Genomic DNA, 80,821 nt, shown 5'->3' with positions numbered 1-80,821 from the left:
TCGCCGCCGATGCGGTTGATGAGCTTGGTAAATGCCGGGATCTTTTCACTGATCACAGCAAAGGCGCGGCTATAGGTGACGCCGGCGCCGATGGTCAGCCCATCGTCCTCGACGACAATCTTCTGCAGATCGGTCAGGTGGTTGATGAAGACCACCGGATTGAGCCGGCGCATCTGCTTGGTGACCCAGAGGCCGACATCGGTTGCGCCGGCGACGACGGTTGCCGTCGGTTCATCAGCAAGCACCTGTGCCAGTGCGGCAACGGAACCGGGCACGACAAGGCGATCCTCGCCCTCGGCAATCTCGATGGTATCGCCGCCCTGCATCGCCCAGAGGCGAGCGATGATATCGGCCCTCGTTTTTTCGAGGGGATCGAAGAGCGCGCTCGGCCGCTTCTGGCTGACCTGCTCGGCCGCCTTGACGATCGGCTCGTAGCCCGTGCATCGACAGAGATTGCCCTGCAGCGACTTTTCGATCTGCGCCCGGCTCGGCTTTTCCGTCGTCAGCCAGAGGCCATAGAGCGACATGACAAAGCCCGGCGTGCAGAAACCGCATTGCGAGCCGTGGCAATCGACCATGGCCTGTTGCACCGGATGAAGGGTGCCGTTCTGGGCGGCGAGATGCTCGACGGTGACGACATGGGTCGCATGCAGCGAGCCGACGAAGCGGATGCAGGCATTGACGGATTCATAGTGCAGCCCGCCATCGATCAGGCGTCCCACAAGCACCGTGCAGGCGCCGCAGTCGCCTTCCGCACATCCTTCCTTCGTTCCCGTCAGGCGCCGCTTGAGGCGCAAGAAGTCGAGCAGCGTCTCGGTGGGGCGCAGGCTGGATAGGGTGATATCCTCGCCGTTGAGGATAAAGCGAATGCTGTCGCTCATGTCGTTCCCGTTTATTGTTTCTTGACCGGGCCGGATACGCGGACGAATCCGGCCCTAACCGTCTATGGTTATTCCGCGGTCCAGCCACCGTCAATCGAGACGTGGGTGCCGGTTACCTGGCGTGCCTCGTCGCTTGCTAGGTAGAGCGAGAGGGCGCCGATCTCCTCGGCCTTGACGAACTCATGCGTCGGCTGGGCCTTGAGGATGACTTCGTTCTTGACCTGCTCTTCCGTCATCCCGCGTGCCTTGGCCGTATCCGGAATCTGCTTTTCGACAAGCGGGGTCAGGACGTATCCGGGGCAAATGGCGTTCACCGTCACGCCGAATTCGGCAAGCTCGAGCGCTGCCGTCTTGGTTAGGCCTAATATACCATGTTTTGCCGCGACATAGGCGGATTTGAAGGGCGAGGCGACCAGGCCGTGCGCCGAGGCGATGTTGATGATGCGGCCGTATTTGCGGGCCTTCATCAGCGGAATGGCGGCGCGGATCGTGTGGAAGGAGCTGGAGAGATTGATCGCGATGATCTGGTCCCACTTCTCGATCGGGAAATCCTCGATCTTCTCGACATGCTGGATGCCGGCATTGTTGACGAGGACATCGACGCTGCCGAAGGTGGAGTTGGCGGTGGCGATCAGATCGGCGATCTCGGCGGGCTTCGTCATGTCGGCGGGATGATAGATCGCTTTGCCGCCGCCGGAGGCCTCCAGCTTGGTCTTGATCGCGTCGATTTCCTCGGGCTTTCCGAAGCCATTGATGACGACGTTATCGCCTTTGGCGGCGAAGGCGGTTGCGATGGCGAGGCCGATACCGCTCGTGGAACCGGTGACGACAACTGTTCTAGCCATGGTCTTCTCCTTGGACAGCGCAGCTTCCTGCTGCAGTGCAAAACGATCTCAGCCTAGTCCTAAACCTGCGAATATGGCAATCGCATTGCTGCCAGTCTTCTTTACGGCACCTTGACCCACGATTCCGTGAGCAGGAAAGCGCGTCCTTCAGCGAAAAATTTCGTTTTGCTTTCTTTTCACATTCGTTTTGCTCGCGTATCTGTTGTTTCGGGATGCAATAGGCGGGAGGAACGCATGAGCGGTTATGTCTTGGCGATCGATCAGGGAACGACGTCGACGCGGGCTATCGTTTTCGACGGCAAGATGAAGGTTGCCGGTGTCGGACAGAAGGAATTCACCCAGCATTATCCGAAGCCCGGCTGGGTCGAGCACGATCCGGAAGAAATCTGGTCCTCCGTTCTCGTCACCGTCCGTAAGGCGATCGAGGCTGCCGGCATCACCGCCAAGGATATTGCCGCACTCGGCATCACCAACCAGCGCGAGACCGTCGTCGTCTGGGACCGCGAGACCGGCAAGCCGATCCACAATGCCATCGTCTGGCAGGATCGCCGCACGGCGGGCTATTGCGAGAAGCTGAAGCGTCAGGATCTGGAAAAGCTCTTCACCCGCCGCACCGGCCTGCTGCTCGATCCCTATTTCTCCGGCACCAAGCTCTCCTGGCTGCTGACCAATGTGAAGGGCGCCCGTGCCCGCGCCGCCAAGGGCGGGCTCTGCTTCGGCACGGTCGATACGTTCCTGATCTGGCGGCTGACGGGCGGCCGGAACTTCGTCACCGATGCGACCAACGCCTCGCGGACGCTGATGTACAATATCGGCGCGAGCGAATGGGACGAGGAGCTGCTGGATATCCTGCGCGTTCCCGCGGCGATGCTGCCTGAAGTGAAGGATTGCGCCGCCGATTTCGGCGTAACCGACGCGGCGCATTTCGGTGCCGAAATCCCGATCCTCGGTGTTGCCGGCGATCAGCAGGCGGCAACAATCGGCCAGGCCTGCTTCGAGCGCGGCATGATGAAATCCACCTATGGCACGGGCTGCTTCGCGCTGCTCAATACCGGCGCCGACATGGTGCGCTCAAAGAACCGCCTGCTGACCACCATCGCCTACCGGCTGAACGGCGAGACGACCTATGCGCTCGAAGGCTCTATCTTCATCGCGGGCGCTGCCGTGCAATGGCTGCGCGATGGGCTGAAGGCGATCAAGCGCGCTTCCGATTCCGGCGAACTGGCCGCCAAGGCCGATCCGCAGCAGGAGGTTTATCTCGTGCCGGCCTTCACCGGTCTTGGCGCGCCTTACTGGGATCCGGATGCGCGCGGCGCGATCTTCGGCCTTACGCGCAATACCGGTCCGGAAGAAATCGTCCGGGCGGCACTCGAGGCCGTCTGCTATCAGTCGCGCGATCTGCTGGATGCCATGCACAAGGATTGGCGCAATGGCAACGGGCAGCACACGGTGCTGCGCGTCGATGGCGGTATGGTCGCCTCCGACTGGACGATGCAGCGGCTTGCCGATCTGCTGGATGCCCCGGTCGATCGTCCGACCATTCTGGAAACGACGGCCCTCGGCGCTGCCTGGCTTGCCGGCAGCCGCGCCGGCGTCTGGCCGGATCGCGCCGGCTTCGCCAAGGCCTGGGCGCGAGACAAGCGGTTCGAACCTGACATGGACGCCAAAGCCCGGAATGCGAAGCTTAAAGGCTGGAAGAACGCGGTCTCTCGTACCTTGAGCACACGGCAGGGATGATCGGCATCCATCGGCCGCTCACCGCAGGTTATGTTGTGTAAGATTTCTTTATTTTGCTTATATAAGACCGCACAGCGATACTCGCCTTATTCGCGGCTCGGGGAGGGATTCCGGGCCGCATTTCGCCGGATGGAGCCCTTTGGGGACGGACGCCTTCTTGGGAGACGATAAAGCGAATAATGGCTGCTCAATTTTCTGAACTGAAGAAACACTATTACCGGCAGATCAAGTATCATCTGACCCGACCGAAGCCGCCTATCCTGGCGAAGCGGTTCGCTGGGCCTGTTCTCGTCGTCGGCTCTGCGCCGGTCTCGCACAAGCCGGCGGATTTCGACGAGAGTTTCAAGGTCATCACCATCAACGGATCGCAGACGGTGACGAAGGGCTGGGGGATCGAGGCGCCCGACGTGACGCTCGTCCAGTTCAACCAGATCGAAGGCACCAACACCAATGCCGTCGAGGTGCGTCGCGTCCTGAATGGCGAGCGGACGAAGATGCTCTATGTGCTGCTGTGGCGGAAGGAGCTTCAACGGCTGGAAGACGGGCTGAAGTCGTTCAATTACAGCTATGAACAGCTTGAAATCGTCGATCGCTACAAGCGCATGGCGCTGCTGGACCGGGTCGGTGGGGTCAAATGCAGCGAGCTTGGCGCGGACGACAAATGCTCCAACGGCATCAACGCCGTGCTTTTCGCCCTCTATAACGGCGCAACCGAAGTCATCATCACGGGCATCAATCCCGATTCCGGCGGGCATGTCTACAACACGGAAAACCTCGCGCGGCTGCATGTCCGCAAGGATCGCGAGGTTCTCGAACGGCTTCTCGAACGGGGCTATCCGGTGTTCACCACCGATCCCGGCGTCTCGCAATCCGTCGGTCTGCCGCTATGGGCGGGCAAGGCAAACGCCGGACGAGCCGTGGAGCCCGATGCCAGGGCCAAACGGCCTGCGCCGATAAGCACTGCTGTCGTCAATCCATCGTTGAGCTAAAGGCTGAGCAACGGTCAATCCGCGGCTGACGCGTGTCGTGATTCCATGCCAAGATCGCGGCATGGAATCACTCGATCGCACAGAGACCAGTCGGATATCGATGCCGCTGCCATTGCGGCCGGGCGACAAGGTGCGCTTTGTATCGCCCGCAAGCTCACCCGACAGGGATAGGGTTCTAAGGCATGCCGAAATCCTGAAAGGCTGGGGGCTTGTCGTCGACTTTGGCGAGCATGCCTTTCTTAAGCGGGACTACCTCGCGGGTACTGACGAGGAGCGACTTGCGGATCTTAACGCAGCGCTTCGCGATCCCGATGTTCGGGCGATCTTCACAACAGGCGGCGGTAAAGGCTCGTATCGGATCGCCGACCAAATGGATGTTGCTGCAGCCAGATGTGATCCCAAGTTCGTTATCGGTTTCAGCGACATCACCGCCTTGCATCTGAGTTTCCTGAAGAATTGCCGTCAGATCGGTATTCATGGCGCTTTCTTTGCTGGACCGAATGACGAGGGCGTCAGTCTTTATACGCGCGATTCGATGCGGCGGGCATTGATGACAACCGAGGACATCGTCATTGCCTCGCGCCCGGAAGAGCCGACCTCACGGCTGACGACAAACGGAACGGCCAAGGGCCGGCTGATCGGCGGCAATCTCGATATGGTGGCGACATCCGCCGGTTGGGCGCTGCCGGATCTGCATGGTGCGGTTCTTTTGCTCGAAGCCGTTAATATGTATCGCGGCCAGGTAGACCGGCAGATGACGATGTTGCGCAAGGCCGGTCATCTAAATGGTTTGGCAGCTGTCGCTATCGGCCAATTTACCGATTTCGAGTTCGATCGGCGCTACTCAGTGATCGATATCCTGCGCGAACACCTGGCCGAGCTGAATGTGCCGATCCTCGGTGGCCTGCCGCTTGGGCATGGCGATCGTCCGGCAAGCGTTTTGATCGGCGCCGTCGCGGAGCTTGACGCGAAGGCCGGAATGTTGGTGATCCGGCGCGGTAAAGCTTGACCGTCAGCCACGATATTTTTTTGACGTAGCCTGTCGGTCCGGATGATATTCCTTCGTCTTTAAAGGGAGAAGGGAATACTCATGCTTTACGCGATCCTATGCTACAACGACGAAGATACCGTATTCGCCTGGTCCAAGGAGCAGGAGGAGGCCACCATGGCGCGGCTGATTGCCGTGCAGGAGCCCCTTAGAGAAGCCGGCAAGCTCGGCCCGGTGGCGCGACTGATGCCGACGACGGCGGCAACGACCCTGCGCAAGGGCAGGAACGAGCCGATCGTCATTGACGGTCCCTTTGCGGAAACCAAGGAACAGTTGCTCGGTTTCTACGTCGTCGATTTCGAAACCCTCGACGAAGCCATCGGCTTTTCGAAGGAGCTTGCCGCGGCCAATCCCGGCGTCGGCTCCTATGAAATCCGCCCGCTTTACGTCTTCCGGCCGGGAGCAGTCGCGACATGACGGATATTGCCTGGATCGACATCGCGCTGACCAATGCCCGGCCGCAGGTGCTGGGTGCGCTGCTGCGCTATTTCCGCAATCTCGATGTTGCCGAGGAAGCCTTTCAGGAGGCCTGCCTCAGGGCCTTGAAGACCTGGCCGGACAAAGGGCCGCCGCGCGATCCCATTGCCTGGCTGATCTTCGTCGGCCGCAACAGCGGCATCGATACCGTGCGCAAGCAGGCGAAATTGCAGAGCCTGCCGGACGAGGAGGCGATCTCCGATACGAGCGATGCGGAGAGCGATCTGGCCGAACGGCTCGACGGCTCCGGATATCGCGATGATATTTTGAGGCTGCTGTTCATCTGCTGCCATCCGGACTTGCCGGCGACGCAGCAGATCGCACTCGCGCTGCGCATCGTCTCGGGACTTTCGGTGCAGCAGATCGCTCGCGCATTTCTGGTCAGCGATAGCGCGATGGAGCAGCGCATTACCCGTGCGAAAGCGCGAGTCGCTGCCGCCGGCGTTGCTTTCGAGACGCCGGGTGCGATCGAGCGCAGCGAACGGCTGGCGCTCGTCAGCGCCATGGTCTACCTCATCTATAACGAAGGCTATTCGGCCGGCGGGACGCATCGCGAGGCAGCCGCCTTCGCCGACGAGGCGATCCGGCTTGGCCGGCTACTCTTGCGGCTCTTTCCGTCCGAGCCCGAGACCATGGCGCTGCTGGCGCTGATGCTCTTGCAGCAATCGCGCAAGGATGCGCGGTTCGATGCGGACGGGCAGATCATCCTGCTGGAAGATCAGGACCGCTCGCTTTGGGATCGGACGCTGATCGACGAGGCGCTGGCGCTGCTCGACAAGGCGATCCGTCATCGCCGGCCCGGTCCCTATCAGGTGCAGGCCGCGATCGCGGCGCTGCATTCCCGGGCAAAACGTGCCGTCGATACGGATTGGGAAGAGATCGACCTTCTCTATCAGATGCTGGAGAGGCTGACGCCGTCGCCCGTCGTCACGCTCAATCGCTCGGTCGCGCTCTCCAAACTGAAAGGACCGGAGGACGCTCTGGCGCTGATTGCGACGCTGGAAGCGCAGCTCGACAGCTATTTCTACTTTCACGGCGTGAGGGGCGGTCTGCTTGCGCAGCTTGGCCGCTCGCAGGAAGCGCGCGTCGCTTTCGACAGGGCCATCGCGCTTGCACGCTCGCCCGCAGAGGCAGCCCATATCCGCCACCAGCTCGATCGTCTGAGCGCGGATGCTCTTGCGGCTGCAAAATAATCGGAAAATTTGTGTCTGCGTTGTCGGGAAACGGCGGTTGCGAACGTCGTTAGAGTATAGGCCGTGCAGGCCGCGTCAAACTGGAAAGAGGAAGAGGACCATGACCGAGCAAACCCAGCGCCACGAACTCTCGTTGACCCGCGTCATCGATGCCCCACGCGAGAAGATCTTCCGCTGCTGGACGGAGGAGCAGCTTTTGAAGCAATGGTTCGCTCCGCAGCCATGGACGGTGTCCGCCGCCAAGATCGACGTTCGCGCGGGCGGCTCGAGTTCCGTCACCATGCGCAGCCCTGAAGGTGAGGATTATCCCGGGAATGGCGTCTATCTCGAAGTCGTTCCCAATGAGCGGATCGTTTTCACGGATGCCTTCACCAGCGCCTGGGTGCCGTCGGCAAAGCCCTTCATGGTGGTCACGATCCAACTCGACGACCTCGGTGGCGGCAAAACGCGCTATACCGCGACTGTCCTGCACTGGTCGGCCGAAGATCGCGAAGCGCACGAAAAAATGGGGTTCCATCAGGGATGGGGCCAGTGCGCCGATCAGCTTGCCGCGCTCGCGGCCAAGATCTGAATTTCCTAGCCAATTCCGGGGGATACGAACATGTCTTACGTAGTCGATTCATCCATGCCTTCGGTCACGCGGGCTCAGCGTGTGGCGGGCATGATCCTTAGTGGACTGGTCATTGCCTTCCTGCTGTTCGATGGCGTGATCAAGCTCGTTCCGCTTCCTGTCGTCACGGAAACCATGGCGGCTCTTGGCTATTCCGCCGATCCGGCGCTGGCTCGGCTTCTCGGCGTCATCACGCTCGGCTGCGCCATTCTCTATGCGATCCCGAAAACGTCCGTCCTCGGCGCAATCCTTTTGACTGGCCTGCTCGGCGGCGCAATCGCGACGCATCTGAGGGTCGGCAGCCCTATCTTCTCGCATTTGCTGTTCGGCGTCTATCTTGGCGTCATCGCCTGGGGTGGACTTTATCTTCGCTATGAAGCGCTTCGCAAAATGATTCCGTTCTTTGATCGAAGCTTTTGATTTCGGATTCGATTTGCTAAGGCTCACTCCTCCAAAACGGGGATGGAGCCATGCCGCAAGTGATCATCGCGCCGGTCAGGCAATCGGATGCCGACGAGCTGATCGCCGCCAATATCGCCAGCCGTGCCCACCATGTGCCCTGGGCCTATCCGTTCCTCGATCGCGACGGCTTCGACGCATGGTTCGGCCAGACGGTGACGGGGCCGAACCTGGGTCTGGTGGCGCGAGATCCCGGCTCAGGCGCTATCGTCGGTGTCGTCAATATCAGCCAGATGGTTTGGGGCGGCTTCCGCAGCGCCTTTCTCGGCTATCACGGCATGGTCGGCTTTGCCGGCCAGGGTTTCATGACCGAGGCGGTTCGCCTGGCCGTGGCGCTTGGCTTCGATACCATCGGCCTGCATCGGCTGGAGGCCAATATCCAGCCGGGTAACCACCCCTCGATCGCGCTGGTCAAACGTCTCGGCTTCCGCAAGGAAGGGTTCTCGCCCAAATATCTGAAGATCGGCGGCGTCTGGTGCGATCATGAGCGCTGGGCATTGCTGTCGGACGATCCGCACCCCTGAGCTCTTTCGGAATCCGAAAGTCGCGCTATCTGGCAGAAAGCCGGAAAGACCAAAAAAACGTTGACTGCGCGAAGGGAAGGGGCGAAAGCGACCTTGAGCCTCTCGCCAAACCGTTGCGCAGAGCGCGAGAGCGCCGGAAGCCGTAAATGATCGTTTCGACCGAAGAAGAACTGACCAAACTGAAAGATATCGGCCGCATCTGCGCCAACGCATTGCAGGCCATGGCGGCCGCGCTTGAGCCGGGCATTACCACGCTGGAGTTGGATGCAATTGGCCGAAAGGTGTTGGAGGATGCCGGCGCGCAATCGGCGCCGGAGCTGGTCTACAAGTTTCCTGGCGCGACCTGCATCAGCGTCAATGAGGAAGTCGCCCACGGCATTCCCGGTCCGCGCGTGATCCGGGCGGGAGATCTGGTCAATCTCGATGTTTCGGCCGAGAAGGACGGCTTCTTTTCCGATACCGGCGCATCCTTTGCCGTGCCGCCGGTCAAGCCCAAGATCGAGCGCCTCTGCCGCGACGGCAAACGAGCGCTCTGGGTCGGCCTCAATCAGGTGCGCAGCGGCGCGCCGCTGTCAAAGATTGGCCAAGCGGTCGGCGCCTTTGCGCAGAAGAACCGCTACACGCTGATCGCCAATCTCGCCAGCCACGGCATCGGACGCTCCCTGCATGAAGAGCCCGCCGAGGTTTCCACCTGGGCGGACCCCGACGAGACCCGGATCATGGAGGATGGCCTGGTGTTCACCGTCGAGCCGTTTCTCTCGCTTGGCGCGAGCTGGGCGGAGGGGGGCGACGATGCGTGGACGCTTTACGCCGAACCGCAGGCGCCCACGGTCCAGTACGAACATACGATCATCACCACGCGCAACGGCCCCATCATCCTGACATTGCCGGACAAGTGACACTCAGGCTCAATCGTCGGCCTTCGGCTCTTCCGCGGCCTTCGTTTCGCCGCGAATGATATCGGCGGCGGCGCGCTCGAGGATGGCCGCAATGCGCGCGCCTTCGGCCTTGCTCCACGGGAATTTCGAGCGAAGCGCGGAGCGCAGCAGGTGGCGAGCGCGATGCACGTCGCCGCTGCCGTGGCGATCGAACGGGTTGTCACGCTCGTCCTCGTCTTCGCCGCCGAAAACCTGCCGGACGCGGGCCATCTTCTCGCCGATGGAGGTGAGCTTCGCGAGGGTGACCTCGACCAGATCACGATTGTCGTCGACACGCTTCTGGCCGATTTCGGTGATGCGGTAGAGTTTCTTCGTACCGCTCACCTCGACTTCTGCCTGTCCCGTCTCTTCGAGATAGGTGAGGGCAGGGTAAATAACGCCCGGGCTCGGCACGTAGAAACCGCCGGAGCGTTCCTCGAAGGTCTTGATCAGTTCATAGCCGTGGCGCGGCTGCTCGGAGAGCAGGGCGAGGATGATGAGCTGCAGGTCGGCCGCATCGAACTTGCGTCCGGTGCGGAACCCGCCGCCGAACATGCCGCCCTTGAAGCCTCTCATGAAGTCTCTCCTGTGCTCGCCGTGCGATTCACGGCCTCGGCCATGTCGTAGGATATATGCCTCGACGATGTCAAAGCCATCTCCGAACATGCGATCTCTGAAACCTCTCATATCGTTTCTCCTTGTTGGGGTATGAGGTCTATATCGTTCGTCATGTCGTAAGACATATATCGTAAGATAGCATTCTGCAAGAGGGACGGAATCCCGATGGATAGTTCGAAGGGGAATACGCCCATATGAGGAAGGAATTCATCCAATGGGTGAAAATTCGCAGCTGAACAACTGCATCACGATCGTGGGATAAGCGATTACATCTACGTAAGAATAGGCTTTCCGCGGTTGCCGCTCCCGGAGAACTGTCCTAGGCTCGCCTCAAATTGACGTCATTTGTGGTCGTCCGAACCAACAGGAAGCCTTATCGTCGTGTTTCATTCTTTCTTCCCGAATCCGAGATTGTTTTTTTCCTCATCGATTGTCTGGGCGCTCGTCTGCGTGTTCGTTTGGTACCTTCTCGGTGCGCATGTCGTGGCGTCCATAGGCTATCCGCCGCTGTCGGAAGAACAGCAGCCGGTTGGAGCGGCCTTCTTTGTTGCTCCCACTAATTTCTTGTTTTACGTTTACTTTATTCTCTGCGCCGCGGTCTTTTGCGGTTTTTGGCATGTGGTTTCGAAGAGCAACCCCTGGATCGCCTGGTCCGTGTGGGGCTCTGCTTTCATCGTCTTCATCACTTATTTCGGTGTTCAGATCGACGTAGCGGTAAACGTATGGCGCCGGCCATTCTTTGACCTCCTGCAAAATGCGCTCGGCGGAAAGCCCGGCGTTACGGATGGGGATTTCTATGGATTGCTGTGGGCGTTCACGCAGCTTGGTCTGGTGGGCGTAGCTGTCAGCGTCGTTTCATCGTTCTTCCTGAGCCACTATCTCTTCCGCTGGCGTTGGGCGATGAACAATTTCTACATGTCGAAATGGGAGAAGCTTCGGCACATCGAAGGTGCGTCGCAGCGTGTCCAGGAAGACACGATGCGCTTTGCAACGAACCTCGAAGGGCTCGGCGTCAGCCTGATTGGCTCTGTCATGACACTCATCGTCTTCTTGCCGATCCTTCTGGAACTGTCGAAATATGTGACCGATCTGCCTATTATCGGCGCAATTCCGTACTCGCTCGTCTGGCTGGCGCTGATTTGGTCGGTGTTTGGAACCTTCCTGCTTGCGCTCTTCGGGATCAAGCTTCCGGGGCTGAATTTCCGCAATCAGCGTGTTGAGGCGGCCTATCGAAAGGAACTTGTCTACGGCGAGGATCGCGACGATCGCGCGCTGCCGCCCACCGTGAAGGAACTCTTCTCCAACGTCCGCCGCAACTATTTCCGCATGTACTTCCACTACGCCTATTTCAACGTGGCGCGCTTTTCCTACGGACAGCTCGACGCGATCTTCCTTTATTTCGTGCTGGTGCCGACTTTCGTGGCGCACAAGATCACGCTCGGCATCTGGCAGCAGATCGCCACGGCTTTCGGTCAGGTCAGCAATTCCTTTCAGTATCTCGTTAGCTCCTGGACGACGATCATCGAGCTGCTGTCGATCCATAAGCGTCTGAAAGCCTTTGAGGCCGCGATCGACGACGAGCCGTTGCCGACGATCGACCAGACCTATCTGGAGCGCGAAGCGGGCGTCATCCACGCCGACGGCTGACGAAAAGGTTCCGTAAGCTTTTTATCGGTCAGAAGATGCGGGCCATCCTCGCCCTTCGACAAGCTCAGGGTGAGGATGGAGCGCGCTGTTGCGTGAAGCCAGTTCAATATGCAGCCTTGTGCAGGGGGGAGCTCTCATGATGAGGGGGTCCCAAAGGGCCGTCTCGAAGCGCGGGGGCGGGTGGTGTATGGCGATTCCTCGTTCCAATCTCGGAAATCGGGCACGCTTTGCCCGACCGCTTCTCACCCCTGCTGCGGCTTGTCTCTGGCGGCGATCAGCGGGATGGCTTCGGAATAGCTGACGCAGGCGACGTCCTGCTTGTGGCAGACATCGCTGACGAAACGGTCGAGCGCGCGCCAGTAGGCGCCGTCGTTCATCTCGACGAAATGGAAGCCGAGCTGCAGCGGGATGCGTTCGCCGTCATATTGCTTGTTGAAGGCGGCTTCGAAGGCGTCGAAAGTGCGGTCCTCGTAGGTCTTGGCATTCGCCTTGTCCTCGGCGCCCTTCGAGTGGCGGACGTAAAGATTGTAGTCCATGCCGATGACCAGACGGTGTTCCGGACCCTCGGGGATCAAGGGCAGGCCGAAGCGATAGATGCCGTCGACCACCTGCGGCATGGCTGGCCCCTTGGTGACGAGGCTTGCATCATATCGGAAGCCCATCTCCTTTTCCGCCGGCACAAGGCCGTCGCTGGTGGAAAGGTAAGGCGCGCGGAATCCTCTGACCTCGTTCGTGGCGAAATCTTCCCAGCCCTGCGGTTCCTTGTCGGCAAGGCCGACATTCTTCCATGCGTCGCGAAGCGCGATGCGGGCATCCATGAATTCCTGTTTCCAGTCGGCTGCACTCCAGCCCTTGCCGTCGAAATGGCCGCAGGCATGGCTGGAAATATCATGACCTTCCTGATGGGCGCCCCAGATATTGGCGATGCGGGTGCGCACATCGTCTTCGCTCTTGGCGAAACCAACGTTGGATTTGCCTGGATGCTGTCTCGGCCCCTGATAGGCTTTGGCCTGCGCCTTGTTCATCAGGAAGGTGCAGGAAAGAAAGTAGGTGAAGTGCGCGCCGTTGCGCGAAGCGATCTCACGGCTCCTGGTCCAGAGCGCATTGTCGTGCGCGCCGTCGAAGGAAATCATGATGAGTTGCTTAGGCTTGCCGTCCGCAAGGGCTGCGGTCGGAAGAACAAGAGAAAACGCGACGGAAAAACAGGTAGCTAAGCGAAACATGGGCACCGAATATTGATTTGATCGAGCACGGTTTTGCGAAGGTCGACCTGCGATATCGATGGCGTGCCCTAGATGGCCTTCTTCCTTTCGCGTAAATGCGGCGAAGCTGCGGTGATGCTGGCATTTTTTTGCCACAGCCGATAAGGATGTCATTACAAGACTGTAGGGGGCTTCATTTATGGCACTGCTTATTCTCGGCATTGTTCTCTTTCTTGGCATCCATCTGATCCGCGTCGTCGCTCCTGGCTTGCGAACTTCCCTGATCGCAAGCCTCGGCGAATCCGGCTGGAAGATCGCCTATTCGATCGTAAGCATCGTATCCCTGATCATCCTCATTTACGGCTTCGGTCAGGCGCGCGACATGACGCCGATCTGGTCGCCGCCTTTCTGGATGAGCCATATCAGCATCCTGCTGATGCTGTTCGCGATGATCTGTCTTGTCGCCTCGCTGCTGCCGGCGGGGCATATCGCCGTCAGGACGAAGCATCCGATGGTGCTGTCCGTGAAGATCTGGGCCTTGGCGCACCTGCTCTCCAATGGCGACGGCGCAGCGATGCTGCTCTTTGCCGCTTTCCTCGCCTGGGGCGTGATCCTGCGCATTTCGCTGAAGCGGCGCGAGCGCGCCGGCGAAATCACCCTGCGTCCGTTCGTCTCGGCGAAATACGATCTCTATGCCGTTGTCATCGGCGCCATCGTCTGGGCTTTGATCATTTGGAAGCTTCATGAGTGGATTATCGGGGTTTCGCCGCTCGTTATGTGACGATTTCTGCCGTTCCCCCTTACATCAGCCGCAAAATGGAGTAGAAGGCCCCACTAATGGTAGAGCCGGATGATTTCAGGTCAGATCCACCCGAAATCAGAATCCGCTCTCGGAATTTAATAGATAGAGCATGATGTCGCGCGAAAACCGCTGACACTTTTTGGCATCATGCTCTAAGCTTGCTGGAATTATTTGGCCCGGGCCGGAGACGAGAATGGCATTCAATGACGATAGCTTCATCCGCGAGGTGAACGAGGAACTGCGTTCGGACCAGTTGCGGTTCGTATGGCGCCGTTTTGGCAGGCTGATCATCGGCGGAGCCGTCCTCATCGTTCTCGGCACCGCGGCCTATAGCGGCTATCGCTATTGGGCAGGCAACCAGGCCGGCAGCGGTGGCGACCAGTTTATCGCGGCCCTGACGCTGGCCGACCAGAACAAGACGGACGAAGCGCTCGCTGCGTTGACCGAGATCGAAAAGAACGGCCCCGGCTCCTATCCGGTCCTGGCTCGCTTGCGCGCCGCGACGCTGCAGGTGCAGAAGGGCGATAAGGCGGCCGCCATCGCCGCTTTCTCCGCGATCGGCAAGCAGACGGATATCCCCGTCGTCGTCCGCGATGCTGCTCGCCTGCGTGCCGCCTATCTTCTTGTCGATACCGGCACTTACGATCAGGTTGCCGCCGAGGCAGAGGAACTGGCGGTGCCGGCCGACGCCTTCCGCCATTCGGCGCGCGACGTTCTTGGCCTTGCCGCCTACAAGACCGGCGATTTTGCCAAGGCTAAACAATGGTTCCAGGCGATCGTCGACGATCCGCAGAGCCCGCGCAACGTCGCCAACCGTGCCCAGATGCTGCTCGACCTCATCACGGCATCCGGTAAAGCTCCGGTCGCAAAAGGCTGAAGGATCGCTAAATGAGCTTCACCGTCGCGATCGTCGGTCGCCCGAATGTCGGCAAGTCCACGCTGTTCAACCGTCTGGTTGGCAAGAAGCTGGCGCTCGTCGACGATACGCCTGGTGTCACGCGTGACCGTCGCCCCGGTGACGCCAAACTGATCGATCTGCGCTTCCACATCGTGGATACGGCTGGTCTTGAAGAGGCCCAGGATGAATCACTTCAGGGACGTATGCGCGCGCAGACGGAAGCTGCGATCGACGAGGCTGATCTGACGCTGTTCGTCGTCGACGCCAAGATGGGCCTGACCCATGTCGACAAGGCGCTCGCCGAAATGCTGCGCAAGCGCGGCCGGCCCGTCGTGCTCGTCGCCAACAAATCCGAAGCGCGCGGTTCCGATAGCGGCTTCTATGACGCCTATACGCTCGGCCTTGGCGAGCCTTGCCCGATCTCGGCCGAGCATGGCCAGGGCATGATGGATCTACGCGACGCGATCGTGGAGGCCATCGGCCCCGAACGCGCCTTCCCGGAAGAGGAAGACGAAGCGGAAACGAATGTCAGCATTCCGCGCGCGGAAGTCGGCGAAGATGGCGAGGAGATCGACGAGGAGCCGGCCTATGACGAGACGCGCCCGCTGCGCGTGGCGATCGTTGGCCGCCCGAATGCCGGCAAGTCGACGCTCATCAACCGCTTCCTTGGCGAAGACAGGCTGCTGACCGGTCCCGAGGCCGGGATTACCCGCGATTCCATCTCCGTCGACTGGAGCTGGCGCGGCCGTACCATAAAGATGTTCGACACGGCCGGCATGCGCCGCAAGGCGAAGGTGATCGAGAAGCTGGAGAAGCTCTCGGTTGCCGATGCGCTGCGTGCCATCCGCTTTGCCGAAACCGTTGTCATCGTCTTCGATGCAACCATTCCCTTCGAGAAGCAGGATCTGCAGATCGTCGATCTCGTCATCCGCGAAGGCCGCGCCGCGGTGCTTGCCTTCAACAAGTGGGACATGATCGAGGATCGCCAGGCCGTGCTTGCCGATCTGCGCGAAAAGACCGACCGGCTGTTGCCGCAGGCGCGCGGCATTCGCGCCATAACTATTGCCGGCCAGACCGGCGAAGGGTTGGACCGCCTGATGCAGGCGATCGTCGACACCGACAAGGTCTGGAACAAGCGCGTATCGACCGCCCGCCTCAATCGCTGGCTGGAGACGCAGCAGGTGCAGCATCCGCCACCGGCGGTTTCCGGCCGCCGCATCAAGCTGAAATACATGACGCAGGTAAAGGCGCGGCCGCCGGCTTTCATGATCTCCTGTACGCGCTCGGATGCATTGCCGGAATCCTATGTGCGCTATCTGATCAATGGTCTGCGTGCGGATTTCGCCATGCCCGGCGTGCCGATCCGCATCCATTTTCGTTCGTCGGAAAATCCTTTCGAAAACAAGAAGAAGCGGTAATTTTCTCAAGCGTCCCGTCGGCGGGTGGCCTTCTCAGGCTGCATTCTTGCTGAGCGCTTCGCGCAGCGTCGTGATTTCCGCCTTCAGACGCGCCAGTTCGTCAGGCGTTTGCTCTGTAGCATCCAGAATGCACGGGGGAACGGTCGCCGCCTTCCTTTTCAGCCCTTTGCCTTCGCTGGTGAGGTGGATCAGCACTTGGCGCTCATCTTCCTTGCTGCGGATGCGATGAATGAAGCCGGCGGCTTCAAGGCGCTTCAAAAGCGGCGTCAGTGTGCTCGATTCCAGGAACAGCTTTTCACCGATGCCACCGACGGTCTGGCCATCTTCTTCCCATAAGGTCACCATGACGAGATACTGCGGATAGGTGAGGTTGAGCGCATCAAGCATGGGCTTGTATAGCCGATTCATGGCGTGGTTCGCCGAATAAAGGGCGAAGCAGATGAAGTTATCCAGCTTTAACAGGTCGTCGGTCATCTCAAGTACTCCCTGAGAGGTCTTATGTAGATCGTGCGATAAATAATTGTACACCCAAAAAAGCGTCGGGGCTACGGATTTCTTCTGTTATTGAAAAAGTCGCCTTCAGATGAAGGCATTGCTTCGCAGACCGGCTGCCATCCTCTTTTATGGCAGATGTAATGGGGACACACCGGACAGATGGTGTCGGGCTACGGCCATGTGTGAACGCCATCAATTAACTGGCGCAAGATGACGGGGATTCAATATCGAATCCAAGCGCGACAAGGACTCAAGGCTTGTGGCCCCGGCCCCGATGGTTGGCGATCCGGACGTTGCCGATGAACTGCGTGGTCGCGGCTTCCCAGGAGTAGCTGAGCGCCAGGGAACGGGCGGCCTCGCGCGAGCAGGAGAGGGCGGCAAGGCAGGCAGTTGCCAGATCGGCATCCACAACGCCGGCTGCCCTGTCGCCGGCAAGAATATCCGCAGGGCCGGTAACCGGGTAGGCGGCGACTGGAACGCCGCTGGCAAGCGCTTCCAGAATGGCATTGCCGAACGTGTCGGTCTTCGATGGAAAGACAAAGACGTCGGCCTGGGAATAGGCATGCGCCAGTTCCTCGCCGAACTTCGATCCCAGAAAATGGACATCGGGATAGAGCTTCTGCAATTCAGCGCGCGCGGGTCCGTCGCCAACGACCACTTTGGATCCCGGCAGGTCGAGATCGAGAAAGGCGGGCAGGTTCTTTTCGAGCGCCACGCGGCCGACGGTCATGAAGATCGGGCGCGGCAGGCCGAAGGGATTGTCTTCCTGGGGCTGCGGCCGAAATAGAGAGGAGTCGATGCCGCGGCTCCACGGCAGCAGATTGTGGATGCCGCGCTGCCTGAGCTCGTTTGCGAGACTTGGCGTCGCCACCATGCAGCCATAGCCGGCGTTGTGAAACCATTTGACGAAGGCATAGAGCCAGCTTTGCGGTATCGGCAGGCGGGCGGATACATATTCGGGAAAGCGGGTGTGATAGCTCGTGGAAAACGGCATGCCGTTTCGCAGGCACCAGCGCCGCGCGGTCAGCCCGAGCGGACCTTCCGTGGCGATGTGCACATAGGTCGGCCGCATCGCCTCTATTCTCGAGGCGACCTTGCGATAGCTGGCAATCGAGAGCCGGATTTCGGGGTAGGTCGGGCAAGGAATATTGCGAAAGCCGTCCGGCGTGATCATGGAGACTTCGATCCCCATGCGGGTCAGTTCGCGATTGGTGTTCTCGATCGAACGGACGACGCCGTTGACCTGCGGATGCCAGGCATCGCTGACGATAAGCAGCCGTTCAGGTACCGCGACAGGCGTCGCCGCCTGCGCCCAGGTGGTTTGATCGATGTCCGACAAGCGTTGCAACATGCCCAAAACAGTCCATCCGCACCACATCCTCATGATGACGGTGCCAGCGATTGCGGTGTTTCAAACATGATTCCCGCGCCCACCTTATTGTGGAGGGTGTCCATGATGGAAATATTACAGTGTCTATTTGGCGACTTTCAGCTTCTGGGGAGAAACGAGCGCGCCGTATTCCCGAATGACCTTCGCCGCGATTTCGGCGGCGAAGCCGGCGGCGGCAACCGCGTTCTGATGCTGCAGATAATGCGCCAGAAATGCGCCGTTGAAACTGTCGCCGGCGCTGGTGGTATCGACGACCTTGGCGACCTTGACCGCGGGAACGAGCGTTTCGTCGGTACCGTCGCCGATGGTCGCACCTTCTGCGCCGTTCTTGACGACGATCAGGTTGGCGCCGTGCTGCCGATAACGGCGAATGGTCGTGGCAATGGAATCGTCGCCGAAATGCACCGCCTCGTCGTCAAAGCTCGGCATAACGAGCGATGCTGCGCGCGCGCCTTCCGCGATCATGGTATGCATGGCGTCGAGGCTCGACCACAGGCGCGGACGCAGGTTCGGATCGAAGGCGACGGGCTTGCCGGCCGCCTTGGCGCGGCGCAGTTCCGCCAGCAGGGTAAAGGCGTCTTCGCGCGGCAGGATCGCCAGCGTGATGCCGGAGAAATAGAGGACGTCGGATGCCTCGATTGCAGCGCGCAAGGCGTCGCCATCGGCGGCGAGCTGGCGGGCGGCGGAGCTGTCACGCCAATAGCTGAAGGAGCGTTCGCCGTCCTTCAGATTGATCATATAGAGACCGGGCGTCTTGCCGCGAAGGCGGCGGATACTTGCCGTGCCGATACCGGCGCCGGCCATGAAGGCGATCATTTCGTCGGACATGGCGTCGTCCCCGAGCGCGGTGAAATAGTCGATCGACCAGTCTTTCGGCAGGCAGGCGCGGGCATACCACGCGGTGTTGAACGTGTCGCCGGCAAAGCCCTTGCGCAGGTGCCCGTCATCGGCCTGCGACAGTTCCACCATGCATTCGCCGATCGATAGAAAACGCCCGCCCAAGACTTCCTCCTGCATTTTGTCCTGCTGCTGCATACGCGCAAGCAACGGTCGGGGCAAGGTGGACGGCGGCGGCCGCCGTCCACACTTCTACGGTTCTATGGCCTGTCCATATGATAGCAGGCCGCCGTCTGGCCCGGGCGCACATGTTCGGTCGGCGGCATCTTCGTGCGGCAGACATCGGTCGCCTTCCAGCAGCGGGGCGAGAAGACGCAGCCCGGCGGCGGGTTGAGCGGCGAGGGCGGGTCTCCCTGCAGGCGGATGCGCTCGCGGCCGCGCGCCAGCTTCGGGTCTGGGATGGGGGCGGCGGAGAACAATGCCTGCGTATAGGGATGGGCCGGATGGTCGAAGACCGTCGCGGCTTCGCCCGCTTCCACCACCTTGCCGAGATAGAGCACCAGCACATCGTCCGAGATCAGGCGCACGACCGAGAGATCGTGGCTGATGAAGATCAAGGTGAGGCCGAACTCCTTGCGCAGGCGGCGCAGGAGCGTGATGACCTGACCCTGGATCGAGACGTCGAGTGCCGAGACCGGCTCGTCGCAGATGATGAGTTTCGGCCGGGTGATGACCGCACGCGCAATGCCGATGCGCTGCGCCTGTCCGCCCGAGAACTCATGCGGATAGCGGTTGATCATCTCGGGAACGAGACCGACGGCCGCCATGATCTCGCGCACGCGATCCTGCCGCTGCGCGCGGGTCAGTTTCGGTTCGAAGACGGTCAGCGGCTCGGCAATGATATCGCCGACGGTCATGCGCGGATCGAGCGAAGCGATCGGGTCCTGGAAGATGATCTGCATGTCGCGGCGGGCGGCGCGCATCTCTTCGCCGGAGAGATCGAGGAGATTGCCGCCCTGCCAGAGGATGCGGCCTTTCTGCGCCCTGATCAGCCGCAGAATGGAGCGGCCGAGCGTGGACTTGCCGCAGCCGGACTCGCCGACGATGCCGAGCGTGCGGCCGGTCTTCAGCTCAAAGCTGACGTCGTTGACCGCCGTCAGCACCAATGGCGGCTTGAAGAGGGATTTCGACGGCAGTTCGAATTCGGTGGTCAGATGCTCGACCTTCAGAAGAGTTTGTTCAGCCATGGACGCGGCTCCGTTCCTGATCAGTCGAGAGGGGATGGAAGCAGGCCGCGCAGCGTCGCGGCGCAAGCGGATCGAGTGGTGGTGCCGCGTCCAGACAGTCGTCCTGCACATGCGCGCAGCGCGGCGAGAAGGAGCAGCCGCGCGGCAGATGCATCAGGTTCGGCGGGCGGCCGGGGATGACGGTGAGATCGTCGACATCCTGGTCGGGCCTTGGGATCGCGGCGTGAAGCGCTGCCGTATAGGGATGCGCCGGGCTTTCGAACAGCTCCTCGACCGGCGCCTCCTCGACGATGCGGCCGGCATACATGACGGCGACGCGATCGGCGAGGCCGGCAACGACGCCGAGGTCATGGGTGATCATGACGAGCGCCGTGTGCATTTCCGCCGTCAACTCGTTGAAGAGATCGAGGATTTGCGCCTGGATCGTTACGTCGAGCGCCGTCGTCGGCTCGTCGGCGATGAGGAGCTTCGGCTTGGTGAGCAGCGCCATGGCGATGACGATGCGCTGGCGCATGCCGCCCGAAAGCTCGTGCGGATAGAGATTGAAGCGGCGCGTCGGGTCGGGAATGCCGACGCGTTTCAGCATATCGAGCGCCGCCGCCGAAGCCGCGCGCGCCGTCAGCCCGCCGTGAACCTCGAGCTGCTCGGTCAGCTGTCGTGATATGCGCAGCGACGGATTGAGCGCCGTCATCGGGTCCTGGAAGACCATGGCCATGTCCTTGCCGCGCACATGGTCGAGTTCGCGCGGTTTCAGCGTCAGCAGGTCCTTGCCATCCAGCAGCGCCTGGCCGCTGGTGCGGCCGTTCTTGGCGAGCAGGCCCATCAGGCCGAGGAAGGTCTGGCTCTTGCCGGAGCCGGATTCGCCGACGATAGCAATGCGCTCGCCGCGTCCGACCTTGAGGTTCATTTTCGAGACCGCCGCCACTTCGCCTTCCGGCGTGCGGAAGGTGATGGAGTAGTCTTTGAGTTCGAGAAGTGTTTCTGTCATGTCAGCGATCCTTCGGATCGAAAGCGTCGCGCAGACCATCGCCGATGAAGAGCAGGCTCATCAGTAGCGCGACCAGGAAGCCGGCGGGGAAGAACAGGATCCAGGGCGTGGTTTCCATGCCCGCGGAACCCTCGGCGATCAGGGTGCCGAGCGATGTCAGCGGCTCCTGCACGCCGAAGCCCAGATAGGACAGGAAGCTTTCCGTGGCGATGATCTCCGGGATGGTGAGCGTCGCATAGATGACGACGGGGCCGACGAGGTTCGGCACGATGTGCTTGAGGATGATCTTGAACGACCGCTGGCCGGAGGCCCGTGCGGCTTCGATGAACTCCCGCTGCTTGATCGACAAGGTCTGGCCGCGCACGATGCGGGCCATGGTGAGCCATTCCAGCGCGCCGATCGCCGCAAACAGCAGATAGACGTTACGGCCGAAGATCACCATCAGCAGGATGACGAAGAGGACATAGGGTAGGGCGTACATGATATCGACGAAGCGCATCATGATCGCATCGACGCGACCGCCGAAATAGCCGGCGACAGCGCCATAAAGCACGCCGATGACAACCGAGACGAGGGTCGCCACCAGCGCGACGGTCAGCGAAACGCGGGTGCCGTAAAGCGTGCGGGCCAGCAGGTCGCGGCCGTTGCCATCGGTGCCGAAATAGTGGCCGGCGGCGAAGTCCGGAGCGCCGCGGAAGGAGTTCCAGTCCGGATCCTCGTAGTTGAAGGGCAGGAAATACGGGCCGAAGATGGCGACCAGAACCAGCACTGCGAGCACGATCAGCGAAAGTGCCGCGGCCTTGTTGCGCAGCAGGCGACGCATCGCGTCACCTGTGAGCGAACGCCCCTTGGGCGCAAGCCCTTCTGCCGAAAGCAACTCCGCTTCCAGCAATTCTCTCTTGGCGGAATTGAGGATCATCGCATTCTCACTTTCGGATCGAGCCAGGCATAGGCGATGTCGACCAGCAGGTTGAGGACCACGATCAGGACCATGTAGAAAATGACCGTGCCGAGGACCATGCCGTAGTCGCGGTTCAGCGCCGCGCCGACGAAGTAGCGGCCGACGCCGGGGAGGCCGAAAATGCTTTCGACGACCAGCGAACCCGTGAGGAGATAACTTGCCGCGGGTCCGAGATAGGAAACGACCGGCATCATGGCCGGCTTCAGCGCGTGACGCATGACCGTCAGCCGCGGACCGATACCCTTGGCCTTGGCGGTACGGATGAAGTTCTGGCTCATCACCTCGATCATCGAACCGCGCATCAGGCGCGAAATACGGGCCGCATGCGGTAGGGTCAGGACGATGATGGGCAAGATCAGGAACTTGACCGAGCCATCGCCCCAGCCGCCGACCGGCAGCCAGCCGAGCGCGTTGCCGAAGACAAGCTGAAGGATCGGGGCGATCAGGAAGCTCGGCATGACCAGGCCGATCAGGAGACCGCCGCCCAGCCAGTAATCGGCCGCGCGGTTCTGATAGAGTGCCCCAAGACAGCCTATCAACACGCCGACGATAGTCGCGAGCACGAAGGCGGTGCCGCCGATGGTCAGCGTATAGGGAAAGCCGGACATGATCTGCTGGGTGACGGTGAAGTCCTGGTTGGCGAAGGAGGGGCCAAGGTCGCCCTTCATGACGTCGCCGACATAGATCAGGTATTGCTCAACCAGAGGCTTATCGAGGTTGTAATGAGCCGCGAGGTTGGCTTTGACTTCCGGCGGCAATGGCCTTTCGCCATCGAAGGGGCCGCCGGGAGCAAGGCGCAGAATGAAAAAACACACTGTCACGGCAATCCACAAGACGGGGATTGTCGACAGCAAACGACGGAGAGCATAGCCAAACATGATCTTAGACGGCTCCCTCCCGGTGGTGTCCAGGAGGGAGCCTGTTCCCAATTATTCTTTGATCGACAGCCAGCGCGTGCGGTGGATGTCTTGGATATTGTCGACGAAGCCCTGGACCTTCGGGGCGACGATGTTCTGGGAAACGTAGTAGTAGATCGGGATCGCGGCGCTGTCGTCGAGGGCCAGCTGTTCGGCCTTCTTGTAGATTTCGGCGCGCTTCTTCAGATCGATTTCTTCATTGCCCTGCTTGATCAGAGCATCGTAGTCCTTGTTGCTCCAGCGGCCGTAGTTCATCTCGACGCCTGTGGAGAGCAGGTTCAGGAAGTTGATCGGGTCGTTGTAGTCGGCGAGCCAGCCGGCACGGCCGATCTGCACCTCGCCGCGCTGCATTTCATCGTAATGCACCTTGGTTTCGGTGTTATAGAGCTCGATATCGACGCCGAGCGGCTTCCACATGGCGGCGATCGCAACGGCGATGCGCTTGTGGTTGTCGTTCGTGTTGTAGCGAAGCTGCGCCTTCAGTGGATGGTCGGGGCCGAAGCCCGCTTCCTTCAGCAGCTTCTTGGCCTCTTCGACCTTCTGCTTGTAGGGTTCATCCTTCCAGCTCACTTGAGCCGGTTCGCCGTAATTGGCCGTACCCGGCGGCACCCAGGAATACATCGGCAATTCGCCGGTGCCGAGGATCTTCGGGCCGATGACTTCACGGTTGACGGCCATGGAGAGCGCCTGACGGACGCGCTTGTCGTTGAAGGGCGGCTTGGTGGCGTTCATGACGTAATAGTAAGTGCCGAGGAACGGCACGACATGCGCCTGGCCTGGAAGGTTCTTCTGGATCCAATCGAACTGGTCGGCGGGGAAGGAGGTCAGGATATCGAATTCGCCGGCGCGGTAGCGTTTCAGAGCGGCAGCCTGGTCTTCCAGCGTATAGTAGTTGACGTTGTCGATCTTGATGTCCTTGGCGCCGTAATACTGGTCACTCTTGACCATGCTGACATGCGAACCAGGCACCCATTCGGTTGGCTTGTAGACGCCGTTGGTGACGATGTTGCCGATCTTGACCCACTGGTCGCCCTTGGCTTCGACGACATGTTTTGGCAGCGGATAGGCCGTGTAGTGCATCAAGGCGTTGAGGAAGTAAGGCGTCGGGTTCTCGAGCGTGATTTCCAGTGTCTTGTCGTCGATCGCCTTGACGCCGAGCTGGGTGAGATCCTTGATTTCGCCCTTGTTGATCTTTTCCGCGTTCCTGATCGTGTATTGCAGATAGGCATACTGGGCGGCGGTCTTCGGATCCATCAGGCGCTGGAAAGCAAAGACGAAGTCCTGAGCCGTCACCGGCTGGCCATCGGACCACTTGATGCCATCGCGAAGCTTGAAGGTATAGACCTTCTGGTCGGGCGAAATGGTCCAGCTTGCAGCCTGGCCGGGAATTGGGTTGTCCTTGGGATCTTCGGTCACCAGCCCTTCGAAGATGTCGCCGTCGATGCGGTTCTCCCAATCGCCGGAAATTTTTTGCGGATCGAGCGAAGTCGGGTCGCCGCCGTTGTGGATATTGAGGGTCGCGGCATGCGCGGAAACGCTCAATATTGTGCTGACGAAAGCCGCAGCGATAAATTTTCTGGTGATATGCGCCATATGTTTTCCCACTTTCCTGGAGTTATTGTCCTTGTTTTACAAGGGTGTTTTTGATCCGCAGGTGACCTGTACGTGCAGGTCAATGCGCGAAGTTATCGAAAGCGACGTCGCTTTCAAGCCCCTAAACGACGCAGGAGCTTCATGTGTGAACTTTCATATTGATAATTCTCTAAAATTGATACCGTGAATTTACCCGCCCAGGTAGCCGAGTTTGCCGCATGGCTGAATGCAGCTTGCCGCTTGCGGCGGAGTGTGCAAACTGAAGGAGCTGGTGCGATATTGAGGCGGTTTGATGAAATCGACGAATAAAGCGGCGGGAGCCGACTGGTGGCGCGGGGCCGTGATTTATCAGGTCTACCCGCGGTCGTTTCAAGATACGGATGCCAACGGGCTCGGCGACATCAAGGGGATTACCCGACGCCTGCCTCATATTGCCGCACTGGGTGTCGACGCGATCTGGCTGGCGCCGTTCTTCACCTCGCCGATGGCGGATATGGGCTATGACGTCGCCGATTATTGCGACGTCGATCCGATCTTCGGCACCCTTGTCGATTTCGACGAGATGATGGCTGTGGCGCATGAATTGGGGCTGAAGGTCATCATCGACCAAGTCATCTCGCATACGTCGGACCGGCATTCGTGGTTCGTGGAGAGCAGGGCAAGCCGCGACAATTCCAAGGCGGACTGGTATGTCTGGGCCGATCCGAAGCCGGATGGCACGGCGCCGAACAACTGGTTGTCGATTTTCGGTGGCCCCGGCTGGGAATGGGACGGCGTGCGCCGGCAATATTACCAGCACAATTTCCTCACCTCGCAGCCGGACCTGAATTTCCACAATCCGGAGGTTCAGGATGCCGTGCTGGCGGCGGTGAAATTCTGGCTCGACCGCGGCGTCGACGGCTTCCGCCTGGATACGGTCAACTACTATTTCTGCGACAAGAAACTGCGGGACAATCCGCCGGCGCTTGTCGCAACGGGCGGCCTCGATGCCCCCGAGAGCAATCCTTACGGGATGCAGAACCATCTCTACGACAAGACGCAGCCGGAGAATATCGATTTCCTGAAGCGGTTCCGGGCATTGCTCGACCAATATGAGGATCGCGCGACCGTCGGCGAAGTGGGGGATGGCGCACGCTCGCTGCAGACCGTTGCCGCCTATACCAGCGGCGGCGACAAGCTGCATATGTGCTACACCTTCGACCTGCTGGGCCCGGAATTCACCCCGGCGCATTTCCGCCGTTGTGTCGGCGATTTTCAGGATAATGTCGTCGATGGCTGGGTCTGCTGGGCTTTCTCCAATCACGACGTCAAACGCCATGTCAGCCGCTTTGCCGAGACGGAGGAAGAGCAGCCGCGCGTCGCGAGGCTTGCGATCTCACTGCTATCAACCCTGCGCGGCTCGATCTGCCTCTATCAGGGCGAAGAGCTCGGTCTTCCCGAGGCGGAGCTTGCCTTCGAGGATCTGCGCGACCCTTATGGCATTCGTTTCTGGCCGGCCTTCAAGGGACGCGATGGCTGCCGTACGCCTATGCCCTGGGAAGCGAGCCGCGCCCATGCCGGCTTCACCACCGCCGACAAATCATGGCTGCCGGTTCCCTATCAGCATGCGACACTCGCGGTCGACAAGCAGGAGGTGGACGAAGGCTCCGTGCTGCATCACTACCGTCAGACGCTGGCCTTCCGCGCAGAGCATGCCGCCCTGCGCGACGGCGACATGACCTTCCTCGACACGGAGGAAGACGTTCTCGCCTTCACGCGCTCCAAGGGAGGGGAGACGCTGCTGTTCGTCTTCAATCTCTCCCGCAAGCCGGTGAAGGTCGCACTTTCCAAGGATATCAAGCTCGGCAAGACGATCGCCATGCCGGGGTTTGGCACGGCGGATGCCGGAGCGACGGTGGCGCTTGCCGCACTGGACGTCTATTGCGGCCGGGTCGAATAATCGAAGTTGGCCGAAGGCCTATTGTTTGACAGGGACCAAGGCGCCGGCGGGTTCGCCGTTTACCGATAGAATCTGCGCGGCACCTTTAAGGGCCGTGCGGAACGCATCGTCGAAACTGACGCCTCGCACCTGCCATGTCACGTCATGCGGTCCAATGCCGCTTTGCTGATCGCTTAGCGTCCACGTTGCGACCCAGCCTAGGGCGCTCTCATCCCACTCCAAATCGCCTGATAAGGGAATGGTGCCCGCTGTCGAACCGGCTTGGAACTTCCCCTCGGAAGGGAAAACGACGTCGATGCCGGTTAGATCGGACGCTGCCGTGAATGCTTCGCGCATGGCCAAATCGCGACCGCTCTCGGCCGTTACCTGATGGCTCAACTCACCACGACGGACAGTCAACAGGATTTCGAGCACCGGCCGCTTGGCGAGCCAAGGGTGGGTGCCGAGCCTCTCGACCAGATCGTCGATGCGTTCCTTGCGAAAGCGGCATGTGAGGTCGAAGGGTCTGTCGTGGGTGCCTTGCTCATCGTGGATGGGACGGCCCGCGAGCCTGTCGCGATAAGTGAATTCCTCAATGTAGTCGGCCGCATGCTCGCGAGCGGTCCGCATGAGAGGGCCGTCAGCCAATCGCGAATTGCCGGAAACGCGGGGCAGAACCTTATCCAGGCAATCGGCAAAGCCCTTGGCCCGATTTTCCGGTCCCTGGCCGGTAACGACACAGACGCTCGTGTAGACATCGTCAGGCATGAAGGCTTGGGCCTGAGATGCAGGAAGAGACGCGGTCAACAGCAGCGCAAGTAGCTGCCAACTCGTCGCATAAGCGAGATTTCGCACCATCCCCTCCCTGCGGCTTCCGAGCAGGAAAGCACACAGGATAATCCAGGTGGGGGGATCGAAACAAGGACGGACGATTGCCGCCGTCAGCCGATCAGCATGAACTTGTCGACATCGACCAGGCCTCTGTCCGATATCTTCAGATGTGGAATGACGGGTAGCGGCAGGAAGGCAAGCTGCAGGAAGGGCTCTTCCAGCGTCGCGCCGAGGGCATAGGCCGCCTGGCGCAGATGATGCAGCGTATCGCGCACGCTCTCATAGGGCTCCAGGCTCATCAAGCCGGCGATGGGGAGGGCGATCTCGCCGGTGATGGCGCCATCCTCGACGACGACGAAGCCGCCGTTGATTTCGCTCAGGCGATTGGCGGCAAGAGCCATATCATCCTCGTTGACGCCGACGACGCAGATATTGTGGCTGTCATGGCCGACGGTCGAGGCGATCGCGCCCTTCTTCAGGCCGAAACCCTGGACGAAGCCGTTGGCGTGGTTTCCGTTCTTGCCATGCCGTTCGATGACGGCGACCTTGATGACATCGTTGCCGAGGTCGATATCGGTCTCGTTGCCTTTGGTCGGCAGGCGGTAGCGGCGGTGTTCGGTGATGATCTTGCCTGGTGTCACGCCGATGACGGAGCTTTCGCCTTCGCTGACCGGCACGCCGAAGTCCGCGGCATTGATCGGGCGGGCCTTGACGCTGTCGAGGCCGACCGGATCGACGGAATTACGGGTGGCGAAGAGCTCGGCCGTCACCTGCCTACCTGCGGAGAAAACGATCTCGGCCTTGCAGTTGTCGAGGCTATCGATGACGACGAGATCGGCGCGCCAGCCGGGTGCCACCAGCCCGCGATCACGCAGACCGAAGGCGCGGGCGGCGGAGATGGAAGCGGCGCGGTAGATCGCCAGCGGCTCGACGCCATATGCGATCGCCGTGCGGATCATATAGTCGAGATGCCCCTGTTCCGCGATATCGAGCGGGTTGCGGTCGTCTGTGCAGAGCGCGAGATGAGGCGATAGGCGCTCGGTGATAATGGGCATCAGGGCGTGCAGGTCCTTGGAGACGGAGCCTTCTCGTACCAGGATATGCATGCCCTTGCGGATCTTTTCCAGGGCCTCTTCGGCGGTGGTCGATTCATGCTCCGTGCGGATGCCGGCTGAGAGATAGCCGTTGAGGTCGTTGCCGCGCAGCAGGGGGGCATGGCCATCGATATGGCCGCCCTGGAAGGCTTCGAGCTTTGCCATGCAGACGGGATCCTTGTGGATCACGCCGGGAAAATTCATGAATTCGGCAAGCCCGATCACCTTCGGATAATTGCGGAAGGGCAGGAGCGTCTCGATCGGCAGATCGGCACCGGAAGTTTCCAGATGCGTTGCCGGCACGCAGGAGGAAAGCTGGACGCGAATGTCCATGATGGTTTCCAGCGAGCAATCTAGGAAATAGCGAATGCCTTCCGTGCCAAGCACATTGGCGATCTCATGCGGGTCGCAGATGACTGTCGTGACGCCATAGGGAAGGACGCAACGGTCGAATTCGAGCGGCGTCACCAGCGAGGATTCGATATGGAGGTGCGTGTCGATGAAGCCCGGCACGACGATGCGGCCGGAGATGTCGATCTCCTCGCGACCCTGATAATCGCCGCCGGTGCCGACGATACGGTCGCCGCAAATGGCGATATCCGAAGCGACCAGCTCCCCCGTCACCAGATCGAAGAAGCGTCCGTTTTTGAGAACGATATCCGCAGGCTCCCGGCCAACGCCCTGGTCGATATAGCGTTCGAGTTTGGTGGTCATGGTGTTTTCCTGCATCCGCTGTGATTCCGTATTGCCCCTCACCCTAACCCTCTCCCCGTTTTACGGGGAGAGGGGATCTGTCCGAATTTGTTGATAGGGCTGTGTTTTCTGACGAATACAGAGCTAACGGACCCCCTCTCCCCCGCAAGCGGGGAGAGGGCTGGGGTGAGGGGCTATTCTTGGCGAGTAGCCGGGAAAAATTTCAAGTCGAGCGCTATGACGGGACCTGTCAGTCGGCCGTCGCAAATAGCCACGATAGTTTCGAGAACGGAAGGCATGGCTGTCAGTACATCAATGTTCCAGAAGCGAACTACTGACCAGCCTTCAGCAGTCATGAATGCATCGCGAATGGTATCTTGTTCACTGTCCGCGTGCTGGCTACCGTCGATTTCAACAACAAGGGATAACTCTCGACAGGCGAAATCAGCGAAATATGGACCGATCGGAAATTGACGTACGAACTTAACGCCATTCAAGCGGCGGTCTCGAAGTTCCGACCAGAGTTTTGCCTCGGCATCATTGTCTGATTGCCGGAGACTGCGTGCGCGTTGTGTCGTCTTTAGCTCCGGTCCGCGCATCTTATTGTCCCCGTGGAAAGCCCCTCACCCTAGCCCTCTCCCCGCATGCGGGGAGAGGGGACTTTTTCGATTTCGCGGATCGTAATGCGACTCATGAAAGGCGAGCTAGATATTATTCTGCAAGATCTCCCTCAACTTGCCGAACAGCTCGTCGATGTGATGCTTCTCGATGATCAGCGGCGGTGAGAGGGCGATGATGTCGCCTGTGGTGCGGATCAGCAGGCCCTTCTCATAGGCCTTCAGGAAGGCGGTGAAGGCGCGCTTAGTGGGTTCGCCGGCAATGGGGTCGAGCTCGATGGCGCCGATCAGGCCGGTGTTTCTGATGTCGATGACGTTCGGGCAGTCCTTGAGGGAATGCAGCGCGTCGGCCCAGTAGTCGGAAAGTTCTGCGGCGCGGGTGAGCAGGCCCTCTTCCTTGTAGGTGTCGAGCGTCGCAAGCGCTGCGGCTGACGCGATAGGGTTGCCGGAGTAGGTGTAGCCGTGGAAGAACTCGATCATGTGCTCGGGTCCCTGCATGAAGGCATCATGGATCTCCGAGGCGACGAAGACCGCGCCCATCGGGATGACGCCGTTGGTCAGGCCCTTGGCGGTCGTGATCATATCCGGCTTCACGTCGTAATATTGCGCGGCGAAGGGGGTGCCAAGGCGGCCGAAACCGGTGATGACCTCGTCGAAGATCAACAGGATGCCATGCTTGGTGCAGATTTCGCGCAGCTTCTGCAGATAGCCCTTCGGCGGAATGAGGACGCCGGTGGAGCCGGCAACCGGCTCGACGATGACGGCCGCGATGGTCGATGCATCGTGCAGCGTGACGATGCGCTCCAGTTCGCTGGCGATATCGCCGCCATGCTCGGGCTCGCCGCGGGTGAAGTTGTTTTTACCGGGAAGATGCGTGTGCGGCATGTGATCGACGCCGGTCAAGAGCGTGCCGAACATCTTGCGGTTCGAGACGATGCCGCCGACGGAGATGCCGCCGAAATTGACGCCGTGATAGCCGCGCTCGCGGCCGATGAGGCGGAAGCGCGAGCCGTTGCCCTTCACCCGGTGATAGGCAAGCGCCACCTTCAGCGCCGTCTCAACCGACTCCGAGCCGGAATTCGTATAGAGCACGTGATCCAGGCCTTCAGGCGCGATGTCGACCAGGCGGTTCGCCAGCTCGAAAGCCTTGGGATGGCCGAGCTGAAAGGCGGGGGCATAATCGAGTTCGCCCGCCTGCTGGCTGATCGCTTCGGTGATCTTCGGCCGGCAGTGTCCCGCGTTTACACACCACAATCCGGCTGTTCCATCCAGAACCTGGCGGCCGTCATGGGTGGTGTAATACATATCCTTGGCGCTGACGAACAGGCGCGGTTCCTTCTTGAACTGGCGGTTGGCCGTAAACGGCATCCAGAAGGCGCGCAAATCATTAGGGGCGGCATTCAAACGGTCCGACATGCTGTTCTCCAACGGCCATTCGGGGGCCATTTTCCCGATCGCGGCGCGGCGCCACGTGATTATATTTACTGCCTGGTCAAATTATCAGCCGGCCTTTTTGCGTCAAGGCAAAGATGGCGCCGAAGGAGGGGAGAGGCTGCGGATCGAGGACTGGATCTATGGACGCCAAGGCACAGCCTGTCGAAGCGCGCCGCCGGGGCAATCTTGGTGCAAACACGAAAAAACTGGCAAATCCGAAGACTTGCCAGCTAAAAATGGTAAAACACCTGGTAATGAAAGCTAGTCGATCCATAGGGGTCTTTAAGTGTTCCCACGGATCGTTCGTCAGCAGACGTAGAGCTCTTGAAAGCTCTTAAGCAGCTGATCTACTTTTTTCCGGCTCGCAATAAATGTCTTCCAGCGTTTCAAGAACCCGAATGACGGATTCCGATGTGCTGGAGTAGTAAATCGTTTGAGCATCACGGCGCGTCTTCACCAGCTTTTGAGCGCGCAGCTTCGAAAGATGCTGGGAGAGCGCTGACTGGCTTAATCCGACCTGATTGGCTAAAACACCAACGGGAACTTCGCCTTTAACAAGACTGCAAAGGATCAAAAGACGCTTTGGGTTCGCCATTGCTGATAGTAATGCTGCCGCAACATTGGAGTGTTCGGCCAAATTTCTTGTCTTCATGTGTTAATCTTCCCAATGCGGAGCGTACATCAGAAATTGTGCTGTTTCTAAACCGGCACCTAACCGATATCTAACAATACCAAGACGGGTCGAAGATTGTATATACCTAAATTTAAGGTATCGAGTATGCTATTTTAGGTATGTATGTATAACGTCACGGCAATAGCGCAAAGGGCGCTTTAGGTGCCCTACACGGCCTGAATTAGCCCAAAATAGGTTGATTGTTGGCATTCCCGACCGCAAATACGTCAATTTTGGTCACAACGTGGCTGCATCCTACCAATAATGGTCGATGGCCGCCGGGCCGCCCGCCTACTAATTCTCGCACTATTGTATGATTTTATTGCCGGCCGATTTTGTCTTCGGCTCAAGGCGTCATCAGGTCCCTCGAGGACAAAATATAGGCCTTCCCGAAGCCACCGTTGAGGCTGGCGTCAAGCGGAACGAGGCGAAAGAAGCAGAAATCCGGAAAGTCGATATAGAGCTTGGATTTCGGGTGACGGTCGAGGAAGCGGCCGCGAATGCGTTCATGCGCCTCGCTTTGCCGGTCGAGGCGCTGCGCGTCGCATCGCACGGTCAAGCGAGGATGGGCGAGGGGATCGCCCTTGCCGGGTTCACCGAAAAGCACCGAAGCACGCGGGTCTTTCACCAGAGCCTTGGTATGCGCGGAAAGGCCGGAGACGAGAATGACCGGAACGCCGCCGGTATCCATCGCAATCAGAACGCGGCTCACCGAAGGAAAGCCGTTTTCGGGGTCGATGACGGCCAGTGCCGCATGCGCTGCCGTATGCATGAGGTCGCGCGCCTGTTTGCGCGCTTCCTCGTCCGTTTCCCTGATCACCGATGGCTTGTCGCTCATGACCTGCTCCGTGGATCGGGGAGCAGCCGTGAACGGCTACTCCTTACGCCGGTGGCTGGTGAGACCGGCCACCACATCCTGCGCCGAGATCGTTCCGATAATCGTGCCGTTGTCAACGACGCCGATATTGCCCGGCTGGCGCGTCAGAGCGTCGAGGATATCGATGAGCGGCGTGGCGGCGGTTGCCGTGGCGGTGACGGAGCCGGCATTGGCCGAATGGCCGACGCCCTGCTGCATGACGTCGCGTGCCGTCAGCATGCTGATCGGGTTCATATGCTGCACGAAATCTGCAACATACTGATCGGCCGGATTCTTGACGATCTCCTGCGGCGTTCCGCACTGGATGATGTGGCCGCTTTCCATGATGGCGATGCGGTTGCCGATGCGGAATGCCTCGTCCAGATCGTGGCTGACGAAGAGGATGGTGCGTTTCAGGCGGCGCTGGAACTCCAGAAGCTCGTCCTGCAGGCGGGTTCGGATCAAGGGGTCGAGCGCGGAGAACGGCTCGTCCATGAGAAGGATCGGTGCGCCGGTCGCAAAGGCGCGGGCGAGGCCGACGCGCTGCTGCATGCCGCCCGAGAGCTCGTTGACCTTGCGATTGGCCCATTGGGCGAGATTGACGAGCTGAAGCTGCTCGTCGACGCGCTTCTTGCGCTCAGCGTCCGGCACCCCGGCAAGCTCGAGCCCGAAGCCGACATTGTCGGCGACCGTGCGCCAGGGCAGAAGGGCGAACTGCTGGAACACCATGGAGACGGTATGCATGCGTAGATCGCGCAGCGCCTTGGGGCTGCAGGTGTAAGGGTTGATCGGGCCGTTCTTGGTGTTGACGACGACATCGCCGCGCACGACCGGCGCAAGGCCGTTGACGGCGCGCAGCAGCGTCGATTTTCCTGAGCCCGAGAGGCCCATGAGCACGAGGATTTCGCCTTCCTCGATCTCCAGCGAAGCGTTGGCGACGCCGAGCACCATGCCCGTTGTCTTGCCGATCTCGTCGCGGGATTTGCCCGCGTCGACGAGTTTCAACGCGGCATCGGGGCGATCGCCGAAGATGATGCTGACATTCTTGAAGCCGACAGCGACGGTCATGAGCGATCTCCTTCGCCTGGGGCACGGAACATGCGGTCGAGAATAATCGCCAAAATGACGATACAGGCGCCGGAATCGAAGCTCTTGGCGACGTTGACGCTGTTCAGCGCGCGCAGAACCGGCACACCAAGGCCGGGAGCGCCGACGAGAGCCGCGATGGAGACCATCGAGAGCGACAGCATGATGGTCTGTGTCAGGCCGGCCATGATCTGCGGCGTGGCGAAGGGCAGCTCGACCTTGCGAAGCACCTGCCGGGGCGTCGCGCCGAAGGATTCGGCCGCTTCCACCAGCGAAGGCGGTGTGGAAATGATGCCGAGGCGCGTCATGCGGATCGGAGCGGGAATGGCAAAGACGACGGTGGCGACCAGACCCGGCACCATGCCTAGGCCGAGCAGGATCATTGCCGGCACTAGATAGACGAAGGTCGGAATGGTCTGCATCAGGTCAAGGATCGGCCGCATGAAGGCATAGAGCCAGGGGCGCCGGGCTGCCGCGATGCCGAGAGGCACGCCGACGAGCATGCTGACGAAGGTGGAGGCCAGCACCAGCGCGAGCGTTTCGGTCGTTTCCTTCCAATAGCCCTGGTTGATGGTAATGAGCAGGCCGATGAATGTCAGGGCCGTGACCGCAACGCTGCGGCGCATCCAATAGGCAATGGCGGCGAAGACGACGACGACGATCAGCGGGTGCGGTTTCTGCAGGAGGAACAGCAGCGCATTGATCACGTGCGCGACGACGAAGGAAAGACCGTCGAAGAACCATGTGACGTTGGTCGTCAGCCAATCAACGACAGCTTTGGCCCAAGGCCCGATGGGAATGCGGTAATCGGTTAACCAGTTCACGTCTTTGCCCACGATTGGGGGCGGCGTTTCCGATTGTTACTTACGATGCCGGAGGTGCCGCCGAAGAATAACGGTCTGTCACGCCACGCGGACCATTGTCCGGGCGGTGGCGGGACGCGAAAGCAAGCAGTCCATCCAAGGAAGAGAAAGGGGCGGTTTGGCCGCCCCTCCATCCACCCATTACAGGCCGAACTTGGCCTTTACCGCCGCCAGGCCGTCACCGCCGTCCTTGGTGGTGACGCCGGCAAGCCAGGGCGTGACCGCGGCCGGATTGGCCTTCAGCCATTCCGTGGCAGCCACTTCCGGATCCTTGCCGTCATTCAGGATCTTGCCCATGATTTCGTTTTCCATCGGCAGCGAGAAGACGAGATTCTTGACGAAGGCGCCGACGTTCGGGCATTCCTGCAGGTAGCCGGCCCGGACATTGGTGTAGACGGTTGCGCCGCCGAAGTTTGGTCCGAAGACGTCGTCACCGCCGGTGAGATAGGTCATCTTGTAGGTGGTGTTCATCGGATGCGGCGCCCAGCCGAGGAAGATGATCGGCTTGCCTTCCTTGTCGGCACGCGAGACCTGGGCAAGCATGCCCTGCTCGGAGGATTCAACCACTTCGAAGCCCTTGAGGCCGAAGGTGTTCTTGTCGAGCATGTCGATCACCAGGCGGTTGCCGTCATTGCCCGGCTCGATGCCGTAGATCTTGCCGTCGAGATCATCCTTATGGGCGGCAATGTCCTTGAAGTCCTTGATGCCCAGCGCGGCACCTTTTTCGTTGGTCGCCAGCGTGTACTTGGCGCCTTCCAGGTTGGCGCGGACGGTTTCGACCGACTTGTCTGCGGCGAACGGCTTGATGTTCTCGGCCATGGAGGGCATCCAGTTGCCGAGGAAGACATCGATGTCCTTGTTCTTGAGGGACTGATAGGTCACCGGCACGGCGAGCACCTTGACGTCGGTGTCGTAACCAAGAGCCTTCAGGAGGACGGAGGCAGTGGCCGTGGTGGAGGTGATGTCGGTCCAGCCCACATCGGCGAAGTGTACGGTGCTACAGCTTGCCGGCTCGGCGGCGGAGGCGGCCGTGGCGCCCAATGTCAGTGTGGAAAGAGCTGATGCGAAAGCGAATGCAGTAAGGGTCTTTTTTATCATTGCGTGACTCCCAGTCTAACGTTCCCAAGCAACCATCAATAACCGACATTTTCAAGCGACCACAGTGTATTTGCGGCGGTTTAAGGGGGCTGATTGCGACGCCTGTGTTTTTCTGCCCGATCGTTTTCGGAGCATTCGCCGCAAACCTATCGCTCCTGAATCCTGTGGTTTTTGCCGTGGATACCTTTTCTTATCATCTCGCAGCACCCATGAAGCATTCAAGGAGAATGTCATGGCCAAGCTCTATTTCCATTATTCGACGATGAATGCCGGCAAATCGACCATGCTGCTGCAGGCGGCCTATAACTATCAGGAGCGCGGCATGCGCACCGCCGCCTTCATCGCAGCTCTCGACGATCGCGCCGGCCGTGGCACGATCGCCTCCCGCATCGGCCTCACGATGGACGCCATACCTTTCGAGACCAGCGATGATCTCTACGCCCTAGTCGAAGACATGCATGCGAGCGAGCCCCTGAACTGCGTCTTCGTCGATGAAGCCCAGTTCCTGACGCGCGAGCAGGTGTGGCAGCTTGCCCATATCGTCGATCGTCTCGGTCTGCCGGTCATGGCTTATGGGTTGCGCACGGACTTCCACGGACGCTTGTTTCCGGGATCGCAGGAGCTGCTGACCATCGCGGACGAATTGCGCGAGGTACGGACGATTTGCCATTGCGGCCGCAAGGCGACGATGGTCGTGCGGCTGGATGCCGCCGGCGAGGTCGTGCGCGAAGGCGCGCAGATCGAGATCGGCGGCAGCGACAAATATGTTTCGCTCTGCCGCCGTCATTGGGAAGAGGCGATCATCTGCGAGTGACGGCACCTGGCCGGCATGACGCGGGGAAATTCAATCGGGAGAGACGATGAAACTGCTTTGTTTGGCGCCGGCCGTCTTCATGCTTGCCGCGGCGTTTCCGGCGCTTGCTGATGGAGATTCGGTAGCGGGTGCTATTGTTTTCAAGAAATGCGCCGCCTGTCATACGGCAACTGCGCTTGAAAACCGCGTCGGTCCCTCTTTGATGGGCGTTGTCGGCCGGCCGGTCGCAAGCGTGCCAGACTATGCCTATTCGCCGGCGATGAAGGCCTTCAGCGCGGATGGCAAGGTTTGGGACGAGGCCCTGTTGCGGAAATACCTGCCGGGGCCGCAATTCCTGGTCAAGGGCACCAGGATGACGTTTCCAGGCCTCAAGAGCGAGAGGGATCTCGACAATCTGATCGCCTATCTTAAGAATCCCTTGGCGCAATAGTTCCTTCGAACATTTTCTTCGCCGGCGGAAGCGCTTAAAGCGCGGCGCGATCTTTAAGCTCTCGATTTTTTGCATGTCGTTATTGCAAAACCGCTACACACTTTTGCGCGACATGCTTTAGTCTTGCCCCCACGGCAGGGGAGAGATGCTTTCATGCTCATGCCTCATTCCTTCGACGGCATGCTCGACAAGGCAAGCGCGACGCTCGATGACGCCATCAATGGCGCGAACGCGGCCGTCGCGACACTGGCCGGCCATGCCAGGGGCGAGGAGCGTCGCGGCGCCATCAACTTTCCCATGGAGGAAGTGTTGGTGCGCGAGGCTGTCGAGCTGCTCGACCGCTGGAAATCGCTCGCTTCGTCGCTGGTGAAGGAGCTCGATCGCGCAACGCAAGAGGCCGATCTGCAGCATCAACGGTTGTTCGACGAGAAGATCGGTCTTGAAGATGCGAGCCTGCTCGGCAGGAAGCTGGCGCGCGGGCCTGCGAAACCTCAGGCTATCATCACCGAGCTCGAAGCGGTTCTGGATGTCTCGGCCGAACTGGATCTCCTCTTCAAACAGGCTAGGCCTGCCCTGTCGCGATGCTTTCATGATTGCGAGTTCCATCTCGAAGGCGTGATCGAGTACCGGCGGAAACTCGATTTCGATATTGAGGAGGTGCAGCGCCGAGCCGATGCCCTGACGGCGAAACTCATGTACCAGCGGCGCAATCGTCCTTCCTCGCGCCATGCCGATTTGCAATCCGATCTGGATGCGGATTATCGCGATCTGCTCGCCGAGCAGGATGGTATTCGGCGGCAGGAGGCCGGGCTTCAGTCGGGTCGGACGGCAGGGCAGCGCCTGATCGATATCTATGAGAGCCTGGCCGCCTCCCTGAATGTTCAAGTTGCCGCCGTCAGCGCCATGGCAGCCAAATCGGCCGTCGATATCGAGCAACGGATCGCCTTGCTGAAGGCATTGGCGTCAAACGCGGATGGCCCTGCAATCGTGGCTGCGCGGACGACCGCGGTCGAGAATTTGATCCAGGTTTTCGAGGCAAACGTGCTGGCCGGGCATGATCTGGCTGCGCGCAAGGCGCATGTCGATGCCGTGTTCACGAGGCGGCTGAAGCCTCACCTGCCGCCCGTGCCCGAGGATGCGGGGGAAACTGCCGGCGACGCGCAACCGGAGGGATAAATTCTATCCAGCATCGAAAATTCGGTGCAAACGGTTGTTGTTTTTCTCAAGAACACATATTTGCTGGAACGCGAATGGCGATAAGGCCTATCCTATGAAAATCGAAAGGGATTTTCGGAAGGGCCGGTGCGCAGGTTCAGTGTGGTGCGTCCTTCGCGTGTGGGCAGGATGCGCGGTTGCGGTTTAGGAGGCGTGTCCATGCTTAGCTCGATCACAGCATTCTTGAAGCGGATCTGGGCCGCCATTACACGTTGGCTGGGCTTGGTTTTCGTCGGACTGGCATGGCCGTTTCTTGCCGCGCGCGGCTGGTACCGCCACAGCAACTGGCTGATCAAGCTGCCGGTCGCCGCCTTCGTGACGCTGCTGGCGGTGCTTTACATCTATTTCATCTGGCAGACGCAGATCTGGTCCGGGTTCAATCCGGCCTATCCCGACGTCTACAAGTTCTCCGAGCGCAAATTCTCCGCGGGAGAGGAGTTTCCGGCGGCGCAAGGGCAGCAGGCAGCCGCCGTAGCGCCAAAGGCGTGCCAAACCTCGGCGGTCGTGGATGTCGCCGCCGATCTTACCGATTTCAACGTCAACCAGAATGCCTGGATCTCCTCAATGCTGCTTTACAAGCTCGGGTTCTTCAGCATTTCATGGGACGACACGCCTTTCCTCGACAACAAGGCGTCCTTCCAAAGAGGCGTAAATTCGGTGGTTCGCCGCACCTCGGCGGAACTGGTCGACACGATCGGCCGCGTGCGCGGAACTTCGGGCATCAACGGCGATCTGCAGAAGGCGCGTGGCAATCTGCAGTTCGACGAATCGAGCTGGTATTTCGGTCTGCATCCGTTCGGACCGAAGACACCAACGCCGAGCTATTATCGCGCCGCGATCACCAATTTGCGCAACTTCAATACCGATCTCGGTAACTGCAAGGCGGTTTTCGATGGACGCGCGGACAATCTCCTGCAGTTTCTCGACCACGTCGCCGGCGACCTTGGCAGCACGGCAAATATATTGGCGGACCGATCGCAAAACTATAGCTACGGATGGTTCGACACGCGCGCGGACGATCGCTTCTGGTTTGCCTATGGCCAGCTTTATGCCAATTACGGCATTCTAAGCGCGGCCGGCGCGGATTTTCAGCAGGTGATCGCCGAACGCAATGTCGGCAGGCTCTGGAACGACACGCTCGGGATGTTGCAGACGGCGCTCCGCATTCAGCCGATGATCATCTCCAATGGCCGCGAAGACAGCTCGTTCATGCCAAGCCACCTTGCGACGATGGGCTTCCACATCCTGCGGGTGCGTTCGAACCTCGTGGAAATCCGCACGGTGCTGGGCGGCCGCTGAGTGCGAAGCGGGCATTCGCCGCTTTCATGGCGGATGCCAGCCGTAAGCGGCCGGACATCGACAATGCCGGGTCCTGTTGCCGGTGCTGGAATTGCTCTAGCTGATCAACTTGAGGCGGATGGCCTTGGCGACGAGCTGCGTGCGATTGACGCAATCGAGCTTCTTGATGGCGTTCATCATATAGGCGTTGACCGTATGGTCGGAGAGGGAAAGGATCTGGCCGATTTCGACCGAGGTCTTGCCCTGGGCCGTCCAGCGAACCACTTCGAGTTCGCGGGCCGAGAGCGAATGCGGCACGGCGCTATCGCTGCGCTTCAGGCAATTATAGGAATCCAGCGCCTGAAGCATGATCAGGGTGAGCTCGTTGATTTCGCTCTGACCGAGACTATTGCGATTGCCCATGAACCAGAAGAGAAGACGCTGACCATCCGGTGAATTGACCGGGATGATCACGCTCATCGGGCAATTGTAATTGATCAAAAGCGTATGGAGTTCGCGCGGAAGATCGCTGTCGCGCTCTATGTCTTTTTCCAATAGATGCCAGGAGCGTGGCAGCACCGAGTCCCGCGTGCGCAGCAGCATTGGGCAGCGCCGTACAAGCTGCTGACGATCGAAATCACGCACGAATTGCGCCGGCACGGTGCCTTCGATCAGCAGCGGCGTCATCATCGCATCGTCGGGAACCGGGGCATTCATGAAAGCCATATAGCTGAAGCCAAAAGCCAACCCCGCCTGCTCCAGCGCCAGCGCAAACGCTGTTTGCGTCCGAGCAGTAGCGAGCTCGGCAGAAAGCAGCAATTGTCTCTCGGCGGTGATGATATAGGACATAAAGGTTGAAGCGCCCACAGCGTGTTATCGTTATCAAATACCGGATTTATGAGTGAATGCTAGACGCAAAAATACCACAGGACCAGAAATAATTTCATTTTCATATATTTTAATATTCATACGTGTAAGTTTGCATAAATCTTCGCCCAAAATGGGCATTAATCGCAAAAAATGCCATTCTACTGGTCTTATCGCGACGGCGCTGTACATATGCCGGTGTCCCGGTGTCAAGGGCGGAGCGCCGAGGACGGCGTCGGGATAACAAAAATCTCACTGAATCGACGCTTCAAGTGCCACGACAGCGGTCGCCTGATGGTCGCGGTTTGATACAGAAGGCGCCGTCCTATAGCACGATATTTGCCACCGAAATGTTGCGGCTGATGGAAGAGCAAATTGAGATGGTGCCTGCACAGCAAGCATGCTTGGCGATCTGCTTGTATCTTGCAGCCGCTCTGCAGCAGGTGGGTTTTGTCGCAAGGGACTGGCCGTTTTCGCAAATGATGCGGCATTGCGCCGGCACGCCTTGCGAAGGCCCAAAGCGGTTGCTATCGGTCTTGCCAAAGTAATCGCTTCCAGGCGCATACCTCATGAACTTTCGTTTTTTCCCGCAGCTTGCTGTGCGGTGCTGCCGAACGGCGTTGTGGTTTGTCACGGCCGTTTCGCCTCTGCTTGTTGCGCCAGCCTTTGCCGAAGCGACAGGCGTCGCCGGCGGCACGCCGATGCGCTTCCTGCTTGTCCATGGTGAGATGGGTCAATGCCGCGCCGGCAACACGTGCCCGGACTGGATCTCCGCCGAGGGGCAGATCATGTCCGACACGCCGAGGAAGCTGCAGAAGTTCCTGAAGCAGCTTGGCAATCGGCAATTGCCGATCGTCGTCAGTTCGCCGGGCGGCGATGTCAAGGCGGCGATGGAGATGGCGCGCACCATCCGCAAACAGAAGCTTTCGATCGCCGTCGGCCGCACCCGCTCGCGGGCATGCCCCTATGCCGAACCCATCTGCCCAGCGGCCCTTGCCGAGGACGGCTCGATCAAGGGACAGGCCTTTTCCGCGGACGCGATCTGCTTTTCGGCATGCCCGCTGTTTTTCGCGGGCGGTGTTCAGCGTGTTTCCAGTCCTTTCGCATCGCTGGGCGTTCACCAGATCACCACGACCTACAGCGAAGTGCGCGTCCAATATCGCACCGAATATGAAATGGTGGATGGCAAGCGCAAGGTGCTTTCCAAGAAGGAGATCGGGCGAAAATTCGTCGGCAAATACGACACGACGAAGCTCGACAAAGCGCAGCGGACGCGGCTCGTCCGCTTCCTCGACAAGATGGGCGTCGACGAGGGACTTGTCGATGTGATGCTTGGAACCGAACCGAGCGGAATTCATCTGATGTCGCAGATGGAGGCGCTGAGGCTGAAACTGACGACGGAGCTTGCCGATGCGGATGCGCTGGTTTCCGCGCGCAACTGCAAGGACGGGCAATCGATCTCCGATTGTGCCGCACCGCCGCCGCCGATGACCAGCGCCTCGGCTATGGCCGGCAAATAGCCGCGTTTCTTGGCGTCAGGCGTCCTTGGCTTTGCTTTTCGCCATGATCCTTTCCAAGAGGCCCAGCAGTACCGCCGAGACGACAAAGGCGAGATGGATGATCGTGAACCACATCAGCTTGGCGTTGTCGTATTGAGTAGCGTTCAGGAAGATCTGCAGGAGATGGATCGAGGAAATGGCGACGATCGAGGAGGCGACCTTGATCTTGAGGCTGCCTGAATCGAGCTTGCCAAGGAAGGAAACCTCGTCTTCGGCTTCATCGAAGCGGCTGACGAAATTCTCATAGCCGGAAATCATCACCATGACGATCAGGCTCGCCACCAGGGCGGCGTCGATGAGGCCGAGGATGGCCAGGATCATGTCGGCTTCGTCATAGACCAGCACGTTGATCGCCACCTTGTAGAACTTATAGGCGAATGACACGGCGTAGACGGCGAGCGAGGCGGCAAGGCCGAGATAGAAGACCACCAGAAGCCAGCGACTGGAGAGAATGATGCGCTCGACCAGCAATTCCAGGGACTTCATATCTTTTCCTTCTTTCTCGATTCGCATTTGGAAGCCGAAAATAGGCATGTCCATGTCGCGGGACAAGGCGGCGTGTTTCGCAGAGGACAGTATGGCCGTTGCTATTCACACTTGATCCGTATTGGTTTATCCCGACAGGGAAATGACCGTGTATTTGGGGCGAATCTAATGACGGCGGTGGCATCGGATATCGAAATCGCTCGTGCGGCAAAGAAACTGCCGATCATCGAGATTGGCGCCAAGCTTGGCATTCCCGCGGAAGATCTCGCGCCCTACGGCTACGACAAGGCAAAAATCGGCGCCGCGTTCATCGCATCGCAAGCCGACAAGAAAGACGGCAAGCTGATCCTTGTCACGGCGATCAATCCAACGCCCGCGGGCGAGGGAAAGACCACCACCACGGTCGGCCTCGGCGACGGCCTGAACCGTATCGGCAGGAAGGCTGTCGTCTGCGTGCGCGAGGCATCGCTCGGCCCCTGCTTCGGCGTGAAGGGCGGGGCGGCAGGCGGCGGTTATGCGCAGGTCATTCCGATGGAGGACATCAACCTTCATTTTACCGGCGATTTTCACGCGATCACCTCAGCCCACAATCTGCTTGCGGCGCTGGTCGACAACCACATCTATTGGGGCAACGAGCAGAATATCGACCTCAGGCGCATCACCTGGCGCCGCGCGATGGATATGAACGACCGCGCATTGCGCGATATCGTGTCCTCGCTGGGTGGTGTCGCCAACGGCTTTCCGCGCGAAGGCGGCTTCGACATCACGGTTGCTTCGGAAGTCATGGCGATCCTCTGTCTTTCCTCGGATCTCAAGGATCTGGAAAAGCGGCTCGGCAATATCATCATCGGTTATCGCCGCGACCGCACGCCCGTCTATGCCCGCGATCTGAAGGCCGACGGCGCGATGGCGGTGCTTCTGAAGGATGCGATGCAGCCGAACCTTGTGCAGACGCTGGAGAACAATCCGGCGCTCGTGCATGGCGGCCCCTTCGCCAACATCGCCCATGGCTGCAATTCGGTGATCGCCACGCGCACGGCACTCAAGCTTGCCGATTATGTGGTGACGGAGGCGGGCTTCGGCGCCGATCTCGGCGCCGAGAAATTCTTCGACATCAAATGCCGGAAGGCCGGCCTTTCACCGGATGCGGCCGTTATCGTCGCGACGGTTCGGGCGCTGAAGATGAACGGCGGCATCAAGAAGGACGATCTCGGCAAGGAGAATGTCGGCGCCCTCGTCAAGGGCTGCGCCAATCTCGGACGGCACGTCGCCAATGTCCGCAAATTCGGCGTACCCGTCGTCGTGGCCATCAATCATTTCGTCTCCGATACCGAAGCCGAAATCGAGGCGTTGAAGGATTATGTCGCGCGGCTCGGCGCCGAGGCGATCCTCTGCCGGCATTGGGCCGAGGGTTCGGTGGGGATTGTCGATCTCGCGCACAAGGTGGTGGAACTCGCCGAATCCGGCCAGGCAAAATTCCAGCCGCTTTATCCCGACAATCTTTCCCTGTTGGAGAAGATCGAGATCGTCGCCTCGAAGATCTATCATGCCGGCGAAGTCACGGCCGACAAATCCGTGCGCGATCAACTCCGGTCCTGGGAGGACCAGGGCTACGGACACCTGCCGGTCTGCATGGCGAAGACGCAATATTCCTTCACGACCGATCCGAACATTCGCGGCGCGCCGGAAGGGCACATCGTGCCTGTTCGCGAAGTGCGGCTCTCAGCCGGTGCGGGTTTCGTCGTCGTCATTACCGGCGAGATCATGACCATGCCCGGCCTGCCGAAATCGCCGTCGGCCGAAAGGATTTTCCTCAATGATCACGGTTATATAGAGGGACTGTTTTAAGTTCAGAATCTGATTCAACCGAGGTCGTTTGAACTCAGGATCTCTGCCGGTCCGACACCACCTGCGGCAGATTGCGATGCGGTTCAATAGAGAAAAATCCTGTGTTCGCTTGACGCCACCGGCAACAGGATCGACAACGGACATCGACATCATCGCATAGAAGAGCGGAGGCAGATCGTGACCGCAGACAGCCGCGGCAGCTTGGACGATATACGCGCTTTCCATGCGAAAATGATGGCCGCCGCCAGCAACTCGGCGGATGAAAGGCTGGAGCAGTCCTTCCGCCAGGTGCCGCGCGAAGCCTTCATGGGGCCGGGGCCTTGGCAGATCGTGGTCAAGGGACGTTATCTCGAAACGCCGAGCGACGACCCGGCCTTTCTCTATCAGAATGTTTTGGTCTCCCTGGACAGAGCGAAGGGCATCAACAATGGCGAGCCGTTCCTCCATGCCGCCTTCTTGGGTGCCGTCGCGCCCAAGCCCGGCGAAACCGTCGTTCAGATCGGTACGGGAACCGGGTACTACACCGCCATCCTCTCGACGCTGGTGACACCGGGCGGGCATGTCCATGCCGTCGAGATCGATGACGCATTGGCCGGCCGCACGCGAGACAATCTCGCCTCCTATGAAGACGTTTCCGTCATCTGCGCCGATGCGACTTCGTTCGAGCTTCCGGATACGGATCTGATCTATGTCAGTGCAGGCGTGGTGGCGCCGCCGAAATCATGGCTGCAGGCGTTGCGGCCCGGAGGCCGGCTCATCGTGCCCTGGCAGGCAAACGAGAAGGTCGGGCTTGCCGTCCTGATTACGCGCGGGGATGTCGGGTTCAGCGCTCGCGCTTTGATGCCTGCTTATTTCATTCCATGCATCGGGGCATCGGATCCGGCGCAATCCATGAGAGTCCCAAATCGAAGCGAGGCTCGGTCCATCCAGTCTATCTGGCTGACCGAAGAGCGCGCGCCCGATGAGACGGCGGTTGCGATCTATCGGGAAGTCTGGTTCTCGAATGCCGGCATCGGAGCATGATCGGGCCGGGATCTTGACGATGGTCGAGCCATTGATTGATCGAGGTGCCTTTAGTGGCAGTAGCGAAAGCCGCCATTCCTTTCGATGACATCGAGATGGAAATGCGTTTCGTGCGCCTCATCGCTCTCTGGGTCTAGGACAGTGGTGAAATAGAGGCAGGCGGAGGCGCTGGCTGCGCGCTGGAACGCGCCCGTCAGCGTCGGATCTTCGCCCCGAGGCTCGATTGCGATGATCTTGCCGTTTTCGAAGGTGAAGCTTGCGACATCGATGGCATTGCCACGGGCATGTTCCGAAATCTTGCCGGTGAAAGCATTGTTGCGCAGGCGGCAGATATAGGTCGAAGCCTGATTGATGGTGACGATCTTGCCGTTGTCCAATGCGGCGGCTGATGGGATCACGCTCCCCTTCATCCATTGGGCGAGGGCGAGCGCCGCTTCGCAGCGCATCGTCCCTTGAGGCTTAAGCTCGATCCCCGGCAACGGCGAAGCAAGCGAGATCGGCTTGTCGATGCCACAGCCGTTGCCGTCGTCGATGCGGGGAACGTCCTTAAAGAGCGCTCCCATCGCGGTCAGCTCCTTCAGGCATGCCTGATGGTCCTCGTCCGGCTCGGGAGCGACGGTCAGAGGCGGGCGAGGGGGGCCTTGCATCTCGCCCGTCGTCTGCTCCTCTGGCTGGGGCGCCGGTTTTTCCTCTGGTTGAGCACTCGGCTTTTCCGCCGGAACGACAGGTTTGTCCGGAGATGTTGCCGGCTTTTCTGCCGGGATCGGCGGCTCGCCACTCGGCTGAGCTTGTTGCTGATCCGGCTTTTGTTCTGGTATCGGGCCGGTCTGGGGAAGAGAAGCTGCCATAAGCACGATGGCGGCAGAAGTTAGTGAAATGGTTCTAAACAACATCAAGTAAATCAGCCAATTCTAATGATGATGTCACTAGAACGCTTGAGGTCGCCATTTCGTTGCAATTCAGCAACGTTCATTCTCCGTCTTTAAACATGATAATTTTATTCATGATTATGGAGGCGAGATATATTGACAATAATACTCATGTTTTTTATGCGGCAGAAAGAAGGCGGAATATTTCCGTCTCATTAACAAAACTAACCTAGCCAGCCCCTTGCCTGCATTCGACGCAGCAACCAGCCAGCCCGGTGAAGCCTTCGAAAGGAATGGTTATGGTTGTCCGGCGCTCACGCTCGGCTCTTTTGGCATGCACCGCGTTTCTCGCTCTCGGGCTGGCAACGACATCCTTTGCACAAACAGCCGCTCAAAATGAAGATGCGGTGGGGGAAGCCGCCAAGGGCGATCGCGTTACCAACCTGGAACCAATCGTGGTGACAGGGAAGGGCAAGGCGAACAAGGATGTGCTCGCCGACTCCCCGACCGCCAGCGAGACGACGGCCAAAGACATCGACGACAACCAGATCACGCGTATCGAGGATCTCGGCCGCAGCACGGAAGTCGGCGTCGGCTTCAATCGCACGACCGGCGGCGTTAATATTCGCGGCCTCGGTGATGACCGCGTGCTGACGACGGTCGACGGCATCCAGATTCCTTTCCTTCTCGATGCGTCTCGCGATTCCGACGGTGGCATTAACAGCTTCGATTTCAACGCGCTTTCCAGTGTCGACGTCGTGCGTGGCGCCGATTCCAGCCGTGCCGGTTCAGGGGCTCTCGGCGGCGCCTTCGTGCTGCGCACGCTGGAGCCGGAAGATCTGATCACGCCAGGCTCGACCTGGGGCGGCGTCTTCAAGTTCGGTTATAATGGCGATGACCGCAGCGTCGGCGGCGCGGCTGCCGTCGCCAAGCGTATCGACAATACGGCCGTTCTCTTCCAGGGCGGCTACACGCATGGTCACGAGCTTGAGAACAATGGCGATGTTGGTGGTTATTCGACCAAGCGTACAGAAGCCAATCCGGCCGATTACAATCAGAGAAGCGGCCTGTTCAAGATCCGCCAATATACCGATGTCGGCACCTTCGGCATCACGGCCGAGCACTACAACAAGGACAAAGACACTGATTTGATGACCCTGCAGAGCCCGACCGGAAACTTCCGGCCCGGCAACTATAATGGCACAGACGATATCGAGCGCAATCGCGTGTCGCTCGATTACAAGTATGAAGCCGATAGCGCCGATGCGCTGCTTGATACTGCCAACGCCGTTTTCTACTGGCAGAATCTCGTGCGCGAGACCGGTACCGCAGGTTACCGCTACACGTCCGTTATCGGCGACTATTCCCGCCTCAATGAAATGGAAGACCGCAGTATCGGCTTTAGCGGCAATGCGTCGAAGTCTTTCGACACCGGCAGCCTGCATCACCAGGTCACTTTCGGTCTCGATGTCGCGTTCGACAAGGTTCATCAGTATTCGGCGGGGAAGGATAGCTGCAGCAACCCGCGTTGGCGCGCTACTTGTGCATTCCTGCATACCAACCAGTCCGATATGCCCGATATTGACGGCAAGCGCGTGGGCGCCTTCATCGACGATAAGATCGAGCTGGGTTCCAGCAACTTCTATCTGACGCCGGGCTTGCGGTTCGACTGGTATGATTATTCGCCGAAGAACACGGCTGCCTACCGTGATAGCGCCAACTACAGGGGCCTGCCCCCGGGGCAATCCGACAGCCGTTTCTCGCCGAAGCTGCGCGCGTCCTATCAGCCGCAGGATAATGTAGAACTCTATGCGCAGTGGGCGATGGCCTTCCGTGCGCCTAATGTCAGCGAACTCTATGTGAACTACGGCGTGCCCGGCGGCTACGTCAACATCGGCAATCCCAACCTGAAGCCCGAGACCAGCAACGGCATCGAGATCGGCACCAACCTTGGCGATGACGATTTCGGCGGCCATATCGGTGCCTTCTACAATAAGTATAAGAATTTCATCGACACGCTGAATTATCGCGATCCCACAGGCACCTATCCGCTCGGGATTACCGAATACTTCAACCGCGCCAACGTCCGCATGTTCGGTGTCGAGGTCAACGCGCACAAGAAGTTCGACAATGGCATCCATATCAAGGGCGCCGTCGCCTATGTGAACGGCAAGGACTCCGATACCGGTCAATGGATCAATTCCGTCGCCCCGGCCAAGGCTGCCTTCACCGTCGGCTATGCGACCGAAGTCTGGGGAACGGACCTGACCTTCGTCACCGCGGCTCGCGAGGCGAAGAAGACAGGCGACACGCTGGAGACCCCCGCTTATGGCATCTTCGATCTGACCGCCTGGTGGGAGCCGGAGCAGGTGAAGGGGCTCAGCATTAGCGGCGGCGTCTACAACATCTTCAACAAGACCTATTACGACGCCCTCAACGCGCCGTCCTACAGCGGCACGCTGACCCAGCCTGCTTCCTACTATTCCGAGCCCGGCCGGACCTTCAAGCTGACGCTGACGCAGCGGTTCTAAGCTGTTACATCGATGCAGCGAACTTGGGCGATGCTTCGGCATCGCCTCTTTTTTGCCCTCCTGCATGGCATCCGGCGATCCGTGCAATTGTAAATCGCAGCGTTCGATGTTATTCGAGTAACGCAGTCTTTAACCCGTCGAGAGAAGAGAGAGGAGGACCGCATGACCAAGATAGTCTGGCATATTCGCCAGTTCGGTCCGACTCGTGCCCTGCAGATGCGTTTGCAGGGCTGATCAGGGGCTGTTACTCACTCATCCCTTCTGGTCTGCCCTTTGGGCGACGTGAGCCTGTGCATCTGCGCGGCCGCGTCAGGACATGTTTTCGAGCATTGGCCGATATGGCCTTCGACATCGGCGCAGCGCGGCAAAAGGAGCCGCCGACGATGTCTCGGGATGCTCGATCGAGACCGGAAAAGACCATGACTCTGATCAACCTCCGCAATCTGGGCGTCACCATGAGTGCGCCGCTGTTTTCCAATCTCAACTTCACCGTGGATGCCGGCGATCGCGTCGGTGTCGTCGCCGCGAACGGGCGCGGAAAGACCACGCTGCTCAACTGCATCGCCGGCCGGCAGGAGCCGACCACGGGCGATATTACCCGCGCCCGCGGCCTCCGTGTCGGCTATGTCGAGCAGAATGTGCCGGCAGGTCTGCTGGATGTTTCCTTCTACCATGCCGTTCTGCGTGCTTTGCCGAAGGAGCAGATCGCGAGCGAGAGCTGGCGTGTCGATATCACCCTCGATTCGCTTGATGTACCGGCGGCGATGCGGGAGAGGACGCTGGCTCAGCTCAGCGGCGGCTGGCAGCGGCTTGCGATGCTTGCCCGTGTCTGGGTGACCGAGCCCGACATGCTGCTGCTCGACGAGCCGACCAACCATCTCGATCTCGCCAAGATCGCGCTGCTGGAAGACTGGCTGAACGCATTGCCGCGAGACGTGCCCGTCATCATCGCCAGCCACGACCGCGCTTTCCTCGATGCCGTCTGCGATCGGACTTTGTTCCTGCGTCAGGACCAGCCGCAGACCTACGTCTTGCCGTATAGCCGGGCGCGGGCGGCGCTGGATGAGGTCGATGCCTCGGATGAGCGCCGTTATCAAAAGGAGATGAAGACGGCGCAGCAACTGCGCAAGCAGGCGGCCAAGCTCTACAATCTCGGCGTCAACTCGGGTAGTGACCTGCTGACGGTCAAGACGAAGCAGTTGAAGGCGCGAGCCGAGAAGCTGGAGGACAATGCAAAGCCGGGCTATCGCGAACGCTCCTCCGGCTCGATCCGGCTTGCCAATCGCGGCATCCACGCCAAGGTGCTGCTGACGCTTGAGGATGCCTCGGTGACGACGCCTGACGGTACGTTGCTGTTCAAGACGGGCCAACAGTGGATTTGCCAGGGCGATCGGATCGTCCTGCTCGGCCAGAACGGCGCGGGCAAGACGCGGTTCGTCGAGATGATCCGCAGGGCGATTGCCGATCCGTCTGTCGGCGGTGCGATCAAGCGGACACCGTCTCTCGTACTCGGTTACAGCGATCAGGCGCTTTCCAATCTCGGTCAGAAGGATGCGCCGCTCGGGATGATCACGCGCCTGTTCGAGCTCGGCGAGCAGCGCGCCCGCACGCTGCTGGTCGGTGTCGGTATCGGCATCGATATGCAGGGGAAGGAGATCGGCCGCCTGTCCGGCGGGCAGAGGGCGCGGCTCGCCATGCTGGCGCTGCGGCTCACCAATCCCAACTTCTACCTCCTGGACGAGCCGACCAATCATCTGGATATCGATGGCCAGGAGGCACTGGAGGGCGAGCTGACGGCAAACGAGGCAAGCTGCCTTCTCGTTTCGCATGATCGCAGCTTCGTGCGATCGGTCGGCAATCGCTTCTGGCTGATTGACCGGAAACGGCTGGTCGAAGTCGATGGCCCAGAGGAGTTCTTCGAAGCCGCCAGAGCGCAGGAGTAGGCGAGGGTGGAATCCTCAGGCGGCCAACTGACCCGAAAACAGATTGGCCGCCATGAAATCCACGAAGACCCGTATCTTCGGAGACAGATAGCGGCTCGTGGGCCACAATATGCGGAAGATGCCTGTCTTCGCGATATGGTCTTCGAGCAATGGCAGAAGCCGGCCGTTGGCGATTTGTGCGCTGACGGCAAAGGGCGGCAGGCATGTTATGCCAAAGCCGTTCTCGGCGAGATGGATGAGCGGCTCGATGGTGCTGGCGATCGTCGTCGTCGGCAAGGCGAGCCGCAACTCCTCGCCATTGTGCACCAAAGGCCACGGCTCCAGCTTGCCCGTGCTGGGATAGCGGTGATGCAGGCATTTGTGCTGAAGCAGGTCTTCAGGCGCAAGCGGCGTGCCTTCCGCCTTCAAATAGTCGGGCGCGGCGACGATCTGGAAGCGGAATGTGCCGAGCTTGCGGCTCATCAGCCTCGTATCCCTGACGTCGCCCGTGCGTATGACCGCATCGAATCCCTCCTCGATCACATCGACCAGCCGGTCGGTAAAGTCCAGATCCAGCGTGATATCGGGATAGGTGCGCATGAAGGCCGATATCGCCGGCATCAACAGCATTCCGGCCAAGGGAAGGCTGACGCGAAGATGGCCGCGGGGTGCCGCATGCGATTTCGATAGCTCCGCCTGAGCCGTATCCAGTTCGGAGATAATGCGGCGGCAGGTGTTGAGAAAGAAGCTGCCTTCCTCGGTCAGGGTCATGCTGCGGGTTGAACGGTGAAAGAGGCGGACGCCCATCTCCTGTTCGAGGCGCGCGATCGCCTTGCCGACGGCGGAGCTGGAGAGGCCAAGCCGTCGCGCGCCTGCGACGAAGCTGCCGCCTTCCGCGGTCTGTACAAAGATGCCGAGCGTTCCAAGTCTGTCCATCGCCACTCCGATTACGGAATATAATTCCGATCTTATGAGAATACCGGATCATTTATCCGCTATCTCAACCCCGATATCCTGTGCCGGCGCGGCAATGACGCCGCTTTTCGAGAGGAACCGCAATGGATACAAACTCCGCACATTTCATCGCCCAGCCGCTGCCGACCACCTTCATCGTCAATGTCATCCACGTTCATCCCGACAAACAGGAGGAGGCCTTTCGGGTGATCCAGGATGTCGTTCACTATGTTGCCGAACGAAAGGAAGGATTCCTCTGGAGCAATCTTGCCAAGAGCACGGACGGTCTGACGGTGGTGAATATCGAAGCCATCCAAGGCGCCGGCAATGTCGACGAATTCTTTTCCGATCCGGTTTTTGTCGAGAAATTCCGTAGCCTCGATGACGTTTCAACAAGCGAATTCCACACCTACACCGTCGGCGATCTGGTTCTGCCGAAGCTCGGCCATTCCGAAAGTGGTCGCGTCTAGCGAGCCTTAACCGATCGCAGGCGGAGACTGCTTTCTCACACCGGAAAACTTTCCTTCCATCTTCCGCTTGCGCATCGCGGTATCTCACGCTAACAATTCCCGCCATGAACATGTCCTTGAACAACATTGCAGTTTGGTGGTGGGCACGCTGAGGCGGCCTCGACCAATCGTGTTCAAAGACGACGAGTGAGCCGCCCGAGATTTCGAGGCGGCTTTTTTGTTATATTGGCCGCCTGTCATCCGGGCCCGACAACGGAGTGAGGAACAATGGTAACGATCCTTCGGGATGATGGTGCGGAAATCTACGAGACGAAGGGCGGCATCACCGTCACCCGGCAGCGTCGGCCGACGCCCTATGCGGATGCGGTTTCGTCCTATATCGACAAGCTCGACGAGCGCCGTGGCGCCGTCTTCTCGTCGAACTACGAATATCCCGGCCGCTATACGCGTTGGGATACTGCCATCGTCGACCCGCCGCTCGGCCTGTCCTGCAATGGGCGCGATGTCTGGATCGAAGCCTATAACGAACGCGGCGAGGTCATTCTCGACTTTATTGCGGAGAAGCTGAAGACAGTTCCCGAACTGGTGCTTGGCGCTTTCACGGCCCGCCGGCTTGACCTCACCGTAAAGACGCCGGATCGCGTCTTTACCGAGGAAGAGCGCTCGAAGATGCCGACGGTCTTCACGGTGCTGCGCGCCGTGACCGATCTCTTCTACTCGCAGGCGGATGCCAGCATCGGCTTCTATGGCGCCTTCGGCTACGATCTGGCGTTCCAGTTCGACGCGATCGATCTGAAGCTCAAGCGTCCGGACGATCAGCGCGACATGGTGCTTTACCTGCCGGACGAAATTCTGGTGGTGGATAATTATTCCGCCAAGGCCTGGATCGACCGTTACGATTTCGCCAAGGGCGAGGTATCGACGGAAGGCAAGTCGGGCGAGATCGCGCCCGAGCCGTTCCGCCACACGGATGCTATTCCGCCGAAGAGCGATCATCGCCCTGGCGAATATGCCGAACTGGTGGTCAAGGCGAAGGAGAGCTTCCGCAAGGGCGACCTTTTCGAAGTCGTGCCCGGCCAGAAATTCATGGAGCGCTGCGAGAGCAAGCCGTCCGATATTTCCAAGCGGCTGAAGGCGATCAATCCGTCGCCCTATTCCTTCTTCATCAATCTCGGCAATCAGGAATATCTCGTCGGTGCTTCGCCTGAAATGTTCGTGCGCGTGTCCGGCCGCCGCATCGAGACCTGCCCGATCTCCGGCACGATCAAGCGCGGCGACGATCCCATCGCCGACAGCGAACAGATCCTGAAGCTACTCAACTCCAAGAAGGACGAGTCCGAGCTGACCATGTGCTCCGACGTCGACCGCAACGACAAGAGCCGCGTCTGCGAACCGGGTTCGGTCAAGGTCATCGGCCGCCGCCAGATCGAGATGTATTCGCGCCTCATTCACACGGTCGACCATATCGAGGGGCGCCTGCGCGACGATATGGACGCCTTTGACGGTTTCCTGAGCCATGCCTGGGCCGTCACCGTCACCGGCGCACCGAAGCTTTGGGCCATGCGCTTTATCGAGAGCCACGAGAAGAGCCCCCGCGCCTGGTATGGCGGCGCGATCGGCATGGTCGGCTTCAATGGCGACATGAACACCGGCCTGACACTGCGCACCGTTCGCATCAAGGACGGCATTGCCGAGGTGCGCGCCGGCGCAACCCTGCTCAACGACTCGATCCCCGAGGAAGAAGAAGCCGAAACCGAACTGAAGGCCTCCGCCATGCTTTCCGCCATCCGTGATGCCAAGACCGGCAATTCCGGCAAACAGCAACGTGACGTCGCCTCCGTCGGCAAGGGCGTGAAGATCCTGCTCGTCGACCACGAGGACAGCTTCGTCCACACACTTGCCAATTATTTCCGCCAGACGGGCGCAACGGTTTCGACTGTGCGTACGCCGGTGCCGGAAGAGGTTTTCGACCGCCTCGATCCGGATCTCGTCGTGCTGTCGCCGGGCCCCGGCAACCCGAAGGATTTCGATTGCAAGGCGACGATCAAGAAGGCGAGGGCGCGCAACCTGCCGATCTTCGGCGTCTGCCTGGGTCTGCAGGCGCTTGCCGAAGCCTATGGCGGCGAATTGCGCCATCTGGCGATCCCGATGCATGGCAAGCCCTCGCGTATCCGCGTGCTGGAGCCGGGCCTGGTCTTCTCCGGTCTCGGCCGCGAGGTGACGGTCGGCCGCTATCATTCGATCTTTGCCGATCCATCCAGCCTGCCGCGTGACTTCATGATCACGGCCGAAAGCGAAGATGGCACGATCATGGGCATCGAGCATGTGAAGGAGCCGATCGCGGCCGTGCAGTTCCACCCGGAATCGATCATGACGCTCGGCGGCGATGCCGGCATGCGCATGATCGAGAATGTGGTGGCGCATCTGGCGCGGCGGGTGAAGACGAAGGCGGCTTGATGCTCTAACTACAAGATTTGGAAACGCCCCCATCCGCCTGCAAAGGTACATGGGGCGTTTCCGTTTCGAGAAGGCGAGTAAGCTGCCGCGCCCTCATGATTGATGCACTGTTGCCGGTCCTGTTCCTGCAGGCATGCCATGAGTCGGTTTGACTCGCCACCGGTTGTAAATTAATCTTTCTCCCGTTCCTGTGGGGCACATCGGCATTGGGGCCGAAAGGGCTAAGCCCGCCCGCTGATATCACTCAGCAGGAGTCTGCCCATGCCAACCCTCGATACCTATCGTAAACAAGCCAAGCTCTTGATGCGCTGGCACCGTGAACGCGACTACTCCATTGGCGGGAGAGTGCGAACGCTCGACCGTTTCAAGGCGTTGACGGATCGCGAGATCCTGGCGATGAAGTTGCCTTTGACGCTGGCGCAGGAGATCGTCGCGGTCGAAGCGGGCCACGGGAGTTGGGCCGAGTTGAAGGCCGTGGCAGTGGATGCGCCGAAGACGCCTGCCGCACCGGCGGAACCGCCGGTTTTCAAGAGTGTGGTGCCGATCCTTTTCGTGCGGGACGTAGTCGCCGGCGCGGCATTCTTCAGGGAGAAGCTCGGTTTCGTGGAGGAGTTCTTGCATGGGGCGCCGCCATTCTATGGCGCGGTGTCGCGTGACGGCATCTGGATCCACTTGCGGCTTGTCTATGAGCCTTATTTCGCCGCCGCTGCGGCGAAGGAGGGAGCGCTCATCCTCGCTTCGATCGAGGTTTCGAACGTCCAGGGACTGTTCGAGGAGTTCAAGGAGAGGGGCGTCGAGTTCGCGCAGCCGCTCACCAAGCAGGCATGGGGCGGTACCGATTTCCATGTGCGCGATCCGGATGGCAACGTGATTTCGTTCGTCGCGTTCAGATCCTGAGGCTTGGATCTGACAAGGGCTGCCGGAAAGCGGCAGCTCTTACATGTCCTCACAATCCTGCCAGCCTTCCTCGAAGACGAGCTTGTCGAGCGGCAGGCGCTCGCGCCATCCCTTCACGGCGAGCTCCGGCATATCGTAGAGCTCGTCGACATAGCCGACGCAGAGCCATGCGACGATCTTCACATGCTCGGGAATGCCGAGGATCGCCTTGATCGCCTCCTCGTGGAAGATGCTGACCCAGCCGACGCCGATGCCCTCGGCTCGCGCGGCAAGCCAGAGATTTTGCACGGCGCAGACGGTCGAATAGACATCGGTGTCCGGGTTATGCGTGCGGCCGAGCACGACCGGGCCGCCGCGTTTGGTGTCGCAGGTGATGCAGATGCTGAGCGGCGCCTTGCGGATGCCCTCCAGCTTCAGCCGTTGATACTGCGCGCGACGATCGCCCTCGAACATCGCGCAGGCTTCCTCATTGGCCTGATGAAACGCCTGCCATACGCGCTCGCGCGTCTCCCGCTGACGGATCAGGATGAAGTTCCATGGCTGCATGAATCCGACCGATGGCGCGCTATGGGCGGCTTCGAGCAAGCGCCTGACGAGATCGTCGGGCAGGGGATCCGAGCGGAACTGGTCGCGCACGTCGCGGCGGGTTTCGATGGCACGATAGACGGCGCTGCGCTCTTCTTCGGAGAATGCGCCGGCGGCGACCAGATGCTCCGAAGCGCCGGCAGGGATGTCAGCAGTGAGGCGTGCCGCATCGGCGTCGTTTTTAAAGGGGGGCATATTCAACCATGGTTTCATAAAGAGCGGCGGTTCATCGGCCGGTACCGGAGCCTTGCACATCAGGCTGAGGCCCAGCTTAGTGCGCAATCACGGACGAAATTACCAGCACGATTTTCCACAGGCGAGCGCGTAACCGGCTTCCTATTGTCGCGGAACGGCGGCTTGCGCCAAGTCTTGCTCATGCTCCGGCCTACATTCCAAGACAGAGCTTCATCCAAGCCATATATTGAGGACGAATTGTCGTGCAGAAAAAGAGCGCGTCCTTTGACAAACTCGGCATTGTGTCCCATATGGACCGTCAATAAGCCGCCTGCGCGAAATTCGCGCGGGCGGTTTTGCATTTCAACGGCGCCTTTCTTGCAATTCATTCGCATGAGCAGGCGTGGAAGACATCGGAGACGGGCATGAACAGTCAGGGAAACGATACGATCAGGCGGCTCGCGCTCTGGGGTATTCCGCTGTCGCTCGGCGTCATGGGACTGAAGATGCTGGCCTGGTGGCTGACGGGCTCGGTGGCACTGCTGTCCGACGGGCTTGAATCGCTCGTCAATGTCGTCGCCGCCTTCATTGCCTTCTTCGTCATCCGTTACGCGCAGAAGCCGGCCGATCACGACCATCCCTTCGGGCATCACAAGGCGGAATATCTCTCCGCCGTCACCGAAGGCGTGATGATCGTCGTTGCGGCTTTAATGATCGTGCAGGAGGCGGTCGGGCATTTGGGCAATCCGCAGCCGATGCAGGCGCCGGTGCTCGGTCTCGCCATCAACTTCGTCGCCGGGGTCATCAACGGCATCTGGGCCCTGACGCTGATCCGCGCGGGCAAGGCGCACCGCTCGCCGGCACTGACGGCGGACGGGCAACACATCATGTCCGACGTCTATACCTCGATCGGCGTGCTCATCGGCCTGCTGCTGGCGCTCGGCACCGGCCAGCCGATCTTCGACCCCGTGCTTGCCATTCTCGTTGCCATCAACATTCTCTACCAGGGCTGGAGGGTCATCTCCAGCTCCATCGACGGGTTGATGGACAAGGCCGTGCTGCCGGAGGAGGAAGAGACCATCAAGGATGCGATCGCTAGGAATGCCGAGGGGTCGCTTGGCGTTCACGACCTGAAGACGCGCAGGGCGGGGGCTGTGACATTCGTCGATTTTCACATGGTCGTGCCGGCCGCCATGCCGGTGCGCGATGCGCATCGCATCTGCGACCGCCTTGAAGATGCCATACGGGCGATCCATGCGGGGGCTGAAATAACCATTCACGTGGAGCCGGAGGGCGAAAAGGCCCATGGCATCCGCGTCAAAGTGATCAAGGAGACCTGAGATGCCTCAAACCGATGTTTCCGGCTTGTCGATGCTCGGCAGCCAGACAGAAACAGCTGCAAATCCCGAAGCAGCCGTTCTCGAAAAAGTGCCGTCCGGCCATGCCGGCACGGATTACGTCGTGCGCTTCACCGCGCCCGAATTCACCTCGCTCTGCCCGATGACCGGACAGCCCGATTTTGCCCATATCGTCATCGACTACATTCCGAACGAGTGGCTGGTGGAATCGAAGTCGCTGAAACTCTTCCTGCATTCTTTCCGCAATCACGGCGCATTCCATGAGGATTGCTCGATCTATATCGCCAAGCGGCTGGTGGACCTGCTGCAGCCGAAGTGGCTGCGCATCGGCGCCTATTGGTATCCGCGCGGCGGCATTCCGATCGATGTCTTCTGGCAGACCGGTAAGCCCCCGGAGGGCGTCTGGTTGCCGGATCAGGGCGTCCAACCCTATCGTGGTCGCGGGTGAAATTGAAAAAGCCGCCATCCAGGGATGGCGGCTTTTTTGTTAGGCTGGTACCGGCTCAGGCAAACGAGCTGTCGTCGTCGCTGTTATCGAACGAATCGTCATTGGCGTCGTCCTGGGCGTCCTGGGCAGCGTCCTGGGCGTAATCGGCCGCGCTCTGATCATTCTGATCGCTATTGTCGTCATTGCCGAAATAGTTGTTGTTGATGATCGTTTCCTGCACCGGCTGTTCGGCTGCATTGGCTGCCGTGCCGCCGAAGAGCCCGCTGCCGGCACTGCCGCCGAAGAGACCGCCGCCTGTGCCGCCGAGATGCGGGCTGAAGAGGCTGGACAGCGATTCCGCCAGCATCACGCCGCCGGCCACACCGGCTGCGGTGCCAAGCGCGCCGCGCAGGAAGCTGCCTCCGGCCGAAGGCGCCGTTGCCTGCTGGCTCCACGGGCCTGACGGTTGTGGTTGCGGCTGGCCGGCCCAGGGACCAGGCTGAGGCGCATTGCGGGCATAGTCATCATAAAGGCGACCTTGCTGCTGCGGACTGCCGCCCTGCGGTGCCGCGGCGCGTTGCTGTTGCTGGCCGCCACCGAAAAGCGAGCCGAGTCCGCCGAGGAAGCCGCCGCTCTGGCCTTGCGGATGATTGTCGGCGCCCTGCTGCTCGAGCTCGTGCACGCGCGCTTCGAGCTGCTGGATGCGATCGGCAGCTGCTTTCATGCCCTGTTCCTGCATGATGACGGCCTGTGCCAGGAAATAGGGTGCATAGGGCTGGTCGCGGACTGACTGGTTGATAAAAGCCTCCGCATCGGCATCGCGCTGGGTATTGGATGCGGTGCGCACGCGATCGAAGAGAGCGGTGAGCAATTGACGTTCTTCAGGCGACATGATGGCCTCCTTGGCTATCTGTTGCTGTAAATTCGGAGCGCGATCCTCGACCGCGCTGATCTGACGTAAGATCCAATCTCGGCTTTTCAAAGCCATTCAAGTTACATTTCGGTAATCCGCAACCATAACGCCAGGTTCCGTTGTGCTATTCCCGCCTTGTCTTTTTCCGGCATTGTTTTACGCATTGAGTCGCACTATGTGCGGTGAACGACTGATCATGCTGGAGAGTTGAATGAACGACGAAGACGAACAGGAAGACAAGAAGACCGAGCTGCCTTTGGGCAAGGACGCGGAGGCGAATCTTTTCAAGTCGCGTTCGATCTTCATCTATGGCGGCATCACGCAGGAACTGGCGCAGAAGGTCTGCTCGCAGCTCGTTGCCCTTGCCGCCGCCAGCGACGAAGACATCCGCATCTATGTGAACTCGCCCGGCGGTCACGTCGAGTCAGGCGATTCCATTCATGACATGATTAAGTTCATCAAGCCGAAGGTGTGGATGATCGGCACGGGCTGGGTCGCTTCCGCCGGTGCGCTGATCTATGTCTCCGCTCCGAAGGAGCGCCGCATTTGCCTGCCGAACACGCGCTTCCTGCTGCACCAACCGTCCGGCGGCACGCGCGGCATGGCCTCCGACATCGAAATCCAGGCACGCGAAATCATCAAAATGAACGAGCGCCTGAACAAGATCTTTTCGGAAGCCACCGGCCAGCCGATCGAAAAGATCGCCAAGGACACGGACCGCGACTACTGGCTCTCCGCGGAGGAAGCCAAGGCCTATGGCCTGGTCTCGCGCATCGTGGCCTCGCAGGCCGACATCTGATCTAACGGGTTTGCCTGAATTGAATTGAGCGCCCTCGCTTGCCGAAAGGTAGGCGAGGGTTTTGTTTTGAGATGACGGGATTCCGTTCACTTGACGAAAGAGAAAGAGCTGGCGGCGAGAGAGCCGCCGCCAGCCTTCGCCACCAGGAGATTGCAACGTTTCCGGGGGCAGCGAATTGGAAGGCTTTAAACTGAGCACCTTGCGGAGTTTGCCGAGCGCCACCTACGAAGTGATCTCGACTAGCGTTCCGTCCGGCATCGTGATGACGGCTTCGTAGAAGCCGTCGCCTGTCATGCGGGGTGCGGATTTCAGGCAGCCATCCGCCCGGCATCGCTCGGCCAAAGCATCGACGGCAGCTTTGCTGCCGAGCGATATGGCAATGTGGTCCCAACCCATGCGCTCATCCTGCCTGTCGGCAGCAAGCCAGGGACCCGTCATCAGCTCGACCTGATCGCCACCTTCGGCCAGATGGACGAAACGGGAGATGAAGCCCGGGCGGCGTAGGCTTTGGTATGGTTCGCCGACGGCCGCACCGAAATAGGTCTTCCAGAAATCGGCCGCCGCATCGAGGTCACGCGTCCATAGAGCGGTATGAGCGATGCGCATCTGCCTCTCCCTGATCTTGATGGCGGGTCACGATGCCGGCGCAGAGAGGTGCGACGCAGAGGAGTGCGGCGAGCATCCAGAAGGCGCCGGGCAGGCCAAGGTGATCCGCCGCGAAACCGACACCGGCGGGCCCGACGAGCACGCCGGCATATCCCGTCATGGTGATCGCCGCGACGGCAAGGCCCGGGGGCATGATCTCTTGCGCGCCGCCCTTGCGGAAGAGCACCGGCACGATGTTGGCGGCGCCGAGGCCGATCAGCAGGAAACCGCTTATGGCGAGGATCGCGATCGGGCTAAGGAGGAGGATGACAAAGCCCGCCACCGCGACGATGCCGCCCCATAGCATGATCGCCCTGTCTCCGATCCTCGCGGTGATGGCATCGCCACTCAGGCGGCCCACCGTCATCGCAATCGCAAACAGCATGTAGCCAAGGCCGCCATGGCTCGTATCGACCTGGCCCTGTGTGGTGAGAAGCAGAGCGCTCCAATCGAGGATCGCGCCTTCGACGAGGAAGGTAATCGCTGCCAGCGCGGCGAGCAGCAGCACGAAGCCGCGGGGCATGACGAAGAGAGGTCCGTCCTCCGCCGGGACGGTCCGCAGCAGCCGTGGCCATGCGACGATCATGGCGACGACCATCACGGCGGAGCCTAGAAGCGTGGCGGCGAGGGGGCCGGCCTTGATCGACAGCAACAGCGTGACAAGCAGGGAGCCGATGAAGCCGCCGATGCTGAAGAGCGCGTGGAAGCCGGACATCAGCGGCCGGTCCGCGCCTTTCTCGACCTCGACGGCGTGGATGTTCATGGCAACGTCGAGCGATCCTAAGCAGGCGCCGAAGGCCGCGAGCGCAATGCCGAGGGTAAACGGTGTGCCGGCCACGGCCAGTGTCGGCAAAGTGAGCGCGAGGCCGAGGCCGCTGGCGATGATGATCGGCTTGCTGCCATATCGCGCGCTCAGCATGCCGGTCGCCAGCATCGCCGCCACCGAACCCAGGCCGAGGCAAAGCAGCAGCATGCCCAGCACGCCGTCGTCGACCCCGAGGCGATCCTTGGCGAATGGGACGAGGGGAGCCCAGCAGGCGAGGGCAAAACCCCCAACCAGAAAGGCAAGTCGTGTTGCCAGCCGGGTTTCCGGCCGATCGGTGGATTGCATGGTCATTCCTTGTCTTTCGAGATCAGGAGGAGGAGGTGACGTTGCTCGCCTTCACGAGGGAGAAGCCGGCCTCGATGGCCATTTTTTCGTCGTCGGCAGGCAGATCATCCTCGACAACAAGCCAATCGATATCGCCCGCGCTGCCGACGCGATGCGGCGCGCGTTCGTGAAACTTCTCCGAGGTAATCAATGCGATGCGTGCCACGCTTCTTTTGAGCAGCGTCCGTTTGAAGATCGCGTCTGCATGTTCGTACACGCTGATGCCGTTTCTCGACGAAACGGCACAGACACCCAGGAAGCAGCGATCGATGTTCATGGCTTCGATCGCCGCGACCGCGGAGGCATCGACGCTGCCGCCGACGACGGGATCGACCGCGCCGCCGATCAGGACGAGCGGTATATCGCCGCGTTTCATGACTGCACTGGCTATGTCGATAGAATTCGTCGCGATCGTCGCTTCCAGGTTCCTTGGCAGCAGATCCACCATTGCGAGATTAGTGCTGCCGCTGTCGAAAAACAGGAATTCGCCCGGTTCGATCATCGCGACGGCTGCCCTTGCCAAGGCTCTCTTGCGACCAGTTTCCTGTCCGACGCGTACCGCCATGGGCTGCGACGGTGTCAGGAGAGGGAGCGCGCCGCCATAGACGCGGCGGCATTTGCCCTCTGCGGCCAGCGCCCGCAGATCGCGGCGCACGGCATCTTCGGACACGTTGAATTCGGCAGCCAGAGATGCGGCAACGATCTGCCGGCCCTCTGCAAGCCGCGCTTCGATGACGTCCCGGCGGGACAAGGGGAGTGAATTGCTCATAATTATGCATTAATGTGCATAAACGAGAGAGTCAATTTGCATGTTTGTACACGATTTGAATCATGCTTGATACAGACGGCGACCGATTCGACCTTGCCGCCGTTACTTCGTCCGGAACTGCACTTGCACGCCCGATGCTTGTGATGCTCCATGCGGTTTCAATCGATCATCGCCCCTGAGTCTCCGCCGCCATGCTCAAAGATTTTTCCATCCAAAGCCTGTTCATGGGATGCCTTACGGCTTTCGTCGGCTTTGCCAGTTCCTTCGCCGTCGTCTTTCATGGCCTGCAGATGGTCGGGGCCTCGGATGCGCAGGCGGCGTCCGGTCTGACGGCGCTTTCGATTGCGATGGGCCTCTGTGCGATCGTGCTCAGCATGGTGACCAGGCTTCCGATCAGCATTGCCTGGTCGACGCCGGGAGCTGCGCTGCTCGCAAGTGCCGGAGCGATCGAGGGCGGCTTTCCGGCGGCTGTCGGGGCGTTCTTCATCTGCGGCCTGTTGATCGTCATCGCCGGGCTGTTCCGGCCTTTCGGTCGCGCGGTGGCCTCGATCCCGGCGCCGCTCGCCAATGCCATGCTGGCGGGTGTCCTGCTCGGTCTCTGTTTTGCGCCCGTAAAGGCGATTGCCTTCAATCCCGCCTTCGGTCTGCCGATCATCCTTGCCTGGATCGTCGTCGGTGCGTTCAAGCGGCTCTGGGCCGTGCCGGCCGCGCTTGCGGCTTTTGTGCTGGTGCTGGCCTTTGGGGTTAAAATACCAGACGGCGCGTTCGCCTCGCTCGAACATTCGCTACTGCCGACGGTCGAATTCGTGAAGCCGGTCTTCACGCTTGCCGGCATCGTTTCCATTGCGCTGCCGCTGTTCATCGTGACGATGGCATCGCAGAACATTCCCGGCATCGCGGTGCTGAAGGTGCATGACTACGATCCCAAGCCCGGTCCGCTGTTTGCCGTGACCGGTGTGTTTTCGCTCCTTGCAGTTCCTTTCGGCGGCCATGCCGTCAATCTCGCGGCCATCACCGCCGCCATGTGCGCCGGGCAGGATGCGCATGCCGATCCCAAGCGGCGCTATTGGGCGGCGATCGTAGCCGGACTTGGCTATATCGTCTTCGGATTGCTGGCGAGCGCGGTTACGGCTTTCGTGGCGCTGGCGCCGCCGATCCTCATCGAGGCGGTGGCTGGCCTAGCGCTTGTCGGCGCGCTCTCCAACTCGGCCCTGAACGCCTTCCAGCAACCGGAATCGCGCGAGGCGGCCGCGATTACATTTCTCGTGACGGCATCGGGCGTTTCCTTCGGTGGCATCTCCGGTGCCTTCTGGGGGTTGATCGCCGGCGGATCGATGCTCGCACTGTCGCGCGGCGTGCAAATGCTGAAGAAGTGAGCAAGGGGTTGCTTCTTTTCGAGCCGGCGGCTATAAGCGCGGCCATGAAGCTGAATGGCGCAAAGATTTCTGAGCAGATTGCACGTGGGCGCGTTGCCCTGCGTGACAATACGCGCGCCCTTACCTCGCTTCTCCTCCTCGGCCTTACGCGCGGTTGCCGGGTCCTTTGAGGAGCGCCCGGCGGCCGAAAAGCCCGCTGGCCATCGCTCCTCGCGACTTATCCTAAAATCGACAGCTTACCCGCAAAGGGTCCGCATTTATCATCGCCAAGCCGCATCCGATCGGCTAAGACGCGGGATAAATGACGGGAAAGGAAGAGACGAGACCATGGACGCGAACAGCCATTCCCCCAAAGGCATGCCCGAAGCAGCGGCGAAGTACCGCGCCTACCCGCAAATCAATATTCCCGACCGGACTTGGCCATCCAAGGTCATTACCAAGGCGCCGATCTGGTGCTCGGTCGACCTGCGTGACGGCAATCAGGCACTCGTCGATCCGATGGGTCACGACCGCAAGGCGCGCATGTTCCAGCTGCTGCTGGATATGGGCTTCAAGGAAATCGAGATCGGCTTCCCCTCGGCTTCGCAGACCGACTTCGATTTTGCTCGCTGGTGCATCGAGCAGGGCAATGTGCCTGCCGACGTATCGCTGCAGGTTCTCGTCCAGTGCCGTCCGGAATTGATCACCCGCACCTTTGAGGCGCTCGAAGGCGCCAACAAGCCGATCGTGCATTTCTACAATTCCACCAGCGAATTGCAGCGCCGCGTGGTGTTTGCCAAGGACGTACATGGCATCAAGCAGATCGCCGTCGATGCGGCCAAGATGATCACCGACATGGCGGCCAAGGCCGGCGGCGGCTATCGCTTCGAATATTCTCCGGAGAGCTTCACCGGCACCGAACTCGATGTGGCTTTGGAGATCTGTAACGCCGTCATCGATGTCGTCAAGCCGACGCCCGATAACAAGCTGATCATCAACCTGCCGTCCACCGTGGAGATGGCGACGCCGAACATCTATGCCGACCAGATCGAATGGATGTGCCGCAATCTCGATAACCGCGAAAACCTGATCATTTCGCTGCATCCGCACAATGACCGCGGCACGGGCATCGCCGCCGCCGAGCTGGCACTGATGGCGGGCGCCGACCGCGTCGAGGGCACGCTCTTCGGCAATGGCGAGCGCACCGGCAATGTCGACGTCGTGACCATGGCATTGAATATGTTCACGCAAGGTGTCGATCCCGAGCTCGATTGCTCGAACATCGAGCGCATGAAGGAAGTCTTCGAATATTCCAACCAGATGGTGATCGGCGAGCGTCATCCCTATGTCGGTGAGCTGGTCTATACGGCTTTCTCCGGCTCGCATCAGGATGCGATCAATAAGGGCATGAAGGCCGCCAAGGTCGCCAATGATCCGGTCTGGGAAGTGCCTTATCTGCCGATCGACCCGCAGGATGTCGGCCGCACCTATGAGGCGATCATCCGCATCAACTCGCAGTCCGGCAAGGGCGGCATCGCCTATATCATGCAGCAGGATTACGGGCTGAACCTGCCGCGCAATCTCCAGGTGGAATATCGCGAGGAGATCCAGCGCATCACGGACGAAGAAGGCAAGGAATTGCCGTCCAAGCGCATCTATGAGCATTTCATCGAGCGTTACGTGACGCAGCCGGACGCGCGGCTCCGCTTCGTCGACCACCATACCTTCGCCGATCCAGAGCACAGGGGACAGCGCATCGTCGCGGCCGAGATCACCGACAATGGTGAGTTGAAACGCATTGAGGGCAGGGGCAACGGCCCGATCGACGGCTTCATCAATGCGCTCTCGATCTATCTGGGCATCCCGATGTCGGTGGAGGATTATTCCGAGCACTCGCTGCAGCATGGTTCCAATGCTTCGGCGATCTCCTATGTCGAGGTCTCCCATCCGGGCGGCAAGCTCTTCGGCGCCGGCATCAACACCAATATCGTCGCGGCGTCTCTCGAGGCGATCGTCTCGGCGGCGAACCGCGTGCTCGCCATCAAGGCGGCGTAAGGCTGAAACGGTCTCCGCAGTGCTGATATAAAAGCGGCCCCCTCGGTTTTTGAACTGACCCCGGAAGTTGGTGGTCCAACTTTATGGGGTCAGTTCAGTTTTCGAGGGGGCTTTTTTGTTGCGCGTCAATCGGCTTCCGGCTCATCGCCTTCGATGAAGCCGCCGGACTGATGGGACCACAGCGTCGCGTAGATACCGTTCCCGGCGATCAGCTCCGAATGCGTGCCGTCCTCGACGATACGTCCCTGGTCCAGCACGACGATACGGTCCATGCGCGCGATGGTCGACAGGCGATGCGCGATGGCGATCACGGTCTTGTCTTCCATGATGCCGTAAAGCGTATCCTGGATTTCGGCTTCGACCTCCGAATCGAGGGCGGATGTTGCCTCGTCGAGCACCAGGATCGGGGCATCCTTGAGGATGGCGCGGGCGATCGCCACGCGCTGCCTTTGACCGCCGGAGAGCTGGACGCCGCGTTCGCCGGCATGGGCGTCGAAGCCGGTTCTTCCTTCCTGATCCCGCAGGCCCGCGATGAAATCGCGGGCAGCAGCCTTCTCGGCGGCAGCTAGAATCGCATCCTCCGAAAAGCGTGGGTTGCCGTGGGCGATGTTATCGCGGATGGAGCGGTGAAGGAGCGATGCCTCCTGACCGACCACCGCTATCTGCCGGCGCAGGCTGTCCTGCGTCACCCGGCGAATATCCTGTCCGTCGATCTCGATGGTTCCGGCTTCCGCATCGAAGAAGCGCAGAAGCAGGTTGACCAAAGTCGATTTGCCGGTGCCGGAGCGGCCGACGAGGCCGACCTTCTGGCCCGCGGCAATTCGAAGCGAAATGCCATCCAGCCCGCCATCTCTCTTGCCGTAGTGGTGCGTGACCTGCCGGAAGACGATCTCGCCCTTCGTGACGGCAAGCGACTGAGCCTCCGGTGCATCGGTAATCGCACGCGGCTGCGAGACGGTCATCAGGGATTGCCGCATGGCGCCGAGATGCGCAAAGAGCGAGGACACCGCGTCCAGCATCCATTCGGCCATGCCGGTTATGCGGAAGCTCAGCGCAAGCGATGCCGCGATCAACCCGAGCGGCGCGCCACCGGACTGCCACAGCACGACCGCATAGCCGACAAGCGCGACCATGAGGAAGCTTCCGAGGAACAGCATGCTCGAATTGACCAGCACTTCGAGCCTCTGCACCCGAACGAATGTTTCGCGGGTTAGTGCGAAACGATGCCGGGCTTCTTTGTCTTCCGCCTTTGCATCGGCGAAAAGCTTGATGAGGTCGATATTGGCATAGCTATCCACCAGCATGCCCGTCAGCTCGGCATAGGCTCCCTGGTATTGCGCAGAGGCGTTCTGCAGGCGAGGGATGACATAAGCCATCAGGCCGAGATAGCAGAATAGCCAGACGGCCAAGGGCCAGATCAGACGCAGATCGATCGAAGCCATCAGCCAGAGCGAACCGGCAACGTAGATCGTGACAAAGGAGAGCGTGTGCAGGACCGCATAGGCGGCACCCGTTGCCGCCGTGCCGATGTCGCGCACCTGGCTGGCGATACGACCGGAAAAATCCTGGCGAAACCAGCCGACTGATTGCCGAAGGACGTGACGGTGAGCCCGCCAACGGAACAAGGTCTCCGCATTCGGCCGGAATGCGATGTCATCAAGGCTTTCGCGGAGATATCCGGCAAAAGGCCGTCCGATCAGCACAAGGGCGGCCGCAGCGAGCAGGCCCAACCCTTCAGATGCCCAGAAATCCTCCCGCCGGGCCGCGGCGAGATTATCCACCAGCCGGCTGGAATAGCCGATGAGCCAGATTTCGATGACGGCGCCGATGACAGTCAAGCCGAGGCTGAGTGCCATGACTGTGCGAAACGGGCGAAGGTTGGTTAGAAGATAATGCCAGGTCTTGGATGATGGTTGCTGCTCGTCATGATCCTGGAACGGATCGACAAGCTCTTCAAAGCGACGAAACATGAGTGCCCTCCGCGGGCGAAAGATAGCAATCTGATGATTGGGCCGATAAAACAGCCCTTCACGGCACTGCTTTTCAGCGGTGATTTCCTGTGCCGTGATTTTTCATCCGAGTGCTCTCCTCATAGGTCGCTGCAACCTCTATAGCGTGTATCGGCGCCGATGTCAGCAGCAATTGTACCATGACCGCTCGACAGCACGGCGCGGAATACGGCCCGCGCCTAAGCGACGGGCGTCGAAATCGTCCGAGGACGCATGCTTCGATGGTGCATTTTGCTTAAGGTGTGCCCTTGGCAAGCTCTTCGCGTTGCTTCGTCAGACGCTCAAGCTCTTCTTCCTGTTCGGCTATCCGCTCCGACGTCCGTTCTTCGTCGGCTGCGCCGGAGAAGGCGGCGGCCTGCTCGATCAGCTCACGAAGATTCCCCCTTATCACGGCAATGCGCCTGTCGATTTCCGGAATGGTCAGCAGAACATCGGACATGTCGAAACTCCAACAATAATATCGCGCGATTGCCGCAGGATCATTATCCATCGACCGGCCTTCGTCCGCAAGCTGCAAAGAGGGAGGAGGGAGCGGTCAGATCTCCGACGATACCCTGTTGGCGATCTGGTCGAGCATCGCATCCGAGGAAGGGCCGACGACGGCGTAGGTCGCGCCATCGCGATGCCAGGACACGATGCTGATATCGTCCTTGATGGTCTCGTTGAAATCGTTGTCGTTGGCGACGCCGTCGGCCTTGGTGAAACAGACAGCGACGACATCGCCATCGAGATTCTTGTAGATCAGCTGGCCGACGGGCTTGCCGCCGGCGATAAACATCCGCGCGCCCTGGAAAACGAGGCCGTCGGCGGCCAGATCCGGGAAATTGAACTTGACGCCGACCGTGCTGCCCAGCCACTTGCTGATTTCGTCCAGTTCGCTTGCCTGCAGCTCGACCATATGGCGCGGCTGGCGCGAATAGATGCGATGATAGGCGGCTATGTCATCCAGCCAGTTTCGCGTCGCGACCTGGGCCGGGGTGACGGGCGGCGCCTCCGGTGCATTGGCAGGTTGCGTGCCCAAGAGATAACCTATGCCGCCGCCGACTGCGAAGAGGATCAGGGCTGCCGCCAGCGACTGCCTGCCGTTCGGCGCCAATTTCAGGGATGGCCGGGCGAGACGGGGAGAAGGGTCGCGAGTCTTCGGGGGCTGAGCGCTCTTGATGGACCGAACGAGCGCAAGCGGCACCGGCTCTTTCAAAACCTCGTCAAAAGCCTTGCGGCCGACATCGGAACCGTGCCTCAACTCATCGTATATGCGCTGCGCGTTGGGATCGGAAGCGATGAGCTTTTCCAGCTCTTCCTTTTCTTCTCGGCTCGTTTCGCCGTCCATGAAGGCGGATAAACGGACTTCCAGCGGCGTTTTTTTTATGTCCTGCAATGCTTAAAACCTTCGAGGCGAGCGGCTGTGACCCTGAGAAGCAAGGTAAAGACGTGCGCTGGATAGTCGCGACATCACTGCCGATAGCGGAATGCCGAGAATATCGGCCGCCTGCTTGTAGCTGTGTCCTTCGACATCGACCAGCAGGAAGACACTGGCAAGTCCTTCGGGCAAAGATGTGACGAGGCGATGCGCTTCTCCGGCTTCCACCGGATTTAAATGTGTTCCGGATGCGAGGTCGCCCTGTTCCAGGGCATTGCCCTTGCCGGCGGGCCGCAGCTTGTGGCGCCGAGCTTCGTCGACCCATTGATGCCGAGCCATGGTGTAGAGCCAGCTCTCCAGCTTGCCGCCGCTGTTCCACAGATGGAACTTGGCGATACCGCGCTGACAGACGCTCTGGACGAGTTCGTCCGCCTCGGCCAGATCGCCGGTCAGCGTCACCGCGAAGCGGCGAAGCTTCGGAAGAAGGCCGACCAGATCGCGTCTGATATCGAGGGCTGCTACCGGCGTTGGCATGGTCTTTCCAAAGAAGCGTTGGAGGTTGTCACATGGGCGACGTGTTTCCGCAAATAGTGACCTTTCCCTTGGAAAAGGTGATGCGAGCAGAATGTTCGTCCTGTGTTGGTATGAACCATTTTCGTGCCGTTTCGCAAGCCTTCAAAACACTCGCCTTAACTTGTCTTTCTCCGGGCGGCGATCTGCGGGCGCGCTGACCCGCATTGTCTCAATAGCTGACCTGGCCCTTGAGCGATTGCAGCAGCGAGCGGTAAGCCCAGGTATTTTCGCCACCGCGATCGCGGATCTCGACCAGCTGGACGCGCGCGCCCTGAACGTCGCCCTGCTGGAGAAGGGCCTGTCCCATATAGGAGCGCGCAAGGATATAATTCTCGTCGCGTTGCAGCGCCTTGCGATAGTAGCTCATGCCGAGCTCCATGCGGCCTGCCTTGCGATTGGCGTAACCAAGATAGTTGAGAATGCGGGGATCGTCCTGGTTCCTTGCGAGCTTCAGGACGGTGATGGCGTTATCATACTGGCCGGCATAGGCGAATTCGCGTGCCGCCTCAAACAGCTGATCGTCGTTGAAGCCGGTTTGCTTCGGCTTCAAGCACGCCTTCTTGTCCTTGTCCCAAACCTTGCCGTCAGTGCATTGGGTCGTGGTTTTGCTCTTGGGCGGAGGGGCCGTTTCGTCGGTTTCGGAGCCGGCGGCGATGGCCTGCAGGCTCGCGGCAAACAAGAATCCGACAGCGAATGCCACAGTCGAGGAGCTTTTCATCGCGGCCTTGAAACCCATCCTATCCTCCCGGGATTCCGACGGCCCGATTGTAGCTCCCTATCGTAGAAAACGCTACCGAAACGATGCGGATGACAGCGTTAAAACGCCGATTAGATAGCCAGAATATCGATGCCTTCCGGATCGACGCCGCTGCCCTGGTCGTTGAGGCTGTAGCGTTCGGCCTTCAACTCCCAGGCGCCCGGACGACCGGCGATCGTGAAGAGATTGTAGGCGGCGCGCGGCTTCAGGCCGCCGACCCCTTGCGAGGCGGAGGCAATCCCGACGATCGGCACCGGACCCATATGGCCGCGCAGCCAATGCAAGGTGTTGAGATGCGTATGCCCGTGCAGGACCAGCTCCGCGCCGCCGGTCGAGAGAACCGCCGCAAAGCGGCGGATGCCGATCATGCGCTTGTAGAAGCTGGTCGCGCCGCGAATCGGCGGATGGTGGATCATGACGACGCGAAAGAGCCCGGCGTCGCCTGCCGCGCGCAGAATGTTCACCGTCTCACGCGCCTGGCGAGCGGAGTAGAAGCCGCTGGCTGCAAAAGGCGGCGTGGCGACGGCGGTCGAGCAGCCGATCAGCGCGACCTGGTCCCGAATGCGCAGATAGGGAAAAATGCGCTGGTTTTCCTGCCATTCAACAGGGCCGTGGTCGCCCCTGACATAGGGATACCAGGCGCGCATGGATTTTTCATATGCGCCGGGCACATAGGCATCGTGATTGCCGGGAACGACGGACGTATGAAAGGGATCGCCGACCGTCTTCAGCCACGCGGCCGCGGTCTGGATCTCCATGCCGCTCGCGAGATTGACGAGATCACCGGTTACGGCCAGATGATCGGCCTGTTTCGCCTTGATGTCGTCAAGAAGGAGATCGAGCGTACCGCCAAAAAGGTGCTTGCGCCGGTTCCGGTGCCAGTTCACAAATCCGGTAATGCGTTTGGAGGCGAGTTCTCTAATCGAAAGGCGTGGCAGCGGACCAAGGTGAACATCGGAAATATGCGCGAGCTTGAACATGGGATGAGACATAGCCCACTCTATTGTCAAAACAAATACATTCCCGACCTTATTGCAGGTCGGGGCATCGGGTTTCACGCATGAGCGACGAAATTTCGAGGGACGAAAAGCAGGGGTTGGCGGTGCGGTTGTTCGGCCGGGCGCTGCATGTCTATTTCGGCCTGACCCGCAGCATGACCCTTGGCGTGCGCGCCGCCTGCTTCGACCGGGAGGGGAGAGTTTTCCTGGTGCGGCACTCCTATATCGCCGGCTGGCACATGCCCGGCGGCGGTGTCGAGCGCCATGAAACGGTGGAGCAGGCGCTGGCCAAGGAGTTGCGGGAGGAGGGCAATCTGGTGATCTCGGGCCGGCCGCAGCTCTTCCACGTCTATTTCAACAATCGCACCAGCAAACGAGACCACGTCGTTTTCTACCGTGTCGAAGTCACCCAGCCGGCACCGCGCAAGCCGGATCGGGAGATCGTCGAAAGCGGCTTCTTTGCGCTCGATGCGCTGCCGCCCGGAACGACGAAGGCAACCTACCGCAGGCTGAAGGAATTGGAAGGAGCAGAAGCTCCTTCCAATCACTGGTAGCTGCCGGTTTCAAATCAGGCGGCTTTTGCCAATTGCTCGCGGCCATGCGGCCGATCGAAGTCCAGATCGGGGCCGACCGGCACGATGCCTGTCGGATTGATCGTCTTGTGGCTGCGATAATAGTGGTTCTTGATATGCGTCAGGTTCACCGTCTCGGCAACGCCGGCAATCTGATAGAGATCGCGCAGATAGGCCGAGAGGTTGGCATAATCGGCGATGCGGCGGATGTTGCATTTGAAATGGCCGACATAGACCGGGTCGAAGCGGACGAGTGTCGTGAACAGCCGCCAGTCAGCTTCCGTCAACCGGTCTCCGAACAGATAGCGTTTCGTCGAAAGCCGCTGGTCCAGCATGTCGAGGGTTTCGAAGAGGCGGAGCGCGCTTTCCTGGTAGGCTTCCTGGGTCGTCGCAAAGCCGGCCTTGTAGACGCCGTTATTGACGGTGTCGTAGACGCGCTCGTTCAGGGCATCGATATCGGCGCTGAGATCGGCGGGGTAGAAATTCGCCTTGGAGCCGGTCAAGCCATCGAAGGCGCTGTTGAACATGCGAATGATTTCGGCTGATTCGTTGTTGACGATCGTGCCGGTCTGCTTGTCCCAGAGAACGGGAACGGTCACCCGGCCGGAATAATGCGGATCGGCCTTGGTGTAGATTTCCCAAAGCGCCTTTGCGCCGAAGAGATGATCGACGGTTCCACCGTCTTTTCCTTTGAACTCCCAGCCGTTTTCCAGCATCAGCGGATCGACGATCGAGACCGAGATCAGCTCCTCGAGCTTCTTCAGCTTACGGAAGATCAGGGTTCGATGTGCCCAGGGGCAGGCGAGCGACACGTAAAGATGGTAGCGCCCGGCTTCCGCCTTGAACCCGCCGGTGCCGGTCGGCCCGTCGCTGCCATCCGTGGTCACCCAGTTTCGGAACTGCGACGCGGCGCGCTTGAAATGGCCTTTTGTTTCTTCCGTATTGTACCAGACGTCATGCCAGACGCCGTCCACCAACATGCCCATTGCTCGATCCTTTCGGGAAAACTGCTGACAATTAATAGAAGAGATACGGCATGTCAGCCGGATTTCGAGGCGGTAAATGATGAACACTGCGTCGCATGCACGGCTGGGAGGCTTCGGACGCCGGCGTTATGCGTGGGAAGCCAGGATGCCGACGCGATCTCGCATCAATGAGCAACATCATGCATTTTGCATTGGACGCGCCGAATATTTCCTGCTATCCGGCTTTTCACAGTTTAAGGACCCTTGTCATGAAAGTAGCCAGAAGCCTGCGACGACGCCGATGATCTTGAACGCTCGAAGAGCGCTTTCGGGAACAATATCGTCCGTCTATCTGGTTTCACTGGTCTAATGTACAAGCACGATCTGGTCTACCTCACTGAGGATGCGTCGCACGACGCCGTCATCGAAATCATCAACGAAGAAGCGTTCGGCCCCGGCCGGTTTACGCGCGCTGCGGCTCGCATTCGCGAACAGGGGCCGCATGACCGGTCGCTGTCCTTCATCTGTGCCGATGATGGCGAGACGATCGCCTCCGTGCGGATGACGCCGGTGCTGGCCGGATCGGTCAAGGGCCATCTGCTCGGGCCCCTTGCCGTACGCCCCTCCCACAAGAACAAGGGCATCGGCCGCGAACTCGTGCGGATCGCTGTCGAGGCCGCCAAGCGCAAGGGCTCGGAAGCCGTCATCCTCGTCGGCGATCCGCCTTACTATAGCCCGCTCGGCTTCGAGAAGGTCGGCTATAATGCGCTGACTTTCCCTGGCCCCGTCGATCCCAATCGGGTACTGGTCGTGCCTGTCGTAGCCGACGTGCATGCGCGGCTGCAAGGCTCGATCGCATGGCGCGATGATTCCGTTCCGGCCGTTATGACGGACGAAGAGGACGAGGATGACGACATGCAACTGACTGCGATTGCCGTCTAAACCTTTGTTCTAAGAGCGAAAACTATTGCCCCGCCGCTCTTCAGCGGGGCGATAGTTTCTTCTGCAGGAAGAAGCGGCTTCTGCCAGCGGGAAAATCCGGCAATTCACCGAAAATCGCATAGCCCTGCCTTTGGTAGGCTCGCAGCGCCTGCGGATTGAACGTATCGATCCAGGCTCCAAAGCAGCCGCGCGCGCTTGCCTCCGCTTCCGCCGCGTCCAGCAGCTTTCCGGCCATGCCCTGGCTGCGCAGGGTTTCCGGCACGAAAAGCCATGCGGTGAAGAGCCATCCCCAGGCGGTGTAGCCGGAAATCCCGCCAATGGTCTTGCCGGTCTCATCGCGGATCAGAACCGCCAGGGGACGGCGCTCGGAGGGGCCGACATCGGCTGCATTGAAGGCCGTCAATCCCTCGCTGATGGCCGCGAGCTCACTTTCCGTAGGGGTATCGGTCACATCAATTTTCATCACGGTCACCGTCCTTCGCGCCACCATGTGGCGGAGAAGGCAAAGAGCAGGGCGGCAAGGCCGGCAAAGCCCGCAAACAGGGGCAGGGTATTGATGCCCTTCAGCACGGTTTCGTCGGTCATGCGGATGGTCAGGCGTTGATTGTCGGCGACACGCACTGCGCCGCGCACCGGTAGGACCTGCGGCACCGTCACGCTGCCATTGGCGCCGGCGACCCGGGTGACGAGACCCTTGGTCTTCTGCACCAGCGGCTTCAGCGTCTCGGTCGTCGAGATCATTGCCTTGAATTCTGGAGCATCGATAGCGCCGATGTGAACGAGCGTCGACAGCTTGCCGTTGGCGATCTGATAGAGCCCGATCTCATCCATGTGCTTTTCGGCCTGGTAGAGACCCGGCTGCGTCTGCTTCAGCGGCAAGGTTTGTGACTTGCCGGATGGCGATTTGATCGTGGCGGGGCCGGGATCATTGCCGATCGTCTGTCGCGTCACCTGCAGCATGCGCCCGGCGGCATTCGCAGTCAGCGCTTCTTCCTCCAGCGCCGGCTCCTTCAAGAGCCAATGGGCGATGCGGCGATAGAGCGATACGTGCGGGCCGCCGCCTTCGAAGCCGCGCGCCCAGAGCCAGCCTTCGTCGGAGAGCAGCATGGCGACGCGGCCCTGTCCGACGCGATTCAGCACCAGCAACGGACTATTATTCGCGCCGACCATCACGGTCTGCCCCTGCGGCCGTTCGACATCGACGCTCCGGAACCAGCGGCCCCAATGCGGCGGTTCGGTTTCGGAGCCATCCAGGCCGCGTGTCACCGGATGTTTGCGACCCTGATCCGACAGACGCGGATAGAAGGCCTTCTCGATCATCTGGCCTGTCGGCTCGGCCGGCAGCACGGAGGCAAGCGGCGTCAGCGCGATCGAACTGCCGCCGGCATGTTCCGGACCGGCGGCCACGAGCAGAGCGCCACCGTTTTCGACATATTGCGCCATGTAATCATAATAGATCGTCGGCAGGACGTTCTGGCGGTCCTGGTAGCGATCGAAAATGATCAGGTCGAAAGAGGTAATCTTGTCGACGAAAAGCTCGCGCGTCGGGAAGGCGATCAGCGACAATTCGTTGATCGGCGTGCCGTCCTGCTTGTCCGGCGGACGCAGGATGGTGAAGTGCACGAGATCGACCGACGCGTCCGATTTCAGAAGGTTGCGCCAGGCGCGTTCACCGGCATGCGGCTCACCCGAGACGAGCAGAACGCGCATGTTCTGGCGGATACCTTCGATCAGCTGGACGGTGCGGTTGTTGATCGCGGTGACCTCGCCGGGCACCTCGGCGACGGCGAATTCGAGGACATTGTTGCCGGCGCGCGGCACCTTGAAGCTGAAGGGCGTGTCCTGACCGGGCGTTGCCTGCAGCGTGGCGATTTCGTCGCCGTTCATCTTGACCGTGACTGCTGCCGTGATGCCGGGGCTCTTGCCGTCGTCAACGACGCGAAAGACGAGCTGCTGTTCATCGTTGACGATGCCGAAGCGAGGCGCGCGGACGATTTCGATGCGGCGATCGAATTCGTCCGGCTTGCCCGTGATCAGCCCGTGGATGGGCGCATCGAAGCCGAGCTGCTGGTTGACGCCGGGAATATCGTGGATCTGGCCGTCGGTGAGGAAGATGGCGCCGCCGATGCGGGCGGGCGGCACGTCCGCGATCGCCGAGGACAGTGCTGAGAAAAGCCGCGTCGATGGGGATTCTGCTTCCGCCGGATCGCGCACCTCAACGATGCGCGGCTCCATGCGCGGGAATTGCGCCAGCCGATCCTTGAGCATTACCAGCGCGTCATCGGTCATCTTGGAACGTTCCGGCGTCTGCTGGCTGAGACTGCGGTCGACCACGATGGGGACGATGGTCGTCAGCTGCTCGCGGTCTTCCTGCATCAGCACGGGATTGGCGAGCGCGGCCAAGAGGGCAATGCCTGCCAGGGCACGGATCCAGCCGCCACGAAGGCGCCTGTAGATCGCGAGCGCCGCTATGGCAAGCGTCAGCACCGCGAGAGCGGCCAGGATAGGCCAGGGGAGGAATGGGGCGAAACCGATATTCATATTACTGCCCCAAGCGCTGCAAAATGTCCGGAACGTGGACCTGATCGGATTTATAGTTTCCGGTCAGCATGTACATCATGATGTTGACGCCGGTGCGGTAGGCATATTCCCGCTGGGTTTCGTCCGGCGGCACGGTCGGCAGCAGCGGCGAGCCATTCTCGTCGACGGCCCAGGCACCGGCAAGATCATTGCCCGTTATGATGATCGGCGTGACGCCGTCAGAGGTGGCAACCGCATTTGCGTCGCGGCGCATATCCTGCCGCGCTTCCACCCAGAGCGGACTATCGGCATAGCGGCCGGGGAAGCTCGACAGAAGATAGAAGGATTTGGTCAGCACATGCCCGGCAGGCACCGGCTCCAAGGGCGGAATATCGAGATTGGCGAGGATCTGCTGCAGCCGCTGGCCGTTCGGGCTCGGCGTAGAGGTATCGCCCATCGTGTCGATGGCGTCGCGGGTATCGAACAGTACGGTGCCGCCATTGCGCATATAGGCATCGATGCGGTTGATCGCGTCGTTGGAAGGCATCGGTGCGGTCGCTGAAACCGGCCAGTAGATAAGGGGGTAAAAGGCCAATTCGTCCTTGGTCAGGTCCAGCCCGACCGGAGGGCCGGGCTCGAGCGTCGTGCGATAGGTAAGGTAGTCGGAAAGGCCGGCAAGGCCACGCTCCGAGATGTGATCGATTTCCGACTCGCCTGTCACGACATAGGCAAGATGCGTCTTGTCCAACCGCGAAAAAATGGTGTCGTCGCCCGGTTTCGCATCGTCGGCCAATGCAATGGCCGGATGCAGGAAGATGGCAAGCGAGGCCGCCAGCAAAAGCATCGCCGCGCCGCCCGCCATCGTCTTTGCCGATCTGCCGAGGTGCGGGAAGGCGCCGTTCATGAACAATACGATCAGGCTGTCGGCCAGAAGCATGAGGAAGGCGAGCGTGAAAAGGATCGGCTTTGCCGACCAGGCTTCGCCGCCGATAAGGCCTTCGCGTGCGACCGAGCCGATCGCCGAGGCATCCAGCGGTTTCAGTTGCGTGCCGCTCGGCAGGGTATTCAGCGCGACGAAGCCTTCTTCTGAGCCGTAGAGGCCGGGCGGGTTGTCGAAACTTGCGATCGACGCACCCTTGTTGTTCGGCTCCAGCGGGCGGGCGCTGCCGATTTCGCTGGTCAACACGCCCTTGGCGGTCAGAAGCCGGTAGGGCGGCATTGCTTCGCTCCCCTTGGCTGCGGCCCCGTCCGCCGGGGTGACGCCGCTGGCGTGAGACAGCTGCACGATCCGGCGCAGCATTTCGACGAAATCGCCTGATATCGGCAGGTCGGACCATTGCGGTTCGGCGCTGACGTGGAAGAGAACGATGCGGCCGGCCTGCATCTGCTTTTCGGTCACCAGCGGCGTGCCGTCGGCAAGGCTTGCCCAGGTACGTTCGGCCAAATCCGGCGTCGGCTCGGCCAGAACCTGCCGCTTGATGAGCACATCCTTCGGCTTCGGCATGCCGGCGAAGGGGCCGAAGGAGGGGAAATCGGCGAGCGGCTGCGGCTCTGCCCAGGAAAGCGCGCCGCCGAATGTGCGCTCGCCCTGCCTCAGCGTCACGGGTACGAGGGGATCATCGGCGGGTGCCGCGGCAAGGCGCGGGCCGGCAAAGCGGATGAGGGTGCCGCCGTTCTGGATCCACTTCTGCAGCGGTGCGTAGGTTTCCTGCGGCAGGCGGCCGACATCGGCCATGATGATGACCGAGGGATTGCCGGCGAGCAGTTCCGGGATCGATTTGGCGAGATCGGCGCTGTTCGGCTGAGTCAGGTCGGCATAGGGCTGGAGGGCGCGCTGTATATAGTAGAGCGGCGACAGGATCGGCTGGAATTCGTCGGCCGCCTGACCGGAGAGAAGCGCCACGCGCCGGCGCCGGAAACCATCGTCGAGCAGATAGACACTGCCCGCGTTTGCCTGCCGGTCGAGGCTTATGCGGGCGAAATCATTGCGCATCTCGAAGGGAGCGGCAATGGAACCGGTGGCGACGGTCTGGCCGCCGGCGAAGTCGAGCGAACCGGCGGCGATCGGCCGTCCCTGGTTGTCCTGCGCGGTCAGCCCAAGGCGCACCGGGGCGGTGCCATTCAGCCGTGTTGCGGTGACGGTCATGTTGTTGGCGGTGTTGGTCGCGCCGGTGATCGCGATGATGTTTTGGCCATCGCCTTCGATCAGCCGCAGCTCGCTTGGCTGCAGCGCAGCGAGCCGGCTTACGATATCGTCCTTGTCCCTGCTCTCGACGCCATCGGAGATGAAGGCGATCGTGCCGGGCTTGCTGCCGTTGAGTGCAGCCTTCACGGCGTCGGCAGCACGTTCGCGATCCGGCACCAGCGGCCGCGGGTTCATGGCATGCAGCTTGTCGCGGGCCGATGTCGCGGCACCCGGCGTCGCATCGTTGTTCTGCTCGCCGGTGAAGGCGATCGAAACGGGAATGCTCTTGGCATCGGCATCGTCGATCAGCGCGTCGGCCGTTCGGACACGACGCTCCCAATCCGAGACGCTCGCCCAGCTATTGTCGACTATCAGCACCAGCGGGCCGCCGCTCGACAGCGTATTGGTGCGCGGATTGAACATCGGGTTTGCGATGGCGAGGATGACGAGAGCGGCCAGCAGCATGCGGAGCAGCGTCAGCCACCACGGGCTGCGCGCCGGCGTTTCCTCGCGCTTGAGGATGGCTGCCAGAATGCGCAGCGGCGGGAAGACCTCCGTTCGCGGTTGCGGCGGTGTCAGGCGCAGCAGCCACCAGATCGCAGGGAGCAGGATGAGGGCAGCGAGGATGGCTGGCGAGGCGAATGCGAAGGTGAGACCGCTCATGGCTGCCCTCCGGAGGCCACCCTGGCGGGCATGCCGGAAAGATACATGTGCACGGCGACCAACGCTTCCGAGGCCAGCCGGTCGGTACGGTGGTTGACGAAGGTCCAGCCGAGATGGCGCAGCGACTGGCCGAGATTTTCGCGGCGGGCGAGATAGGCGCGTCGATAGTCGTCGCGCAGGTTTTCGGCGCGGCCGGCAATCAGCTTCGAACCCGTCTCCGGATCGCTGAATTCGGTCCGGCCGCTATAGGGAAAGAGTTCTTCGGCCGGATCGGCAACCTCGATCACATGACCGCGCAAGCCCCGGCGCGCCAAGGGCCCGATCCTGCCCATGACGCTGTCGGCATCATCGAGAAAATCGCCGATCAGCACGATATCGCTCCAGCCGCGGATCATCGCCGTCTGCGGCAGGCCGCCTTCGAGAGGCGTGTGCATCAGGGCTGCGGCCAGCCGTTCGGCGGCATTGCGGGTGGAAACCGGCTCCATAATGCCGGGGCAGCCGATGCGTTCGCCGGAGCGGGAAAGAATTTCCGCCAGCGCCAGCATCAGGACGAGCGCGCGGCTCTCCTTGGAGGCGTGGCCATAGGTGGATTTGTACATCATGGACGGCGACAGATCGGCCCAGAGCCAGATCGTGTGCGCGGCTTCCCATTCATGATCACGGATATAGGTATGATCGTCGCGGGCCGAGCGCCGCCAGTCGATGCGTGATAGGCTTTCGCCTTCGGTATAGGGGCGGAATTGCCAGAAATTCTCGCCGATGCCGCGCTTGCGCCGGCCGTGCCAGCCGGCGATGACGGTATTGGCAATGCGCTTGGCTTCGACGAGGCAATCCGGCACGAGAGCGGCGCGACTACGGGCTCGGGAGAGGGCATCGTTGCCTGAGGTCGGTCTGACGATCTGTCCGATGGATGCCACGCGCTATACTCTCCTCGACATCCGGCTCATGGTCTCGACTGTTTTACCAGTCCTGCGATGACATCGCGCACGGACATGCCTTCGGCGCGGGCCGCGAAGGTCAGCGCCATGCGGTGTTCCAGCACGGGTTCGGCCAGCGCATGCACGTCGTCGATCGACGGTGCGAGCCGGCCTTCATAGAGTGCGCGGGCGCGGGCGCAAAGCATCATGGCCTGGCCGGCGCGCGGGCCGGGACCCCACGCGACATGTTTGTCGGTCGAGGCATTGCCCTGGCCCGGGCGGGCGGAGCGCACCAGAGACAGGATTGCATCGACCACGCCGTCACCAACCGGCATCTGCCGGATCAACTGCTGGATTTCCAGCAGGCGCTCGGCATCGATAACCGCCTGCGGCGTCGCTTCGCTCAAGCCCGTGGTTTCAAGCAGGATGCGGCGCTCGTCGGCAAGCTCGGGATAATCGACATCGACCTGCAGCAGGAAGCGGTCGAGCTGGGCTTCCGGCAGCGGATAGGTGCCTTCCTGCTCCAAAGGGTTCTGCGTTGCGAGAACGTGGAAGGGAGCGGGCAGGTCGTAACGCTGGCCGGCGATGGTGACGTGGTATTCCTGCATGGACTGCAGCAGGGCCGATTGTGTGCGCGGCGAGGCACGGTTGATC

General features: G+C 60.4%; 76 protein-coding genes and 2 pseudogenes (1 of these 78 running past the window's edge). 36 read left to right on the top strand and 42 right to left on the bottom strand.

Annotated features, from left to right (window positions below; all coding sequences use genetic code 11):
* The coding region (locus ACPYOP_RS13295; RefSeq protein ID WP_481410849.1) for a 2Fe-2S iron-sulfur cluster-binding protein at window positions 1–881 on the bottom strand (881 nt) is incomplete at its 3' end.
* Window positions 882–949: 68 nt separating this feature from the next.
* Window positions 950–1,726: a 3-hydroxybutyrate dehydrogenase gene (locus ACPYOP_RS13290; protein WP_481410848.1), complete on the bottom strand. Its 777-nt coding sequence runs from the start codon at window positions 1,724–1,726 to the stop codon at window positions 950–952.
* A gap of 234 nt (window positions 1,727–1,960) precedes the next feature.
* On the opposite strand from ACPYOP_RS13290, the gene glpK reads away from it, so the two are divergent.
* The 10 genes and pseudogenes from glpK (at window position 1,961) to map (ending at window position 9,662) form a co-directional block, all read left to right on the top strand.
* Window positions 1,961–3,463: a glycerol kinase GlpK gene (glpK, locus tag ACPYOP_RS13285; protein ID WP_481410847.1), complete on the top strand. Its 1,503-nt coding sequence runs from the start codon at window positions 1,961–1,963 to the stop codon at window positions 3,461–3,463.
* Between the two features lie 179 nt (window positions 3,464–3,642).
* The gene (locus ACPYOP_RS13280) at window positions 3,643–4,452 is read left to right on the top strand and encodes a membrane-anchored protein (RefSeq protein ID WP_481410846.1); all 810 of its coding nucleotides are present in this window, start codon (window positions 3,643–3,645) and stop codon (window positions 4,450–4,452) included.
* A 61-nt stretch (window positions 4,453–4,513) separates the two neighbouring features.
* Window positions 4,514–4,873 (top strand): annotated as a pseudogene (locus ACPYOP_RS13275) (LD-carboxypeptidase); the annotation flags it as partial.
* 129 nt (window positions 4,874–5,002) lie between these two features.
* On the top strand, window positions 5,003–5,461 hold the full coding sequence (locus tag ACPYOP_RS13270) for a hypothetical protein (RefSeq protein ID WP_481410858.1): 459 nt from the start codon (window positions 5,003–5,005) through the stop codon (window positions 5,459–5,461).
* Between the two features lie 81 nt (window positions 5,462–5,542).
* On the top strand, window positions 5,543–5,917 hold the full coding sequence (locus tag ACPYOP_RS13265; protein WP_120664647.1) for a YciI family protein: 375 nt from the start codon (window positions 5,543–5,545) through the stop codon (window positions 5,915–5,917).
* Complete coding sequence (locus ACPYOP_RS13260) at window positions 5,914–7,170, top strand: RNA polymerase sigma factor (protein ID WP_481410845.1); 1,257 nt, start codon at window positions 5,914–5,916, stop codon at window positions 7,168–7,170. The genes ACPYOP_RS13265 and ACPYOP_RS13260 overlap by 4 nt, the downstream gene beginning before the upstream one ends.
* 100 nt (window positions 7,171–7,270) lie before the next feature.
* On the top strand, window positions 7,271–7,741 hold the full coding sequence (locus ACPYOP_RS13255) for an SRPBCC family protein (protein ID WP_481410844.1): 471 nt from the start codon (window positions 7,271–7,273) through the stop codon (window positions 7,739–7,741).
* A gap of 30 nt (window positions 7,742–7,771) precedes the next feature.
* On the top strand, window positions 7,772–8,200 hold the full coding sequence (locus ACPYOP_RS13250; RefSeq protein WP_481410843.1) for a DoxX family protein: 429 nt from the start codon (window positions 7,772–7,774) through the stop codon (window positions 8,198–8,200).
* A gap of 50 nt (window positions 8,201–8,250) precedes the next feature.
* Window positions 8,251–8,763, top strand: coding sequence for a GNAT family N-acetyltransferase (locus tag ACPYOP_RS13245; RefSeq protein ID WP_481410842.1), 513 nt, complete (start codon window positions 8,251–8,253; stop codon window positions 8,761–8,763).
* Window positions 8,764–8,909: 146 nt separating this feature from the next.
* Window positions 8,910–9,662, top strand: coding sequence for a type I methionyl aminopeptidase (gene map, locus ACPYOP_RS13240; RefSeq protein ID WP_481410841.1), 753 nt, complete (start codon window positions 8,910–8,912; stop codon window positions 9,660–9,662).
* A 9-nt stretch (window positions 9,663–9,671) separates the two neighbouring features.
* Here the strand turns inward: map and ACPYOP_RS13235 are convergent, their stop codons facing one another.
* Window positions 9,672–10,256, bottom strand: a complete 585-nt coding sequence (locus ACPYOP_RS13235; protein WP_481410840.1) for a PadR family transcriptional regulator — start codon at window positions 10,254–10,256, stop codon at window positions 9,672–9,674.
* Window positions 10,257–10,679: 423 nt separating this feature from the next.
* Between ACPYOP_RS13235 and sbmA the strand changes: the two genes are divergently transcribed.
* Window positions 10,680–11,945 (top strand): peptide antibiotic transporter SbmA, encoded by a 1,266-nt coding sequence (gene sbmA, locus ACPYOP_RS13230; RefSeq protein ID WP_481410839.1) that lies wholly within the window; start codon window positions 10,680–10,682, stop codon window positions 11,943–11,945.
* A 242-nt stretch (window positions 11,946–12,187) separates the two neighbouring features.
* Here sbmA and ACPYOP_RS13225 read toward each other — a convergent pair whose 3' ends face one another.
* A complete protein-coding gene (locus ACPYOP_RS13225; protein ID WP_481410838.1) occupies window positions 12,188–13,168 on the bottom strand; it encodes a polysaccharide deacetylase family protein in 981 nt (326 codons plus the stop codon).
* Window positions 13,169–13,346: 178 nt separating this feature from the next.
* Between ACPYOP_RS13225 and ACPYOP_RS13220 the strand changes: the two genes are divergently transcribed.
* The 3 genes from ACPYOP_RS13220 to der all read left to right on the top strand — a co-directional run bounded on the left by ACPYOP_RS13220 (window position 13,347) and on the right by der (window position 16,265).
* Window positions 13,347–13,928 (top strand): NnrU family protein, encoded by a 582-nt coding sequence (locus tag ACPYOP_RS13220; RefSeq protein ID WP_481410837.1) that lies wholly within the window; start codon window positions 13,347–13,349, stop codon window positions 13,926–13,928.
* Between the two features lie 214 nt (window positions 13,929–14,142).
* Window positions 14,143–14,826: a tetratricopeptide repeat protein gene (locus ACPYOP_RS13215; protein ID WP_481410836.1), complete on the top strand. Its 684-nt coding sequence runs from the start codon at window positions 14,143–14,145 to the stop codon at window positions 14,824–14,826.
* Window positions 14,827–14,837: 11 nt separating this feature from the next.
* The gene (gene der, locus ACPYOP_RS13210; RefSeq protein WP_481410835.1) at window positions 14,838–16,265 is read left to right on the top strand and encodes a ribosome biogenesis GTPase Der; all 1,428 of its coding nucleotides are present in this window, start codon (window positions 14,838–14,840) and stop codon (window positions 16,263–16,265) included.
* 33 nt (window positions 16,266–16,298) lie between these two features.
* Here the strand turns inward: der and ACPYOP_RS13205 are convergent, their stop codons facing one another.
* From ACPYOP_RS13205 to ACPYOP_RS13170, 8 genes are all read right to left on the bottom strand, one after another.
* Window positions 16,299–16,739 carry a MarR family winged helix-turn-helix transcriptional regulator gene (locus ACPYOP_RS13205; protein ID WP_481410834.1) on the bottom strand — a complete coding sequence of 147 codons (441 nt, stop codon included), beginning with the start codon at window positions 16,737–16,739 and terminating at the stop codon, window positions 16,299–16,301.
* A 271-nt stretch (window positions 16,740–17,010) separates the two neighbouring features.
* Window positions 17,011–18,111, bottom strand: a complete 1,101-nt coding sequence (locus tag ACPYOP_RS13200; protein ID WP_481410833.1) for a glycosyltransferase family 4 protein — start codon at window positions 18,109–18,111, stop codon at window positions 17,011–17,013.
* 123 nt (window positions 18,112–18,234) lie between these two features.
* On the bottom strand, window positions 18,235–19,152 hold the full coding sequence (locus ACPYOP_RS13195; protein ID WP_481410857.1) for a sugar kinase: 918 nt from the start codon (window positions 19,150–19,152) through the stop codon (window positions 18,235–18,237).
* 95 nt (window positions 19,153–19,247) lie between these two features.
* The gene (locus ACPYOP_RS13190; protein ID WP_481410832.1) at window positions 19,248–20,234 is read right to left on the bottom strand and encodes an ABC transporter ATP-binding protein; all 987 of its coding nucleotides are present in this window, start codon (window positions 20,232–20,234) and stop codon (window positions 19,248–19,250) included.
* A complete protein-coding gene (locus ACPYOP_RS13185) occupies window positions 20,227–21,222 on the bottom strand; it encodes an ABC transporter ATP-binding protein (protein WP_481410831.1) in 996 nt (331 codons plus the stop codon). Before ACPYOP_RS13185 ends, ACPYOP_RS13190 begins: the two co-directional genes overlap by 8 nt.
* Window position 21,223: 1 nt before the next feature.
* On the bottom strand, window positions 21,224–22,141 hold the full coding sequence (locus ACPYOP_RS13180; protein WP_481410830.1) for an ABC transporter permease subunit: 918 nt from the start codon (window positions 22,139–22,141) through the stop codon (window positions 21,224–21,226).
* Window positions 22,138–23,061: an ABC transporter permease subunit gene (locus ACPYOP_RS13175; protein ID WP_481410829.1), complete on the bottom strand. Its 924-nt coding sequence runs from the start codon at window positions 23,059–23,061 to the stop codon at window positions 22,138–22,140. Before ACPYOP_RS13175 ends, ACPYOP_RS13180 begins: the two co-directional genes overlap by 4 nt.
* Window positions 23,062–23,112: 51 nt before the next feature.
* A complete protein-coding gene (locus ACPYOP_RS13170) occupies window positions 23,113–24,693 on the bottom strand; it encodes a peptide ABC transporter substrate-binding protein (RefSeq protein WP_481410828.1) in 1,581 nt (526 codons plus the stop codon).
* Window positions 24,694–24,985: 292 nt separating this feature from the next.
* Here ACPYOP_RS13170 and bglA point away from each other — a divergent pair, with 292 nt between their 5' ends.
* The gene (gene bglA, locus ACPYOP_RS13165) at window positions 24,986–26,632 is read left to right on the top strand and encodes a beta-galactosidase BglA (RefSeq protein WP_481410827.1); all 1,647 of its coding nucleotides are present in this window, start codon (window positions 24,986–24,988) and stop codon (window positions 26,630–26,632) included.
* Between the two features lie 18 nt (window positions 26,633–26,650).
* Here the strand turns inward: bglA and ACPYOP_RS13160 are convergent, their stop codons facing one another.
* The 4 genes from ACPYOP_RS13160 to aptA all read right to left on the bottom strand — a co-directional run bounded on the left by ACPYOP_RS13160 (window position 26,651) and on the right by aptA (window position 31,262).
* A complete protein-coding gene (locus ACPYOP_RS13160) occupies window positions 26,651–27,466 on the bottom strand; it encodes a DUF2066 domain-containing protein (RefSeq protein ID WP_481410826.1) in 816 nt (271 codons plus the stop codon).
* 86 nt (window positions 27,467–27,552) lie between these two features.
* A complete protein-coding gene (ade, locus tag ACPYOP_RS13155; RefSeq protein ID WP_481410825.1) occupies window positions 27,553–29,250 on the bottom strand; it encodes an adenine deaminase in 1,698 nt (565 codons plus the stop codon).
* Between the two features lie 173 nt (window positions 29,251–29,423).
* The gene (locus ACPYOP_RS13150) at window positions 29,424–29,828 is read right to left on the bottom strand and encodes an endonuclease domain-containing protein (RefSeq protein ID WP_481410824.1); all 405 of its coding nucleotides are present in this window, start codon (window positions 29,826–29,828) and stop codon (window positions 29,424–29,426) included.
* Window positions 29,829–29,933: 105 nt separating this feature from the next.
* Window positions 29,934–31,262 carry an omega-aminotransferase AptA gene (gene aptA, locus ACPYOP_RS13145; RefSeq protein ID WP_481410823.1) on the bottom strand — a complete coding sequence of 443 codons (1,329 nt, stop codon included), beginning with the start codon at window positions 31,260–31,262 and terminating at the stop codon, window positions 29,934–29,936.
* Here aptA and ACPYOP_RS13140 point away from each other — a divergent pair.
* The gene (locus ACPYOP_RS13140) at window positions 31,261–31,545 is read left to right on the top strand and encodes a hypothetical protein (RefSeq protein WP_481410822.1); all 285 of its coding nucleotides are present in this window, start codon (window positions 31,261–31,263) and stop codon (window positions 31,543–31,545) included. The genes aptA and ACPYOP_RS13140 overlap by 2 nt on opposite strands.
* Before the next feature lie 69 nt (window positions 31,546–31,614).
* Here the strand turns inward: ACPYOP_RS13140 and ACPYOP_RS13135 are convergent, their stop codons facing one another.
* The 5 genes and pseudogenes from ACPYOP_RS13135 to ACPYOP_RS13115 form a co-directional block, all read right to left on the bottom strand.
* Window positions 31,615–31,932 carry an ArsR/SmtB family transcription factor gene (locus ACPYOP_RS13135; protein WP_004116664.1) on the bottom strand — a complete coding sequence of 106 codons (318 nt, stop codon included), beginning with the start codon at window positions 31,930–31,932 and terminating at the stop codon, window positions 31,615–31,617.
* 376 nt (window positions 31,933–32,308) lie between these two features.
* A pseudogene (locus tag ACPYOP_RS13130) lies at window positions 32,309–32,791 on the bottom strand (HugZ family pyridoxamine 5'-phosphate oxidase); the annotation flags it as partial.
* Window positions 32,792–32,827: 36 nt separating this feature from the next.
* Window positions 32,828–33,877, bottom strand: coding sequence for a choline ABC transporter ATP-binding protein (choV, locus tag ACPYOP_RS13125; RefSeq protein ID WP_481410821.1), 1,050 nt, complete (start codon window positions 33,875–33,877; stop codon window positions 32,828–32,830).
* Window positions 33,874–34,719 (bottom strand): choline ABC transporter permease subunit, encoded by an 846-nt coding sequence (gene choW / locus ACPYOP_RS13120; RefSeq protein WP_112340727.1) that lies wholly within the window; start codon window positions 34,717–34,719, stop codon window positions 33,874–33,876. Before choW ends, choV begins: the two co-directional genes overlap by 4 nt.
* A 180-nt stretch (window positions 34,720–34,899) precedes the next feature.
* Window positions 34,900–35,856, bottom strand: a complete 957-nt coding sequence (locus ACPYOP_RS13115; RefSeq protein WP_481410820.1) for a choline ABC transporter substrate-binding protein — start codon at window positions 35,854–35,856, stop codon at window positions 34,900–34,902.
* 232 nt (window positions 35,857–36,088) lie between these two features.
* Between ACPYOP_RS13115 and ACPYOP_RS13110 the strand changes: the two genes are divergently transcribed.
* From ACPYOP_RS13110 to ACPYOP_RS13095, 4 genes are all read left to right on the top strand, one after another.
* Window positions 36,089–36,670 carry a thymidine kinase gene (locus ACPYOP_RS13110; RefSeq protein WP_481410819.1) on the top strand — a complete coding sequence of 194 codons (582 nt, stop codon included), beginning with the start codon at window positions 36,089–36,091 and terminating at the stop codon, window positions 36,668–36,670.
* 46 nt (window positions 36,671–36,716) lie between these two features.
* A complete protein-coding gene (locus ACPYOP_RS13105; RefSeq protein WP_481410818.1) occupies window positions 36,717–37,100 on the top strand; it encodes a c-type cytochrome in 384 nt (127 codons plus the stop codon).
* Between the two features lie 153 nt (window positions 37,101–37,253).
* Window positions 37,254–38,276: a hypothetical protein gene (locus ACPYOP_RS13100; protein WP_481410817.1), complete on the top strand. Its 1,023-nt coding sequence runs from the start codon at window positions 37,254–37,256 to the stop codon at window positions 38,274–38,276.
* 198 nt (window positions 38,277–38,474) lie between these two features.
* The gene (locus ACPYOP_RS13095; RefSeq protein WP_481410816.1) at window positions 38,475–39,614 is read left to right on the top strand and encodes a DUF2333 family protein; all 1,140 of its coding nucleotides are present in this window, start codon (window positions 38,475–38,477) and stop codon (window positions 39,612–39,614) included.
* A gap of 96 nt (window positions 39,615–39,710) precedes the next feature.
* Here the strand turns inward: ACPYOP_RS13095 and ACPYOP_RS13090 are convergent, their stop codons facing one another.
* A complete protein-coding gene (locus ACPYOP_RS13090) occupies window positions 39,711–40,442 on the bottom strand; it encodes a helix-turn-helix transcriptional regulator (protein WP_481410815.1) in 732 nt (243 codons plus the stop codon).
* A 587-nt stretch (window positions 40,443–41,029) separates the two neighbouring features.
* On the opposite strand from ACPYOP_RS13090, the gene ACPYOP_RS13085 reads away from it, so the two are divergent.
* Window positions 41,030–41,980, top strand: coding sequence for a COG3904 family protein (locus ACPYOP_RS13085; RefSeq protein ID WP_481410814.1), 951 nt, complete (start codon window positions 41,030–41,032; stop codon window positions 41,978–41,980).
* A 15-nt stretch (window positions 41,981–41,995) separates the two neighbouring features.
* On the opposite strand, the gene ACPYOP_RS13080 is transcribed toward ACPYOP_RS13085, so the two are convergent.
* Window positions 41,996–42,505, bottom strand: a complete 510-nt coding sequence (locus ACPYOP_RS13080; RefSeq protein ID WP_481410813.1) for a TIGR00645 family protein — start codon at window positions 42,503–42,505, stop codon at window positions 41,996–41,998.
* Between the two features lie 168 nt (window positions 42,506–42,673).
* Here ACPYOP_RS13080 and ACPYOP_RS13075 point away from each other — a divergent pair, with 168 nt between their 5' ends.
* Window positions 42,674–44,353 carry a formate--tetrahydrofolate ligase gene (locus tag ACPYOP_RS13075; RefSeq protein ID WP_481410812.1) on the top strand — a complete coding sequence of 560 codons (1,680 nt, stop codon included), beginning with the start codon at window positions 42,674–42,676 and terminating at the stop codon, window positions 44,351–44,353.
* Between the two features lie 177 nt (window positions 44,354–44,530).
* A complete protein-coding gene (locus tag ACPYOP_RS13070; RefSeq protein ID WP_481410811.1) occupies window positions 44,531–45,376 on the top strand; it encodes a protein-L-isoaspartate O-methyltransferase family protein in 846 nt (281 codons plus the stop codon).
* A 50-nt stretch (window positions 45,377–45,426) separates the two neighbouring features.
* Here the strand turns inward: ACPYOP_RS13070 and ACPYOP_RS13065 are convergent, their stop codons facing one another.
* Window positions 45,427–46,269 (bottom strand): extensin-like domain-containing protein, encoded by an 843-nt coding sequence (locus ACPYOP_RS13065; protein ID WP_481410810.1) that lies wholly within the window; start codon window positions 46,267–46,269, stop codon window positions 45,427–45,429.
* A 275-nt stretch (window positions 46,270–46,544) separates the two neighbouring features.
* Here ACPYOP_RS13065 and ACPYOP_RS13060 point away from each other — a divergent pair, with 275 nt between their 5' ends.
* The gene (locus ACPYOP_RS13060) at window positions 46,545–48,776 is read left to right on the top strand and encodes a TonB-dependent hemoglobin/transferrin/lactoferrin family receptor (protein WP_481410809.1); all 2,232 of its coding nucleotides are present in this window, start codon (window positions 46,545–46,547) and stop codon (window positions 48,774–48,776) included.
* 419 nt (window positions 48,777–49,195) lie between these two features.
* The gene (locus ACPYOP_RS13055; protein ID WP_481410808.1) at window positions 49,196–50,719 is read left to right on the top strand and encodes an ABC-F family ATP-binding cassette domain-containing protein; all 1,524 of its coding nucleotides are present in this window, start codon (window positions 49,196–49,198) and stop codon (window positions 50,717–50,719) included.
* Window positions 50,720–50,734: 15 nt separating this feature from the next.
* Here ACPYOP_RS13055 and ACPYOP_RS13050 read toward each other — a convergent pair whose 3' ends face one another.
* Window positions 50,735–51,634: a LysR family transcriptional regulator gene (locus ACPYOP_RS13050; protein WP_481410807.1), complete on the bottom strand. Its 900-nt coding sequence runs from the start codon at window positions 51,632–51,634 to the stop codon at window positions 50,735–50,737.
* Window positions 51,635–51,756: 122 nt separating this feature from the next.
* Here ACPYOP_RS13050 and ACPYOP_RS13045 point away from each other — a divergent pair, with 122 nt between their 5' ends.
* From ACPYOP_RS13045 to ACPYOP_RS13035, 3 genes are all read left to right on the top strand, one after another.
* On the top strand, window positions 51,757–52,122 hold the full coding sequence (locus ACPYOP_RS13045; RefSeq protein WP_481410806.1) for an antibiotic biosynthesis monooxygenase: 366 nt from the start codon (window positions 51,757–51,759) through the stop codon (window positions 52,120–52,122).
* Between the two features lie 267 nt (window positions 52,123–52,389).
* On the top strand, window positions 52,390–54,579 hold the full coding sequence (locus tag ACPYOP_RS13040) for an anthranilate synthase (RefSeq protein ID WP_481410805.1): 2,190 nt from the start codon (window positions 52,390–52,392) through the stop codon (window positions 54,577–54,579).
* A gap of 261 nt (window positions 54,580–54,840) precedes the next feature.
* On the top strand, window positions 54,841–55,476 hold the full coding sequence (locus tag ACPYOP_RS13035) for a VOC family protein (protein WP_481410804.1): 636 nt from the start codon (window positions 54,841–54,843) through the stop codon (window positions 55,474–55,476).
* A 39-nt stretch (window positions 55,477–55,515) separates the two neighbouring features.
* On the opposite strand, the gene bluB is transcribed toward ACPYOP_RS13035, so the two are convergent.
* Window positions 55,516–56,256 (bottom strand): 5,6-dimethylbenzimidazole synthase, encoded by a 741-nt coding sequence (gene bluB, locus ACPYOP_RS13030; RefSeq protein ID WP_481410803.1) that lies wholly within the window; start codon window positions 56,254–56,256, stop codon window positions 55,516–55,518.
* 404 nt (window positions 56,257–56,660) lie between these two features.
* Between bluB and ACPYOP_RS13025 the strand changes: the two genes are divergently transcribed.
* Entirely contained in the window at window positions 56,661–57,575 is a 915-nt protein-coding gene (locus ACPYOP_RS13025) for a cation diffusion facilitator family transporter (protein ID WP_481410802.1), read from the top strand.
* 1 nt (window position 57,576) lies between these two features.
* Window positions 57,577–58,041, top strand: a complete 465-nt coding sequence (gene queF, locus ACPYOP_RS13020) for a preQ(1) synthase (RefSeq protein ID WP_168838559.1) — start codon at window positions 57,577–57,579, stop codon at window positions 58,039–58,041.
* Between the two features lie 55 nt (window positions 58,042–58,096).
* On the opposite strand, the gene ACPYOP_RS13015 is transcribed toward queF, so the two are convergent.
* Window positions 58,097–58,912: a DUF2076 domain-containing protein gene (locus ACPYOP_RS13015; RefSeq protein WP_481410800.1), complete on the bottom strand. Its 816-nt coding sequence runs from the start codon at window positions 58,910–58,912 to the stop codon at window positions 58,097–58,099.
* 232 nt (window positions 58,913–59,144) lie between these two features.
* Here ACPYOP_RS13015 and ACPYOP_RS13010 point away from each other — a divergent pair, with 232 nt between their 5' ends.
* The gene (locus ACPYOP_RS13010; RefSeq protein ID WP_481410799.1) at window positions 59,145–59,732 is read left to right on the top strand and encodes an ATP-dependent Clp protease proteolytic subunit; all 588 of its coding nucleotides are present in this window, start codon (window positions 59,145–59,147) and stop codon (window positions 59,730–59,732) included.
* A 222-nt stretch (window positions 59,733–59,954) separates the two neighbouring features.
* On the opposite strand, the gene ACPYOP_RS13005 is transcribed toward ACPYOP_RS13010, so the two are convergent.
* From ACPYOP_RS13005 to ACPYOP_RS12995, 3 genes are read right to left on the bottom strand one after another with little or no spacing between them, the layout of a single operon-like run.
* A complete protein-coding gene (locus tag ACPYOP_RS13005; protein WP_481410798.1) occupies window positions 59,955–60,338 on the bottom strand; it encodes a VOC family protein in 384 nt (127 codons plus the stop codon).
* Window positions 60,304–61,488: an MFS transporter gene (locus tag ACPYOP_RS13000; protein WP_481410797.1), complete on the bottom strand. Its 1,185-nt coding sequence runs from the start codon at window positions 61,486–61,488 to the stop codon at window positions 60,304–60,306. Before ACPYOP_RS13000 ends, ACPYOP_RS13005 begins: the two co-directional genes overlap by 35 nt.
* Before the next feature lie 22 nt (window positions 61,489–61,510).
* On the bottom strand, window positions 61,511–62,296 hold the full coding sequence (locus ACPYOP_RS12995) for a DeoR/GlpR family DNA-binding transcription regulator (RefSeq protein WP_481410796.1): 786 nt from the start codon (window positions 62,294–62,296) through the stop codon (window positions 61,511–61,513).
* 191 nt (window positions 62,297–62,487) lie between these two features.
* On the opposite strand from ACPYOP_RS12995, the gene ACPYOP_RS12990 reads away from it, so the two are divergent.
* Together ACPYOP_RS12990 and leuA are read left to right on the top strand one after the other, a co-directional pair.
* Window positions 62,488–63,672: a benzoate/H(+) symporter BenE family transporter gene (locus ACPYOP_RS12990; protein ID WP_481410795.1), complete on the top strand. Its 1,185-nt coding sequence runs from the start codon at window positions 62,488–62,490 to the stop codon at window positions 63,670–63,672.
* Between the two features lie 327 nt (window positions 63,673–63,999).
* A complete protein-coding gene (gene leuA, locus ACPYOP_RS12985; protein WP_481410794.1) occupies window positions 64,000–65,706 on the top strand; it encodes a 2-isopropylmalate synthase in 1,707 nt (568 codons plus the stop codon).
* 125 nt (window positions 65,707–65,831) lie between these two features.
* Here leuA and ACPYOP_RS12980 read toward each other — a convergent pair whose 3' ends face one another.
* The 4 genes from ACPYOP_RS12980 to ACPYOP_RS12965 form a co-directional block, all read right to left on the bottom strand.
* Window positions 65,832–67,676 (bottom strand): ABC transporter ATP-binding protein, encoded by a 1,845-nt coding sequence (locus tag ACPYOP_RS12980; protein WP_481410793.1) that lies wholly within the window; start codon window positions 67,674–67,676, stop codon window positions 65,832–65,834.
* Between the two features lie 274 nt (window positions 67,677–67,950).
* Window positions 67,951–68,154 carry a hypothetical protein gene (locus ACPYOP_RS12975; RefSeq protein WP_481410792.1) on the bottom strand — a complete coding sequence of 68 codons (204 nt, stop codon included), beginning with the start codon at window positions 68,152–68,154 and terminating at the stop codon, window positions 67,951–67,953.
* A 96-nt stretch (window positions 68,155–68,250) separates the two neighbouring features.
* Window positions 68,251–69,093, bottom strand: a complete 843-nt coding sequence (locus ACPYOP_RS12970; RefSeq protein WP_481410791.1) for an anti-sigma factor family protein — start codon at window positions 69,091–69,093, stop codon at window positions 68,251–68,253.
* A 3-nt stretch (window positions 69,094–69,096) separates the two neighbouring features.
* Window positions 69,097–69,609, bottom strand: coding sequence for an RNA polymerase sigma factor (locus tag ACPYOP_RS12965; RefSeq protein ID WP_481410790.1), 513 nt, complete (start codon window positions 69,607–69,609; stop codon window positions 69,097–69,099).
* Window positions 69,610–69,641: 32 nt separating this feature from the next.
* Between ACPYOP_RS12965 and ACPYOP_RS12960 the strand changes: the two genes are divergently transcribed.
* Window positions 69,642–69,806: a hypothetical protein gene (locus ACPYOP_RS12960; RefSeq protein ID WP_481410789.1), complete on the top strand. Its 165-nt coding sequence runs from the start codon at window positions 69,642–69,644 to the stop codon at window positions 69,804–69,806.
* A gap of 11 nt (window positions 69,807–69,817) precedes the next feature.
* Here the strand turns inward: ACPYOP_RS12960 and ACPYOP_RS12955 are convergent, their stop codons facing one another.
* Together ACPYOP_RS12955 and ACPYOP_RS12950 are read right to left on the bottom strand one after the other, a co-directional pair.
* On the bottom strand, window positions 69,818–70,384 hold the full coding sequence (locus tag ACPYOP_RS12955; RefSeq protein WP_481410788.1) for a tetratricopeptide repeat protein: 567 nt from the start codon (window positions 70,382–70,384) through the stop codon (window positions 69,818–69,820).
* A gap of 92 nt (window positions 70,385–70,476) precedes the next feature.
* Entirely contained in the window at window positions 70,477–71,415 is a 939-nt protein-coding gene (locus tag ACPYOP_RS12950; RefSeq protein WP_481410787.1) for a metallophosphoesterase family protein, read from the bottom strand.
* Between the two features lie 50 nt (window positions 71,416–71,465).
* Here ACPYOP_RS12950 and ACPYOP_RS12945 point away from each other — a divergent pair, with 50 nt between their 5' ends.
* A complete protein-coding gene (locus ACPYOP_RS12945) occupies window positions 71,466–71,957 on the top strand; it encodes an NUDIX domain-containing protein (RefSeq protein WP_481410786.1) in 492 nt (163 codons plus the stop codon).
* A 14-nt stretch (window positions 71,958–71,971) separates the two neighbouring features.
* On the opposite strand, the gene ACPYOP_RS12940 is transcribed toward ACPYOP_RS12945, so the two are convergent.
* Window positions 71,972–72,961 (bottom strand): glutathione S-transferase family protein, encoded by a 990-nt coding sequence (locus ACPYOP_RS12940; protein ID WP_481410785.1) that lies wholly within the window; start codon window positions 72,959–72,961, stop codon window positions 71,972–71,974.
* A gap of 348 nt (window positions 72,962–73,309) precedes the next feature.
* On the opposite strand from ACPYOP_RS12940, the gene ACPYOP_RS12935 reads away from it, so the two are divergent.
* Window positions 73,310–73,882 (top strand): GNAT family N-acetyltransferase, encoded by a 573-nt coding sequence (locus ACPYOP_RS12935; protein WP_481410784.1) that lies wholly within the window; start codon window positions 73,310–73,312, stop codon window positions 73,880–73,882.
* A 40-nt stretch (window positions 73,883–73,922) separates the two neighbouring features.
* On the opposite strand, the gene ACPYOP_RS12930 is transcribed toward ACPYOP_RS12935, so the two are convergent.
* The 5 genes in view from ACPYOP_RS12930 to ACPYOP_RS12910 are tightly spaced (at most 26 nt apart) and all read right to left on the bottom strand, a layout consistent with a single transcriptional unit that may run on beyond the window.
* Window positions 73,923–74,345: a GNAT family N-acetyltransferase gene (locus ACPYOP_RS12930; protein WP_481410856.1), complete on the bottom strand. Its 423-nt coding sequence runs from the start codon at window positions 74,343–74,345 to the stop codon at window positions 73,923–73,925.
* Between the two features lie 5 nt (window positions 74,346–74,350).
* Window positions 74,351–76,423, bottom strand: coding sequence for a hypothetical protein (locus ACPYOP_RS12925; protein WP_481410783.1), 2,073 nt, complete (start codon window positions 76,421–76,423; stop codon window positions 74,351–74,353).
* A 1-nt stretch (window position 76,424) separates the two neighbouring features.
* Entirely contained in the window at window positions 76,425–79,250 is a 2,826-nt protein-coding gene (locus ACPYOP_RS12920) for a DUF4159 domain-containing protein (protein WP_481410782.1), read from the bottom strand.
* Window positions 79,247–80,167 (bottom strand): DUF58 domain-containing protein, encoded by a 921-nt coding sequence (locus ACPYOP_RS12915; RefSeq protein ID WP_481410781.1) that lies wholly within the window; start codon window positions 80,165–80,167, stop codon window positions 79,247–79,249. The genes ACPYOP_RS12920 and ACPYOP_RS12915 overlap by 4 nt, the downstream gene beginning before the upstream one ends.
* A 26-nt stretch (window positions 80,168–80,193) precedes the next feature.
* Window positions 80,194–80,821, bottom strand: partial view of an AAA family ATPase gene (locus ACPYOP_RS12910; RefSeq protein WP_481410780.1) — the 3' portion only. It continues 386 nt past the right edge of the window; only the last 628 of its 1,014 coding nucleotides appear in the window; the start codon falls outside the window, past its right edge; its stop codon occupies window positions 80,194–80,196.

The sequence above is a fragment of the Rhizobium sp. KNZ2-6A genome (genome assembly GCF_056755475.1).
This window is presented reverse-complemented; position numbering and strand designations above follow the sequence as displayed.

Excerpts from the sequence above, each read along its gene's own strand:
- ACPYOP_RS13290 (WP_481410848.1), bottom strand. The coding sequence starts at position 1,726 with ATGGCTAGAACAGTTGTCGTCACCGGTTCCACGAGCGGTATCGGCCTC.
- glpK (WP_481410847.1), top strand. The coding sequence starts at position 1,961 with ATGAGCGGTTATGTCTTGGCGATCGATCAGGGAACGACGTCGACGCGG.
- ACPYOP_RS13280 (WP_481410846.1), top strand. The coding sequence starts at position 3,643 with ATGGCTGCTCAATTTTCTGAACTGAAGAAACACTATTACCGGCAGATC.
- ACPYOP_RS13270 (WP_481410858.1), top strand. The coding sequence starts at position 5,003 with ATGACAACCGAGGACATCGTCATTGCCTCGCGCCCGGAAGAGCCGACC.
- ACPYOP_RS13265 (WP_120664647.1), top strand. The coding sequence starts at position 5,543 with ATGCTTTACGCGATCCTATGCTACAACGACGAAGATACCGTATTCGCC.
- ACPYOP_RS13260 (WP_481410845.1), top strand. The coding sequence starts at position 5,914 with ATGACGGATATTGCCTGGATCGACATCGCGCTGACCAATGCCCGGCCG.
- ACPYOP_RS13255 (WP_481410844.1), top strand. The coding sequence starts at position 7,271 with ATGACCGAGCAAACCCAGCGCCACGAACTCTCGTTGACCCGCGTCATC.
- ACPYOP_RS13250 (WP_481410843.1), top strand. The coding sequence starts at position 7,772 with ATGTCTTACGTAGTCGATTCATCCATGCCTTCGGTCACGCGGGCTCAG.
- ACPYOP_RS13245 (WP_481410842.1), top strand. The coding sequence starts at position 8,251 with ATGCCGCAAGTGATCATCGCGCCGGTCAGGCAATCGGATGCCGACGAG.
- map (WP_481410841.1), top strand. The coding sequence starts at position 8,910 with ATGATCGTTTCGACCGAAGAAGAACTGACCAAACTGAAAGATATCGGC.
- ACPYOP_RS13235 (WP_481410840.1), bottom strand. The coding sequence starts at position 10,256 with ATGAGAGGCTTCAAGGGCGGCATGTTCGGCGGCGGGTTCCGCACCGGA.
- ACPYOP_RS13225 (WP_481410838.1), bottom strand. The coding sequence starts at position 13,168 with ATGTTTCGCTTAGCTACCTGTTTTTCCGTCGCGTTTTCTCTTGTTCTT.
- ACPYOP_RS13220 (WP_481410837.1), top strand. The coding sequence starts at position 13,347 with ATGGCACTGCTTATTCTCGGCATTGTTCTCTTTCTTGGCATCCATCTG.
- ACPYOP_RS13215 (WP_481410836.1), top strand. The coding sequence starts at position 14,143 with ATGGCATTCAATGACGATAGCTTCATCCGCGAGGTGAACGAGGAACTG.
- der (WP_481410835.1), top strand. The coding sequence starts at position 14,838 with ATGAGCTTCACCGTCGCGATCGTCGGTCGCCCGAATGTCGGCAAGTCC.
- ACPYOP_RS13205 (WP_481410834.1), bottom strand. The coding sequence starts at position 16,739 with ATGACCGACGACCTGTTAAAGCTGGATAACTTCATCTGCTTCGCCCTT.
- ACPYOP_RS13200 (WP_481410833.1), bottom strand. The coding sequence starts at position 18,111 with ATGTTGCAACGCTTGTCGGACATCGATCAAACCACCTGGGCGCAGGCG.
- ACPYOP_RS13190 (WP_481410832.1), bottom strand. The coding sequence starts at position 20,234 with ATGGCTGAACAAACTCTTCTGAAGGTCGAGCATCTGACCACCGAATTC.
- ACPYOP_RS13185 (WP_481410831.1), bottom strand. The coding sequence starts at position 21,222 with ATGACAGAAACACTTCTCGAACTCAAAGACTACTCCATCACCTTCCGC.
- ACPYOP_RS13180 (WP_481410830.1), bottom strand. The coding sequence starts at position 22,141 with ATGATCCTCAATTCCGCCAAGAGAGAATTGCTGGAAGCGGAGTTGCTT.
- ACPYOP_RS13175 (WP_481410829.1), bottom strand. The coding sequence starts at position 23,061 with ATGTTTGGCTATGCTCTCCGTCGTTTGCTGTCGACAATCCCCGTCTTG.
- ACPYOP_RS13170 (WP_481410828.1), bottom strand. The coding sequence starts at position 24,693 with ATGGCGCATATCACCAGAAAATTTATCGCTGCGGCTTTCGTCAGCACA.
- bglA (WP_481410827.1), top strand. The coding sequence starts at position 24,986 with ATGAAATCGACGAATAAAGCGGCGGGAGCCGACTGGTGGCGCGGGGCC.
- ade (WP_481410825.1), bottom strand. The coding sequence starts at position 29,250 with ATGACCACCAAACTCGAACGCTATATCGACCAGGGCGTTGGCCGGGAG.
- ACPYOP_RS13150 (WP_481410824.1), bottom strand. The coding sequence starts at position 29,828 with ATGCGCGGACCGGAGCTAAAGACGACACAACGCGCACGCAGTCTCCGG.
- ACPYOP_RS13140 (WP_481410822.1), top strand. The coding sequence starts at position 31,261 with ATGCTGTTCTCCAACGGCCATTCGGGGGCCATTTTCCCGATCGCGGCG.
- aptA (WP_481410823.1), bottom strand. The coding sequence starts at position 31,262 with ATGTCGGACCGTTTGAATGCCGCCCCTAATGATTTGCGCGCCTTCTGG.
- ACPYOP_RS13135 (WP_004116664.1), bottom strand. The coding sequence starts at position 31,932 with ATGAAGACAAGAAATTTGGCCGAACACTCCAATGTTGCGGCAGCATTA.
- choV (WP_481410821.1), bottom strand. The coding sequence starts at position 33,877 with ATGACCGTCGCTGTCGGCTTCAAGAATGTCAGCATCATCTTCGGCGAT.
- ACPYOP_RS13115 (WP_481410820.1), bottom strand. The coding sequence starts at position 35,856 with ATGATAAAAAAGACCCTTACTGCATTCGCTTTCGCATCAGCTCTTTCC.
- ACPYOP_RS13110 (WP_481410819.1), top strand. The coding sequence starts at position 36,089 with ATGGCCAAGCTCTATTTCCATTATTCGACGATGAATGCCGGCAAATCG.
- ACPYOP_RS13105 (WP_481410818.1), top strand. The coding sequence starts at position 36,717 with ATGAAACTGCTTTGTTTGGCGCCGGCCGTCTTCATGCTTGCCGCGGCG.
- ACPYOP_RS13100 (WP_481410817.1), top strand. The coding sequence starts at position 37,254 with ATGCTCATGCCTCATTCCTTCGACGGCATGCTCGACAAGGCAAGCGCG.
- ACPYOP_RS13095 (WP_481410816.1), top strand. The coding sequence starts at position 38,475 with ATGCTTAGCTCGATCACAGCATTCTTGAAGCGGATCTGGGCCGCCATT.
- ACPYOP_RS13090 (WP_481410815.1), bottom strand. The coding sequence starts at position 40,442 with ATGTCCTATATCATCACCGCCGAGAGACAATTGCTGCTTTCTGCCGAG.
- ACPYOP_RS13085 (WP_481410814.1), top strand. The coding sequence starts at position 41,030 with ATGAACTTTCGTTTTTTCCCGCAGCTTGCTGTGCGGTGCTGCCGAACG.
- ACPYOP_RS13080 (WP_481410813.1), bottom strand. The coding sequence starts at position 42,505 with ATGAAGTCCCTGGAATTGCTGGTCGAGCGCATCATTCTCTCCAGTCGC.
- ACPYOP_RS13075 (WP_481410812.1), top strand. The coding sequence starts at position 42,674 with ATGACGGCGGTGGCATCGGATATCGAAATCGCTCGTGCGGCAAAGAAA.
- ACPYOP_RS13065 (WP_481410810.1), bottom strand. The coding sequence starts at position 46,269 with ATGTTGTTTAGAACCATTTCACTAACTTCTGCCGCCATCGTGCTTATG.
- ACPYOP_RS13060 (WP_481410809.1), top strand. The coding sequence starts at position 46,545 with ATGGTTGTCCGGCGCTCACGCTCGGCTCTTTTGGCATGCACCGCGTTT.
- ACPYOP_RS13055 (WP_481410808.1), top strand. The coding sequence starts at position 49,196 with ATGACTCTGATCAACCTCCGCAATCTGGGCGTCACCATGAGTGCGCCG.
- ACPYOP_RS13050 (WP_481410807.1), bottom strand. The coding sequence starts at position 51,634 with ATGGACAGACTTGGAACGCTCGGCATCTTTGTACAGACCGCGGAAGGC.
- ACPYOP_RS13045 (WP_481410806.1), top strand. The coding sequence starts at position 51,757 with ATGGATACAAACTCCGCACATTTCATCGCCCAGCCGCTGCCGACCACC.
- ACPYOP_RS13040 (WP_481410805.1), top strand. The coding sequence starts at position 52,390 with ATGGTAACGATCCTTCGGGATGATGGTGCGGAAATCTACGAGACGAAG.
- ACPYOP_RS13035 (WP_481410804.1), top strand. The coding sequence starts at position 54,841 with ATGCCAACCCTCGATACCTATCGTAAACAAGCCAAGCTCTTGATGCGC.
- bluB (WP_481410803.1), bottom strand. The coding sequence starts at position 56,256 with ATGCCCCCCTTTAAAAACGACGCCGATGCGGCACGCCTCACTGCTGAC.
- ACPYOP_RS13025 (WP_481410802.1), top strand. The coding sequence starts at position 56,661 with ATGAACAGTCAGGGAAACGATACGATCAGGCGGCTCGCGCTCTGGGGT.
- queF (WP_168838559.1), top strand. The coding sequence starts at position 57,577 with ATGCCTCAAACCGATGTTTCCGGCTTGTCGATGCTCGGCAGCCAGACA.
- ACPYOP_RS13015 (WP_481410800.1), bottom strand. The coding sequence starts at position 58,912 with ATGTCGCCTGAAGAACGTCAATTGCTCACCGCTCTCTTCGATCGCGTG.
- ACPYOP_RS13010 (WP_481410799.1), top strand. The coding sequence starts at position 59,145 with ATGAACGACGAAGACGAACAGGAAGACAAGAAGACCGAGCTGCCTTTG.
- ACPYOP_RS13005 (WP_481410798.1), bottom strand. The coding sequence starts at position 60,338 with ATGCGCATCGCTCATACCGCTCTATGGACGCGTGACCTCGATGCGGCG.
- ACPYOP_RS13000 (WP_481410797.1), bottom strand. The coding sequence starts at position 61,488 with ATGCAATCCACCGATCGGCCGGAAACCCGGCTGGCAACACGACTTGCC.
- ACPYOP_RS12995 (WP_481410796.1), bottom strand. The coding sequence starts at position 62,296 with ATGAGCAATTCACTCCCCTTGTCCCGCCGGGACGTCATCGAAGCGCGG.
- ACPYOP_RS12990 (WP_481410795.1), top strand. The coding sequence starts at position 62,488 with ATGCTCAAAGATTTTTCCATCCAAAGCCTGTTCATGGGATGCCTTACG.
- leuA (WP_481410794.1), top strand. The coding sequence starts at position 64,000 with ATGGACGCGAACAGCCATTCCCCCAAAGGCATGCCCGAAGCAGCGGCG.
- ACPYOP_RS12980 (WP_481410793.1), bottom strand. The coding sequence starts at position 67,676 with ATGTTTCGTCGCTTTGAAGAGCTTGTCGATCCGTTCCAGGATCATGAC.
- ACPYOP_RS12975 (WP_481410792.1), bottom strand. The coding sequence starts at position 68,154 with ATGTCCGATGTTCTGCTGACCATTCCGGAAATCGACAGGCGCATTGCC.
- ACPYOP_RS12965 (WP_481410790.1), bottom strand. The coding sequence starts at position 69,609 with ATGCCAACGCCGGTAGCAGCCCTCGATATCAGACGCGATCTGGTCGGC.
- ACPYOP_RS12960 (WP_481410789.1), top strand. The coding sequence starts at position 69,642 with ATGGGCGACGTGTTTCCGCAAATAGTGACCTTTCCCTTGGAAAAGGTG.
- ACPYOP_RS12955 (WP_481410788.1), bottom strand. The coding sequence starts at position 70,384 with ATGGGTTTCAAGGCCGCGATGAAAAGCTCCTCGACTGTGGCATTCGCT.
- ACPYOP_RS12945 (WP_481410786.1), top strand. The coding sequence starts at position 71,466 with ATGAGCGACGAAATTTCGAGGGACGAAAAGCAGGGGTTGGCGGTGCGG.
- ACPYOP_RS12940 (WP_481410785.1), bottom strand. The coding sequence starts at position 72,961 with ATGGGCATGTTGGTGGACGGCGTCTGGCATGACGTCTGGTACAATACG.
- ACPYOP_RS12935 (WP_481410784.1), top strand. The coding sequence starts at position 73,310 with ATGTACAAGCACGATCTGGTCTACCTCACTGAGGATGCGTCGCACGAC.
- ACPYOP_RS12930 (WP_481410856.1), bottom strand. The coding sequence starts at position 74,345 with ATGAAAATTGATGTGACCGATACCCCTACGGAAAGTGAGCTCGCGGCC.
- ACPYOP_RS12925 (WP_481410783.1), bottom strand. The coding sequence starts at position 76,423 with ATGAATATCGGTTTCGCCCCATTCCTCCCCTGGCCTATCCTGGCCGCT.
- ACPYOP_RS12920 (WP_481410782.1), bottom strand. The coding sequence starts at position 79,250 with ATGAGCGGTCTCACCTTCGCATTCGCCTCGCCAGCCATCCTCGCTGCC.